This window comes from Prosthecobacter sp., from assembly GCF_044227185.1.
In the GTDB taxonomy this organism is placed as follows: Bacteria; Verrucomicrobiota; Verrucomicrobiia; order Verrucomicrobiales; family Verrucomicrobiaceae; genus Prosthecobacter.
In genome coordinates this window covers 112,996-228,338 of record NZ_JBGAFO010000012.1, presented here as the reverse complement: position 1 = coordinate 228,338, position 115,343 = coordinate 112,996, and the positions used below count along the sequence as shown (strand labels likewise).

The 115,343-nt window shown below is 61.8% G+C and carries 101 protein-coding genes and 1 pseudogene (2 of these 102 only partly in view); 52 read left to right on the top strand and 50 right to left on the bottom strand.

The window, feature by feature from the left end; all coding sequences use genetic code 11:
* The 4 genes from ACILSQ_RS25370 to ACILSQ_RS25355 all read left to right on the top strand — a co-directional run.
* Positions 1-441 carry the end of a heavy metal translocating P-type ATPase gene (locus ACILSQ_RS25370; protein WP_395746482.1) on the top strand. Its footprint begins 1,809 nt before the window's first position, so only the last 441 of its 2,250 coding nucleotides appear in the window; the start codon falls outside the window, past its left edge; it ends in the stop codon at positions 439-441.
* An 81-nt stretch (positions 442-522) separates the two neighbouring features.
* Positions 523-684 (top strand): hypothetical protein, encoded by a 162-nt coding sequence (locus tag ACILSQ_RS25365; RefSeq protein ID WP_395746481.1) that lies wholly within the window; start codon positions 523-525, stop codon positions 682-684.
* A gap of 48 nt (positions 685-732) precedes the next feature.
* Positions 733-2,100, top strand: coding sequence for a tetratricopeptide repeat protein (locus ACILSQ_RS25360; protein ID WP_395746480.1), 1,368 nt, complete (start codon positions 733-735; stop codon positions 2,098-2,100).
* Positions 2,101-2,219: 119 nt separating this feature from the next.
* Positions 2,220-3,125 (top strand): DUF475 domain-containing protein, encoded by a 906-nt coding sequence (locus ACILSQ_RS25355; RefSeq protein WP_395746479.1) that lies wholly within the window; start codon positions 2,220-2,222, stop codon positions 3,123-3,125.
* Positions 3,126-3,165: 40 nt separating this feature from the next.
* On the opposite strand, the gene ACILSQ_RS25350 is transcribed toward ACILSQ_RS25355, so the two are convergent.
* Complete coding sequence (locus tag ACILSQ_RS25350) at positions 3,166-4,728, bottom strand: sialate O-acetylesterase (RefSeq protein WP_395746478.1); 1,563 nt, start codon at positions 4,726-4,728, stop codon at positions 3,166-3,168.
* 105 nt (positions 4,729-4,833) lie between these two features.
* On the opposite strand from ACILSQ_RS25350, the gene ACILSQ_RS25345 reads away from it, so the two are divergent.
* From ACILSQ_RS25345 to ACILSQ_RS25285, 13 genes and pseudogenes are all read left to right on the top strand, one after another.
* Entirely contained in the window at positions 4,834-5,376 is a 543-nt protein-coding gene (locus ACILSQ_RS25345) for an RrF2 family transcriptional regulator (RefSeq protein WP_395746477.1), read from the top strand.
* Positions 5,377-5,385: 9 nt separating this feature from the next.
* On the top strand, positions 5,386-5,574 hold the full coding sequence (locus ACILSQ_RS25340) for a YezD family protein (RefSeq protein ID WP_395746476.1): 189 nt from the start codon (positions 5,386-5,388) through the stop codon (positions 5,572-5,574).
* Between the two features lie 249 nt (positions 5,575-5,823).
* On the top strand, positions 5,824-6,951 hold the full coding sequence (locus ACILSQ_RS25335; RefSeq protein ID WP_395746475.1) for an autotransporter-associated beta strand repeat-containing protein: 1,128 nt from the start codon (positions 5,824-5,826) through the stop codon (positions 6,949-6,951).
* Positions 6,952-7,014: 63 nt separating this feature from the next.
* Positions 7,015-9,291: a beta strand repeat-containing protein gene (locus ACILSQ_RS25330; RefSeq protein WP_395746474.1), complete on the top strand. Its 2,277-nt coding sequence runs from the start codon at positions 7,015-7,017 to the stop codon at positions 9,289-9,291.
* Between the two features lie 25 nt (positions 9,292-9,316).
* Entirely contained in the window at positions 9,317-9,637 is a 321-nt protein-coding gene (locus ACILSQ_RS25325) for a helix-turn-helix domain-containing protein (RefSeq protein WP_395746473.1), read from the top strand.
* 18 nt (positions 9,638-9,655) lie between these two features.
* The gene (locus ACILSQ_RS25320) at positions 9,656-10,624 is read left to right on the top strand and encodes a CNNM domain-containing protein (protein WP_395746472.1); all 969 of its coding nucleotides are present in this window, start codon (positions 9,656-9,658) and stop codon (positions 10,622-10,624) included.
* Between the two features lie 345 nt (positions 10,625-10,969).
* Positions 10,970-12,424, top strand: a complete 1,455-nt coding sequence (locus ACILSQ_RS25315) for an alginate export family protein (RefSeq protein ID WP_395746471.1) — start codon at positions 10,970-10,972, stop codon at positions 12,422-12,424.
* A gap of 138 nt (positions 12,425-12,562) precedes the next feature.
* Positions 12,563-13,552 (top strand): sulfate ABC transporter substrate-binding protein, encoded by a 990-nt coding sequence (locus ACILSQ_RS25310; protein ID WP_395746470.1) that lies wholly within the window; start codon positions 12,563-12,565, stop codon positions 13,550-13,552.
* A 34-nt stretch (positions 13,553-13,586) separates the two neighbouring features.
* Positions 13,587-14,549: a cysteine synthase A gene (cysK, locus tag ACILSQ_RS25305; RefSeq protein WP_395746469.1), complete on the top strand. Its 963-nt coding sequence runs from the start codon at positions 13,587-13,589 to the stop codon at positions 14,547-14,549.
* A 4-nt stretch (positions 14,550-14,553) separates the two neighbouring features.
* Complete coding sequence (locus ACILSQ_RS25300; RefSeq protein WP_395746468.1) at positions 14,554-15,330, top strand: succinylglutamate desuccinylase/aspartoacylase family protein; 777 nt, start codon at positions 14,554-14,556, stop codon at positions 15,328-15,330.
* A 9-nt stretch (positions 15,331-15,339) separates the two neighbouring features.
* A complete protein-coding gene (cysT, locus tag ACILSQ_RS25295; RefSeq protein WP_395746467.1) occupies positions 15,340-16,164 on the top strand; it encodes a sulfate ABC transporter permease subunit CysT in 825 nt (274 codons plus the stop codon).
* 25 nt (positions 16,165-16,189) lie between these two features.
* Positions 16,190-17,050, top strand: a complete 861-nt coding sequence (gene cysW, locus ACILSQ_RS25290) for a sulfate ABC transporter permease subunit CysW (RefSeq protein ID WP_395746466.1) — start codon at positions 16,190-16,192, stop codon at positions 17,048-17,050.
* A pseudogene (locus tag ACILSQ_RS25285) lies at positions 17,047-17,763 on the top strand (sulfate/molybdate ABC transporter ATP-binding protein); the annotation flags it as partial. The gene cysW and the pseudogene ACILSQ_RS25285, both read left to right, overlap by 4 nt.
* Before the next feature lie 25 nt (positions 17,764-17,788).
* Here the strand turns inward: ACILSQ_RS25285 and ACILSQ_RS25280 are convergent.
* Entirely contained in the window at positions 17,789-18,946 is a 1,158-nt protein-coding gene (locus tag ACILSQ_RS25280) for a pyridoxal phosphate-dependent aminotransferase (RefSeq protein WP_395746465.1), read from the bottom strand.
* A gap of 69 nt (positions 18,947-19,015) precedes the next feature.
* Here ACILSQ_RS25280 and ACILSQ_RS25275 point away from each other — a divergent pair, with 69 nt between their 5' ends.
* Entirely contained in the window at positions 19,016-20,113 is a 1,098-nt protein-coding gene (locus ACILSQ_RS25275; protein WP_395746464.1) for a DNA alkylation repair protein, read from the top strand.
* Between the two features lie 63 nt (positions 20,114-20,176).
* Here ACILSQ_RS25275 and ACILSQ_RS25270 read toward each other — a convergent pair whose 3' ends face one another.
* The gene (locus ACILSQ_RS25270) at positions 20,177-20,743 is read right to left on the bottom strand and encodes a c-type cytochrome domain-containing protein (protein WP_395746463.1); all 567 of its coding nucleotides are present in this window, start codon (positions 20,741-20,743) and stop codon (positions 20,177-20,179) included.
* A 66-nt stretch (positions 20,744-20,809) separates the two neighbouring features.
* Positions 20,810-21,664 (bottom strand): hypothetical protein, encoded by an 855-nt coding sequence (locus tag ACILSQ_RS25265; protein WP_395746462.1) that lies wholly within the window; start codon positions 21,662-21,664, stop codon positions 20,810-20,812.
* A 138-nt stretch (positions 21,665-21,802) separates the two neighbouring features.
* Between ACILSQ_RS25265 and ACILSQ_RS25260 the strand changes: the two genes are divergently transcribed.
* The 3 genes from ACILSQ_RS25260 (at position 21,803) to ACILSQ_RS25250 (ending at position 24,489) form a co-directional block, all read left to right on the top strand.
* Positions 21,803-23,593: an NADPH-dependent assimilatory sulfite reductase hemoprotein subunit gene (locus tag ACILSQ_RS25260; RefSeq protein WP_395746461.1), complete on the top strand. Its 1,791-nt coding sequence runs from the start codon at positions 21,803-21,805 to the stop codon at positions 23,591-23,593.
* 24 nt (positions 23,594-23,617) lie between these two features.
* On the top strand, positions 23,618-24,025 hold the full coding sequence (locus tag ACILSQ_RS25255) for a hypothetical protein (RefSeq protein WP_395746460.1): 408 nt from the start codon (positions 23,618-23,620) through the stop codon (positions 24,023-24,025).
* Between the two features lie 101 nt (positions 24,026-24,126).
* Positions 24,127-24,489, top strand: coding sequence for a hypothetical protein (locus ACILSQ_RS25250; RefSeq protein WP_395746459.1), 363 nt, complete (start codon positions 24,127-24,129; stop codon positions 24,487-24,489).
* A gap of 149 nt (positions 24,490-24,638) precedes the next feature.
* On the opposite strand, the gene proC is transcribed toward ACILSQ_RS25250, so the two are convergent.
* A complete protein-coding gene (gene proC, locus ACILSQ_RS25245) occupies positions 24,639-25,442 on the bottom strand; it encodes a pyrroline-5-carboxylate reductase (RefSeq protein WP_395746458.1) in 804 nt (267 codons plus the stop codon).
* 100 nt (positions 25,443-25,542) lie between these two features.
* Here proC and ACILSQ_RS25240 point away from each other — a divergent pair, with 100 nt between their 5' ends.
* Positions 25,543-26,916 (top strand): serine/threonine protein kinase, encoded by a 1,374-nt coding sequence (locus ACILSQ_RS25240; RefSeq protein WP_395746457.1) that lies wholly within the window; start codon positions 25,543-25,545, stop codon positions 26,914-26,916.
* A 75-nt stretch (positions 26,917-26,991) separates the two neighbouring features.
* Positions 26,992-29,976, top strand: coding sequence for a PSD1 and planctomycete cytochrome C domain-containing protein (locus tag ACILSQ_RS25235; protein WP_395746456.1), 2,985 nt, complete (start codon positions 26,992-26,994; stop codon positions 29,974-29,976).
* Positions 29,977-29,979: 3 nt separating this feature from the next.
* Here the strand turns inward: ACILSQ_RS25235 and ACILSQ_RS25230 are convergent, their stop codons facing one another.
* The 6 genes from ACILSQ_RS25230 to ACILSQ_RS25205 form a co-directional block, all read right to left on the bottom strand.
* Positions 29,980-31,434 carry a hypothetical protein gene (locus tag ACILSQ_RS25230; protein ID WP_395746455.1) on the bottom strand — a complete coding sequence of 485 codons (1,455 nt, stop codon included), beginning with the start codon at positions 31,432-31,434 and terminating at the stop codon, positions 29,980-29,982.
* A 71-nt stretch (positions 31,435-31,505) separates the two neighbouring features.
* A complete protein-coding gene (locus ACILSQ_RS25225) occupies positions 31,506-33,032 on the bottom strand; it encodes a hypothetical protein (RefSeq protein ID WP_395746454.1) in 1,527 nt (508 codons plus the stop codon).
* A complete protein-coding gene (locus ACILSQ_RS25220; protein ID WP_395746453.1) occupies positions 33,029-34,537 on the bottom strand; it encodes a hypothetical protein in 1,509 nt (502 codons plus the stop codon). The genes ACILSQ_RS25225 and ACILSQ_RS25220 overlap by 4 nt, the downstream gene beginning before the upstream one ends.
* On the bottom strand, positions 34,491-34,946 hold the full coding sequence (locus ACILSQ_RS25215) for a hypothetical protein (protein WP_395746452.1): 456 nt from the start codon (positions 34,944-34,946) through the stop codon (positions 34,491-34,493). Before ACILSQ_RS25215 ends, ACILSQ_RS25220 begins: the two co-directional genes overlap by 47 nt.
* A complete protein-coding gene (locus ACILSQ_RS25210) occupies positions 34,943-35,446 on the bottom strand; it encodes an RNA polymerase sigma factor (protein WP_395746451.1) in 504 nt (167 codons plus the stop codon). The genes ACILSQ_RS25215 and ACILSQ_RS25210 overlap by 4 nt, the downstream gene beginning before the upstream one ends.
* A gap of 53 nt (positions 35,447-35,499) precedes the next feature.
* Positions 35,500-36,819, bottom strand: coding sequence for a DUF1552 domain-containing protein (locus tag ACILSQ_RS25205; protein ID WP_395746450.1), 1,320 nt, complete (start codon positions 36,817-36,819; stop codon positions 35,500-35,502).
* Positions 36,820-36,904: 85 nt separating this feature from the next.
* Here ACILSQ_RS25205 and ACILSQ_RS25200 point away from each other — a divergent pair, with 85 nt between their 5' ends.
* Entirely contained in the window at positions 36,905-37,213 is a 309-nt protein-coding gene (locus ACILSQ_RS25200; RefSeq protein ID WP_395746449.1) for a hypothetical protein, read from the top strand.
* A 2-nt stretch (positions 37,214-37,215) separates the two neighbouring features.
* Positions 37,216-37,617, top strand: coding sequence for an HNH endonuclease (locus ACILSQ_RS25195; protein ID WP_395746448.1), 402 nt, complete (start codon positions 37,216-37,218; stop codon positions 37,615-37,617).
* Between the two features lie 22 nt (positions 37,618-37,639).
* Here the strand turns inward: ACILSQ_RS25195 and ACILSQ_RS25190 are convergent, their stop codons facing one another.
* The gene (locus ACILSQ_RS25190) at positions 37,640-40,702 is read right to left on the bottom strand and encodes a DUF1592 domain-containing protein (RefSeq protein WP_395746447.1); all 3,063 of its coding nucleotides are present in this window, start codon (positions 40,700-40,702) and stop codon (positions 37,640-37,642) included.
* A 142-nt stretch (positions 40,703-40,844) separates the two neighbouring features.
* Here ACILSQ_RS25190 and ACILSQ_RS25185 point away from each other — a divergent pair, with 142 nt between their 5' ends.
* The 4 genes from ACILSQ_RS25185 (at position 40,845) to ACILSQ_RS25170 (ending at position 46,281) form a co-directional block, all read left to right on the top strand.
* Entirely contained in the window at positions 40,845-42,290 is a 1,446-nt protein-coding gene (locus ACILSQ_RS25185) for a DUF1501 domain-containing protein (protein ID WP_395746446.1), read from the top strand.
* 66 nt (positions 42,291-42,356) lie between these two features.
* Positions 42,357-43,181, top strand: coding sequence for a MotA/TolQ/ExbB proton channel family protein (locus ACILSQ_RS25180; protein WP_395746445.1), 825 nt, complete (start codon positions 42,357-42,359; stop codon positions 43,179-43,181).
* A gap of 144 nt (positions 43,182-43,325) precedes the next feature.
* Entirely contained in the window at positions 43,326-43,769 is a 444-nt protein-coding gene (locus ACILSQ_RS25175; protein WP_395746444.1) for an ExbD/TolR family protein, read from the top strand.
* An 88-nt stretch (positions 43,770-43,857) separates the two neighbouring features.
* Positions 43,858-46,281: a tetratricopeptide repeat protein gene (locus ACILSQ_RS25170; protein WP_395746443.1), complete on the top strand. Its 2,424-nt coding sequence runs from the start codon at positions 43,858-43,860 to the stop codon at positions 46,279-46,281.
* 24 nt (positions 46,282-46,305) lie between these two features.
* Here the strand turns inward: ACILSQ_RS25170 and ACILSQ_RS25165 are convergent, their stop codons facing one another.
* Both ACILSQ_RS25165 and ACILSQ_RS25160 read right to left on the bottom strand, forming a co-directional pair.
* Complete coding sequence (locus ACILSQ_RS25165; protein WP_395746442.1) at positions 46,306-49,428, bottom strand: hypothetical protein; 3,123 nt, start codon at positions 49,426-49,428, stop codon at positions 46,306-46,308.
* Positions 49,429-49,497: 69 nt separating this feature from the next.
* Positions 49,498-49,836, bottom strand: a complete 339-nt coding sequence (locus tag ACILSQ_RS25160) for an RNA recognition motif domain-containing protein (RefSeq protein ID WP_395746441.1) — start codon at positions 49,834-49,836, stop codon at positions 49,498-49,500.
* A 252-nt stretch (positions 49,837-50,088) separates the two neighbouring features.
* Between ACILSQ_RS25160 and ACILSQ_RS25155 the strand changes: the two genes are divergently transcribed.
* From ACILSQ_RS25155 to ACILSQ_RS25130, 6 genes are all read left to right on the top strand, one after another.
* Positions 50,089-50,451 (top strand): hypothetical protein, encoded by a 363-nt coding sequence (locus ACILSQ_RS25155; protein WP_395746440.1) that lies wholly within the window; start codon positions 50,089-50,091, stop codon positions 50,449-50,451.
* A 257-nt stretch (positions 50,452-50,708) separates the two neighbouring features.
* Entirely contained in the window at positions 50,709-51,434 is a 726-nt protein-coding gene (locus tag ACILSQ_RS25150) for a helix-turn-helix domain-containing protein (protein WP_395746439.1), read from the top strand.
* A 245-nt stretch (positions 51,435-51,679) separates the two neighbouring features.
* Positions 51,680-52,954, top strand: coding sequence for an amidohydrolase family protein (locus tag ACILSQ_RS25145; RefSeq protein ID WP_395746438.1), 1,275 nt, complete (start codon positions 51,680-51,682; stop codon positions 52,952-52,954).
* Between the two features lie 22 nt (positions 52,955-52,976).
* Positions 52,977-53,939, top strand: a complete 963-nt coding sequence (locus tag ACILSQ_RS25140) for a PmoA family protein (protein WP_395746437.1) — start codon at positions 52,977-52,979, stop codon at positions 53,937-53,939.
* Positions 53,940-54,172: 233 nt separating this feature from the next.
* On the top strand, positions 54,173-54,574 hold the full coding sequence (locus tag ACILSQ_RS25135) for a GxxExxY protein (RefSeq protein ID WP_395746436.1): 402 nt from the start codon (positions 54,173-54,175) through the stop codon (positions 54,572-54,574).
* A 110-nt stretch (positions 54,575-54,684) separates the two neighbouring features.
* Positions 54,685-58,038 (top strand): PVC-type heme-binding CxxCH protein, encoded by a 3,354-nt coding sequence (locus ACILSQ_RS25130; RefSeq protein ID WP_395746435.1) that lies wholly within the window; start codon positions 54,685-54,687, stop codon positions 58,036-58,038.
* 20 nt (positions 58,039-58,058) lie between these two features.
* On the opposite strand, the gene ACILSQ_RS25125 is transcribed toward ACILSQ_RS25130, so the two are convergent.
* The gene (locus ACILSQ_RS25125) at positions 58,059-58,463 is read right to left on the bottom strand and encodes a type II toxin-antitoxin system VapC family toxin (protein WP_395746434.1); all 405 of its coding nucleotides are present in this window, start codon (positions 58,461-58,463) and stop codon (positions 58,059-58,061) included.
* Positions 58,463-58,777 (bottom strand): hypothetical protein, encoded by a 315-nt coding sequence (locus ACILSQ_RS25120; protein ID WP_395746433.1) that lies wholly within the window; start codon positions 58,775-58,777, stop codon positions 58,463-58,465. Before ACILSQ_RS25120 ends, ACILSQ_RS25125 begins: the two co-directional genes overlap by 1 nt.
* Before the next feature lie 46 nt (positions 58,778-58,823).
* Between ACILSQ_RS25120 and ACILSQ_RS25115 the strand changes: the two genes are divergently transcribed.
* Positions 58,824-62,780 (top strand): DUF6797 domain-containing protein, encoded by a 3,957-nt coding sequence (locus ACILSQ_RS25115; RefSeq protein ID WP_395746432.1) that lies wholly within the window; start codon positions 58,824-58,826, stop codon positions 62,778-62,780.
* Between the two features lie 440 nt (positions 62,781-63,220).
* Here ACILSQ_RS25115 and ACILSQ_RS25110 read toward each other — a convergent pair whose 3' ends face one another.
* The 21 genes from ACILSQ_RS25110 to ACILSQ_RS25010 form a co-directional block, all read right to left on the bottom strand.
* Entirely contained in the window at positions 63,221-64,078 is an 858-nt protein-coding gene (locus ACILSQ_RS25110) for a fumarylacetoacetate hydrolase family protein (protein WP_395746431.1), read from the bottom strand.
* 58 nt (positions 64,079-64,136) lie between these two features.
* A complete protein-coding gene (locus ACILSQ_RS25105) occupies positions 64,137-64,946 on the bottom strand; it encodes an SDR family NAD(P)-dependent oxidoreductase (RefSeq protein ID WP_395746430.1) in 810 nt (269 codons plus the stop codon).
* A gap of 84 nt (positions 64,947-65,030) precedes the next feature.
* Positions 65,031-65,936 (bottom strand): hypothetical protein, encoded by a 906-nt coding sequence (locus ACILSQ_RS25100; protein ID WP_395746429.1) that lies wholly within the window; start codon positions 65,934-65,936, stop codon positions 65,031-65,033.
* A 20-nt stretch (positions 65,937-65,956) separates the two neighbouring features.
* The gene (locus tag ACILSQ_RS25095) at positions 65,957-66,727 is read right to left on the bottom strand and encodes a ThuA domain-containing protein (protein WP_395746428.1); all 771 of its coding nucleotides are present in this window, start codon (positions 66,725-66,727) and stop codon (positions 65,957-65,959) included.
* 17 nt (positions 66,728-66,744) lie between these two features.
* Entirely contained in the window at positions 66,745-67,503 is a 759-nt protein-coding gene (locus ACILSQ_RS25090) for a hypothetical protein (protein WP_395746427.1), read from the bottom strand.
* A gap of 5 nt (positions 67,504-67,508) precedes the next feature.
* Positions 67,509-68,987 (bottom strand): hypothetical protein, encoded by a 1,479-nt coding sequence (locus ACILSQ_RS25085; protein ID WP_395746426.1) that lies wholly within the window; start codon positions 68,985-68,987, stop codon positions 67,509-67,511.
* 6 nt (positions 68,988-68,993) lie between these two features.
* Complete coding sequence (locus ACILSQ_RS25080; protein WP_395746425.1) at positions 68,994-69,749, bottom strand: ThuA domain-containing protein; 756 nt, start codon at positions 69,747-69,749, stop codon at positions 68,994-68,996.
* Positions 69,750-69,864: 115 nt separating this feature from the next.
* Complete coding sequence (locus ACILSQ_RS25075) at positions 69,865-71,226, bottom strand: polysaccharide deacetylase family protein (protein ID WP_395746424.1); 1,362 nt, start codon at positions 71,224-71,226, stop codon at positions 69,865-69,867.
* 8 nt (positions 71,227-71,234) lie between these two features.
* Positions 71,235-72,635 carry a hypothetical protein gene (locus ACILSQ_RS25070; protein ID WP_395746423.1) on the bottom strand — a complete coding sequence of 467 codons (1,401 nt, stop codon included), beginning with the start codon at positions 72,633-72,635 and terminating at the stop codon, positions 71,235-71,237.
* Between the two features lie 33 nt (positions 72,636-72,668).
* Positions 72,669-74,036 (bottom strand): DUF1501 domain-containing protein, encoded by a 1,368-nt coding sequence (locus ACILSQ_RS25065; RefSeq protein WP_395746422.1) that lies wholly within the window; start codon positions 74,034-74,036, stop codon positions 72,669-72,671.
* A 92-nt stretch (positions 74,037-74,128) separates the two neighbouring features.
* Entirely contained in the window at positions 74,129-75,358 is a 1,230-nt protein-coding gene (locus ACILSQ_RS25060) for an MFS transporter (RefSeq protein WP_395746421.1), read from the bottom strand.
* Between the two features lie 393 nt (positions 75,359-75,751).
* The gene (locus tag ACILSQ_RS25055) at positions 75,752-76,573 is read right to left on the bottom strand and encodes an NAD(P)-dependent oxidoreductase (RefSeq protein ID WP_395746420.1); all 822 of its coding nucleotides are present in this window, start codon (positions 76,571-76,573) and stop codon (positions 75,752-75,754) included.
* On the bottom strand, positions 76,570-77,610 hold the full coding sequence (locus tag ACILSQ_RS25050; RefSeq protein ID WP_395746419.1) for an amidohydrolase family protein: 1,041 nt from the start codon (positions 77,608-77,610) through the stop codon (positions 76,570-76,572). Before ACILSQ_RS25050 ends, ACILSQ_RS25055 begins: the two co-directional genes overlap by 4 nt.
* Before the next feature lie 7 nt (positions 77,611-77,617).
* Positions 77,618-79,177, bottom strand: coding sequence for a hypothetical protein (locus ACILSQ_RS25045; protein WP_395746418.1), 1,560 nt, complete (start codon positions 79,175-79,177; stop codon positions 77,618-77,620).
* Between the two features lie 2 nt (positions 79,178-79,179).
* The gene (locus ACILSQ_RS25040) at positions 79,180-80,649 is read right to left on the bottom strand and encodes a hypothetical protein (RefSeq protein ID WP_395746417.1); all 1,470 of its coding nucleotides are present in this window, start codon (positions 80,647-80,649) and stop codon (positions 79,180-79,182) included.
* Between the two features lie 38 nt (positions 80,650-80,687).
* Positions 80,688-81,359, bottom strand: a complete 672-nt coding sequence (locus ACILSQ_RS25035; RefSeq protein WP_395746416.1) for an acyltransferase — start codon at positions 81,357-81,359, stop codon at positions 80,688-80,690.
* 4 nt (positions 81,360-81,363) lie between these two features.
* The gene (locus tag ACILSQ_RS25030; protein WP_395746415.1) at positions 81,364-82,911 is read right to left on the bottom strand and encodes a hypothetical protein; all 1,548 of its coding nucleotides are present in this window, start codon (positions 82,909-82,911) and stop codon (positions 81,364-81,366) included.
* 5 nt (positions 82,912-82,916) lie between these two features.
* Positions 82,917-84,257: an MFS transporter gene (locus tag ACILSQ_RS25025; protein ID WP_395746414.1), complete on the bottom strand. Its 1,341-nt coding sequence runs from the start codon at positions 84,255-84,257 to the stop codon at positions 82,917-82,919.
* Positions 84,258-84,270: 13 nt separating this feature from the next.
* Entirely contained in the window at positions 84,271-85,851 is a 1,581-nt protein-coding gene (locus ACILSQ_RS25020) for a M14 family zinc carboxypeptidase (RefSeq protein WP_395746413.1), read from the bottom strand.
* Entirely contained in the window at positions 85,848-87,236 is a 1,389-nt protein-coding gene (locus ACILSQ_RS25015) for a hypothetical protein (protein WP_395746412.1), read from the bottom strand. Before ACILSQ_RS25015 ends, ACILSQ_RS25020 begins: the two co-directional genes overlap by 4 nt.
* Before the next feature lie 74 nt (positions 87,237-87,310).
* The gene (locus ACILSQ_RS25010; RefSeq protein WP_395746411.1) at positions 87,311-88,654 is read right to left on the bottom strand and encodes a Gfo/Idh/MocA family oxidoreductase; all 1,344 of its coding nucleotides are present in this window, start codon (positions 88,652-88,654) and stop codon (positions 87,311-87,313) included.
* Positions 88,655-88,803: 149 nt separating this feature from the next.
* Between ACILSQ_RS25010 and ACILSQ_RS25005 the strand changes: the two genes are divergently transcribed.
* Positions 88,804-89,253 carry a CBS domain-containing protein gene (locus tag ACILSQ_RS25005; protein WP_395746410.1) on the top strand — a complete coding sequence of 150 codons (450 nt, stop codon included), beginning with the start codon at positions 88,804-88,806 and terminating at the stop codon, positions 89,251-89,253.
* 6 nt (positions 89,254-89,259) lie between these two features.
* Here the strand turns inward: ACILSQ_RS25005 and ACILSQ_RS25000 are convergent, their stop codons facing one another.
* Complete coding sequence (locus ACILSQ_RS25000; RefSeq protein WP_395746409.1) at positions 89,260-90,474, bottom strand: sialidase family protein; 1,215 nt, start codon at positions 90,472-90,474, stop codon at positions 89,260-89,262.
* A 19-nt stretch (positions 90,475-90,493) separates the two neighbouring features.
* Positions 90,494-91,417: a ThuA domain-containing protein gene (locus ACILSQ_RS24995; protein WP_395746408.1), complete on the bottom strand. Its 924-nt coding sequence runs from the start codon at positions 91,415-91,417 to the stop codon at positions 90,494-90,496.
* A gap of 118 nt (positions 91,418-91,535) precedes the next feature.
* Between ACILSQ_RS24995 and ACILSQ_RS24990 the strand changes: the two genes are divergently transcribed.
* From ACILSQ_RS24990 to ACILSQ_RS24975, 4 genes are read left to right on the top strand one after another with little or no spacing between them, the layout of a single operon-like run.
* Positions 91,536-92,555 carry a potassium channel family protein gene (locus tag ACILSQ_RS24990; RefSeq protein WP_395746407.1) on the top strand — a complete coding sequence of 340 codons (1,020 nt, stop codon included), beginning with the start codon at positions 91,536-91,538 and terminating at the stop codon, positions 92,553-92,555.
* A 52-nt stretch (positions 92,556-92,607) separates the two neighbouring features.
* Positions 92,608-94,635, top strand: a complete 2,028-nt coding sequence (locus ACILSQ_RS24985) for an FAD-dependent oxidoreductase (RefSeq protein ID WP_395746406.1) — start codon at positions 92,608-92,610, stop codon at positions 94,633-94,635.
* A 38-nt stretch (positions 94,636-94,673) separates the two neighbouring features.
* A complete protein-coding gene (locus ACILSQ_RS24980) occupies positions 94,674-94,931 on the top strand; it encodes a DUF4160 domain-containing protein (protein ID WP_395746405.1) in 258 nt (85 codons plus the stop codon).
* A 4-nt stretch (positions 94,932-94,935) separates the two neighbouring features.
* Positions 94,936-95,217: a DUF2442 domain-containing protein gene (locus ACILSQ_RS24975; protein ID WP_395746404.1), complete on the top strand. Its 282-nt coding sequence runs from the start codon at positions 94,936-94,938 to the stop codon at positions 95,215-95,217.
* Here the strand turns inward: ACILSQ_RS24975 and ACILSQ_RS24970 are convergent.
* A complete protein-coding gene (locus tag ACILSQ_RS24970) occupies positions 95,190-95,723 on the bottom strand; it encodes a DUF1990 family protein (protein ID WP_395746403.1) in 534 nt (177 codons plus the stop codon). The genes ACILSQ_RS24975 and ACILSQ_RS24970 overlap by 28 nt on opposite strands.
* 155 nt (positions 95,724-95,878) lie before the next feature.
* On the opposite strand from ACILSQ_RS24970, the gene ACILSQ_RS24965 reads away from it, so the two are divergent.
* On the top strand, positions 95,879-96,541 hold the full coding sequence (locus ACILSQ_RS24965; protein WP_395746402.1) for an HAD family hydrolase: 663 nt from the start codon (positions 95,879-95,881) through the stop codon (positions 96,539-96,541).
* Positions 96,538-97,899, top strand: coding sequence for a non-reducing end alpha-L-arabinofuranosidase family hydrolase (locus ACILSQ_RS24960; protein WP_395746401.1), 1,362 nt, complete (start codon positions 96,538-96,540; stop codon positions 97,897-97,899). Before ACILSQ_RS24965 ends, ACILSQ_RS24960 begins: the two co-directional genes overlap by 4 nt.
* 81 nt (positions 97,900-97,980) lie before the next feature.
* On the opposite strand, the gene ACILSQ_RS24955 is transcribed toward ACILSQ_RS24960, so the two are convergent.
* The 4 genes from ACILSQ_RS24955 to ACILSQ_RS24940 form a co-directional block, all read right to left on the bottom strand.
* Complete coding sequence (locus tag ACILSQ_RS24955) at positions 97,981-98,193, bottom strand: hypothetical protein (RefSeq protein WP_395746400.1); 213 nt, start codon at positions 98,191-98,193, stop codon at positions 97,981-97,983.
* Positions 98,194-98,461: 268 nt separating this feature from the next.
* Positions 98,462-99,892, bottom strand: coding sequence for a sigma-54-dependent transcriptional regulator (locus ACILSQ_RS24950; RefSeq protein ID WP_395746399.1), 1,431 nt, complete (start codon positions 99,890-99,892; stop codon positions 98,462-98,464).
* A gap of 39 nt (positions 99,893-99,931) precedes the next feature.
* Positions 99,932-101,260 (bottom strand): sensor histidine kinase, encoded by a 1,329-nt coding sequence (locus tag ACILSQ_RS24945; RefSeq protein ID WP_395746398.1) that lies wholly within the window; start codon positions 101,258-101,260, stop codon positions 99,932-99,934.
* 143 nt (positions 101,261-101,403) lie between these two features.
* On the bottom strand, positions 101,404-101,700 hold the full coding sequence (locus ACILSQ_RS24940; RefSeq protein WP_395746397.1) for a hypothetical protein: 297 nt from the start codon (positions 101,698-101,700) through the stop codon (positions 101,404-101,406).
* Between the two features lie 165 nt (positions 101,701-101,865).
* Here ACILSQ_RS24940 and ACILSQ_RS24935 point away from each other — a divergent pair, with 165 nt between their 5' ends.
* Positions 101,866-103,266 carry a DUF2851 family protein gene (locus ACILSQ_RS24935; protein ID WP_395746396.1) on the top strand — a complete coding sequence of 467 codons (1,401 nt, stop codon included), beginning with the start codon at positions 101,866-101,868 and terminating at the stop codon, positions 103,264-103,266.
* Between the two features lie 24 nt (positions 103,267-103,290).
* Positions 103,291-104,709 carry a pectate lyase gene (locus ACILSQ_RS24930; RefSeq protein ID WP_395746395.1) on the top strand — a complete coding sequence of 473 codons (1,419 nt, stop codon included), beginning with the start codon at positions 103,291-103,293 and terminating at the stop codon, positions 104,707-104,709.
* 8 nt (positions 104,710-104,717) lie between these two features.
* On the opposite strand, the gene ACILSQ_RS24925 is transcribed toward ACILSQ_RS24930, so the two are convergent.
* On the bottom strand, positions 104,718-105,452 hold the full coding sequence (locus ACILSQ_RS24925) for a CorA family divalent cation transporter (RefSeq protein ID WP_395746394.1): 735 nt from the start codon (positions 105,450-105,452) through the stop codon (positions 104,718-104,720).
* 158 nt (positions 105,453-105,610) lie between these two features.
* On the opposite strand from ACILSQ_RS24925, the gene ACILSQ_RS24920 reads away from it, so the two are divergent.
* From ACILSQ_RS24920 to ACILSQ_RS24890, 7 genes are all read left to right on the top strand, one after another.
* Entirely contained in the window at positions 105,611-105,880 is a 270-nt protein-coding gene (locus ACILSQ_RS24920) for a type II toxin-antitoxin system ParD family antitoxin (protein WP_395746393.1), read from the top strand.
* On the top strand, positions 105,870-106,184 hold the full coding sequence (locus tag ACILSQ_RS24915; RefSeq protein WP_395746392.1) for a type II toxin-antitoxin system RelE/ParE family toxin: 315 nt from the start codon (positions 105,870-105,872) through the stop codon (positions 106,182-106,184). Before ACILSQ_RS24920 ends, ACILSQ_RS24915 begins: the two co-directional genes overlap by 11 nt.
* A gap of 64 nt (positions 106,185-106,248) precedes the next feature.
* On the top strand, positions 106,249-108,555 hold the full coding sequence (gene murC, locus ACILSQ_RS24910) for a UDP-N-acetylmuramate--L-alanine ligase (RefSeq protein ID WP_395746391.1): 2,307 nt from the start codon (positions 106,249-106,251) through the stop codon (positions 108,553-108,555).
* Positions 108,556-108,650: 95 nt separating this feature from the next.
* Positions 108,651-110,567, top strand: coding sequence for an O-antigen ligase family protein (locus ACILSQ_RS24905; RefSeq protein WP_395746390.1), 1,917 nt, complete (start codon positions 108,651-108,653; stop codon positions 110,565-110,567).
* Positions 110,568-110,618: 51 nt separating this feature from the next.
* Positions 110,619-111,215: a 3-isopropylmalate dehydratase small subunit gene (leuD, locus tag ACILSQ_RS24900; RefSeq protein ID WP_395746389.1), complete on the top strand. Its 597-nt coding sequence runs from the start codon at positions 110,619-110,621 to the stop codon at positions 111,213-111,215.
* Positions 111,216-111,239: 24 nt separating this feature from the next.
* Complete coding sequence (locus ACILSQ_RS24895; protein WP_395746388.1) at positions 111,240-112,994, top strand: putative manganese-dependent inorganic diphosphatase; 1,755 nt, start codon at positions 111,240-111,242, stop codon at positions 112,992-112,994.
* 258 nt (positions 112,995-113,252) lie between these two features.
* Positions 113,253-113,648, top strand: coding sequence for an endonuclease domain-containing protein (locus tag ACILSQ_RS24890; RefSeq protein ID WP_395746387.1), 396 nt, complete (start codon positions 113,253-113,255; stop codon positions 113,646-113,648).
* 53 nt (positions 113,649-113,701) lie between these two features.
* Here ACILSQ_RS24890 and ACILSQ_RS24885 read toward each other — a convergent pair whose 3' ends face one another.
* The 5 genes in view from ACILSQ_RS24885 to ACILSQ_RS24865 are tightly spaced (each overlapping or abutting the next) and all read right to left on the bottom strand, a layout consistent with a single transcriptional unit that may run on beyond the window.
* A complete protein-coding gene (locus ACILSQ_RS24885; protein WP_395746386.1) occupies positions 113,702-114,061 on the bottom strand; it encodes a hypothetical protein in 360 nt (119 codons plus the stop codon).
* Positions 114,040-114,288, bottom strand: a complete 249-nt coding sequence (locus ACILSQ_RS24880; RefSeq protein ID WP_395746385.1) for a hypothetical protein — start codon at positions 114,286-114,288, stop codon at positions 114,040-114,042. Before ACILSQ_RS24880 ends, ACILSQ_RS24885 begins: the two co-directional genes overlap by 22 nt.
* A complete protein-coding gene (locus ACILSQ_RS24875; protein ID WP_395746384.1) occupies positions 114,285-114,959 on the bottom strand; it encodes an esterase/lipase family protein in 675 nt (224 codons plus the stop codon). The genes ACILSQ_RS24880 and ACILSQ_RS24875 overlap by 4 nt, the downstream gene beginning before the upstream one ends.
* Positions 114,956-115,267: a hypothetical protein gene (locus tag ACILSQ_RS24870; RefSeq protein WP_395746383.1), complete on the bottom strand. Its 312-nt coding sequence runs from the start codon at positions 115,265-115,267 to the stop codon at positions 114,956-114,958. The genes ACILSQ_RS24875 and ACILSQ_RS24870 overlap by 4 nt, the downstream gene beginning before the upstream one ends.
* Positions 115,264-115,343, bottom strand: partial view of an addiction module protein gene (locus ACILSQ_RS24865; protein WP_395746382.1) — the 3' portion only. It continues 139 nt past the right edge of the window; 80 of the gene's 219 nt are visible here — the last part of the coding sequence; its start codon lies beyond the right edge, outside the window; it ends in the stop codon at positions 115,264-115,266. The genes ACILSQ_RS24870 and ACILSQ_RS24865 overlap by 4 nt, the downstream gene beginning before the upstream one ends.

Sequence of the window (115,343 nt, the reverse complement as noted above, 5' to 3'; positions counted from 1 at the left end):
ACGGAGGTGGGGGAGAAGCTGGGCATCGCCGAAGTGCGCGCCGGGCTGCACCCGGAGGACAAGGTGGCCGCCATCCGGGAACTGACCCAGGCCGGGCACAAGGTGGCGATGATCGGCGACGGCGTGAACGACGCGCCGAGCCTGGCCGCCGCCTACGTCTCCGTGGCCATGGGCGCGCGCGGCAGCGACGCCGCCCTGGAGCAGAGCGACGTGGTGCTGATGCAGGACAAGATCGAAAAACTGCTCTCCGCGCGCCAGATCAGCCGGCGTGCCCGGCGCATCATTCAGCAGAACCTGATCATCTCCCTGGGCAGCGTGGTGGTGATGGCGGTGGCGTCACTTTTTGGCATCGTGCCGCTGACCCTGGGCGTACTGACGCATGAGGGAAGCACGGTGGTGGTGTGCCTGAACAGCCTGCGGCTGCTGTTTGAAAAAGAGTGAGTGCCGCCGCCATTTTTCGCCGCCGCAACTCCGTGCTGGACGACCCCCCCCTTTTCCTCATAAAGTAGGTGAAAATCCGGCATGCGCATTCTCTCCAAAGTCCTCTGGACCCTCGCCTTCCTCGTCGCCACCTTCGTCTGGATGGTGCTCTTTGAGCACGGATTCAGCATGAAAGGTCTGACCGAGGGTACAGGCACTGAGCTGCGTGGCATCGCCGCATGGTTTGGTGGCGGGAAAAAGTAGCCCGCGCCGCACTCTTCATTCAACCCCGTCAAGCCCCCCCCCAAGATTATGATCGTTCAGGAAGCCGACCTCGACCCCAAGTACCAAAACCTTTGGAAAAAAGCACTCATTTCCGCCGAGCGGAAAAACTGGGAGTATGTCATCGACCAGGTGCTGCCCATTGTGACAGCCAACGTTGGATTTTTGGACGGCCGCAAGCTGCTGCGCAGCGCTGAAGGCGAAGTGGCCGGCGGCGGCAAGAAGTTCAGCTTTGGCCTGGGCAGCTTCAAGCCCAGCTCCAAAAAAGACCCCGCGGAGACCATCGCGGACATGGAGGAAAACGTGTTTCGCAAGGACCCCTTCAACATCGGGGCCAACGAGCAGCTCTATGACATCGCCATGAAGATGCAGTTCCCGGATCTGGCGTCCTTTGCCCTGGAGACCATCAAGGGCGGACATCCGGAGAACACAAAAAACATGCACAAGCTGGCGCAGCACTACATGGCCATCCAGCAGCCGGAAAAAGCCGCCGCCACCTACCTCGGCATCCTGAAGGTGAACCCGCGGGACATGGAGGCCATGAAGGGCGAAAAAGACGCCGCCGCGCAGAGCTCCATCAAGAACCAGGGCTGGGGCTCCGCGAACTTCAAGGATGCCATGAAGGACTCCGGCGAGGCCGCGAAGCTGGAAATGCTCAGCCGCCAGGGGATGACGAAGGAGCAGATGGAGCAGTTCCTGGCGGAAACGATCGAGCAGTACAACGCCGACCAGGGGAACATCGTCATCGTCAAGCGCATGTCCGACCTCTATGAGCGCCTGGGCCAGATGGAAACGGCGCTCATGTTCTATGACTACGCGCTGACGCTGAACGCCGGCGACATCGCGCTGCAGCGCAAGGTGGAAATCCTCCGCGACAAGGTGCAGGACCAGAAGATCGAGGAGTACGAGCGCGAGATCGAAACCAACCCCGAGGCGCCCGACATCGATGACAAACGCGCGCAGCTCGCCGAGATCCGCCGCCAGCGCGCCGCCGTGGTCATCTCCGACGCCAAGACCCGCGTGGACCGCAACCCGACTGACAAAGCGCTGCGCTATGAGCTGGGCCAGGCCTACTTCAACGCCGGCATGTACGGAGAGGCGCTGCCCGAGCTGCAGCAGGCGAAATCGAACCCGAACCTGCGCATCAAGGCCATCCTCATGCTGGGCCGCTGCTTTGAGCGCAAGAACATGAACGACCTGGCCAAGACCTCCCTCATGGAGGCCTCCAAGGAGCTGCTGGTCATGGACGCCACCAAGAAGGAGGTGCTCTACGAGCTGGCCAACGTGCTGGAAAAGATGGGAGACAAGACGGCGAGCCTGGACGCCCTCAAGGAGATCTACAACGCCGACTATGGCTACAAGGACGTGGCCAGACGCGTGGAGTCCTCCTACACGTAGCCAATCTTAGGACAGTTCCCCCCTGTGGCACCCCGTTTCGCATTCCGAAAACGGGGTGTTTTTCTTTCACCTGAATTGGTACTGGAAAGCCCTCGGCCCGTCCGCCATCTTGCGGGCTGATGATACACGAATTTCTCGCCGCCGCTGACATCTGGGCCACCGTCAAAGAGGGCATCCCCGTGGTGCTGGCCCTCATTGTGATCGAAGGCCTGCTGTCGGTGGACAATGCGCTGGCCATCGCCGCGATGGCCTCCCATCTGGATGAAAAGCAGCGCAAGACGGCGATGAACATCGGCTACGCCGGGGCCTATGGCTTCCGCATCGTGGCGCTGCTCACCGCCAGCATCATCATGGGCAACCACTGGCTGATGCTGCTGGGCTCCCTCTACCTGGTGTGGCTGATGTGCTCCCATTTTGCGGAGCAGGAAGACGAGGAGGAGGATGGCAAGGGCGCGGCCAAGAAAGTACCGCAAAGCTTTGCCAGCACGATTGCGATGATCGCCTTCCTGGACTTGAGCCTGAGCTTTGACAACGTGGTCGCCGCGGTGGCCTTCGCGCGTGACAGCAAGGTGCTGGTCTATATCGGCGTGACGCTGGGCATCATCACGCTGCGGCTGGTGGCGGGCTACTGCATCAAGCTGCTGGAGCGCCAGCCCTGGCTGGAGCACACGGCGTTTCTGCTCGTGGGCTTCGTGGGCCTGCTTCTGGGCCTGGAGCTCTACTGGGATCAAAGCATCAAGCGCGTGCTGGATGTCGGCGGGTTCAGTCTCATCAGCGAGGCGGGCGGGCACTACCACATCGCCAAGGCGGTCAAATTTGCCGGCATCCTTGGCATCATCCTGCTGCATCTGGCCTACGAGAAAAATGCCGCGGTCAAACGCGTGCTGCGCCCGGTGATGCATCTGCTGCTGCTGCCCGCGCGGCTGGTGGCCGCGGTGACTGGCGCGATCTTTGGCGCCATCGCCTGGCCGTTTCGCGCCGCCTGGTCGGCCGTGACCCGGAAGCAAAAATCCCCCGGCAGCTAAGCCGGGGGATTCCTGAATTCACGCTGCTGCCGGATGCGCGTTACTGCTTCGGCTTGGTGATCATGTCGAAGCTGTCGCTGCGGAAGGGGGTGACGGGCAGACCGTCGGTGCTGTAGAGATTGCACACCGGATTGTCGGCCCAGGCATACCGGACGGCGATGGGTTTCGTGACGCCCTTGGCGCTGACTTCGAGCTTGTCCTTGCCGATGATTTTCGCGTCGGCCCAGGCCCACTTTTGGTCCTCGCCGCAGACCACAAAGCCCTTCACCTCGCTGATATCGACGGTGCGCAGCGCGCTGCCGAAGGTGTCGAGCGTGACGATGGCCTTCTCCCCGCTGAACTCGGCGGATTTGAACTCGGGGCTGCGATAGGGGAGCTTCAGGCCGTAGTCCTTTACCAGCGCCCAGCGGGCCAGGCGCTCGGCCACGTCGCGCTTGTTTTTGGGGTGGATGTCATTCGCATCTCCAAGATCGATGATGACGGCCTGGCCGCCGTTTTTGATGGCGGTCTCGGTCTTGGTCTGGCTTTCGCGCAGCTCAGCCCAGGCGCTGGCCACGGACTGCCCGGCATCGGCTTTTTCGGGCATGAAGTCGGCGAGCTGCACCCAGTAGAAGGGGAAGTCTCCCTGCTTCCATTCATTGCGCCAGTTCTGGATCATGAATGGGAAGAGGCTGGCGTACTCGTAGGCGCGGCCGGCATTCGTTTCGCCTTGGTACCAGATGGCTCCTTTGATGCCATAGCCGATGGTGGGCAGCAGCGCGCCGTTGTAGATGTTGGCGGGGCGCGCATTGCCGGTGAGCCAGGCGGTGGGTGGTGCAGGCGCGCGGACGGTGAAGGGCTTGCCCGCCTTTTTGGCCTCTTCGGCCTGCTTGGTCCAGGCGGCGAGGTCGGCGTCATACCTGGCCTTGGCTTCAGGGGAGGAAAGGAGCGCCTCTCTCTGCCTGGCGCTTTCCATCAGCGGCTTGAAGCGCGGGTCCTTCTCCAGCTCGGCGCGGTTCACCCAGGCCTCGCAGGCGCTGCCGCCCCAGGCGTTGTTGATCAGGCCCACGGGCACATCCAGCATCTTGTGCAGGACGCGGCCGTAGAAATAACCGACGGCGGTGAAGCCGCCCACTGTGGCCGGGGAACACTCCTTCCACTCGCCCTTGAAGTCCTTCTGCGGCTCCTGCGTGCCCACATTCGGCACGGTGATCAGGCGGATGTTCGGATACTTCGCGGTGGCGATCTCCAAATCCGCGTCCCAGCTTGATCCGACATTCCACTGCATGTTCGACTGGCCGGAGCAGATCCACACCTCGCCGACGAGCACGTTTTTCAGCTCTTTGGAGGTGGTGCCCTTGATGGAGATCGTCGCAGGCTTCGCGCTGGCAGGCACGGGATCGAGCTTCACCGTCCATTTGCCGTCGGCGCCGGCCTTGGCGGTCTTGGTCTGGTCGCCGAATTTCACGGTCACTTCGGTGCCGGGAGCGTCCCAGCCCCAGAGCGGATTGGTCTGCTTCTGCTGCAGTACCATGTTGTCGCCAATGATGGCGGGAAGCTTCAATTCAGCGCGGGCGGAAAGCGCCAGCGCGGCGAGGAGGGTGGTGAGAGAGAGGAGTCTCATGGATGGATGAAAAATCAGGACGGAAGAAACGCCGCCAGCGGCTGGGTTTTCAAAATCTTTTAATTCCTACTTGATTAGTGTATATTAATGCGCATAGCTTTCCCCATGAAGCTCACCAAACGCGGCGAATACGCCCTCCGCACCCTCATCCGCCTCGGCATCGCCGACCGGCAGGGGGAGGGCGTCATCTCCGTGTCCGTGCTGGCGGATCAGGAACGCCTGCCTTTCAAGTTTCTTGAGGCCATCCTCTTCGAGCTACGCCAGGCCGGCTATGTGGAAAGCCTGCGCGGCAAGCACGGCGGCGCACGCCTCGCCAGACCCGCAAAATCTATCAAGATGGGCGATGTCGTCCGCCTCATCGACGGCAAGCTCGCCCCCATCGGCTGCGCCAGCGAGACAGAGTACGAAAAGTGCTCCTGTCCCGATGAAGAACACTGCGGCCTGCGCATGCTCATGATCGACGTGCGCAACGCCATCGCCAACATCCTCGACCGCTACACCCTGGAGCACGTCGTTGAGGTCACCCTCCGCAAACAGGAGCAGCAGGCCGCCATCGCCAGAAAAACTGCCAGAAAGAAGGTCGTCAAGTCCCGCCACGCGGACCCGGCGGACGGCTTTCTGGCGGCGCTCCTCGAACCCGTCACCTGAAATCCCCCCATGAGCCAGAACATTGCCGAATCCGACACAGAGTCGTGGGTCGAAATCGTGCGCCAGAAAGTCGGGGCCATGCGCTTCGGCTCGGTGCAGATCATCGTCCACGAAGGCCGCGTCACCCAGGTGGAAAGCACTGAAAAAACACGTCTGCCAGACGCGGTCGTCTCCGTACCCGCTCCGCGGAAAAAGTAGCGCCCACCCTCCATAGCGCGGTCTCGGAACCACGCGCCCACATTTGTCGAGAGGCTGACTGGAACACCAGAGGTCATCACAGCACGCGGAACCCACCGCCACCTGATGAAACCACCGTTCCGGCCAGCCTCTCGGCATTTATTTCCACGCAGCCGACCGTCATCCCCCCCCATGATGGAGGCCTGATCTCAAAAGCACCTGCGAACGCCGACCGGACCTCCGGACGCCGACGCTCAGCAGTTGCCGTCCATGTCCGCCAAAACATCCGCCCAACATTCCGCCACTTCCTCTTTCCCTCTTCAGTTTCAAACCCATCGCAGCCTCAGTCTGCGGCGAAAGCTCAAGGTGTTCCTCAGCCTTGCCATTCTCTCTCATTCCGTCCACGCTGCCACGCTGACGTGGTCGGGTGATTTGGACAACACCTGGCTCAGCGGCACAAGCGGCGCAGACACCAACTGGGTTGGCAACACAGTGCCGTCCAATGGTGACAGCCTCGTTTTTGATCTGACCAGCACCAGCAACTTCACACTGGCAAACAACTTCACCGCCCTCAAGCTTGGCGGCACAAATGCGATCGCCTTCACGAACGACACACTGACCGGCACCGGCTTCACACTGACGGGAAATGCCGTCATTCTTGGCGGCAACATCATTTCCAGCGGCGTCACAGGCACACACACGCACACCTTGAGCCTGAATCTGATTCTCAATGGCTCACGAACCATTAATGCGGTGACCGGAACCACCATCGTGATCGATGGCAGCATCAGCGAAACCGGTGGCACTTATGGTTTCATCAAATCGGGCGCAGGCGCGACAATGCTGACCGGTATCAACACTTTCACCGGAGCGGTCTCAGTAAATCAAGGGTCTCTCACAATCAACAGCATGGCGGACAGTGCTTCAGCAAGCTCGCTGGGGTCGGGAACCACGGTCAATTTGGGCAGCGCTGCCCAGGCCGGCACACTGATTTACACAGGCGCGGCAAGCTCCACCAACCGCGCAGTGGTGCTTGCTTCCTCCGGCACGGGAGGCGGCACGATAACAAACAATGGGAGCGGTGCTCTCGTTTTTGCCGGCGCCTTTTCCAACTCAGGATCTGCGGCCAAGACATTCACGCTGGGCGGCAGCAACACAGACATCAATGACTTCCAGTGCCCGCTCGTGGACAGCAGCGGCGGCGCCCTCTCGTTCGTAAAAACCGGAACCGGCGCGTGGACGTTGTCAGGCGCCAGCAGCTTTACGGGTGCATTGTCAGTAAACCAGGGCACGCTGACGCTGGCCTCCATCGCCGACAGCGGAATCAACAGTGCAGGCGGGGCAGGCGGCATCATCAATATTGGCAGCGGCACCACCGCGGCCGGCACATTGATTTAAGCGGGGTCAGGTGCTTCCACCAACCGCACGGTCAACCTCGCCGCCACGTCCACCGGCGGCGCCGTGATCAGGAGCAGCGGAGGCGGCGCCCTGATCTTCACCGGCGTGTTTTTCAATGCCGGCACAGGCACAAAAACACTCACGCTCGGGGGCACGAACACCGGCGGCAACGAGATCCAGAGCGTGCTCTCTGATGGCAACGGCACGCTCGCACTTGCCAAGGTGGATGCGGGCGCCTGGATTCTCTCCGGAGAAAACACTTTTTCGGGCACGGTGACATTAAGCGCAGGCACGCTCGTGCTCAATTCGGCAGCCGCACTTGGCACCGGCACGCTCACCATCACCGGGGGAACGCTCGACAATACCAGCGGCTTCGCCATCATGCTCAGCACGAATAATGCCGTCGCCCTCAATGGCAGCCTGGTCTTTGGCGGCACGAACAGCCTCGGCCTTGGATCTGGCGTCGTCACCATTGGAAACGCAAACCGTGACATCACGCTCAATGGCAGCAGCACGCTCACTCTGGGGGAGGTGCAGTGGAACTCCATCGGAGCCGTCCGCGTGCTCACAGTCAATCAGGGCGCTGAAGAAGGTGCCAGGCTCGTGCTTGGCGGTTTTCAGCTCAACACCAGCACGGACACCGCCGCGCGAAACCGCACCATCACCGGCACGGCCGATGTCGAGATCAGCGGTGCCGTAGTGAATGGCAACGCATTTAACAACGGGCTCATCTATGCAGGCAGCGGCACACTCACCCTGTCCGGCGTGAATGGCTACACGGGCGTCACAACAGTGAATGGCGGCACCTTGAAACTGAGCGGCGACGGCAGCATCGCCACATCATCCGGCCTCACGATCAGCTCTGGCACATTCGACATCGGTGGCACTGCCGCCACTGTCAGCGGAACGATCACACTGGGCACTGCGGTGACCACCGTCGCCGGACAAAGCGCGACGATCATCAGCAGCGTGGCGGGTGGCAGCCTCGCTCTGGGAGGCAATGTAACCTACAATGCGGGCAGCGCCGGTTTTGAAAACAGCCAGGCGACCATCGCTGCAGCCTTGGTTCTCAATGCCGATCGTACTTTCACGGTGAACGACAGCCCTGCCGCAGTGGTGGATGTTCTGATCTCGGGTGGCATCAGCGGCGGCTTTGGAATCATCAAAGCAGGTGCGGGCACCATGCAGCTGGCGGGCACGAGCACCTTCACCGGTCAAACTCAGATCAACAATGGCGTTGTTGAAGTGTTTGCACTCGGAAACATCGGCATCGCAGGCTCATTGGGCACGGCTGACAAGGACACCAGTTCAGGCGTCATCCGTTTGGGCAACGCCGCCACCACCGGCACGTTGAATTATCTCGGCACGGGAAGCCAGACGAACCGTCGCATACAAGTCGGCAGCAGCAACGGAGCGACGGCTTCCGGTGGCGCGACGATTCTGAACAATGGGAGCGGCGCGCTCGTCTTCACTGCCGCCACGATCAACAGCGCGGCCAATGTCAGCGCCACCGGACCGGCAACGGCGCGTGTGCTTGCCCTGGGCGGCTCAAACATGGACGGAAACTCCCTGCTCGGCGCCATCGTGAACAACACAGGTGCTGGCACCAGCGGAACAAACGCCGTTGCACTGGTAAAACAGGACTCCGGCCTCTGGATTCTTGCCGGCAGCAGCACTTACAGCGGCGGAACCACAGTCAATGGAGGAACCCTGGTCGTGAACAACCGCAGCGGCTCGGCCACGGGCAGCGGCTCGGTCATCATCGGTGCCACGGCACGCTTGGGAGGCAGCGGCACCGCAGGAGCGCTCGGTTCCTCCACATCCATCACGCTGGAGAGCGGAGGCGTGATCTTTGCCGGCCAGTCCGGCGTTTTCGACGCGCAAATCCTCACTCTTCAGGCAGGTGCCGGCTTCTCTCTCAGTGGCAGCATCGAGCTCGACATCCTGGGCGGCGCAGCCAGCGGCCTGCTAAACTCGCAGGCCGGCAACAACGACCTCGTGGTCTTCAGCGGCGGCGCGGTGATTCTGACCGGGGCCACGCTCAGCCTGCACACCAGTCTGGCTCCTGCTGGCGGCATCTGGACGGCAGGCTCTTCTTGGAGGCTGATCGACTGGTCCGGTCTCACCGGCAGTTTCACCAATCTTCCGGATTCCGGCCTGCAGGTGGGCAACCCGGACGAACTGCCCGATCTCAGCCTTCTCGGCCTGGGCTGGGACTGGAGCCAGCTCTACACAAATGGTACCCTGTCCCTGGCAGCCCTCGTGCCCGAACCTTCGAGAACCTTGTCTGCAATGCTGGGAATGATGCTCGTCCTGAGGAGCCGCCGGAGAATTGTTTGATTTAAACCTCAACCACACACCTGCCATGAACACACGGCATCCCGATTCACGCCGCGGCGCGCCTGCGCTCGCCCATCTTTCCGAGGAGCAGCGCGTGCTGGTGGAGCAAGTCAGCCAGAGCCCTTGCGCCATGACGAGCATCCGACGGCGTGCCAGCGCCCTGCTGCTGCTCGATGACAGCACCCCTGTCGCAGATGTCTCAAAACACGTCTCCATGGATCACCGAACGGTGGTCTCCATTCTGCTTCGGTATCGTCGTGGCGGCATTTATGCGGCGTTGCTGGGCATCAAGCCCTCTGCCCAAAAACGCTGCTGGCTCGCCCTCAGTCCCATCCATGTGGCCTGAGGGCTCATTCCCCACCCCATGTTCCTTGTTCTCCTCATCACCGTCCTGATGGTGCTTACCACCTCCTTTCTCTGTTCAGTGACGGAGGCCGTGCTGCTCAGCCTGAACCCGCTCTCGCTGCGCTTGCAGGAAAAAAAGGGCGCCACCGCTTCCGGACGCTGGCTGAAGCTCAAGAACAACGTCGAGCGCCCCATCTCCGCGATCCTGGTCTTCAACACCCTGGCAAACACCGGTCTTGCCACTCTGGCCGGTGCCATCTCGGCCAGGGTGTTCGGAAGCGACTGGTTGTGGCTGTTCTCCATTGTCATCAGCATTCTCGTGCTCTTTGGCGGCGAAATGGCGCCGAAGATTTTAGGGGTGCATCACGCAGAACGTCTCGCACCTCGTCTGATCGGGCCACTCTCCCTGATGCTGTGGCTCTGCCATCCGCTCGTGCTGGTGATGGAGAAATTTTGCACCCGGCTGAAGCGCACCGCGGCCCCCCGCACGCAGAGCGACCAGATCATGGACATCATCACGCTCGTCCAGGCCGCAAAGGCCGAGCAGCTCATCCACACCCGTGAGGAAATCATCATCATTCACGCCGCCACGCTCAGTGCGCGCCGTGTCAGGACCGCCATGGTCCCGCATGAGGCGGTGAAGGTCTTTGACACCCGCCTCACGCTGCTGGAGAACGTGCTGGCCGCAGGAGGCAGGCTGCACCGAAGTTATCCTGTCAGCCCGGACGGCACGCTGGACAAGGTGACCGGCTACATCCGTGTACGCGAGCTGTTCGTGCAGAATCTGACCTCCCCTGCCAGCGCCGGCTGGCAGCAGCTCATCCGCCCAGCCTTGCGCATTGACGGCAAAGCCTCCCTCACACAGCTGCTGGCGCTCTTCCTCGACAAGCAGGAGGTCGCCGCCGTCGTGGACTCCGCGGATGGCGCGATTCACGGATGGATCACGATGGATGATGTCATGAAGATCCTCATGGGCGCCCGGTTTTGAAACTGTGTGGCAAGATGCCGGCCGTCATTCATTATCTGCAGCATTCGAAATTTTTTCTTATTCCTACTTGATCAATGTAGATTAATCAGATACATAATCATCACATCGCCTTCTGCAGTCCTCAAAAGCTGCAATGCACCCCAAGAGACTGACCGGACCACCGGAAGCGCTCGAGACATGAGATGCCATTCACAGGCCAGCCCTGGGATTCTTTTCATTCTCGCGTTCTCCTGCTTCGGTCAGTCTCTTGCTTTACATGCCCACCGCCTGAAAACGGAGGCCTTTAACGACACCTGCTGACGCCACCAGAACACTGGACGCCGATGCTCCTGCACCCGCCTGTCCATGAACTCATCTTCTCTGAAAAAGAGCCGTCTCCTGCTTCTCCGCGCATCCGCCCTGGGACTGCTGCTCCCGGCTTTAGGCACCGCCAACAGTGCTGAAAACACGCCAAAAAAATCCGCCCGCGGCACCTATTATCAAAATCCTCTGAGCTTCGGCACCACGCGAGATCCTGACCCGCCCAAGTATGCGCGCAATGCGAGCGAGATCGGAGTCGATTCGCTGCTGAACGTGAAGTGGCTGGACATCGGCCTGGACTACCGGTTCCGTTATGAATATCGCGAAGGAGACCTGCGACGTCCGATGGATTCGCTGGACCAGCCGCTGCTGCACCGCACTCGCGCCTATATCGGGATCAAGGACATCCTGGATCCGTTCCGCTTTGCCTTTGAAATGCAGGACTCACGGCGTGAGAACAGCCAGTTTGCACGCGACAACCGCGATGTGAACGAGTTCGCGATCACCCGGCTGCATGGCGAGCTGTATTTCAAGAGCCTGCTGGGGCATGACACCATCGGCAACAGCCGTCCGTTCAGCGTGCGCTACGGGATCCAGAACTTCGACTTTCTGGACCGCCGCCTGCTCTCCAACAATGAATGGCGCAACACTGCGAACACCTTCAAGGGTTTCCTGAGCAGCCTGGGGCAGGAAAGCAACGACTGGCAGGTGGACCTGCTGGCGGTGCAGCCGCTGACCCGGCAGAAGTATGACTGGGACAGCCCGGTGCAGAGGCAGTGGGTGTATGGCGTGATCGGCCACTGGCGGCGCTGGTCTGACGTCGTGACGCTGGAGCCCTACTACCTGGCGATGAACCAGTCTCCGCTGCCTGGCATCGTGGACTATCAGGTGCACTCCCCCGGCCTGCGCGCCTACGGCGTGGTGGGAGGCACCGGGCTGGATTACGACTTCAGCGTGACCTACCAGACCGGCCGCAACGGCACACGCACCATCCAGGCGTATGCAGGCACCTTGGAGCTGGGCTACACCTTGGCCTCCAGTCCGTGGAAGCCACGCCTGAGCCTCTTCTACGGACGCGCAAGCGGCGACCACAATCCGAATGACAACAAGGACAACCGCTTCCAGCGTTTCTATGGATTCAGCCGTTCGTGGTCCGCGAATGACTACATCACCTACCAGAATGTGAGCACGCCCACGGTCCGTCTGGAGATCAAGCCGCAGCAGAACCTGCGCCTGGACATGAACTGGAGCGCCTACTGGCTGGAAAGCGCCACCGATGCCTATTCCGTGGGCAATGTCATCCAGGTGCAGGACAAAACCGGGAGCAGCGGCAGCTATCTGGGCTGCGAATATGACATCCGCGCCCGCTACACCTGGGATCCCAAAACCGAGATCACCGTGGGGTACTCCTACTTTCAGTCAGGCGGGTATGTGAAAGCCCAGCTTCACCGCGACCACACAAACTTCGCCTACTTCCAGCTCAGCCGGCGCTTCTTCTAGCCGCGTCCCAAAAGGCACACCCTTCCCCTGCTTTTCAAGCCGTCAGCCGGTCCAGGGGCGCTCCATGCCCGCAGGCATGCATTCCATTCCTCATCCTCAGTCCATTCATCAAAGCAACCTCTCATCCATAAAACACTCATGAAAACCACCCTGACCCTTCTGACCACCGCTCTTCTCGCCCTCACCGCACACGCAGCCGATTTCGAACTGCTGAATGTCTCCTATGATCCCACGCGCGAGCTCTACGCGGAGTTCAACAAAGCCTTCGCAAAGCACTACAAGGAAACCACCGGCAAAAAAGTCAGCATCGACCAGTCTCACGGCGGCTCCGGCAAGCAGGCGCGTGCCGTCATCGACGGCCTGGAGGCCGACGTGGTGACGCTGGCGCTCGCCGGAGACATCGATGTGATCGGCCAGCAGGCTGGATTGATCGCGAAAGACTGGCAGAAGCGCCTGCCGAACAACAGCGCTCCTTACACGAGCACCATCGTGTTTGTGGTGCGCAAGGAGAACCCGAAAAACATCCAGGACTGGGATGATCTGGTGAAGGAGGGAGTCAACGTCGTCACGCCCAATCCCAAAACCTCCGGCGGCGCACGCTGGAACTACCTCGCCGCGTGGGCCTACGCGCTGAAGACATACGGCAGCGAAGCGAAGTCCAGGGAGTTCATCGCCGCTCTCTTCAAAAACGTTCCCGTGCTGGACACCGGTGCACGTGGTGCCACCACCACCTTTGCTCAGCGTGGCATTGGCGATGTGCTCCTTTCCTGGGAAAACGAAGCCTGGCTCATTCAGCGTGAGTTCCCCGGCCAGACGAAGATCGTGATTCCTTCCATCAGCATCCTCGCCGAACCGACCGTGGCCGTGGTGGACAAGAACGCCGAGAAAAAAGGCACCACCGAAGTGGCGAAAGCCTACCTGGAGTACCTCTACACACCGGAAGCGCAGGACATCATCGGCAAAAACTACTACCGCCCGCGTGATGCCGCCGCCGCGGCGAAATACGGCGCCCGCTTTCCGAAGCTGAACCTCGTCACCATCGATGGCGACTTCGGCGGCTGGGGCAAGGCGCAAAAGAAGCACTTCGATGACGGCGGCATCTTTGATCAGATCTACCAGGGCAAATAATGCCCTTCACAAAAACAACCCACCCCTTCCAGTCATGTCTTACTTCTCCAACATCGTCGAATCGGTCGGCCATACTCCTCTGGTGAAGCTCAATCGCATCACCTCCGGGCTGACAGCCACCATCGCCCTCAAGGGCGAGTTCAAGAATCCACTTGGCAGCGTGAAGGACCGCATCGGCCGGGCCATGGTCGAGGCGGCGGAACAGTCCGGCGAGTTGCAGCCGGGTGCGCACATCATTGAGCCCACCAGTGGCAACACGGGCATCGCGCTCGCGTTTGTGGCGGCGGCAAAGGGTTACCCACTGACCCTGGCCATGCCTGAGAGCATGAGCCTTGAACGCCGCACTCTGCTGACGATGCTGGGAGCGAACCTCGTGCTAACGCCCGCCAAGGATGGCATGAAGGGAGCGATCAAGCGTGCGGAAGAGCTGCTGGCGGACACACCTGGCGCGTGGATGCCACAGCAGTTTGAAAATCCGGCCAATCCCCAGATTCACCGGCAAACCACGGCCTATGAAATCTGGAACGACACCGAAGGGCAGATCGACATCTTCGTCGCAGCGGTGGGTACAGGCGGCACGCTCACGGGAGTAAGCGAGGTGATCAAAGCACGCAAACCGTCGCTGCAGTCCATCGCGGTGGAGCCTTCGGCATCCCCTGTCATCACGCAGACGCTCAGGGGTCAGCCGGTGCAGTCCGGCCCGCACAAGATTCAGGGCACAGGCGCGGGCTTTGTGCCGAAGAACCTGAATCTCGACATCATCGACGAGGTGGTCCAGGTTACCAACGAGGATGCCATCTTCACCGCCCAACGGCTTGCCCGTGAGGAGGGTCTGCTCGTCGGCATTTCCACGGGAGCCAATGTCTGGGCGGCGCTGCAGGTGGCTGCACGGCCGGAGAATGCCGGCAAGCTCATCGTCACCGTCGGCTGCAGCACCGGCGAACGCTATCTCTCCACCGCACTCGCCGATGAGGCACGCAACAAAGTCAGCGCTTGAAACCATGACACTTCCATCCCATTTGCAGTTCACCGGCAGGCACGCACCTCAGCGTGGCAGCATCCCGCTGCCGGACAGACGACTGATGATTGAAACGGATCCGCCAGAACAAGGCATCTTCATCCCGAAGATTGTCAGCAAGCCCGTGAAAACGGGCCATGGCATCAAGATCGGCATCTTTGCGGGCATCCACGGGGATGAGGAGGCGGGCACGCTAGCCACGCAGGAACTCATCCGCTGGGCTGCTGAGAAGCCGGAGGAGCTGCACGACTATGAGCTGCACTTTTTCCCGGTCTGCAATCCCACGGGCCGCAATCTCGGCACAAGGCACAGCCACTCCGGTCTGGATCTGAACCGCGAGTTCTGGTTTGGCTCCACCGAGCCTGAAGTCGTGTATCTGGAGGCTGAACTGCGACGTGAGCTCTACGAGGGAATCATTTCGCTGCACTCGGATGACACCTCCGACGGCTGCTACGGCTTCGTCAGCGGGGCGCTTCTCAGCGAGCATCTGCTGGAACCAGCCCTGCAGGCGGCGGCCGAGTTTCTGCCACGCAATGAGCAGCACATCATCGATGGGTTTCTCGCCGCGCGCGGCATCATCAAGGAAGGCTACCTCGGCATCCTGAGTGCGCCTCCGGAGCAGCGGCCGCATGCGCTGGAAATCGTGTTTGAGACTCCCGCGCTCGCGCCGATGGATGCGCAGGTCAAAGCCACCGTCGCCGCGGTGAAACGCATCCTCGCGGAATACCGCGAACTTCAAGCCTACGCCGCCAACCTGTAATCAGCGCTCATGGCCAGTTCACGCCACGTGCTGCCGGGCTTCAGGCTTTCGCTCGGCTTCACCATCACTTATTTGAGCCTCATCGTTCTCTTCCCGCTGTCCATGCTCATGTGGAAGGCCACGAGCGGCGGCTGGGAGCACATGCTGGACACGCTGACGCAATCGCGTGTGCTTGCATCGCTCAAGCTGAGCTTCGGCACGGCTTTCGCTGCAGCGCTGGTGAATGCGGTCTTCGGACTGATCACCGCCTGGGCGCTGGAACGGTATTCATTCCCGGGCCGCCGCCTGCTGGATGCCATGGTCGATCTGCCCTTTGCACTGCCCACCGCCGTGGCGGGCATCGCGCTGGTGACGCTGTATGCGCCGAACGGCTGGATTGGTGCCTGGCTGGCGCAGCATGACATCAAGGCCGCCTACGCACCGCTGGGCATCACGATCGCGCTGACATTTGTCGGCTTTCCCTTCGTCGTGCGCACGCTGCAGCCCGTCATCGCGGATCTCTCCATGGATGTCGAGGAAGCGGCCGCCTGCCTCGGGGCGAACCGCTGGCAGACGCTCACGCGTGTCGTGTTTCCAGCACTGCTGCCCTCTACGCTCGCGGGCATGACGCTCGCCTTTGGCCGTGCGGTGGGCGAATATGGCAGCGTCGTTTTCATCTCTGGCAACCTGCCTTTTAAAACCGAGATCGCGCCGCTCCTCATCACCATGCGCCTGGAAGAGTACGACTACTCCGGCGCCGCCACCATCGGCGTGGTGATGCTGGCCGCCTCCTTTGCCATCCTGCTGCTCTCCAACGCGCTGACGAGCTGGAGCCGAAAGCGGACAGGGAGATGAACTGAAGAATTCAATGACACGCCACATGGCCGCCATCATCGACATCACCCCTGCCCACCGCACGCGCCCGCGAGCGGCCACCTCAGACTCTCTCGCGTCGCGAGTGCTCATCATCGGCAGCGCCGTGGGTTTCATGGGACTCACGTTTGTGCTGCCTCTCGTCGTCATTTTTCAGGAGGCGTTTAGAAAAGGCTGGGAAGGCTTTGCCGAGGCCTTTGATGACCGCGCGACCATGCATGCGGTCTGGCTCACGCTGAAGGTGGCCGCCATCACCGTGCCGCTGAACACCTTGTTTGGCCTCGCGGCGGCGTGGTGCGTCTCGCGCTTTCAGTTTCGCGGCAAACGCCTCCTGACTTCGCTGATCGAGCTGCCGCTGTGGGTGTCGCCGGTCATCGCGGGCATGGTTTATGTGCTGCTCTTCGGTGCGCAGGGTTTGTTTGGCCCTTCCCTCAAGGAGCACGGCATCAAGATCATCTTCGCGCTGCCTGGCATCGTGCTGAGCACCCTCTTTGTCACCTTCACCTTTGTGGCCCGCATTCTGGCACCGCAGATGGAGGCGCAGGGCCAGGCCGAGGAGGAGGCTGCGATGACGCTGGGCGCGAACGGCTTCCAGATGTTCTGGCGCGTGACGCTGCCGAAGATCAAATGGGGCCTCCTCTATGGAATCATCCTCTGCAACGCCCGCAGCATGGGCGAGTTTGGCGCGGTGTCCGTGGTCAGCGGACACATCCGCAACAAGACCAACACCGTGCCGCTGCACATCGAAGTTTTGTACAACGAATACCAGTTTGTCCCCGCCTTTGCCGTGGCCTCCATGCTGGCCCTGCTGGCGCTGGTGACCCTGATTTTGAAAACTCTGACGACCACCCAACGAGGAGCAGCATGAGCATCCACATCCACCAAATCTCCAAAACCTTCGGCAGCTTCAACGCGCTGAAAAACGTCGATCTCGAAGTGAAAACCGGCGAGCTCGTCGCGCTGCTGGGTCCCAGCGGCAGCGGCAAGACCACGCTGCTGCGCATCATCGCCGGGCTGGAATTCGCCGACATGGGCGAGGGCGGCATCCAGTTTCACGGCACCGATGTCACGCACCGCAGCGCCTACGAGCGCAAGGCCGGCTTTGTCTTCCAGAACTACGCCCTCTTCAATCACATGACTGTGGCGGAGAACATTGCTTTTGGTCTGCGTGTGATGAAGCGGCCAGAGCGGCCCGACCGGGAGGACATCGACAAATCAGTTACTCACCTCCTGCACCGGATTGCTCTCGAAGGCTATGGGGATCGCTATCCCTCGCAGCTCAGCGGCGGGCAGAAACAGCGTGTGGCGCTGGCACGCGCGCTTGCTGTGGGGCCTCAGGTGCTCCTGCTCGACGAACCTTTCGGCGCGCTGGATGCCAAGGTGCGGAAGACGCTGCGCAAGTGGCTCCGCCAATTTCACGACGAGACCCGCGTGACGACGTTGTTCGTCACCCACGATCAGGACGAAGCCTTTGAGCTCGCGGACCGCGTCGTCGTTCTGCATGAGGGCAGCATCCAGCAGGTCGGATCACCCCAGCAATTGCGCGAGCATCCGAAGAATGAGTTTGTGGCGGACTTCCTCGACTGCGTGATGATTTGAGCTGCGCTCACCTTCCCTGCTTCACCCGCAGCAATTTCTCCCCCGCCGCGTTCAGCGTTTCCAACTGCTTCGCGTAATGGAAGCGGATGAAGCGGTGTTCGGGTTCGCGGAAGAAGCTGGAGCCGGGGACGCCGGCGACGCCGACTTCTTTGACGAACCATTCAGCGGCTTCGGTGTCGGTGGGGAAGCCGAGGGAGGAGATGTCCATGAGGACGTAGTAGGCGCCGTGCGGTTCCGTGAAGGGCAGGCCGGTGGCGCGGAGGTGATCGAGGAAGACATCGTGCTTCTCGGTGTAGAGATCGCGCAGGCCGTGGTAGTAGCTGTCTGGCAGTTCGAGACCGGCGACGGCGGCTTCTTGCAGCGGGGCGGCGGCGCCGACGGTGAGGAAATCATGCACCTTGCGCGCCTGGGCGATGATGTGCGGAGCGGCTTGCACGTAGCCGAGACGCCAGCCGGTGATGGAATAGGTTTTGGAAAGTGAATTGCACACGATCACGCGCTCCGCAGCGCCAGGAAGCGAGTGCATATAGATGTGCTCATGCGGCGCATAGACGATGTGCTCGTAAGGCTCGTCGGTGATGACAAAGGCGTCGTGCTTTTCCGCGAGATCGAGGATGGTTTGCAGCTCGGCGCGGGTGAAGACTTTGCCGGTGGGGTTGGAGGGATTGCAGACGATGATGGCCTTGGCGCCCTGCGCAAAAGCGCGCGTGAGTTCATCGGGATCAAAGCCAAACTGCGGCGGACGCAGCGGCACGTAGATGGGCTCGGCCCCGGAGAGGATGGCGTCCGCGGCGTAGTTCTCATAGAAAGGCGAAAACACGATGACTTTGTCCCCCGGTTCGCAGCAGGTCATCATGGCGCACATCATGGCCTCCGTGCTGCCGCAGGTGACGACGAGGTTTTGGTCCGGATCCACCGGCGTGCCGGAGAAATGGGTTATCTTTTTGGCCAGTGCCTGGCGGAAGCGCGGCGCACCCCAGGTGACCGCATACTGGTGGAAGGGGCCGCGGGTGGCGCGCTCCAGCGCGGCGAGGATTTCCTCCGGCGGATTGAAGTCGGGAAAGCCCTGGGAGAGATTGATGGCACCGTGCTGGTTGGAAAGACGCGTCATCGCGCGGATGACGGACTCGGTGAAGGCGTGGAGGCGGCGGGAGGTTGCAGGCATCCTTGCGATTTGGGCGAGATGCCGCCAACGTGCAACCAACCAATCCGACCCATATGCAGGCCGTTGCTCATGCCTCCTGAACCCAATCCCCCGCCCCAGCTCAAAGAATGGTTTGATGCCGCCCGCTACCGCGCCATCGCCAAGGAACTGTCCGACATCGCGCCCAAGTTTCGCAGCGATGATTTCATGCAATCCGCCCTGGATGGACTCGAAGGCCGCAGTCTCATGCAACGCGTGCATCAGTGCGCGGTGGCCGTGAATGCGGCGCTTCCGGGCACCTACCAGCAAAAGGTGCGCGCTTTGCAAAAACTGGCACCGCGCATCGGCCATGAGTTCGTGACGATCTTCCTGGGTGATTTCGTCGCCACGTTTGGCCTGGAGGATTTCGATTTCTCCATGGAGGCACTGCGGTTTTTCACCGTCTTCGGTTCGGCGGAGTTCGCCGTGCGGCCCTTCATCATGGCGGATCAGAAGCGTGCACTGAAAACGATGCATGAGTGGACGGCTGATCCTGATGAAAAGGTGCGCCGTCTGGCCAGTGAGGGCTCACGCCCGCGACTGCCCTGGGGCATGCGCCTGCAGGCGCTGGTGCGGGATCCTGCACCCACCGCGGTGATTCTGGAGGCGCTGAAGGACGACGACTCGCTCTTCGTGCGACGCTCGGTGGCGAATCATCTGAATGACATCACCAAGGATCATCACGACTACGTTTTGCAGCGTCTGGGCTCCTGGGATCTGGAACGAGAGAACCTGCGCTGGATCGCGAAGCATGCCTGCCGCACGCTGATCAAGCGCGGGCACCCGCAGGCGCTGAAGCTCTTCGGCTTTGGCAAAAAGGCGGAGGTGTCGTCAAAGCTGACAGCCTCTCCTGCACGCCTGAAGCTCGGGGAGCGTCTCACGCTGACAGCGGCGCTCACCTCCACCTCCAACAAGACGCAGCGCCTGGCCATCGACTACGTGGTGCACTACGTCAAGGCGAGCGGCGGCAGCGCGGAGAAGGTTTTCAAATGGACGGAGATCGACCTGCCTGCGCGTGCGGAGATCGAGCTCATCAAATCCCAGGTGGTGAAAGACTTCACCACGCGCAAGCACTACGCTGGCAGGCACCGCGTGGAGCTGCAGATCAACGGCCAGCGGGTGGCGGAGACGGTGTTTGATCTGCGCTGAAAACAGAAACGCCACCAGGATTTCCTCCTGATGGCGTCAGTGATTCGAACTGCGTGACGGCTCTTACTTCTTGGCCGCCTTCGCCTGCGCCTGGCTCTCCGCCGAGAGCTTGCTCAGCGGCAGGATGTGGGTGATGCCGGTGGAGGGGATCTTGAGCAGCACGCTGTCGCCTTCCAGGCCCATGAACTCGGCCTCGATGGTCTTGCCCTCGGTGTTGGTCCACTTCATGACGCCGCCGGCCGCTGGAGCCGCGGTGGGTGCTGCGGCAGGGGCCGCGCCACCGCCAGTGAGGTTGGCGCCTTCATCGATCCAGGCCTTCAGCGTGGCCAGCTCCGCATCGGTGAGGCGGTTCTTGCCTTCAGGGGGCATCACATCGCCGTCGTCGTTGGGCAGGGTGCAGTTCACATACATGGTGCTCTGCGCGCCCTTGCCGGGGATGATGTTTTTGCCCGGGCCGATCTGCTCGGATATCTTGTCGTCATCCAGCGCCAGCTTGCCTTTGACCTTCTTGGTGACGCTGTGGCAGGCGTAGCACTTGGTCCGGAAGATGATCGCGACCTGGGACTTGTAATCGACCGCGGAGGCGGCGGTGGCGGTCAGAGCAAAGGCGAGGAGAAGGCAGGATTTCATGGTTGCGGGCGACATGGAACGATCAAACGGGCGGTTTGCCTAGCATATTTTACAGATTCCACCAGTTCAGCGGGCGGCGGGGTCGAGCTCGCGCAGTTGCTGCAGGGTCGTCAGGATTGCATTCCGCTGGGCCTGCAGGCGGCTGATGCCCAGCACCGCCCGGCTGCCGGAGAGCGTGCTGAGCAGGGGGCTGTTTTCCGGCTGGGCGGAATTCCACTCCGCGCCGCGCAGGGCGGTGCCATTTTTGGCCGCAAGGGCCTGATACTCAGAGTTCAAGAGCTGGCGCTGCGAGGCGAGCTGGGCGCGCAGGACGTCCACGGCATTGCGGGCGGGGGGAGGCGTCGCAGCAGACGGGGCTGGAGTGACGGGCGGGCTCCCCTGGTCCTTGACGGTTTTGACCAGCTTGTTTTCACGTGCCTTTTCCAAGGCTTCCTGCGGATCGTAGCAGGCCTCCCAGCGCAGGTCGGGCGTGGTTTTCGCCAGGGCCACTTTGGCCAGGCCGGCACTGTGACGGAACGACACCTCCTCCGCATTGACCGCGGTGATCTCCACCTGGCTCAGCACCCGGCCGTCCTCCAGGCTCAGCGTGGGGAATTTTCTCCCCACCATGGCGCTGCGGCGCTGGGTGCGGAACTGCTCAAACCTGGCCTTGAGAGCGCTGACTTCGTCCTGAGAGAGCTTCAGCTCCTGCTCGGCCTTCTGCAGCCGGGTCTGTACCACCAGAAATTGCTGCATCTGTACCTGCGCTGCGGACAAATCCGTTTGTGATTGCACCAGCAGGTGGTTAGCCTGGTCCACACGCGTCTGCAGCGCCTGATTCTCCACCTGCAGGGCATCATACTCGCTTTTTTTGACACAGCCGCTCTGCAGCGACAGCAAAACTGCCGCTGTGAGGAGCGTCCGGGTAGGGTGCCTGCTCATGCCAAGTAAACTGTAATCGCTTTTCGAGCCATTTGTCACGCGTCCCTTTGCCATGATTTTCAGAACCAGGCCCCTGGCTCAAGCACTTGCATTCAAGCCATCCTGACCGACACTGCCAGCCCCCCAGACCCCATCCTTATGAGCAAAGCCTCCGTTGAAGACCTCAAACTCGCCTCAGACGGCCTCCGTGGCCAGCTGGCCGAGCAGTTCGCTGACACCAGCACCCCGAATATTCCGGACGATTCCAACATCCTGCTCAAACACCACGGCTCCTACCAGCAGGATGACCGCGACGTGCGCGCTGAACGCACCAAGGCCAAGCTGGAAAAGGCCTGGAGCTTCATGATCCGCAGCAAGATGCCCGGCGGCCGCATCACCGCGAAGCAGTGGATGATCCATGACGACCTGTGCACGAAGGCCTTTGGCAACATGCGCCTGACCAACCGCCAGGGCATCCAGCTCCACGGCGTGCTCAAAGGCGGCCTGAAGGAGGTCATTCACAACGTCTGCCACAGCGGTCTCAGCACCATGGGCGCCTGCGGAGATGTGGTGCGCAACACCATGGGCCCCGCCGCCCCCATCAAGGACGCCGTCCATGCTGATACTCAGAAGCTTACGGAGGAAATCAGCCAGCGCTTCCTGTGGCGCTCCAGCGCCTATGCGGACATCTGGCTGGACGGTGAAAAGCTGGAGCCAAACTGGACCCACGATCCGGAGGTGAACCCCGCCGTGCGTGAAGTCACCAAGGCGCCCGAGGGCGATGACCCCATCTACGGCAAGGTCTATCTGCCGCGCAAATTCAAGATCGGCGTGGCCATCCAGCCCTGCAATGACGCGGACATCTACTCCCAGGACGTGGGCCTGGTGCCGCATGTGGTGAATGGCGAAGTGGAAGGCTACACCATCACCGTCGGCGGTGGCTTTGGCATGAGCCACGGCCAGCTCAGCACCCGCCCCTTTCTGGGCCAGCCGCTGCTGTATGCGAAACGCGCCAATGTCGTGGACGCCATCGAGGCCATCGTGACCACCCAGCGTGACCACGGCAACCGCACCGAGCGCAAAAACGCCCGTCTGAAGTACACCGTGCAGACCATGGGCCTGGACGGCTTCCGCGCCGAAGTGGTGCGCCGCCTGCCGGGCATCGAGACCTTCCCGCCCAAGGAGCTCCAGTTTGACAGCGTGGAGGACAAGCTCGGCTGGCATGAGCAGGGCGACGGCAAGCTCTACTGCGCCGTCCATGTGAGCATGGGCCGCATCGTGGACCGTGAGAACGGCCCGCACTACCGCAGCGCCTTTGTGGATCTCTGCAAGACGCTCGACCTCCCGCTGATCGTGACGCCGAACACGAACATGATCATCGCCGACGTCCCGCCGGAGAAGAAGGCTGAAGTGGACGCCATCCTGGCGAAGCACGGCGTCATCCACGCCGACGGCATGACCCGCGCCCGCAAGGTGGCGCACGCCTGCGTGGCCCTGCCCACCTGCGGTCTGGCGCTGAGCGAGTCCGAGCGCGTGCTGCCCGGCTTCATGGACAAGATCGACGAATCCCTGCGCGAACTCGGCCTGGAAAACGAGCCGATCCTCTTCCGCATGACCGGCTGCCCGAACGGCTGCGGCCGCCCCTACAATGCCGACTTCGGCTTCGTGGGCCGCTCGCCGAACAAGTACGCCATGTTTGTGGGTGGCAGCATCCGCGGCAACCGCCTCGCCGGTCTGGAATTCAAGACCGTGCTCGGCGAGGAGGTTCCCGGCAAGGTCCGCGCCTTCCTGGAAGCCTTCAAGGCCGAGCGCAAGGAGGGCGAAATCTTCGCCGACTGGTTCGCCCGCACCCGCACCACGGGTGAGGCGCCCACGCCGGAGCAGTTCCACGTCGAGCTCGCCGAGCGCGCCTCCAAGCTGGCAAATGAGAAGGTGGGCGAGGCCGGCTGATATCGCTCCTCCATTCTGCTTTGTATGAATGATGTCACGGCCACGCCTCCCCGGCGTGGCCGTTTTCATTACACACGCTTCATTGTCTGTGCGGCGCGCGACCGCCTGCAGGAGACGAGCGGCGTCATCACGGAGCTGCGCCTGCTCAAGGAGGCCGGAAACCTCACCCGCGACGAATACCAGCGTACCGAAGCATTGTTTGAGTGGTTCAATGAGCACCTTCCCTGCCCGCCATTCAGTTCTTCCAACTGGCCCCGCGACGCCATTTCCTGGTTCAAACCAGCCGCCCAGGAGCATGTGGAAAAGATGGAGGAGATCATTGCCATATTAGCGGCCTACGACCTGAGCTGCCGCACCCTGCACACCCAAGATCCGGGCTTCATCCACTATGAGGATGATTTCCAGGTTGTTGCCTCGTCGCCCCATTTTTGAAGCAGAACCGGGAGGCTTGGGCGCCCCGCTGCTTCTCGTTTCGTCAAAATCTGAACATCCCGGCACTTGTGCAGGGCCTGGGTCTGCGCCAAAGACTGCGCATGTCACTCCCGTTTTACCACTACCTCCATGTCATCGGCCTGATCCTCGTCTTCATCGGCATCGGCGGACTTCTTTCCAGCGAAGGCGCCAAGAAGGCCATGATGTGGCACGGCATCGGCCTCGTCATCAGCCTGGTCTCGGGGTTTGGCCTGCTGGCGAAGTACAACAAGATGCTTCCCGAAGGAGCACCTTCGTATTACACCTACCACTGGGTGTGGGCCAAGTTCGCCCTCTGGCTGGTCCTCGGCTTCCTCCCCGTGCTGGCCAAGCGCCGCGTCATCGCCGCGCCGCTGGTGGTGCTGCTTGCCGCCATCTGCGGAGCCGGACTCGCCGCCCTGGGCTACTTCAAGCCGCAGTTCTGAAGTGGCCGGACCGCTCCGTACAGTACTCATCTCGCTCCGTCGAGATGAGCCCAGCGAGATCATTCTCGCGGAAAGTCTTCATATCATGATGGCGCAACCGCCCGCGCTCGCGCTGGACTCCTCTCGCGGAGCGAGAGGAGTACTTTCCTTCACGCCCCCAGCGCCTTGCTCTTCTCCGTGGCCGCGCGCACGGCCTGGATCATCGCATTGCGCAGGCCGTGCTGCTCCAGTTTTTCGAGGCCCGCGATGGTCGTCCCCCCGGGGCTGGTGACTTCATCCCGCAGAGCCGCCGGATGTTTGCCGGTGGAAAGCACCATCTCCGCCGCGCCGGTGACGGTCTGTGCCGCGAGGCGCAGAGCCGCAGCGCGGGGCAGGCCCATGAGCACGCCGCCATCGGCGAGGGCTTCGATCACGGTGTAAACATACGCCGGGCCGCTGCCGGAGAGGCCGGTGACGGCATCCAGCAGCTTTTCCGCGACCTCATCCGCCGTGCCGACGGCGCCGAGAATTTTGGCTGCGAGCGCCGCGTCCTTGGCCGTGGCCTTGCTGCCGCGGGCAAAGGCCGCCGCCCCTTTGCCGACGAGCGCCGGGGTGTTCGGCATGCTGCGGATCACGCGCTGCTTCCCGCCGAGCCAGGTTTCGAGATTCACCAGGGAGAGCCCGGCGGCGATGCTGAGGTAAAGCCGCGAACCTTTCACCTCCGCCAGCGTTTCGCACAGCGCCTTCATGTCGCCGGGCTTCACCGCGAGGATAACAATGTCCGAAGCCGCCGCCACTTCCGCAGGGGAGCCAGTGATGGATTTGCAGGTGAGGCATTTGCGCAGCGAGTTCACCGCCTCGGGCATCACATCGCTGAGCGCCACGTTCAGGCCGGCCTTGCCCAGCGCCTGCTCCACGCCACGCAGCAGTGCGCCGCCCATTTTTCCACAGCCAATGAGTCCGAGTTTCATCATGGCGCGACTGTGGGGCAGATGCGGCGGCGCGCAAGTGCGCCAATCTTATCTTGCGTTGCACGCCGGTTTTTTGACATGCTCATAGAAATCGTCGCTAAAAATGCAACACGACCACTTTCAGCCGGAAAAGATCATCGCCGCCGGGCCCTCTGCCAAAGTGTATCGCGGAGCGGAGACAATGACCGGGCGCAAGGTGCTGATCAAAGCCCTGCTCCCGGATTACGAAACCGCGCATCCGCTGGACCGGGAGCGCCTCCAGCTCCTGGCGCCCTCCCTCATGCAGATGCGGCACCCGCAGATCGCGGGGCTCATCACGCTGCTGCCCTCGGAGGAGGAGTTTGCCATCGTGTCTGAGTTCATGCCGGGAATGAACGCCCGCACCTTTGCCGCGGAGCGCAGGCCCACTCCCGCGGACCTCCGCGCGCTGGCCGTGCAGCTCATGCACGCCCTGCTGGTGGGCGAGCACCTGCGCCAGCCGCATGGCGATCCGAAGCCGAGCAATCTCATCATCGCCGATCACCCTGGCGGCGGCTTGTTTCTTCAAGTGCAGGACTGGGGCCTTTCACTGGCCCGGCAGACGCACCCGCCGGAGACGCTGTGGTTTCGCGCGCCGGAGCTGCACAGCGGCGGCATGCCGACGACGCAGAGCGATCTCTTCACCGCCGCAGGCAGCCTGTTTTGCCTGGCCACGAACACCGCGCCCACCCAGGGCAGCACGGTGGAGGAGGTCATGCAGGACTGGCAGGCCTTCAATGCGGGCTACGTGCTCAGCCATCTACGCCCGGACCTGGATGCACCGCTACGCGACTGGCTGGCCTGGCTGCTCAATCCCATGCCGCACATGCGCCCGCAGGCCGTGGCCCAGGCGCTGGACATGCTGATGCTCAGCATGCACACCGGTTTTGCCTACATGCCACAGCAGGCGCCCGTGATGGCGCCCGGCTACCAGACCACGCCGCTGATGGCCGCCGTGCCGCCTCCGCCTCCAGCTCCGGTGGCCGCCGCTGCACCCCCGCCATCGCCGCAGGCGCAGGCCCCTGCCTCTTCCGCGCCGAAGCCGCGGTCTGTGCAGCCAAAATCCGCACCGGCACCAGTCGCAGTCGCCGTCGCCGCCTCAGCTTCTCCCGTCTCCACCGCGACGGCTGCTGCCCCGGCGACGCCCACGCCCGCCCCCTCTGGGAAAAAGACCTCCGGCAGCCGCATCGCGATGGCTGTGATCCTGAATTTGGCGGCTGTGACGATGATCGGCTTTTTCGTCTGGCCCATCATCCAGAAGTCCCTGCCCAAGGTGGAAGTATCCGCGAGTACGAGCACCAGCGCGGACTCCAAAAGCTCAGGCGCCGCACCCGCTGCCACCGCAGGCGGCACGGCTTCAGCTTCTCCCGCCGCTCCGGCACCCGTGCAGGCCATCCCTGCCGTCTCCAAAGTCACAGACGCCCCCGCCATGACGGATGCCGCGGCCAAGGCGCGCTAGCTGCGCCATTGCGACAGCATTTTCCATGCGGCAGGCGCTGATTTCGCATGGTGCGCCGGCGTATCCTCTCATCTCGTGAAAAGCCCCACCGCCCTTCTTCTCCTGCTACTCGCCACACCCGCTGCAGCGGCGGTCGATTTCGTTCACGACATCCAGCCCATCTTCAGCAAGCACTGCTACCAGTGCCACGGCGGCCACAAGCAGGAGGCTGCCTTTCGATTGGACCACAAGCCCAGCGCTCTGAAGGGCGGTGACTTTGGCGTGGCGATCATTCCCGGCAAAGCCGATGACAGCCGCCTCATGCACGCCGTGCTGGGCACGAACCCCAAGATGCGCATGCCGCGCAAAGGCGACCCGCTGAGCGCGGATGAAATTGCGAAACTCAAGGAGTGGATCGCCTCCGGTGCCGTGTGGCCTGACAGCGCCAGCGTGAGCATCGACAAGAAGACCGACCACTGGGCCTTCAAGCCGCCCGTGCGCCCGCCGGTGCCCGCGACAGCGAAGCATCCCATCGACGCCTTCATTCGCGAACGTCTGGCCAAAGAAGGACTGCAGCCCTCCCCACCCGCGGCGCCTGAAACTCTGCTGCGCCGCCTCCATCTGGATCTCACCGGCCTGCCTCCGCGACCGGAGGAAATCGCGGCCTTTGCCACCGAGTACAAACGCGATCCAGCATCCAGCATCAAGCAGCTCGCATCCAATCTCCTCTCCAGCCAGCATTTCGGCGAGCGCTGGGCACGCCACTGGCTGGATGCCGCGCATTATGCTGACAGCAATGGCTATGAAAAGGACCCGATGCGCTTCATCTGGTTTTACCGCGACTGGGTGGTGAGCGCCTACAACCGCGACCTGCCCTACGACCAGTTCATCATTCAGCAGCTTGCGGGAGATCAGCTTCCCAAGGCCACGCAGGATCAGATCGTGGCCACCGGCTTCCTGCGTAACACCATGGTCAATGAAGAAGGTGGCGTGGACCCCGAGCAGTTCCGCATGGAGGCCATGTTTGACCGCATGGACACTCTGGGAAAAAGCGTGCTGGGCCTCACCATCGGCTGCACGCAGTGCCACAACCACAAGTACGACCCCATCACGCAGGAGGAGTACTATCGGATGTTTGCCTTCCTGAACAACGACAACGAGCCCTGGCGCGTGGTGTACACCGGCAGCGAGCAGATGCAGCGCACGCAGGTGCTGAAGCGCACGGCGGAGCTGGAGGCAAAGCTGAAGCATGACCATCCTGACTGGGAGCAACGGATGAAAACCTGGGTGGCATCCGTCAAAGCCGCGCAGCCGCAGTGGCACACGCTGGCCTTTGAGGATGATCCTTCTGGCGGTGAAAAGGCGCTGCGACAGCCGGATGGCAGCATCCTCGCCCAAGGCTATGCGCCTACGAAGAGCGAGGTGAAGTTTGCGGTGAAGGGTTTTCACGATGCAGCCGCGGCTTCGCCAAAAACCGTCTCCGCCTTCCGGCTGGAATTGATGAATGACCCCAATCTGCCTGCCTACGGCCCGGGCCGCTCGCAGAAGGGCACGGCGGCGCTCACGGAATTCGGCGCTGAAATGAAGATCGATGGCAAGCCGGCGAAGCTGAAATTTGTCAAAGCCACCGCAGACTATGGCGAGCCGGAAAACACGCCGCTCGCCCCATACGCACGCGACAAGGATATGGAGAAGGACAAGCGCGTCACCGGACCCATCGCGTATGCGATCGATGGCAATGCCGCCACCGCCTGGGGCATCAATGCCGGACCGGGTCGGCGCAATGTGCCGCGCAATGCGGTCTTCGTTTTGGAGAAACCCGTCGAGCTCAAGCCTGACAGTGAGCTGTCCGTGAGCCTGAGCATGAAGCACGGCGGCTGGAACAGCGACGACCTGCAGACGATGAACCTGGGCCGCTACCGCATCAGCGTGACCGATGCGCCGAATGCCGAGGCCGATCCTCTCTATGGAAAGAAGGCGGAGTTCAGCGCCTTCCGCACCACCGTGGCGGAGTGGCAGCCCATCAATGATGAGATTGAATCGATGTGGAAGCAGCACCCCGAAGGCAGCACCACGCTGGTGCTGGACCCGCGCGCGGAGCCGCGCATGACCTCCGTGCTCAAGCGCGGAGATTTCCTCAAGCCCGACAATCGCGTGACCGCCGGTGTGCCTGCCATGCTGAATCCGCTGCCAAAGAATGCGGATGGCTCGCGCCTTACATTCGCGAAGTGGATGGTGGACCGGCAAGCGCCCACCACCGCACGCGCTTATGTGAACCGCGTGTGGCAGTCCTGTTTTGGCACCGGCTTGGTGGAGACCGCCGAAGACTTCGGCACCCAGGGCGCGCTGCCCAGTCATCCCGCGCTCCTCGACTGGCTCGCGGTTGAGTTCATGGAGCACGGCTGGAGCACCAAGCACCTGCTGCGCCTAATCACCAGCAGCGAGACCTATCAGCAGAGCAGCAAGGTGACACCGCAGCTTCTGGAGCGCGATCCCTACAACCGCCTGCTCGCGCGCGGTCCGCGTTTCCGCGTGGAGGGAGAGGTGGTGCGGGACATCCAGCTCGCCGCCAGCGGACTGCTCAATCCCGCCATCGGCGGCCGCCCGGTGATGCCGCCCGCCCCGGCATACTTGTTTGAAAAACCTGCCAGCTACGCGCCCTTCCCGTGGAAGGTGGATGAAGACGCGAACCAGTTCCGCCGCAGCCTCTACGTCTTCCGCCGTCGCAGCACGCCCTATCCGTTTTTGACCACCTTTGACACACCCAATGGCGAAAGCTCCTGCATCCGCCGCTCCAAGAGCAACACGCCGCTGCAGGCCCTCATGACCCTCAATGAAACCATGAGCATGGCCGCCGCCAAAGCCCTGGGCGAACGCATGTGGAAGGAAGGCGGCGCGGATGACGCCTCCCGCATCTCCCACGGCTTCCAGCTCTGCACCGGCCGCCAGCCGACCGCCAAAGAAACCGCCGTGCTGGTAGACATGCTCAAGCGCCACCAGCCCAAGCCCGGAGACATCGACTCCCACACCCTCGTCGCCCGCGTGCTGCTGAATCTGGACGAGACGATCACGAAGGAGTGAGCGTCACGGCTCACGCTGCATGCGCCAGAGCCAGTCGTGCTCTCGCCATGGCTTGTCTTTGTCCCTGGTGCCGCCGTCGTCCTTCGCATCCGGTCCGGCGGACCAGAGCAGATAGCCCTTGGTTTCGAGCCGATAGCCGAGCGGCATGCTGGGCCGTGCCGGATCTGTAATCGTGTAGAGTTTCAGATCCTCCTTCACGGCCTCTAGAGACGCAGGAAAGCCACCCTGCTTCAGGCGGTGCTTTTCCAAAGCGCAGGCGATGATGAGGCAGCGACGGCGGAAAAGGGTCTTTGCCGCGACTTCCGCAAGGCTGCCCACATTCGGAATGGCGATGCCAGCGAGAAAGCGCCGCGGATTGGGCCAGGAGTTTTCGGAGCGGCTGCGCAAGCGCACTGCCTGGCCCCGGGCCGTCCCGGTCAGCCAGGCCTTGGCTCCAGGCGGCCCAAGCTGTTCCAGCATGCAATCCGTGTAAAAAGCGATGTTGGCATCATGCCAGCCGATGGGACCGAGCACGACAACCCAATCGAAAATGTCCTCCGCCAGTCTCTGCCACAGCCATGGCTTGGTGGAGCGGTGGCGAATGACTTCATGCAGCTCCGGGCGGTGATTCCGCAGATACACGAGCATGGAAAACGTGCCGAGAATCTCCTGACCGTGCGCAGACTGGTACTGCTGCAGATCATCAAACTGGCCCAGCCGCACCTGCAGGCGGCCCAGCGTCTCCGGCGTCCATGCCGGATGACTCAGCGCCTCATGCAAGGCATCAAAGCTTGTCTCATGCAGTGCCAGCGGCACCAGGCAGCCGGTCAGGCCGCCGCGCGCCGTGCCTTCGCTGACGCGCAGCATGATCAGCGCTGTGCTCACCGTCTTTGCCGTGTCTTCGGCCAGCGCGGCGCTGCGAAGGTGCAGGCCTAGCTGGCGCTGGAAATCGTTCAGGCCATGAAAGTTGGGGATCACCGCAATGCATGGATCGTCACCTGCTGCTTCCAGGGCCTCACGCGGCCCAGGCTTCATGACCGAGAAAGGCTTGTTGAGACCTTCGGCCAGCTTTGGCAGCAGGCCGTTGCCATCTCCCAGTTCACGGGCCAATACGGCGGCAGCGGCTTCGCTCCCCTGTCCTCCACGTTTCTTCATCCACGCATCCAGATCGAGCCTGTCGATTTCCCCGTCTGCGGAATCGACAATCTCGGGCTGAATGAAGCCTGGAGGCAGCAGCGCGTTTGAAGGCGCCGTGTATTGCATCTGCCCCCGTTCCGGCTGTGTCACACGCAGCCAGCTTTCGAGCACTGGATTGGCAAAGTAATTGTCCTCATCAGCCACCTTCGGCGGCATCAGGGCCAGCGGATCATCCGTGCCCAGCCGCTCCACCATGCGCAGACGCACCACCGCCAGCTCACGCGCGCTGCGCCAGTTCTCCCACTGGTAGTACAGCGTGATGAGCGAGACAAGGCAGACCAAAGCCCAGGCGGTATGGCGGGTCCAGAGCCGCGGTCAGAGCCAGCGTGCCAAGCGAACGGAATACCAGGAGTTCATGGGAGTTCAGGATTGAATTTCATGCGCCAGATAAAGTCCTTCTCAGCCTGCCCGCCATCGTCCCGACCGTCCTGTCCGGCGGACCACAGCAGGTAGCCCCCTTTTTCAAGACGATAGCCGGGCATCTGTTTAGGCCGTGCGGGATCGTTCACAGGAAAGGGGTTGAGTTCGCGCTTCACCGCCTCGAGCGAAGACGGAAAGCCACCATGCTTCATCCGGTGCTTCTCCAGCTCACAAGCGATGATGAGGCAGCGGCGGCGAAAAAGCACCTCTGCGGCAGCATCGAAAAGGTTGCCCACATTGGGAAGCGACAGCGCTCCGATCTTGCGCCGCATGTTCCAGTCGAGGTGACGGTATTCCTCATCACGCCGTCTTTTCAGCATCTCGCCACGCGCCTTGCCCTCCATCCACTCGGACTCGCCCTTGGGCCCCAGCATGTCGAGATAGGTCTCCGCGAAGAAGGCGATGTTCGCATCGTGCCAGCCGGTGGGACCATAAACATAACAGAAGCGCGTCGCGAAGCCCTCCGTGGGTTTGTACCAGGAGCCATCGTCAGCGCTAAAGCGCATCTCTTCCGTGGCAGCCCACCCTTGGCGGCACCTTTCGCGGATGTGGATGCCATCGCCAAAACCAATCAGCGCGTCCATGCTCATGCCGCGCTCCAGCACCTCCAGATCATTGATCTTGCCAAGCTGGAGCTGCAGCATGCGCAGGCCGCCTTCATCCCAGGATGGGTGACCAAGGGCATCCTGCAAGGCCTCAAAGGCGAGTCCATGCGCCGCCGTACTGACCAGTGAACCCACAAGCCAGGAATGCGAGGTGGCGGACTCAGGAAACAGCCGCAGCAGGATGAGCGCCGTGCTGCGCGTCTTCTCCACATCACCCGCGGCGGCGGCTGCTCGCAGATGCAGCCCCAGGTCGCGCATCGTATTGTTCACATTGCTGATGTGGGGCTGAGGTGCCCCATAGGGGTTCGCTCCCGCGTTGCTGAAGGTCTCCCGCTGCGCTGGCTTCCACGCGGAGAAGGGCCGCGAAAGCCCTGCGGCAAGCTGGGGCAGCAGGCCGTTGCCATCGCCAAGCTCGCGGTTCATGGCCACGGCGGAGCTTGCTCCCTTCAAATCGCGTCCCGCGGCCCATGAAGTAAAATCAACACGGGAGCTGCCGCCCCCTTTCGCTTCGATGATCGATGGTCGGGTGAAACCCGGAGGCACAAAGGCGTTTTCGGGAATGATGTATTTCACTCTCTCCCCATCGCGATGCAGCCACTGCTCCACCACCGGCTGCGCAAAGAAATTCTGCTCATCGGGAACACCAGGCGTTGCGAATGCGACCCAGTCATTCGTGCCAATGCGCGCAACCATACGCGCATGAGCCGCCTGCAACTCCCGCGCGCTGCGGCGGTTTTCCCACTGGTAGTACAGCGTGAGCAGCGAGATGAGGCAGACAAGCGTCCAGCCCACCCGGCGGTTCCAGACCAGGGACCACAGCCAGTGAATGAAGCGAACCGAATACCAGGAGCTCATGGCGATGTCGTATTGAGTTTCATGCGCCACAGCCAGTCTCTGTCGTCCATGCCGCCATTGTCCTGCGCATCGTGTCCGGCTGACCACAGCAGGTAGCCGCTTTTTTCCAGGCGGTAGCCAGGCATCTGCGTTGGGCGAGCGGGATCGTTGACCGCAAAAAGCTTCAGCTCATCCTGCACGGCTTCGAGCGAGGCCGGATAGCTGCCGTGCAGCAGGCGGTGCTTCTCCAAAACGCAGGCTATGATGAGGCAGCGGCGGCGGAAAAGTGTGCGGGCGGCAGCCGAGAAAAGATTGCCTATATTGGGCGATCCCATGACCCCCAGCATCCGGCGTGGGTCTCCAGGAAAAATTTCCTTCAGGCGCGCCTTGTATTGGTCGCGGCGGTCTCCCGCGGACATCCACATCGTTTCACCTGCAAGACAATGTACATCAAGCTCCGCATTGAGATAGAAGGCGAGGTTGGCATCGTGCCAGCCGCTGGGGCCATAAAGATAGGCCCAGGTGAAGCATGCGTGCCACAGCCTCCACCCCCAGCGTTTGGCGTCTTGCTGGTAGTTCTCTTTGAAAAGATCCGCGTTGCCCCTGGCACATTCATCCCGAACACTGATCGCCGTGGCGAATCCCCACAGCGCATTCGCACGCATCGAGCGCTCAAGCATCTCCAGATCATTGATCTTTGCGAGCTGCAGCTTCAACGCACGCAGGCTGGCTTCATCCCAGACGGCATAGCCCAGCGCCTGCTGAAGCGCTTCAAATGCGATGCTATGACAGGCCAGGCTCTGCATGGAAACGATCAGTGTGCCGTGCGTGGCGGCGGATTCTGCAAAGAGGCGCAGGGAGATCAGCGCAGTCTGCCTTGCTCTGGCCACATCGCCCGCTTCGGCCGCGCAGCGCAGATGCAGGCAGAGTTTTTGCTGGCTCTGCATGATCTGCACAATGTTTGGAATCTCCACGTCATGCCGGTCCTTGCCTGCTGATTCCAGCGCCTCCCGCAGCCCGGGCTTGAGGCATGCAAAAGGCCTGCCGAGTCCCGCGCCAAGCTGAGTGAGCAGCCCGTTCGCATCGCCCAGCGCCTGATTCAGCGCCACCACGTCGATCGGAGTGCCCCGCCCTGTCCAGTCCACCTTGGAAGTGCCGTCCGTCTCATCTTTCATGACCTTCGGTTCCGGCAGGTCCTCCGGCCAGAAGGCATCCTTCGGCACACGATACACCTTGAAACTGCTGCCTCTCTTCAAGTCTTCCGCAGCCCATTGTGCGACCACAGGCAGCGCAAAAAAATTCTGCTCATCAGGAATCGAAGGCGGCGCCTGCACCCACATGTCATCCGTGCCGATGCGTTCGACCAGCCGTGCATGCGCCTCCTTCAGCTCACGCGCGCTGCGCCAGTTTTCCCACTGGTAGTAGAGCGTGAGCAGCGAGGCCAGGCAGATACCAGACCAAAGCAGCCGGCGGCCCCACTTAGAGAGGCGGCTGCGGGCCTTGGTGCTGGGGGTGGAGGAGTTCATCGGCAAGCTTTTCGATTTGTTTGAGATTGGCCAGAAGCTGCGCGGGCGTCAGCGGCGGCAGCTTCGCATAGCTGTCCAGCGTGGACTGCGGAATGGCCTGGGGCGTGGTCACACGAAAGAACAAGGCCATCAGCCAGCAGGCCGCGAGAGGCAGGCGGAGCGGGCGTGGGATGAAGGCCAGGAACGCCAGCAGCCTTGGCGCGCGTTTCGGCGCGGCAGCGTCTTGGAGTGCGCCGGTCCTCCGGCGCTTTCGAACGTCCTCAGGCGCGCGCAAAGCTCCAGAGGTCTGGAGCACTCCAGGACGCTGCCGCGACTCTTCCAGTGCCGTGCTCAAAACGCGCTCAAGAAACTCCGGCGGCGGATCGCGCCAGCGCTGGGCGCGGAGGGTGGATTCGGGGTCGTGTTTCATACAAGGGTGTGTTTTTGAGCGCGGAGTTTTTCCAATCCATAGCGGTAACGGCTGGCGACGGTTTGAGTGGGAAGCCCCAGCAGCTCGCCAATCTCCCGAAAGCCCAGCTCCTCCCAGACATGCAGGTGGATGACGCTGCGCTGCTCTTCCGGCAAAGCAGCGAGCGCGGCGGTGATCTGCGCACGGGTTTCCTCTGCCTCTGCATCCGCAGAAGGCACAAACCAGCCGGGCAGCTCTTCGGCAAATCGTTCCATGGCCTCCTGCCGCGATGAACGACGCCTCAAGGCATCCAGCGCCAGATTCCGCGTGAGAGTAAAGATCACCGCCCGCTCAGACTCCGCCTGCGCGACCACCGCGGCATCCCGCGCGAGTTTGAGAAACAATTCCTGCACCACCTCCTGCGCCAGCAGTTCATCCTTCGTCACCGACCACGCGAAGCGATACGCACTGACGGCGTAGTCGGCATGGAGGCGGGTGAGTGTTTCTTCAGAAGGCGGCATCCGTGGTCAATCTGGCAAACGACGCACGGGCTTGGCGATTTTATTTATTTAACTCAAATCGCCAGCGCGTTCTCCGCATCACCAAAGTGCCCCACATGCAGCCCCATGCGATCCATGAGCGCGATGTGCAGACGGCACATCTTGCGGTTCGGATCGGCGCTGAGGTCGTGGAAGCGGCCGCCCTGGATGGTGCCGCCGCCGTTGCCCGCGAGGACGACGGGGAGCTGGCGTGAGTCGTGCGCATTGCCATCGAAGAGGCTGCTGGTGAGCATGACCATGCTGTTTTCCAGCAGGGTGCGCTCGCCTTCATTGGTGGCCTGCATCTTGGTGAGGAACTCGCCCCAGAGCTTCACCTGATGCTGGTTCACGCGCTGGTACATGTCCAGCCGATGCTCGTCATTGGCATGGTGGGACAGCTCATGGATCCCGCCGCTGATGCCTTCCAGACTGGGGAAGCGCATGTTGGAGAGGTCGTTGTTCATCATGAACGTCGCCACGCGGGTGCGATCCATCTGGAAGGCCAGGAGCATGATGTCGAACATGAGGCGCAGGTGGTCTTCCGCGCTGGTGGGAATGCCGGCGCCCGGACGGGCAAGCGTGGGCACCTTCACCGTGGGCTGCCAGCCGGCACCGCTCGTTTCAGCCTGGCTGATTTTTTCCGCCAGCTCCACACGCTGCTCGATCTCGCGCACGGAGGTGAGGTATTCGTCGAGCTTCTGCTTGTCGCGCTGGCTGAGTTTGGGTTTGAGGGCACCGGCGTCCTCCATCACCAGGTCGAGGATGCTCTTGTCGCGCTTGCGCTTGCTGCCGTCGTCAAAGAGCTGGTCGAAGGCCTGCTGCGGGAAGATCTCCTTCGGCGCGGGGGTCGTCGGCGTGTTCCATGAAATGTAGGCGGAATAGATGGAGGTGAAGCCGGAATCCGTGCTGTAGCTCGGGCGCTCCGTGCCGAGCACGACGCAGGGCACGGGCGTAAACTTGCCCGTCTGCGCTGCCACAAGCTGGTCCATGGTCGTGCCCACTTCGACGTCCGTGGTGGTCTTCTTCACCTTGAGACCACACAGCACGTTCATCTTCGGGTAGTGCCCGCCCTCCCCTTCCACCGTCGTTGGATTCCACAATCCCTTGAACACGCTCACATGCTTCTTGATCGGCTCCAGCGGTGAGAGCGTCTTCATAAACTCCATGCCCGCAGCTCCCTGCGTCGCACCCCAGTGGTGCGGATTCACACCATTGCCTGTAAAGCACACAGCCAGCCGCCGCGGCGCGGTGTTGTTCTTGACCGCATCAGCCCCAAAGGAGTTGATGGATTCAAACCATGGCAGACCAAGAGCGATGCCGGTGCCACGGAGGAATTTGCGACGAGAAAGGTTCATAAAGGGGGTACTATAACTACGCTTTGAATGGCCCATTTATTCACGCTGCACAAGGCAAGCTCGTCCGAGGCCAAGAATGGATGAAATGATCCCCCGCTTGCGATTCCCGCGCCAGTATGGCACTGTTTCAAGCATGAACGCGTTTTCTGAACTGGAGCAGGCGCTTGACCCCAGCGAGCCAATCTTCACGGTCGAAGGTGCGCGGCGGCTGGTGAACATGCCGCCCAATGCAGAAAAACTCAGCAGGATGGAAGAACTGGCAGACAAAGCCAATGAAGGCGGGCTGACGCCGAACGAACGCAGTGAGTACGAAGGGTTGATTTACGCGGGCAAACTGATGTCCATCCTGCGCCTGAAGGCAGGGGCTTTTCTGCAGAACTTCAAGGCCGCCTGATTTTGGATGCGAAGCTGAAAGAGCAGGTTCGTGAACGGGCCGGTCGTCGTTGCGAATACTGCCGTCTGAGAATGGAGGATGAAATCGATGCGCCATTCCACATCGAACACATCATCGCCAGACAGCATCGTGGAGTGAGCGCCGAAGAAAATCTCGCGCTCGCGTGCATGAGCTGCAATCTGCACAAAGGCACCAATCTGGTCAGTCTCGACCCGGACACGAATCTTCCTGTCCGCCTCTTTGATCCGAGAAAAGATGCTTGGGATGAGCATTTCCGGCGCTCCGGAGCACACATTCTTGGCATCACAGACATTGGCCGCACCACGGCCTGGCTGCTGCAATTCAACAGCGACCTCAATCTTCTTCAGCGGCAGGCCATTCTGGAGAAGCACCCTTTGGATTGATCGTCTCTCCGGCAGGGGCGAATTACTTGGCCTCCGGTGCGCTCGCAGCCGCCATGACCGCCTCACTGCGGCGGTTGAGAAACTGGCGGCTGTTGACGACTTCGAGCACGGCTGCGGAAAACTTCCCGCCGTTCTGCTTCAGCGTAGTTTGCATCTTGGCCAGCAGCGCTTTGTCGCTCGGCATCGTCTGGCGGCCGAGGGCGTAGCCGAGGAGCTTGCGGCAGAACTGGGCGGTGAAATTCGCCTCGTTCTTCCTGAGGTAGCCGCGCAGACCGGCGAGGCCCTGGAACTTGGTGCCGTCCTTCAGCTCGCCGGTGTCGTCGATCTTGCCCCCGGTCTCATCCGCGGTGCGGAAGCGGCCGATGGGATCGAAGCTTTCTAGCGCAAAACCGAGAGGATCAATGCGCTCATGGCAGACAGCGCAGGCGGCGTCGGTGCGGTGAATCATGAGAGCTTCGCGCAGGGAGGCGGGCTTCACGGCGCTGTCGGGCAGCTTGGGCACATTCGGCGGTGGCGGCGGGGAGCTGAAGCCCAGCACCACCTGGTAGAGGTAGTCGCCGCGGAGCACCGGGCTGGTGCGGTTGGGGCGTGAGGTCTTCGTCAGAATCGCCCCCATGCCAAGCAGACCACCACGATTTTGCTGCGCCACTTTCACTTCCCGAAATTCACCGCCGGCGACCCCCGGGACACCGTAGAATTTGGCCAGCCGCTCATTGAGGAAAGAGTAATCGCCGCCGATAATGTCGCCCACGTTGCGGTCATCGCGCACCAGGTGGGAGAAGAACTCGGTGGTCTCCCGCTGCATGTCGTTGCGAAGGTCGGCGGTGAATTCGGGGTATTTCTTTTCATCGACGGTGCTCTTCTCGTCGAAGCCGTTGAACTTGAGCCACTGGCCGGCGTATTCCTTGGCAAGCGCGTTCGCTTTCACATCGCGCAGCATGCGCTTTGTCTGCGCGGCCAGAACTTCCGGCTTCAGCAGGCTGCCATCGTCAGCGGCTTTGCGCAGCTCCCAGTCAGGCTGCGAGGCCCAGATGAAGTAGCTGAGGCGGGAGGCCAGTTCAAAGGCGTTGAGCTTCACGTCTCCCGGGGCGGCATTGGCCAAGGGAAGGGTCTCCGCCTTGAAGAGGAAGTAGGGAGAAACGAGAATGCGCACCAGGACCTCGCGCGCGGCAGACTCACGATCGAGCTCCTTTTTGCGGCCTTCGAAATAGAGCGCGTCGAGCTTCTGACTTTCCTCCGGAGTGATGGGCCGGCGCCACGCACGGCCCGCAAAATAGCGCAGGTGGCCCAGCAGGGCGGAGTCGAACTCCTTCTGCTGCTGGGGATTGAGATTGGGATTGGCCGTGTAGCCAAAGTCCTTTTTCATGGCCGCGAGGTAGTCGCGGTCCTTCGGGCCGAGAATCTGCCCGAGCTGCTCGTCGCTGAAGTAGTACACCGTGATGCCCGGCTTGCGGCGGTAGAGGTTGCTGGCCACTTCCTCCAGCCGGCGCTCATACATGTCCGGAAAGGCCTGCTTCATCATGCTGAAATCCCGCATCGTGTTTCGCGCGGCATCGGTCTGCGTTTTCCAGACGGTGAGGAAGCCAGGGAAAATCTTCGTCACATCCGGCGGCTGGCCCGCCGTGAGCTTCCACTGGATGGTTCCGTCATTGATGTCGGGATTCTGCAGGTCCAGGCGTGCCTCGGCGTGAATCTGGGTGACGGTCTCCGGCAGCGGCAGGGTGAAAACCAGGGGGGCCGCGATGGCCAGCACACCCGGCTCAATCTGGCGGCCCTGCGGATGTTTGCCAAAGGCGCTTTTCACCTTCTCCAGCTCGGCGATGCGCTGCTTCAGCGCCTCAGCATTGGCGGGCGGAGGCGTGGCACCGAGGGCTTTGCGGTCTTCACCGAGCTGCTTGTTCAGCCAGTCCATGTAGAGCAGGTGCTGGCCTTTGGTCGTGCGGACATCGAGCTTGGTGATCAGCGCGATGTCGCCCTTGTTGCCGTCGCCATCATCGCCAATGCACAGGTGCACGCGCTTCTGCCCCTTCACATCCAGCACCATGTTGTAGGCGCGGATGCCGTCGGCGTCCTGCTGCTGGCGCTGCACACCGCTGCCGGGCTTTTTGGGATTGTTCCATGACAGAAGCTGCGCCTGGATCGCCTTGGCGCCATCGATGACCGCCTGCGGCACCTGCCCCTGCTTCGCCGCATCCGGTCCGGGAAGTTCACGCCATGCCACGCGGGTGAGATCCAGAAAGCGCGATTTCGGCTCCGTGGCGTTCACCAAAGCGTTCCAGTTTTGCAGGAAGGGCAGCGTCAGGCCGCCTTCCTTGGCAAGCTGTTCCAGCGGCGTTTTGAAGTGCTTGTGCTTCCAGCAGGCCACCATGTAGTCCGCCTCGCGCATGTCGTCGAAGTCCTTCGGCAGGAACGGCCCGGACTTCTGCTGATACCACACATACAGCGCCTGCTGTGCCTGCGCCTTCACCTGCTCCGGCCCGCGCAGTCCGATGCGCTGCGTATTAAACACAATGCCCGTCCCCGGCATGATGGTGGCGTGCTCGGCCACTTTGCGTGCCGCACCAAAGTATTTGTCCAGCGCCGCCGGGCTCATGAAGAGCACGTCGCCCGTGTTGCTGAAGCCCTCACCACCGCCGCCGTCGGTCTGGAATTCCTTGGCCAGACCGTAGTCGTGCCCGGTCAGATCGCGGATCGTGTAGTCATATTCGGCATTGGTCAGCCGCCGCATCGTCACCGGGCCGGGATCGCCAGACTGCGCGGCGGCCAGGGCGTCCAGCTCCCCATTCACCCAGCCGAGCAGGGATTTCTGCTCCTGGTCGGTCATCTGGTGGGCCTTCGGCGGCGGCATGTCCCCGTTTTCGATGGTGTCCTTCACCTTGAGCCAGACCTCGAAATGCTTGGTGAGCTGCGGGTCCGCCGCGAACTGCTGCAAATCCACATCCCCCTTCGTTTTCTTGGGATTGTGGCACTCGTAGCACTTCGCCTTGAGGACGCCTTCAGCGTCCTTCCACGCCGGGGCGGCGGAAAGCGAAAACGTGCCGACGACAAAGCCGGCCAGAGCAAGATGGCGTGAATTCAGAAACATGAGGGGGTACCAGTGATACGAGCAGCCAATGGTTTTTAATCAGCAGCTTTCGCTCCTTTTTTGTGCTTTCCTGTGCTATAAATCGCGCCCAAAGAATCACGCGAAAACATCCCCCTGCCGGGACGTATCCTTATTACCCCCCATGAGTTCCACTTTCTCCCATCATGCCCCCAATCTGGAGCATGCGTTTCTGACGCGCCGTGAGCTGCTGCAGCGTGTCGGCATGGGCTTTGGCTCCATGGCGGTCAGTTCCCTGTTCACCGGTCAGCAGGCTGCGGCGGCCACCATGGACCCCATGGCTCTGAAGCGCCCCCATTTTGAGCCGAAGGCCAAGCGCGTGGTGCACTTCTTCATGAACGGCGGCCCCTCCCACGTGGACACGTTCGATCCCAAGCCCGAGCTCGACAAATACGATGGCAAGGCCCTGCCGAACGTGCTCAAAACCGAGCGCCCCACCGGCGCCGGCTTCAAGTCCCCCTTCAAATTCACCAAGCGCGGCCAGTGCGGCCTGGAGGTGAGCGAGATCTTTGAGAAGACGGGGGCTTTCGCAGACGACCTCTGCGTCATCCGCTCCATGCACGCCGACGTGCCCAATCATGAACCTTCGCTCGGCCTGATGAACAGCGGCGAAGGCCGTCTCAACCGCCCCACCATGGGCTCCTGGGTCACCTACGGTCTCGGCAGTGAAAATCAGAACCTGCCGGGCTACATCGCCATGTGCCCCGGCGGCATGCCCACGCGCCGCACGAAGAACTGGCAGTCCGCCTTCCTCCCCAGCGCCTACCAGGGCGCCTACATCAACACCGAAGACACCCGCGTGGAGAAGCTGGTGGAGTTCATCAAGAACGGCTCGCTCGACCTCAAGCAGCAGCGCCGCCAGCTCGACCTCCTCCAGGAGCTCAATCAGCGCAATCTGGTCGCCCAGGACCGCGACCAGCAGCTCGAGGCCCGCGTGCAGAGCTACGAGCTGGCCTACCGCATGCAGATGGAGGCCACGGACGCCTTTGACATCATGAAGGAGCCGGAATCCGTCCGCAAAATGTACGGGGACCACGCCTTTGGCCGCCAGTGCCTCATCGCGCGCCGCCTGCTGGAGCGCGGGGTGCGCTTTATCCAGCTCTGGACCGGTGCCGGCCAGCCCTGGGACAACCACGACGAAATTCTGGAACATCGCAAGCTCGGCGAGCGAACCGACGGTGCCATCGCCGCTTTCATGAGCGATCTGAAGCAGCGCGGTCTGTGGGATGACACCCTCATGATGTGGGGCGGTGAATTTGGCCGCACCCCGGCGGTGGAGCTGCCCACCCCCGGCGCCAATGCCGGCAAGCAGCACGGCCGCGACCACAACCACTACGGCTTCACCATGTGGCTGGCGGGCGGCGGTGTGCGCGGCGGCTACACCCACGGCTCCACGGACGAGTTTGGCTTCGCCGCGCAGGAAAACCCGGTGCACGTGCATGATCTGCACGCCACCATTCTGCGCATCCTGGGCTTCGACCACGAGAAGTTCACATACAAATACGCCGGGCTCGATTTCCGCCTCACGGGCGTAAACGAGTGCAAGGTGGTGCGGGAATTGCTGGCCTGACCGGGCCGGGAAAGCCAGCCACCGGCCCCTTGCAAGGCTGGCGCATACGTTTACAATCGCCGCCTCATGCACCGAAAAATCCTCTTCGCCCTGGCCGTGCTGGTGGCGCTCATCTTCACGATGAACCTCAACAACGCCCAGGCCCAGCAGCCTTCGCCTGCCGCCCGTGGTGCCACCGTGACCCCCGCGCCCGCTGCTGCCGCTGCCGAAGACAACCCCTATGGGGATGTGCTGACCTTTCAGGGCTTTGTGAAGCGCACCGGCGTCATGGCCTACCCGCTGATCATCCTCTCCATGATCGCCTTCTTCATGATCGTGCTCTTTGGCTTCACCGTCCGCCAGGGCACCGTGGTCAGCGACGCCTTCATGAACTCCGCGGACGCCCTCATTCGCAAGCAGGACTACCTGGGCCTGCTGGCCGTGTGCAACCGCCGCAACGAGTGCATCGCCCGCATCACCTCCAAGACCCTCGACTTCGCCACGCGCAATCCCACCGCCAGCTTTGAAGAGGTGAAGGAAGTGACCGAGGCCGAGGGCAACCGCCAGTCCAGCCTCCTGCTGGCCCGCATCGCCTATCTCGGCGACGTCGGCGCCATCGCCCCCATGCTTGGCCTGCTCGGCACCACGCTGGGCATGATCACCACCTTCCATGAGATCTCCGGCAAAGGCGTGGGCGGCTCCAATCAGCTCGGCCTCGCCCAGGGCGTCTCCGAGGCGCTGCTCTGCACCGCCTCCGGCCTCGTCATCGGCATTCCCTCCCTCATGTTCTACGCCATCTTCCGTGGCAAAACGAACCGCCTCATCTCCGAGATGGAGGCCGCCACCACGCATCTCATGGCCCTCCTCGCAGTGCAGTACAAGCGCGCCGCCCGCGCCGTCGGCGGCCAGTAGAGTGAGAATGACGAAACCAGAATGAGGAATAACGAATGAAATCCGAAGCTCCAATGACGAGAAGTGCCGCCAGGAATGACTGGCAGGGCATTCGTCATTCGTCATTCTGATTTCGTCATTGGCCAGCTCCGCAATCCCCCTGCCATGAATTTCAGAAAACAGCACTCCATCGAACCCTCGCCCATGCAGCTCGCCCCGCTGGTGGACGTGCTGTTCCTGCTCGTCATTTTCTTTGCCGTGACCTTCCAGTACGCCAAGGAGGAGCAGGTCATGGACGTCAGCGTGCCCGCCGCCGAGGAGGGCAAGGAGAAGGAGTCCCGCAACGTCGGCGAGATCATCATCAACATCAAAAAAGACGGCGAGATCCTCGTCAACGGCCAGAAGTTCAACACCGACGAGCTCCTGGTGAAGCTCAAAAACATCGTCGCCCTCTACAAGGACCAGGCCGTGATCCTCCGCGGCGATGAGATTGTGGATTATCAGCACGTCATCCGCGTGCTGGACACCTGCCAGAAGGCTGGCATCTGGAACATCGCCTTTGCCACGCGCAAACCTGACGCCGACCAACCTGCCGCCACGCCCAAGTGAGATGACCGCCGCGAAGTTCCCAACCGCCTCGCGCAGCCATGCGCCCCGTTTCGTTCCAGCGCTTTTCTGCCTGGTGGCGTTTTCATCCATGGCCCAGCAGCCTGCCCCCCCGCGCGCCCTGCCCGTGGAGGATGATGTGCCCAAGGCCATTCCGGTGAGCCCGCCGCCCAAGGCCCAGCCCGTGACGGAGGATCCCAAATCCCGTCCGGCAGCGCCTCCGGTGAAAACCAAAGGGCCGGATGATGACATGTTCGACTTTGCCACCCTGGCCTACGACCGTCAGGAGTGGGGCATGGCCGCGCAGTCCTATGCCAAGTATCTGCAGCAGTACCCCTCCGGCAGGCAGGTGCCGGACGCGCTCTACCGCATCGGTGAGTGCTACATGAAGCAAAACCAGCTCAAGCAGGCCGCGGGCTACTATGAGGAGGTGGTGAACCGCTACCCCGCCAGCGAGGGCGCTCCCTCCTCCGCCTACCGCCTGGGGGCCATGACCTTCAACGATTCCAAGTTTGCGGACTCGGCCAAGTTCTTCAGCTTCTGCGAGGCCAAAACCAAAAGCGCCGCCGTCCGCCTGGCCGCCGCCTACAACAAAAGCCGCGCCTATGAAATGCTCAAGGACAAGGCGAAACAGGCCGCCGCCCTGAACAGCGTCATCGCGGTGAAAACGGACAATCCCTACCGCGAAACAGCCCTCCTCACGCTCGGCAGCATCTATCTCGGAGAGGATAAAAAGACCGAGGCCCTGCCCATCTTTGACGAGCTCGTCAAAACCAGCTCCGACCGCTCCATCGTCGCCGAGGCCAGCATCCGTGCCGCCGTGCTCTATGCCGAGCTCAAGAAGCCGGACGAATCCATCGCCATGTTTGAAAAGGCGCTGCGCATGCCGGAGACGAGCGAGCAAAACCGCGGCATCTCTCTCGTGGGCATCATTCAGGCCCTCTATGCCAAAGGCGACTACGACGCCGTCATCGACTACTTCAACAAGAACTCCGAGGTCCTGCCGCCGGGAGCCTCCCGCGCCAAGATGCTGCTCCTCGTCGGCCACTCCTACCGCATGCGCAAGAGCTACGCCCGCGCCGTGGAGGTTTACTTGATGATTGAGCAGTACCATCCCGACACCGACGAAGCCTTCGAGGCAGGCTACTGGAAGCTCTACTGCTTCTACCTGCTGAATGACAAGGACCTCGGCGAGTTTGCCACCGCTTTCATCACCCGTCAGGCCCCGAAGCATCCGGATCACGAATACCTCTCGCTGGCCCGTCTGATCCGCGCCGACTTTTACTTCAACAAAGGCGACTACGCCCAGGCGGCCCAAAGCTACAATGAGGTCAGCATCGAAAAACTCCCCGAGAAGCTGCGCCCCGGCACCCTCTTCAACATGGGCTGGGCTCAGGGCGAGGCCGGACGCCACCAGGAGGCGGTTGGCACCTTCACCCGTTTTATCAACGAGAATCCAGGGCACGAGTTTCTCCCCAAGGCCTACGCCCGCCGCGGCCTCGCCAATCGAGACGCCCGTGACCTTCCGAAGGCGAAGGCAGACTTTGAGCACGTGACCAAGGAGTTCCCCAAATCCGACGCCTGCGAGCTCTCCTGGCTGCAGCTCGGCTTCATCGCCATGGAGCAGAAGGATCCGAAGGCCACCGTCACCGCCTTTGAAACCCTGCTGAAAAAATTCCCCAACACCACCGCCGCTGCGCAGGCCTACTACGGCATCGGCCGCGGCTATTTTGACCAGAAGATCTACGACAAGGCCGTCCCCGCCCTGCGCCGCTCCATTGAGATCGACAGCAAGGACTATCTCGAAAAATCCAGCCAGCTCCTCATCCTCTGTGACTACGCGCGCCAGAACGCGGACAAACTCTCCAAGACCATCGACAGTTACCTGCAGTCCAAACCGGACGGCCAGGTGTCCCCAATCGTTTTGAAATGGCTCGGCCTCAAGCTCTACAGCAGCGACGACTTCAAGCGCGCCGCCCGCTTCCTCGAGCTCGCCGTCACGCCGCAGACCCCGGAAAACACGGAGCCTGTCGTGTGGAACTACCTTGGCATGGCGCAACTGCAAAACCAGAGCTACGACGCCAGCATCCAGGCCACGGACAACTTCCTCAAGTCAGAGCCGGACACCGCCGCCCGCTCCCGCGCGCTGCTGACCAAGGGCCGCGCCCAGCTCGGCAAAGGGCTCTTTGATGAGGCCGACAAAGTGGCCCAGGATGCGCTGCAGGTCGTCAAGGACGGCAAGCTTCAGGCCGAGCTCCTCACCCTCGAAGGCGACATCTACGCCGCCCAGGGCGACAAGCTGGCCGCGGAAGGCCAGAAGGAGGCCGCCATCGCCAAATGGAAGGATGCCGCCGCCAAATATGCCGTGCCCAGCCAGTTTTTCGACGACCCCGACGTGACCCCCAACGCCCTCTACAGAGCCGCCCAGGTGCTGGAGAAAGCCGGAGACTCCGCCAAGGCTAAGCAGATGTTGCAGCAGCTCCAGCAGCGCTATCCGAAGTATCAGCCAAAGTAGCCCTGCTCCTGTGGAACAGGAGTCCTACTGAAACGCCGCAGGCTCCAGCCCCACCGGCTTGCCATCCTCCGCGGTCGCCAGCGGATTCCCCGGCGCTGGAATGAAATCCTTGAAATCAAGCGGCGCAAAATTATTCCCCTGCCGGTGCAGCTCCACCTTGGCCCACTCGCTCGGCACCGCCGCCGGCGGCAGGAGCTGACTGGCAGCGGCGATGCCGGGATTCCCATACCGCGTGCTCTTCTCCTGTCCGGCGAGCTTTTGCACCTCCGCCAGGACGAGGTTCTCGCCGCGATAGCTGCCCGGATCCTGATGGCCCACACGCTTGCCGCCAATGTCGGCGGTCTCCACAATGCGCCGCTGCTCCCCGGCGATGCGCGTGAAGAACACATTGTGATCCGACCGCAGGCAGCTCAGGTGCGAAAGGCGCAGCAGCGAGTTGTTCACCTTTCGCGGCAGGTTGTCGCAGACCAGGTTGTGGGAGAAATGCACCAGCAGCTTTGGCTCAAACTGCCAGGCCGTCATCGCGCGGATGAAGTTGTTGTAAAACACGCACTGCCGCACCGTCACATCCGCGCAGCGTGCCACGGCGATGCCCTCGTTCATGCCATTGATCATCACCGTGTTTTCGATGAGCAGATGATCACAGTCCGCCGCGGCCACCAGAGTGCCCACGTACCCGTCCAGCTCCCGCCCGTCATGAAAGCAGCGGCTGATGACGTGGCCGGAGCCCGCCGAGATGTCGATGATCGGCCCCGAATCCGGCCCGAAGCGGAAATGGCGGAAGCGCAGCCCGTCCAGGTGGATGAAGTGCTTGTTCAGCAGGCGGAAAGCCGTGCTGCGAAAGCGCTCGCTGCCGTCCATCCACACCACCTCGCCAGGTGCCGCACGAAAGGTGATGGGCGCGCCCTCCTGGCCGGAGCTGCGGATCGTGACCGTCTCCTCATACGTGCCCGCATGGATGAGCACCGTGTCTCCCGCCCGCACCGCATCCGCCGCATGCACCAGCGTGCGCCAGGCATTCTGCACGGAGAGGCCGTCACGCTGGTCATCACCATTCGTCGCCACATGAAAGGTGCGTGGCGCCTCGCGCTTCACCGCAGTCGTGAAGGTCTGCGGTGCAGGGGCTGCTGCGGCGGCGGCCACCGCGCTCTCCACCGCATGCGGCGCAAAAATCATTTCGTCATCCATGCCTTTCGGCACCGGGCGGAAGTAGTAGGCCGCACCCGGTTTCAAACCTTTGAGACTCACGGAATGAAAGCTCCCCCGCCTCGATTCCACCTTGTCCGCGCATTTCGCATCCGGCCCCCATTCCAGCGTGGTCGGCGCCAGTTGCGTGGGTGTCCACCATTCCACCGTGGCTGTGCGGTCGCCCACCTCATGCACCAGTACGTTTTCGACCGGCAGCGGCCGCTTCACCGCCATCCGTTTAAAGGGCCCTATGGCGCTGGCCAGGGGGCCGCGCCCGATCAGCGGCGAACCCGCCTTCAGCACCTCGTCCGCGCCGATGCCGAGCTCGCCCTGGTCCGCAAACCGGTTCGCATCCGCCCACAGCCCCGTCTGCGAAGGCGCATCCACCTCCAGCTTCGCCCCCTTGCCGAAGACATTCGCCAACACGCTGGACCGCGGTGAATCAACAAGCGCGAGACCGGATTCACGCACCAGATTATGCTCAAAGCGCAGCCCGCTCACCTTCGCACACTTCACGCCGGAGGCGACGCAGCTTCGGATGGAAACATCCTCCACTCCCTCTGCACGGATGCCCGCACGGACTTCAAATCCCTCGATTTCCACATGCGGTGCGCGCAGTTCCACACTGCCCAGGACAACACGGTCCCGCCCATGCCGCAAAAAGCGCACCGGCTTCTCCGCCGCGCCGCCACGCACGATCACCAGCGGCTCCGCATATTCGCCCGCCATCACGTAAATCGTCTGCCCGGCCTGCGCCGTCTCGGCCGCGTGCTTGAGCGTGCGCCACGCCTGCTTGAGCGAGGTCCCCCCCGCCGCATCATCACCGGAAGGCGAGACAAAAAACACGCCGCTTCCAGCCTCCTGCAGGCGGAAATCGTGATTCCACCAGTCGGCAAATCGTCCGTGCTCCTTCGCACCCGGCTGCGCGGGCAGCTCAAAATTCGTGTGGTCAGGCGCGCGGTAAAATTTGTGGCCCACAGTCACATTCCCACGCTGGATGGCATCATCAAAACCGCCCTTGATCATCAGCCCTGCGTTGAAGGCGATGTTGTTTTCCATCACACACCCCGCCCCGCCGCTGTAAAAGGTGATGTCGCTCCGGCTTGAGCTCGCCTCCGATGCGAATCCCTCCACGCGGTTCCGCCGAAACGTGGTGCCGCTGACGCCCCAGCCGTTGATGTTGTTGCCGATGTCCACATGCCGCGACCAGTTCGCAAACGCATGGCAGTCTTCCACCACGCAGCCCTGCCCGCCGCCGGAGAGATGGATGCCCCCGCTGTTTAGAAAGGCGGTGCAGTTCCGCACTGTCACGTTTTTCGCGTTCTTGAACATCAGCCCCCAGCGCGTGCGCGCGCCGTGCTGCAGATCGTAATCACGATGGCTGAACCCGGTGAATGCCAGCCCGTCCATGATGATGTTTTGGATCACCGCTCCTTTGGCGTCAAACACCACGCCGCACGCGTTGGTCACGGAGGCGCAGAGCGCGTGCGCTTCCGGCGGCTGTGAGTCCGTCGTGTGTACATACAGCAGCCCGCCTTTCTCATCCTGGTAGTAGCTGCCCAGCGCCGTTTCCAGCTCGGCGGCGCTCAGCTTCGGCTCCAGCATCCGCAGCGTGCTGCGCTCCGCCACGCTCTCGGCGCGCTGCTTGAACGGCGTGACAAACACATGCCGCAGCCCCGGCGCGGGCTTGAAGCCCCCAAGCTCCGCATCACCGCGGATCACCACCGTGCCCGGCCGCCAGGCCCGGATGGTGATCGCTGCCTCCCCCGTGCCGCTGACCGCCGTCTGAATCGCCTCATGGTATTCCCCAGGCATGATCGTCAGCGTGTCGCCCGGCTTCAGCGCCGCGATTCCCTCGCCGATCGTCTTGAAATCCGGCGCCTGCGCGTCTTTGGCGACCTTGTATTCAGCGGCATGCAGCGCGGCGCTGCACATGAGCAGGAGCAGAGGAGTCTTCATGGTTGGCACCTTTCAAACAGGTGCATTCCAATAACCGCTGAGACCGCTGTATCTTCTGTGAATTTTTTCTCAGGACCTCTTGTTGCGGTCCCAGCCCTCACGCGAGTCACGTTTACCGCCACCACCGCCGCCGCCACCACCGCCAAAATTCCGCGGCGGGCGCTCCTCCTTCGGCCGTGCCTCGATCACCCGCAGGGGCCGCCCGCCCACCTCCTTGGTGTTCAGCGCATTGATCGCCGTGAGCGCTTCTGATTCGACCGGCATCTCCACAAACCCAAAACCCCGCGAGCGCCCTGTCTCGCGATCTTTGACCACGCGCGCGCTGGAGACATTTCCAAAAGCCGCAAACTCCCGCTGCAGCTCCTCATCCGTCATGGTGTAGGGCAGATTGCTCACATAGAGGTTCATCGCATCAATGGTAAAGATGAGCCATGGAGCACGTGTGTCAGAAAACAGGTCATGGCGTGAACCGGGTTTTCTCTGTCTGCATCCCTCCCGGGGGGATACACACGGACGTGAAAGTACGCCCGGGGCGGAAGGGTGTCAATCCGCGCCTGAGCGCGCCGGCCGGCCCCCGCCGCCCCTGGGGCAAAAAGTTTCAGTTGCGGAAAATCCATGAATTCGTATCCGAGTCCGCCGTCCCATACCTCCAAGCCCACCATGAAACACATCCTCACCCTCATCGCCGCTCTCAGCCTGCTGGCCGGTCTTGCCCCTGCCGCCGAGCCGCTGAACACCATCTGCCCCATCTCGGGCAAACCCGCCAACCCCTCGATCACCAGCACCTACACCAAGACCGTGGCCGTCTGCTGTGACAAGTGCAAGGCCCAGTTCACCGCCGCCCCCAAAGGCTACCTCAGCAACATCCTCAACGCCGTCGCCGGCCAGTGCCCGCTGAGCAAGAAGAAGTCCGATGCCTCCAAGACCGTGACCTACACCCGCCAGGTCGCCTTCGCCGATGCCGCCAGCAAAGCCGCCTTCGACGCCGCCCCTGACAAGCACATCAAGGAAGTCCGTCAGTAATCATCATTGCCCTCTTCCAAAGCGGAGCCGCACCCTGCGGCTCCGCTTTTTTCATGCCCACCCCTCTCCTCCGTCTCGTCCTCGTCCTCGTCCTCGTCCTCGTCCTCCTACTCGAACTCGTCCTCGATCCTATCCCTCTCGCTAGATCAAGCTCCACCGAAGAACCCAACCTGACCGCTGCCGTGCGCGTTGCAAACCCACCCAACTCACAAAAAAGAATGCCGCTCCGGTCCAATAACGCATCTACTCTCCCACTCGTGAAAGCCGATGCCGCCGCCACCTCCGCCATCGAAGCCCTGCGCGATCTCTTCGACGTCCTCCCCGACGTGCAGGCCTGGATCAAAGACGCCAGACGCCGCTACCTCTGGGTCAACCGCACCTTCCTCCTCAACTACGGCATGCACCAGCTCAGCGAGGTGCTGGGCAAAACCGACGACGACCTCTCCCCCCCTCACCTCGCCGCCCATTTCCGTGCCGGTGATGAAGCCGTGCTCGCCGGCCAAACCGTCCAAGGCCGCCTCGAACTTGTCGGCCGCTTCGACCACACCGCCTCCTGGTGCTTCACCACCAAACGCCCCGTCTGCACTCCCCGCAGCCGCATCATCGGCACCGCCGGCATCACCCGCGTGCTCGATGCCACCCAGATCGACCAGCGCAGCGACATCCGCCTCGGCGTCGTCATCGCCCTCATGACCCGCCGCCTCGGCGAATCCGTCACCAATACCGACATGGCCCGCAGCGTCGGCATGTCCCCCCGCGCCTTCGAGCGCAGCTTCCTCCGCGAATACAGCCTGCCCCCGCAGCAGTACCTCAAACGCCTCCGCATCCAAACCGCCTGCCGCCTCCTCGTGGACACCCGCGAATCCATCGCCGCCATCAGCCTCCGCTGCGGCTTCGCCGACCAAAGCCACCTCACCCGCTCCTTCCGCCGCGTTACAGGCATAACACCCGGCGCCTATCGCGAGAAGTACACGCACTCATAATTCGCCGCAGTCCCAAGGTGCCGGGGTCTCTGACCCCGTGCCTTCCTCTTCGATCCATCATTCACGCGGCACCTCACGCAATGTGAACAGCGCGAGCAGAGATTTGAGATCAAAAACCTCTGCCCCCTCTGCCTCTCCGCCCCTCTGCGGCAAAATTCGAGCATTCCTTCCCCGCCGCAAATATTCCAAGCCCTGCCGTTTCTGTTCTATCCACGCGCAAGCCAACGCGATAGCATCCGCGCACCATGAAGCTCCAATCAGGCACCACCGTCGTCAAAAACGGCCAGCTCGTCGATGGCACCGGCAAACCCGCCATCCCCAACGCCGCCCTCATCATCACCGACGGCCTCATCACCTACGCCGGCCCCGCCACAGACGCACCACCCACTCCCGACGCCCGCATCATCGATGCCCAAGGCGGCACCATCATGCCCGGCCTCATCGAGGCTCACATCCACCTCACCTACTTCAATGTCTCCGAGCTGCAGGATCTCGACATCAAATTCCCCGTCGAGTACGTCACCCTGCAGTCCGCCGTGAACGCCAAGACCGCCCTCGAATGCGGCTATACCGCCGCACGCAGCGGCGGCTGCCTGCACAACATCGACGTGTGGATGAAGAAGGCCATCGAGGAGGACATGATCCCCGGCCCGCGCCTCAGCGCCAGTGGTCGCGAGATCTGCGGCGCCGGTGGCCTCATGGATTGGAACCCCGACTACCGCCGCATCGGTATGGAGGGAATCGTCTTCATCGTCAACGGCCCCGAACAGGCCCGCACCGCTGTGCGCAAACTTGTCAAAGACGGCATCGAATGGGTGAAAACCTACCCCACGGGAGACGCCGCCTCTCCCGACATCAACGACCATCACACCCTCTGCATGACCTTCGAGGAAATGCACGCCGTCGTCGCCACCGCGCACAATCACGGCCTCAAGGTCACCGGCCACTGCCGTGCCACCGAAGGCATCCGCAACGCGCTCAAAGCCGGATACGACGCCATCGAGCACGGCACATTCATGGACGACGAGTGCCTCGACCTCCTGCTCAAGCGCAACGTCCCCATGTGTCCCGGCCTCGGCTTCGAGCTCTTCAGCGTGCAGCGCGGCAAAGAGTTCGGCCTCTCCCAGCGCGTGCTGGACGGCCACCAGGAAACCCTCGAAGCCGGCGCCGAAAGCTGCCGCAAAGTCCTCAAAGCCGGCGGCACCATGGGCCTCGGCGGCGACTACGGCTTCGCCTGGACACCTCACGGCACCTACGCGCAAGAACTGACCTTCTTCGTCAACTACGTCGGCTTCTCCCCGCTCGACACCCTCAAATGCGCCACGCTCGGCGGCGCCAAAATGATGGGCCGCGAAAAAGAAATCGGCACCCTCGAACCGGGCAAGCTCGCCGACGTCCTCGTCGTCTCTGGCGATGTGCTTGCGGACATCTCCATCCTCGAAAACCGCGACAACCTCCTCGCCGTCATGCAGGGCGGTGTGGTGAAAGCCGGAACGCTCCTAAAGCCTGCGAGTTTGTGAGCCACCGCCACGTTCCATGGTCATGAAGCCAGCCATTCTCCTCGCCGCCCTCCTCACCCTCCCCGCTTTCGCCGCCGATATCCAGGTGGAACAGCAGGGCTCCGTCCTGCACTTCAGCACCGGCGGAAAGGCGATCTGCGATTACCAAATGGAAGCCGGCGATGTCCCCGAAGGCGTGTCCCCCGTTTTCAAACACGGCGCGCACCTGCACCCCGTCTATTCCCCCAGCGGCAAGCTCGTCACCGGCAATCACCCCGAGGACCACCGCTGGCATCGCGGCATCTGGCTCGCCTGGACCAAGACCGAATTCGGTGATTCCCACCCCGATTTCTGGAACCAGGGCAAAGGCGAGGGCAAAAACAAAAGCGGCGATCAAATCCTTGCCGAAGTGCGCTTTGCCAAACTCGAAAAAAGCTGGGGCGGCGCTGACGTCGGCGGCTTCATCAGCCAGCACCTCTTCCTCGATCACAGCCACGCCCCCGATCAAAAGGTCCTCAATGAAACCTGGAACGTCGAAGTCTCGCAAAAGGATCTCGACGGCAAACCCGCCAACATCATTGACCTCACCAGCACCCAAACCTGCGCTACAGACAAAGCGCTGAAACTCCCCACCTATCACTACGGCGGCCTCGGCGTCCGTGGCAACCTCGCCTGGAACCCCGTCGATGCCGTCACCATGCTCACCAGCGAAGGCCACGACCGCGCCAAAGGCGACTCCACCAAAGGCAAATGGGTCCACATCGGCGGCCAGGTCGATGGCGCCCCCACCGGCATGGTCATCCTCATCCATCCCTCGAACTTCCGCTTCCCCCAGCCCCTCCGCCTCAATCCCAAAAACCCCCAGCTCTGCATCGCTCCCTCCCAGGATGGCGACTGGTCCATCGAGCCCGGCAAACCCTACATCTCCAAATACCGCATCCTCGTCTTCGACGGCGCCCCCGATGCCAAATGGATCGACGCCCAGTGGCAAAACTACGCGAAGTGATGGCCTACGGAACACACAGAATACACGGAACCAGACTTTAATTTCTCAAACCTCCTCCATCTCTTCCCTCTTATCCTTTCCGTAGTATTCCAAGTACTCTATAGACCACTCAATCTGCTTTTTTCAATTCTGCCTTCTGATCCTTTCCGCGTATTCCGTGTGTTCCGTAGGCCATCCAATCCGTGCTCTTCAACTCCGCCTTCCAGCGTAATCCGTAGGCCATTCAATCCGTCATGAGCAACCTCATCTACCCTGAAGAATCCTTCCGCATACGCGGAGCCTGCTTCGAGGTCTATAAGTTGAAGGGCTGTGGATTCACCGAGCCAATCTATCAAGAATGTCTCGAAGCCGAATTGGAACTCCAAGGCATTCCTTACGATCCACAGCAACAGTTTCCGCTCACATACAAGGGCCGTCGTCTGAGACACACATTCATCCCAGATCTCGTCTGTTTCGGCATCATCATCCTCGAACTCAAAGCAGTACCGAAACTCACCGACGAGCATCGCGCCCAGATCATCAATTATCTCCAAGCCAGCGGACTGAAACTCGGCCTGCTCATCAATTTTGGACACTACCCAAAAATCCAAATTGAACGTTTCCTCAACTCCGACGGCTATTGCGGCCCAGCCTGACAACCAGCCCTAGCCCTTCCGCCTCCGACTTCTGATCCTTTCCGTGTATTCCGTGTGTTCCGTAGGCCAAAATCAAACCCGCTAACCCCTAAGCAGCCAAGTAGCCGCTCATGAAATCCCTCAAGCTCGCCCTGCCGCTGCTGGCGCTTTCTTCTCTCCACGCGGACATGGTGGATACCGGCGCGGATCTAAAAGCCCTTCCATCCCTCCCCTCCGGCTACGAAGTCTCCCTCTTCGCGCAGGAGCCGCTCGTCCGTCAGACCTGCTCCATGGCCTTCGATGCCAAAGGCCGCCTCTGCATCGGCATGGGTCCGCAGTATCGCAATCCCAAGCCCGACACCCCCGGCGACAGCGTCGTCATCGTCACCGATGAAAACGGCGATGGCAAAGCTGACAAAACGCACACCTTCGCCACCGGCTTCAATGCCATCCAGGGCCTCGCCTGGCATGGCCGCGATCTGTGGATCGCCAACTCACCCGACCTCACCGTCGTGCGCGATCTCGATGGCGATGACGTGGCCGATGAATACATCAAAGTCTTCACCGACCTCGGCAACCTCGAGCACGGTCTGCACGGCCTCGTCTGGGCTCCCGATGGCCGCCTCTACATGAGCAAGGGCAACTCCAAGGGCCTGAACGACCCCAAGAATCCCGACCGCATCGCGCCTCAGCCCTTCCGCGAACTCTTCGGCCAGCCCACGCAAACGCCCGCCACCAAGCCGCAGACCTTCACCGCCGCCACCTACAAGCACACCTACCACGACCCCAAAGACGACTGGGGCCTCATGGGCGGCGTGCTCCGCTGCGAGGACATGGGCGCGAATCTCGAAATCGTCTCCCGCGGCTTCCGCAATCCCTGGGACATCGGCATGGACGACGGCTTCAACTGGATCGGCACCGACAACGATCAAAACGAAGGCGACCGCGTCTTCATGCCCTTCTACGGCGCACACTTCGGCTGGAACCATCCCTGGAGCAGCTCGTGGACCGGCGAAGACCACCTGCCCACCGTCCCCCTCAGTCACGATGTCTTCCACGGCAGCGGCACCGGCGTCGCCTTCGGCGATCTCGGCACGCATCGCGGCGTCTTCTTCATCAACGACTGGCTGCGCAAAACCACCTTCCTCTTCAAACCCAAATGGAACGGCGCACTCATGCAATGCGAAGGCGGCGAATGGGAGCCCTTCATCTCTGGCGGCAAATCCCTCTTCCGCCCCACCGACATCTCCTTCGGCCCCGACGGCGCCCTCTACTGCATGAGCTGGAGCCGCGGCTACGGCGCTGAGTACGACTCCTCCGGCCAGATGACCAGCGAAGGCCGCGTCTATCGCATCATCGCAAGAAATTCTGCTGCGCCCGCTCTTCCCACCAAGCCCCTCAAAGACCAGTCCATCACCGAATTGATCTCCACCCTGGCCAGCCCCGTTCCCGCCCAAACCGTCAACGCACAGGAAGAAATCATCCGCCGTGGCAGCAGCGCCAAACAGGAACTCATCACCGCCCTTCAAAGCGACAAACTCACCACCCGCCAGCAAACCTGGACTGCATGGGCCTTGGGTCGCTTGGGCGAAACCGCCTTCTTCGAGTCCGCCCTTCAAACACCCGGCAATCTCCGAATTCAATCCCTCCGCATCCTCAGCCACACTTCGTCTCCCGCCATCATCGCTTTAACAAAAGCCTCCGACGCCCGCACCCGCTTCGAAGCCGTGCAGGCACTGTGGCAATCGCATCGCGCTGAAAGCGTCCCCGCCTTAGTCGAAGTCGCCGCAAACGAATCCGACCGCCTCACCTTTTACAGCGCATGGCGCGCCCTCCGCGATCTCGCTGGCACCGCTTCACTCAAACAGCTCCTCGCTGACCCACGCGGCGGCGTTCGTCGCGCAGCCCTCCTTGCCCTGCTCGAAGACGGCGCACTCACTGAAGAAGGCGTGAAACCTCTGCTCTCAGACGCAGACAAAGAAACCCGCCACCTCGCCGAGCACTGGATCAAGATGAACAGCGGCGCAGGCCAGAAGATCGAGCTCCGCGGCCTCGGTGTAAATAGCGCCAACATCGCCCCCATCACCGGCACACCACCGACGCGCGAACCCATCACCACCCCCACCACGCTGGAGGCGGCCATGGCCGCTCTACCCACCGCCGATGTCGAGCGCGGCCGCCTTCTCGCGCTTCATCAGGCAGGCGCAGGCTGCATCCTCTGCCACCACATCTCCGGCCGCGGCAACCAGTTCGGCCCCGACCTCACAGGCATCGGCGACCGCGCAGATGCCAAACATCTGCTGCAGTCCATCCTCGATCCCAGCGCCGTCATCACCGAAGGCTTCAACTCCCACGTCATCACCACCGCCGCAGGCGTGCAAACCGGCGTGCTGCTCGACGAAAGCGGCCTCGCCGTCACCCTCGGCCTCATCACCGGCCAGCGCGCCCGCATCATGCGCGCAGACATCACCAAGCACGAGACCCTCCCCATCTCCGCCATGCCTCCCTTCAGCTCCGTGCTCAGCGCCCAAAACAGCGCCGACATCGCCGCATGGCTGCTCACCCAAAAAGCAGGTGCCAAGCAGCAGCCAAAAAAATCCGACAAGAAGCCGGACAACAAAACCGCCGACAAAAGCCCTCATAAAAAAGACGGCTCCGAAGTCACCCCCGTCCCCGATTCCAATCCCCTCCGCTTCCATGGCGACGCCGTGAAAGGCTTCTGCATCGAGGAACACGAAACCAAACTGCGCGTGCTGTACAACAGCAAGCCCGTCGCCGAATACGTCACCCGCCATCCCGACGTAAAGCGCCCCTTCTGGATGAACCTGCGCAACCGCTCCGGCGTACAGCTCACCCGCAGCTTCCCACCTCAAAAAGAAGAACCCCAGGACCACCCCGACATGCACCCCGGCCTCTGGCTCGCCTTCGGCGGCATCAACGGCACCGACTTCTGGCGCAATGAAGGCCACGTCGTGCAGGCCGAGATCAAAGACATCACCGATCACAGCTTCACCGTCATCAACCGCTGGCTCAGCGCCAAAGGCGAAGAAATCTGCCGCGACACCACCACCTACTCCTTCACCCTCCAGGACAAAAACGTCGCCCTCCACTGGGACACGAAGCTCGGCAGCACTGAGCACGACATCACCATCGCCGCCCAGGAGGAAGCCGGCCTAGGCGTCCGCTTGTCCGGCGCACTCTGCGTCAAAACCGGCACCGGCCACATCACCAACAGCAAAAGCCAGCGCGATGAAAAACAATGCTGGGGCCAGCCCGCACAATGGTGGCGCTACGGCACCGACACCGCCGCCATCCGCATCGCCCCCTCTACCGAATCCTCCCGCCCAAGCTGGAGCCACGCCCGCGACTACGGCGTCCTCGTCATCAATCCCACCGGCACCCCCGACGCCAAAAAGAAACCCACCCCCTTCACCATCCCCAAAGGCGAAACGCTGCGACTGGTGTATGACATCACTCTGGAATGAGACTGCCCTGCTGCCATTTTTTAGAGCGACCAGTCCTCGATGCCCAGTCCTGGGATGCGCTGAAAATCACTGTCCTTGGTGACAACCACACAATTGCCAAGCGCCTTGGCAATCGCCGCCGTTTGCATGTCAATCACTTGGATCAGCAGGCCCCGTGTTCGCAGATCATTTTGGACATCACCATAAGCCTCGGCGGCACTCCGATCATAACTCCACAGCCGCAGATGTCCAATCTTGCGGTTCAGCCTTTGCAGGTTCCTCGCAGGATCACTGCTCTTCATCAAACCGGCGATGAATTCGCCCAGAACGGGCGTCCCAATGCCAATCACATGCCCCGCACGCACTGCGGCGACCACTCGGCTCATGACCGGCTGCCGCGCCTGAATAAAATCGCTCAGGATTCCGCTGTCGAGCAGGTAGCGCATCAGTCAAAAGATCGCGCAATGCGCTCCTCTCGTGCGGTTGATTCTGCCTGCTTATTGAGGTGCTCCCGACGCACTGCAGCCATTTCCTGCTCAAACTCCTTGGCCGCTTCTTCGGAATCAAACACGGCAGGTGTTTCCTCCAGCATGCTCGCCCTTTCCTCCCGTTCCTGGTCGGTGCGCGGCCACGGCGAGCCATCGGCGCTGACTTCATCGCTCTCAGGCACTACGACTTCTACCGTCGTACCGTTTTGCCACGAAACCGCCGTCAGCAGTGAGACACTGCCGTTTTGATAAATGCCTTTGGTGACTGTCACAGCTTCATTCTAATACTCCTCATCTCACTTTCCAACGTCAATTCTCATGCCCCCCCTCCGCTCGCTCTTTCTCTCCGTCCTGCTCCTCGGCAACTCAGCCGCCATGCGCGCCGCCGACCTCTTCGAAAAATCCAACCTCGCTGCCTGGTGCATCGTCCCCTTCGACAAAGCCAAGCGCGGCCCCGAAGAACGCGCCGCCATGCTCGAAAAAATGGGCGTCAAAAAACTCGTCTATGACTACCGCAAGGAGCACATCCCGCAGTGGGACGACGAACTGAACGCCCTCAAAAAGCACCACATCGAGCTCATGGGCTGGTGGTTCCCCACCACGCTCAATGACGAGGCCAAACAAACGCTCGAGCTTTTCAAACGCCACAACGTGCATCCCCAGCTTTGGGTCAACGGCCACGGTGGCAGCATCCAGGTCAAAGACGAGGCCGATCAGCAGGCACGCATCGCCAAAGAAGTCGCACGCCTTCAGCCCATCTGTGAAGCCGCTGCCCCCCTCGGCTGCCAGGTCGCTCTCTACAATCACGGCTGGTGGTACGGCGAACCCGAAAACGCCATCGCCATCGTGGAGGCCCTCAAAGCCAAAGGCATCAAGAACATCGGCATGGTGTACAATCTCCATCACGGCCACGGCCATCTCGACCGCCTCGCCAAAATCTTCCCGCGCATGCTGCCGCATCTGCTCTGCTTCAATCTCAACGGCATGGACATCGACGGCGAAGCCAAAGGCCGCAAAATCCTTCCACTCGGCGTCGGCACGGAAGATGTGAAAGTGCTGCGCGTCGTCCGCGCCAGCGGCTACAGCGGCCCCATCGGCATCCTCAATCACACCGATGAAGACGCCGAAGGCCGCCTCCTCGACAACCTCGACGGCCTCGCCTGGCTCATCCCTCAGCTCGACGACAATCCCCCCGGCCCCAAGCCCAAGTACCGCACCTGGACCGACAAACCCGCCACTCCAGCCATCACCACCAAACTCACCGTCGTTGGCGAAAGCGTGCCCTCCCTCAGCAAGGAATTCGGCAATGCCCTCAAAGGCAGCTACTTCCAAAAGGACAACGAAGCCTACCGCACCCTGCCCCTCACCATCGAGTGCCGCGCCAAGCTCACTGGCAAAGACCACTACAACATCCTCATCGCCTCAGACGCCAAATCCTCCGCCACCCACTGGGAACTCTACACTCACGCCAAGCGCGGCACGCTCGCCCTCTACATGCCCGGCCGCGGCGGCGACTTCGATTCCCAAGTCAACATCTGCGATGGCGAATGGCACGACCTCCACGCCAGCGTCAGCGAAACCAACCTCATCCTCTGGATCGACGGCAAACAGGTGCTCGAAAAGCCCGCGAAACCCCTTGCCGGCAACTCCACAGCAGGCGGCATCGCCTTCGGCAGCCTCGTCGATCACAGCATCGGCTGTGATGGCATCATCGATGACGTGCGCCTCTCTCGCGGCGCCATGAAGCCCCGCAAAGGCGCTCCCGGTCCGCGCCTCCGCATGGACAACACCCTCGGCCTCTGGGACTTCGACAACCTCGACGCCCTCCTCCCACCACCCGCACCCAAGCCCGCCGAATTCAAACCCGACCGCAAACCGCTCCATCCTGAGGACAACGTCCACTGGCAGGAATTTGTGAGCCGCGAGCGCATCTTCGACTTCTACGGCAAGCAGGCCCTGCAGTTCATGAAGCAGAAGCCCCTGCCCGAGCTCATCCCCCAGTTCCCCGGCCTCGATGGCGGCCAGCAGGGCCACTGGGGCAATCAAAACGACCAGGTCACGTGGAAGGATGGCCGCTTTGCTGCCCAGGACCACGGCAGCGTGTTCAGTTGCGTCTTCAAAGGCGCGGGCCTGACGATTCCGAAAGCCGTATGCGTTCGATATGGCAACAATGCCGCCGCTTTCGATCCAGAAACACTTTCCTTCCTCGTGACATGGTCCGGCGGTTTCATCAAACTCAGCGACGCACGCCACGGATTTATGGGCGGAGCCGCAATGGACGGAAAGTTGATTCGAAAATATGACCAACACCCAGGAACCGATGGTCCCGGTGTCTATCACGGCTTCTACCGTCACGGCAAAGAAGTGATCTTTTCCTATTCACTGGAAGGTCGTCCCTTTCTTTCCACCGCAACGAACGAACACCAAGCCCCTGAGAAGTTTGCCGGCCTCACCAAAGGCGGCCCCGCCCAATGGCCCCAATGGCTCGAAACCAAAGGCAGGCTCGGCACCCAGCAGCCCTTCGCCACCGACACCATCGAGCTCCCCTTTGAGAATCCCTACGGTACCCTCTTCTTCATCACCGCCCACGACTTCTTCAGCGATGGCACCGCCGCCATCGCCACCATGACCGGCGAAGTCTGGCTCGTAAAAGGCATCGATGAGAAGCTCGAAAAAGTCCGCTGGAAGCGCTTCGCCACCGGCCTGAACCAGCCCCTCGGTATGAAGATCGTGAAGGACAAACTCTACGTCCTCGGCCGCGATCAGATCACCTGCCTGCACGATCTCAATGGCGATGACGAAGCCGACTTCTACGAGTGCGTCACCAATGCCATGCAGACCTCCCCCGGCGGCCACGACTTCATCGTCGGCCTCGAAACCGACAAGGAAGGCCGCTGGTATTTCGCCTCCGGCAATCAAGGCGTGTGCCGCATCACCGGCCGCGACAAGCTCGAAGTCCTCGGCACCGGTTTCCGCAATCCCGATGGCCTCGGTCTTTCCCCAGACGGCCGCTTCATCACCACCAGCGGCCAGGAGGGCGACTGGACTCCCGCCTCCTCCATCTTCCAGATCGAACTCGATCACAATCTCGGCGCTCACTTCGGCGCCGGCGGCCCCAAAAACGGCCAGCCCCCCGAACCCGTGCTCATGTATCTCCCACGCGGCGAAGACAACAGCGCCAGCAGCCAGGCCTTCATCTCCGGCGACAAATGGGCCTCGCTCAAAGGCGATGACAACTTCATCCACCTCTCCTCCGGCGGTGGCGGTGCCTGGCTCGCCATGCGTCAAAACGTCAAAGGCCGCTGGCAGGCCGCTGCGTTCAAGATCAGCGGAAACTTCGACTCCGGCCCGCAATGCGCCCGCTTCAATCCCAACGACGGCCACCTGTATGTGAATGGCATGCAGGGCTGGGGCAGCTACACACCCAAGGACGGCTGCTTCCAGCGCGTCCGCTTCACCGGGGGCGAGAAACCCGTCCCCATCGCCTTCGAGGCCCGAGACAACGGCGTCCTCCTCCGCTTCAACCAGCCCGTCAAAGAGGCTGACGCCGCCACCTGCTTCGCCCAATGCTGGAACTACCGCTACGGCGCACAGTACGGCTCCCCCGAATACTCCGTCAAATACGCCGACACTCCCGGCCACGATCCCCTCGAAATTCACAGCGTGCAAAAGCTCGACGGCGGCAAAACCCTCTTCCTCGAAATCCCCCAGCTCGTCACCGCCAGCCAGGTACATCTGCACCTCACCACCGGCCACGACATCTTCCTCACCGCCCACGCCCTGGCCGAACCCTTCACCGCATTCCCCGGCTACGCCAAAATCGCCAAAACCAACCACGCCGCGCAGATCGGCATGGAGGCTCCCAAGTCAGCCAAGCCCAACCCCTGGGCCAAAGGCGAAGGCGGCCGCGAGGTGATCATCGAAGCCGCTCTCGGTCTCCAATACGTGCAGAAAAAGCTCACTGCCAAACCCGGCGAAAAACTCACCATCGTCTTCAAGAACCCCGACGTCGTCCCGCACAACTGGATGCTCGCCAAGCCCGGCACCCTGCAAAAAATCGGCAACCTCGCCAACCTCATGATCACCGATCCCCAGGGCCTCGCCAAACACTACGTCCCCGACTCCCCCGACGTCCTCGCCTACACGGACATGACCAATCCCAAGGAGCAGTTCACCATCCACATCACCGCCCCCAAAGAGAAAGGCGACTACCCCTACCTCTGCACCTTCCCCGGTCACTGGATGGTCATGAACGGTGTTCTGAAGGTCGAGTAATACTACCGCATCCATTAAAAATGGAGTCTGTTTCTTCAGCCCTGAAAGGGCTGCGTAATACAGCCCAGGGTCAGCCAGCTTGTCCTCCGAAGCTCTCGGAGCGAAGGAGGAAGCCTAAGCGAGGCGACCCTGGGTTTAGGCAGTCAAATCGGAAAGCAAAGCCAGCGCTTTCTTCATGCACCGCGCTCACCAGCAGCGTCTGCCTCGCCGCCCCGTCAGGTCTGGCTGCTCCACCGCATCGAATCACAGCGGCCTTCCCCAACGGCATCGAATTCAGAAAGCCTCTCTCCACCGCCAGAGCGGGCAAAAGACCAGTCGGTTAAAAATTCCAACTCTGAGATCTGGAAATTTTTTTACCCCTAATCTTCGTTGCCCATCCTCCGGAACTCCGAAGCGAAAAGCACTCAGCCTACCCGAGCGCTATTCACCTCAGCCCTCCGCTACGCAGCCGCCACCGCCGTCTGCCCCTGCACACCCAGCCCCTCGACGCCAAGTTCGATGACATCGCCGGGTTTCATGAAGACCGGATCGGGCTTGAAGCCGAGACCGACGCCGGGAGGTGTGCCAGTAGTGATGATGTCTCCAGGAAGAAGGCTCATGAACTGGCTCAGGTAGCTCACCAGCTTCTGCACGCCAAAGATCATCTGCGCCGTGCTGCTGTTCTGAATCGTCTTGCCGTTCAGCTTCAGCCACAGTTTCAAATTCTGGGGATCAGGAATCTCGTCGCTCGTCGCCAGGAACGGCCCGATAGGCGCAAACGTGTCGCAGCTCTTCCCCTTCACCCACTGCCCGCCGCGCTCCAGTTGCCACTCACGTTCGCTGTAGTCATTGTGCACGCAATACCCCGCCACATGGCTCATCGCGTCTGCTTCAGACACATAGCTCGCCTTCTTGCCAATCACAAAAGCCAGCTCCACTTCCCAGTCCGTCTTCTTTGAGTTGCGCGGGATCACCACATCATCATTCGGGCCCACAATGGCGCTCGTTGCCTTGAAAAACACAATCGGCTCCGCCGGAATCGGCATGCCGCTCTCCTTCGCATGGTCACTGTAGTTCAGCCCGATGCAGATGATCTTGCTCGGCCGCGCAATGCACGGCCCCAGCCGCGTCTCAGCACTCACCGTAGGCGCGGAGGCCGCATTGGCCTTCGCCCAAGCCGCCAGACGCTCCAGCCCATCACCACCAAAAAACTTCTCATCATAGTCCCCACCAAAAGCAGACGCATCAATGCGGCGTCCATCCTCAAGCTGCAGGCCAGGTTTCTCTTCTCCAGGATTTCCAAAGCGGATCAGTTTCATGTCAGTTGTTTAGTATGCGGTTCTCAGTCTCAATTCGTCATTCGCCATTCTGGTTTCGTCATTTCTTCTCGTGATCTTGCTGCTTCAGCGGATCACCTTCATGGTTCGTGTATCTGCCAATCAGCGGGTACTGCTCCAGCTCCGCCACCGTGCCGGTGACAGGAAAGCTCTCGCGCCCGACCCAGTAAACGGCCGCCGCGGCGATGTCTTCCGGCATCAGCAGCCGGCCCATCGGCACCGCGTACGCAGGCAGCCGGTCCGGCCAGCCTTCGCCCAGCCCGTCGCCCAGCTTCACCTGGTATTCGTTCTCCGTCAGCGTCCAGCCCACATTGAGCTGGTTCACACGCACGCGGTCCGTGCCCAGCGCATCCGCCAGATTACGTGTCATCGTCATCAGAGCGCCCTTGGACATCGAATACGCCAGCAGATTCGCCTGACCGCAGTGTGCCAGCACCGAGCCAATGTTCAGCACCACGCCTTGGTTCTTCTTCAACTCCGGCAGCAGCGCACGGATGAGCAGCATCGGCGCACGCGCATTCACCGCGATGATGCGGTCAAACATCGCCGCATCCGTCTCGCCGATCTTCGCGCGATTCGTCAGCGCCGCGTTGTTCACCAGCGCATCCACCTTGCCAAACGCCGCGATCGCATCCTTCGCCAGCTTTTCTGGGTAGGCCGCATCCGCCAGATCTCCCTGGCAGAAGGCCGCCTTGTCCGTGCCGAGCTCCTTGCACAAAGCCTCGCCTCGCGCCGCATCACGGCCGTGCAGGATGACTTTGCCGCCTTCGGCAACAAATCGCCGTGCCATGAATTCACCGATGCCGGTGGTGCTGCCCGTAATGAGAATGACCTGGTCTTGAAGTCGCATATTTTTCAGGGTGGTTTGGGGGAGCCGCTTCCTATGGCGAGCACGCAGCAATGCTCAAGGCCTCACCCAAGAAAAACAAAACCGTCACTGCTTCGCCAGCACCTCCTGCACGCACTTCATGAGGTACACGTTGTTCTTCGGCGACCTCTGATTCTCCTCCGACCACCGCTCATACCCCAGCTCGCGAAACGCCACATCATCCGCCCTGTCCAGAGCCAGCAGCACTTCGCGGATAAACTTCCATCCCGTCAGCTTCAGGTCCTTGAGCACCGGTGTACCGTCGGTATAGCGCATCTCCTGTACTCGCGCGAGGGCTGGTGATTCAGGAATCACGCCTTTCTCATCAGCTTTTGCGGCGAGCGGATTCCAGAAGTGATCCGACGCCTCATACGCCATCCCAAGCACTGTCTTTGCCTGCTCCTCCGGCAGCGGCCACGCGCTCAAAATCTTCGCCGGCCCCAGTCCGCCTAGGCCCAGCCCTTTTTCAGACCACCGCGCCGTCCCCTCCGTAAACCACTTGTTCTTAAAATAGGTCACGCTGTTCTGAATGAGGTGAAAAAACTCATGCGCAGGCGTCAGATTGGTCGCCGCCTTCACCGAAGTCGCCACCGTGAAGCCGATGCTCAGCGTGCCCTTCGGATCCCCCGGCCTGTTGTATCGCTGCAGCTCGTCATACGCCACGCCGTTGGACTTCAGCACGTCCTTGTGCCGGAAACTGATGTCAATGAAGCTCGCCGTGCGAAACCGCTCCGTCTGCAGCGGATCAGGAAATCCCAGCACCTCCACAAACAGCGTACGCGCCGCCACCACCTGCGTCAGCACGTCCTCCACCTGGTCCGGCACACCGTTTTTGTTCGCATCCGTCGCATCCACCGCGTGCTGTCCCTCCGTCTGGTAAAACACGCGGATCTTCCCCTCCTGATGCACCTGCGGCACAGGCGCCGCATGCAGCAGCCCCATCGAAAAGGTGAAGAACAAAAAGGCGCGCATGTCAGATCACAAGACCCGTCTCACTTCTCCAAAGCCCATGCGATGCCATTCAGCAGAAAACGCCGGAAGGCGGGCAGCTTGAAATCATCCCAATGCCCCATCGAGGTGTAAAACACGCGCGCCTTCTTCTCACCGTACAAATGCGTCCACGCCACGGGCTCCGTCTCCGCGCCTGGCAGCGTTCCCTTCAGCAGTGGTGTCGTCCCCTCTTGCAACGGTGTGTTTTTATACAGCCCACCATGTCCGATCAATTCACTCACGGTGACTCCCTTCAAAATCGCATGCGCTTCAGCACCCGGCACCAGCGTGATTTTCGCCGGATCTTTTCCATAATGCCCCGTGTAGTTCCCGCCCAGCACTTCGTGATCAAACTCCTGCCAGATGGCCAGCCCCGCCTTCGGTTCCGGCTCCTTCGGCCGCAGCGCAAAGCAATGGCTCGCCGTACGAATCCCCACCAGTGGTTTCCCGGCATTCAGATGCGCACGCACCGCATCGATCACCTCCGTTGGCGGAGTGCGGCGCCTCACACTGATCAAAAGAAGATCCGCACCCTTCATCGCCTCCACAAATCCCGGAAACTGATTCTTATCCGCCGCATCCGCCTGCACCACCGTCACGCGATAAGGCACTTCCTTCAAATCCTTCGCAGCAAACTCCGGCAGTGTCTCCCAGGTATGGTACTCGTCCTCGCCAATCATGATGACAATGTGCGGTGGCTCTGCCGCCTGGACCTGCCATCCGAATGCGAACGCGAAGCAAAGCAAAGTGCGAAGAAGGAATGATCGTTTCATAGGAATTCAAAGTTGGTTCAAGGTTTCGGTGCTGCTGAAATTTTCGCCTTCGCCGTCGCCCACTCCGCATTCGGCAAAGCCTCCCACACACGCAGATGGCGAAAGCTCGCCTCCGTGCTGGCGCCCAGCATGAGGCTGTGCTTCGCCACGCCAATCAGCGGATTGGCCAGGGTCGTGCTCTTCCCATCCAGCGTCCCCACCACCTCCTCGCCTTTGATCTCCAGCACCACCGTGTGCCATTCGTTCAGCTTCACCTGTGCCTGCACGCGGCTCGTTGTTCCCTTCTCCCGCTGCTTGGTCGCAGGATTGATGCGCTCCGCATCATACGGAATCAAAAACAGCCCGCCCGGCCCGATGCTCAGCGCGATCACATAATCCTTCACATCCGTCGCCTTGATAAACAGCGACCGATACTTCCGCCCCTCATCCGGCACATCATTCAGCCTCACCTCACACTGAATGATGGCGTCGGTGAATTGAAACCCAAACGACGCCGTTGCCGGATGATTCGCCGTCGGACTCTCCACTCCGGTAAAGCACCCATCCGCCAGTTTCCAATGCCCCGACTTTCCACCCACCGGCCCCGCATTATACCGCCAGCCGGTGAACCCGCTCGCAAATCCCACCGGCTTCCCCGTCACCGCTGCCAGCGGCGGCGTGAAGTCCTCGCTCACCAGCAGCTTGCCCCGCGTCGTCATGAGTGTCTTCGGCAGTTCCTCCGCGGCCAGGGCACCGCAGGCCCATGTCATAAACAAAAGTATAGGTGCTGATTTCATGCAGTTCATTGGCCGAGTTTGCTCAACACCTCCAGCGCCTTCGTTTCAAAAATCTTCTGCCATTCCGGTGCCACCAGCGTGTCGCAGTCTTCCTGCGCATAGCCACTGTTCAGCCGCTGCTCCACCGTCGGCGTGTACCAGATATATCCATTGGTGTATCCCGAAACGAAAGCGCCCGCATCCTTCGCCTCCTTCTTGATGTTCAGCCCCACCTGCACCGTCACTTCTCCAGGAAAGGTGACCAGCTTGAAATCCCCCACGCGCAGTCCGCACACTTCGGCATCCAGCGTTGCCTTGCCCGCCTCCTGCGTCTGCTTCAGGTGCATCTTCAGCAGCCCCAGATTCGCATTCAGCCGCGTCAGCCGCTCCATGATCTCGATGTTCGCCAGATAGCTCTCCACCAGCACCCGGTTGTCAGCATCGAGCTGCGAAATCCCCTTCCGCCCCTGCGCTTCATCATGCAGATAGCTCTGCGAATAATGCGAAGGCGTGTCCGGCCACAGCCTGTGCTGCAGCAGCAGCGGCAGGAAGGTCTTGAAATTGATGTTTGTCGGCTTCAGCGCCGCCGTCAGCTTCTTCTGTTCCGCTTCGATTCGTGCAATCCGTGCCTCATAATCCGCCGCGCGCGGCACGCTGACCGTCTCATTGCTCACCCTCAGCACACCATCACCCTTCGTCTCAATCTTCCGCATCGCCGCCATCACCGTCGCCCCGAGCATCGTCCCCAGCGGCTCCGCATCCGCCGCCCGCGTCACCTCCTTATACCGCACAGGATTGATGTCTCCCCCGCAGCCCTGCACAAAGAATGCCATCGCTCCCGTCGCCTCTTCAATCACCTTGGACGCAAATCCCGGATAGTCCGCCGAGCATCCCTTGCTCGGCGGGTTCATGATCGGATGACAGGCAAACTGATACAGCACCGCCAGCGGCGTGCCATCCGCGCGATCCAGCCTCAGCACGCCCACCTGCGGATCGATCGGCCCCACGCCCGCCACCGCTTCATCCAGCGGCATCGAGTACGCCCGCCGCATGTCCACCATGCTGCCGTCCTTCATGTTCAGCCGCCGGTTTTCGCTGATGCGCGTCTCCAATCCCACGCCACTGCCAGCCTTCACCGGCACCAGATTCCCCGCCGCCTCCTTCACCGCCTGAACAACGAGCGGTTCCAGATCCCCGCGCACAATCCCATGACAGTGGCTCGCATTCACCACCACATTCTCCGGGGCAATGCCCAGCTCCTGCAGCCCGCGCCGCACCGTCGCCATGAATCCATTGCCAATGCGTCCGATGCCTCCCACCGCCACCGCATCCAGCGTGATCACCACCGCCGTCGTCCCTCTGCTTTTCAGCACCAGCGCCTTCGCAAAGCACGGGTCATTCACCGGCCCTTTGCGGTCCGTGATATCCACCTTCGCCACACCCGCCAGCATTTCAGCCCGCGCCGTGGCAGCACAAGCCAGCAAGAGAAAACAAATCCATTTCATGACAGTTTATTTCTTCAAAGTCCACGCCACCGCATTCAGCAGCAGCCGCTGCACATCCGCGCTGCGCATGTCTTCCGGCGCACCGAGGCTCGTGTAAAAAATGCGCGCCTTCCCAGGCCCATACGTGCGCATCCACGCCACCGGCTGCGGCGGTGTGCTGGCGCCTTCTTGCGCCGTGCCGATCAAAATCGGCGTCGCATCCGCCGCCAGCGGCAGCACCTTGTACATCGACTGATATCCCCGGATCTCCGCCACATTCACTCCCTCAAGAATCGGCGTCTTCACCCCCGCAGGCGCGCTCACACTGTAGGGCAGCCCCTTCGTTTCATACCCCGTGTTCTCACCGCCCAGCACCTCATGCGTAAACTCCGGCCACGGCGCCAGACTCGCATCCACCACCTCGTTCGGTTTCGGCAAAAACGCATGGTTCGCCGTGCGAATGCCCAGCAGCGGCTTGCCCGCCGCCAGGTGTGCCTTGATGGCCGCCATCTCCTCCTTCGGCGGAAAGCGCCTGCGTGAAAACAGCACCAGCAGATCCGCATCCTTCAGCGCCTCCACCAGCCCCGCAAAGTGATGCATCTGCGGCTTGTCCCCTTCCACAATCGTTACCCGATGCCCCAGCGGCCTCAGCTCCTTCTCCGCAAACTCCCGCATCGTCCTCGGGGACTCATAGTTGTTCGGATCTTCCACCGTCATGATGACGATGTTCGCCGCGGACGCAGCACAGGTGAAAAGGGCGAGGCAGAGAAGGATGCATCTCATGGCAGAAAATGAGGGTGTGATAAAATGAGGGATCGAGTTTGGCATTGATAACAGTCCATTCACCATACGCTTTGACATGTGGAGATTCAGCGGGGCATTTCGTTCCATGGCGTGATCATGGGTTCACAGAGATCAAATATTCCGCCTCACGCGGAGGCACGTCAAAACGCAGCGCGTCAGCACCTTCGAGCTTGCCTGGCATTGTGGGAATGACGCTTCCCTTCGCATCTTTGATGCTCACATTCGGCAGCTTCCATGCTGGCGGCAGCACCATTTCGATCGTCAGCGGCTGGTCGTAGAGGGCGGCATCAGTGGCGCAGGTGAGTTTGAAGCTGAGTTGCTGCGCGTCCGCTTTGATCAGAGCGAGCTTCGCAGCATCTCGCTCCGTCATGTATTGATGAATGTCTGCCATGCCTGCGATCCAGAGTTTAGCCTCATGCTCTTTGGCGATGTCCATGGCCGCACGAAAGTTCGCCTCGCTGCTGCTGAGCCCCTCGCCGATGTAGTGATAGTGAATGCGGCACCAGAGGCCGCGCTGGAGGTGCTGCTGCAGAATCCGGCGAAAATTTTCGACACGATTGCCATAGCTGTCGTCCATGCCGGTGCTGTTTTCTGAGGCATCGAAATGGTGATACTTGTCGAGGTAGTAGCGCAGGGAGCGCGTGGTCTCCCAGCGCGTGCCGCCGCCAAGGTTCAATGCGGTGAGCCTGCTCTTTCCGGGTGTCATCTGCCAGATCACCTGCGCGGCCTCGCCGATCTCCGCCTCCATGTCCGCATCCCCCAATCCACCCCGGTGATGCGCCGAGTGGTTGGCGAATTCATGCTTGCCTTGCTTCGCCAGCGCTTCCCACGCCGCACGCTGCTGATTAAATTCGGAAACACGACGGCTTCCTGGTTCGGATGCACCGGGATTGATCATGAAGGTGCCGCGAAAGCCATAGCTTTCGAGAATGGGCGCCGCCTTGCTCAGATGCGTGGGATGTGAGTCGTCAAAGCGGATGCTCAAAGCCGCATCCCGGCCATCATGCCATTTCGCGATGCGCATCTTCACGCCGCTGGTGGGATCTTCGATGGCCCGGCTTTTTTCCGGTGTCGGCTTCACCCAGCCTCCGGGAGGCGGGACCGCCTCAACAACGCAGCTCGTCACACCGGCAGGCAGCGGCACGAGCAGCTTGAACCACTCGATGCCCGAGCGACGCACCAGCAGCGCTTTTCCACTGGCATCGCGCACTTCCACATCAGCGGCTGGCCAGGCCTTGGGGCCGCTGTTCGGCAGGTCGATACGGATCGTTTGCGGCCTTGCCTCCGCATGGGGAGCCACGCTGATCTGCAGCTTGAATGGCGCGGCAAGCACGGCGGTGATGGCGGCCTCGCTGGAGGGATCAGCGGACGCCACCTTCACGCCGCCCAGATCTGGCGATTGAGCGTGAAGGGCGCTTGCAAACAAGCCCAGGACAAAAGCAGCGATTGCCTTCATGCGGAGGTTCACTTCAGTTTCTCAAACAATTCCTCCAGCCCCGCGACGATCTTCGTCGAAGCATCCACCTCCAGACACGCCGACCTCGCCCGCCATGTCTCATACCCGCCCAGTTGATGCTGCTCCGGCGTCGGCAGATAGCCATGGTACGCATTCGCCAGCGAAACCGTGAAGGTCTGCGCATGCCGCTTCTTCAGCCCCAGCCCGATCTCCACAAACACCTCCGCCGGAATCGCCGACACCCGCAGCTCCCCAATCTTCATCACCTGCAGCGGCGCCGAAACTTCCCTCGGAAAATCCGCCAGCAGCACCGTCTCCCGCGCATACACCTGCTCCATCGTCTCCATCCGCGGAAACAGCTTGGACTGCTTCGTCACCGCTCGCGCCTTTTCCACTTCCGCCTCGGTCGGGATGCGTAGCCCCAGCTTCACCTCCTTCTGCGCCACACCCAGCTCCACCCAGTCACGATACGTCAGCGTCTTGCACGCACCCGCCACCGCCTGCGCCACATCATTCGCCACGATCTTGATCCGCCCATACAGCCCCTCCTTCGCCTGCCCTCCACGGAAGTCGATGTTGTTGATGTCACCGCTCGTCCCGTTCGACATGATCCCCACAAACGGTGGATCCTGCTGTTCCGCACCCAGCAGCTCTCCCACACGGTTCGCAAACGCCCCGTAGTAATCCGCCGAAATGTGCCCCGGCCCCACGCCGCCCACATAATGCAGCGAGTAGTTCGCATACAGCGCGATGGGCTTCCCCTCCACCGACTGCACGCTGATAAAGCTCACCTGCGGATCTGTCGGCCCCGCAGGCTCCACCAGGTTCGGATTGTTTACACCCGGGTTCGTCTTCACCTGATCCGTCGTCACACCATGCGGCGTGGGTGGGATGCTCCCCGGCTTCATCTTCCACCGCCGGTTATACACATGCTGCGGCACATCCACCGTCCCCCACGCGATTTTTGCCGGTGCCAGATTGTCCAGCGCACAGCGCATCCCATCGGCCATGCGCCTCGCAAGAAACCGCTGATAAATCGGGCTCGGCTCGCTCTGCCCCACCGCCTGCGCCGTGCCGCATGAATGCGAGTGCGTCGCGGACATCATCATGTTCTCCATCGGCACACCCGTCGCCTCATTCACCATCTTCTTCGCCTCATCAAAAATCCCGCGCCCGATCACACAGCTGTCCGCCACCACCAGCACCAGCTTCGTCTTTCCATCATCCAGTGCCACGCACCGCGCATTCAGTTCATCGTGAATGAACACCGCCTTGCCATCCTGAAAGCCCCCGTTGATTGAGCTTCCCAGTTCAGGCGTGATGTTGCTCGTCGCCGCTCCCGCGCGGAACTCGGCGGCATGCAGCGCGGACACTGCGGATACGATGCAGAGGATGGTCAAAAATCTCATCCCAGTCGTACGGCCCCAAACGCCCGAACTTCATCAAATCAGTTCGCGGATCGGTTGAGCGCCGTTTTCCACGAGGTAATGCGGCCGCCCCTTCGTGTCGGTGATGGTCGTCGTGTTCACGTCGATGCCCAGGTTCCGGTACAGCGTGGCAAAGACCTCTGGAAACGTGACGGGCCGGCTGTCTGCCTCACCACCCAGGCGGTCCGTTGAGCCGATGACCTGGCCGTTCGGCATCCCGCCGCCTGCGAGCAGCGCCATCGCCACACGCGGCCAGTGATCACGCCCCGTCTGTTTGCTGATGATCGGCGTGCGTCCAAACTCACCCCACACCAGCACCGTGACGTCCTTGTCCAGCCCGCGTTGATGCAGATCCTCCACCAGCGCCGTGATGCCCTTGTCAAAGATGGGGAAATCCTCGCGCTCGCGGGAAAAAATGTCGTTGTTCGCGCCACCGTGCCAGTCCCACTTGCTGTAGTTCACGGTCACCACTCGCGCCCCGGCCTCCACGAGCCGCCGTGCGGCGAGAAAGCTCTGCGGCACACGCGGCGCACCGTTTTCGTCGATGCGCTTCACCGTGTCACCCGAGCCATAGCGTTCACAGATCCGTGGATCCTCTTTGGAAAGGTCGAGCGCGTCCGCGAGCTTTGACGATGTCAGCACACCCATGGCCTGCTGCGTAAAGGTGTCCATGGCTTCCATCCTTCCGCTGGAATCCACATCACGCCGGAAGTTGTCAAAACTCCTCAGCAACTTCGCGCGATCCGAAAGCCGGTCATACGTGATGCCTTGCAGCGTCAGGTCGCCACGACTCGGCCCCATGTGCCGGAAGGCCGCGCTGGCAGAGCCGAGCAGACCCGGTCCGGGCTCGTTGTAGGGGCCGTGCGTGCATTCGTAGCACATGCTCACAAAGGGTGGTACCGCCAGATCATGCGCCCCCTGCAGCTTTCCCACCACACTGCCAAACTGCGGCCATCCTCCAGGCGGCACAGTCCCGGTCCGGTTGGGAAAGCCCGTGTAACATTGAATGGCATCATGCCCCGCCTGCGCACCCACCAGCGAGCGGATCACGGTAAACTTGTCCATCATCTTCGCCATCCGCGGAAAGAGCTCGCAGATTTGAATGCCATCCACATTCGTCCCGATCGGCTTGTGCGGCCCCGCAATCTCTCGCGGCGCATCCGGCTTCAGATCAAACATGTCCTGATGCGGCGGCCCGCCCACCAGATAGACCAAAATCACCGCCTTGTGCGAGTTGCGGATGCCCGCCTGATCTTCCAGCGCCAGCAGCTTGGGCAGCGAAAGCCCCACCGACCCCAGTCCTCCGATCTTGATGAAGTTACGTCGCGAAACACCATCGCAGAAGGCGCTGCGCGATTCAGCCGGGGCAAGGATCTTGAGCATGATGGATCAGCGTTGAGTTGACAGACCGCTTTCAAATAATCGCGCTCAGCCCCCTTTCTTTCGCGCACCACAGCAATCACTGCGCCATGCCCTCACGCAAGGTCTTCCATCTTCGTATCCGGCGCCCACCAGATCACCACCATGCCCAGCGCATAGATCGAGGCGCAGATCGCGCCCACTTTCGCATAATCACCCCCCAGCGTTTTGAAAAGAAACCCCGCCGCCAGGATGCCCGCCGCCGTGCCAAACCGTCCGGAGTTGTACGCCAGCCCGCTGCCCGTGGCCCGCACCCGCGTCGGAAAGAGCTCCGGCAGATACAGCGCCAGCCAGCCAAAAAACAGCGTCGCCACAAATCCCTGCGCGCACACGATCGGATGAAACGAAGCCTGCAGCGGCGCCGTCATCTGAAACATCGCATACGTGATACTCACCGTCGCCGCGCTGATCACACAGTAGCTCAGCCGCCGCCCCAGCCAGATCGCACACTGCCCGCCCAGCAGACTTCCCAGCGTCGCCCCCAGCGCCCACCATCCCTGCGTCGCAGCCTTGTAGTCCCCATGCGCTGCACCCGCGATCTTGTCGGCCCACGGAATCATCCACTTGCTCGCCGACCACGCCCCGATCATCGGGATCGAACTCAACAAAATCCCCACCACCATGAACCGGATCAAGCCCGGCTGAAACAATTCACGCAGCGGCGTCACCGGCCCCTTCGCCGCCCCACGCGCCGCCAGCCACTTCGGCGACTCCGGCAAAACCACCAGCACAAACACTCCCAGCAACGCAGGCACTCCCGCAAACTGAAACACCCATCGCCACGACTCTGGCGTGATGTGCCACTGCCGCGCCACCTGAGACAGCGCCAGGATGCCCACATTCAGCCCTGCCATCATCGCCCCAGACACCAGCGGCCGCGAAGCGCTCGACCAGCATTCCGAAACCAGCGCTATTCCATTCGGCCACAGCCCGCCCACCCCCAGCCCCACCATAAATCGCAGCACCAGCATCTGCTCCTGCGTCTGCGCATATGCCCCCATCGCCGCAAAGACCGAGTAAAACAAAACGCACACCCCCATCGCCCGCGTCCGCCCCACCCGATCCCCCAGCGCTCCCAGCGCCACCCCACCGATCGCCGCACCCAGCATCAGCGCCGCCGTAAACCGCGCAAACCACTCGCCTCCCAGCTCCGCCGTAAAACTCGCCCCCAGCAAACTCTTCGACACCGACAGCGACGCCACCGGCATCAGCCCCAGCTCCACGCCATCAAAGACGAGCCCCAGAAAGACTGTGACGAGGACAAGATAGCGTTGCGCAGCACTCATGGTTTTAAATTCAATGTCATCAAGCTACGCCATCCCAACACGATTGCGTGAGTTCATTATTCTTGAAAATTCGCGGATCTCCGTGGCCATTTGCGTTGTAAATCTTGAGTTCAAAATCCATCCCAACACTGAACTTAACGACATTGATTCTATTCAGCTTTGCATAATGGAATAATTCTCCCGCCTTGAAGGCCAACGTGCCTTCCGCATCATAGCGAAGGGTTGCCGAGCTCTGGCGAGGCTACCCTGGTACACGCCGTATCCTTCTGGGAAGCAAACCCAGCGCCTTCTTCACACGCCGTTCCCTCCAGCAGCGTCTGCCTCGCCGCTCCGCCACGCCTTCGTTGCGTCCTCGCACATGAACTCCGACTTTGTCAGCCTATTGCGCAGCACTCATGGTTTTAAAATCGCCTGGATCACCGCGCTGTTGTCCGCCTCCCCATACCCCAGCGCCTCCGCCTTTTCCAGCAGCGCCCGATGCGTCTCACTCAGCGGCAGCGGAATCTCACTCGCCGCCAGCATCAGCCTCACATCCTTCAGGTGCTGCGAAAGCTTTGCCTGCGGCTCAAAATCCCCCGTGATCATCTTCACACCCTTCGTGTCCATGATCCGCGAGTACGCCATGCTTCTTCGCATCACATCCAGCGTCAGCGCCAGATCCAGCTCCATCTGCTGCGCAAACACAATCCCCTCCGCCAATGCCGCGCGATTCAGCCCCAGCACCAGATTCGTCACCAGCTTCATCTTCGCCCCGCTCCCACACGGCCCCACATGCACCACCTCTCTCGCAAACTTCTCCATAAAGCCGCGGCATCGCTCAAACACCTTCACATCCCCACCCACCATCACCAGCACATCCTTTTGCAACAACTGCGCACTGCTCCCCGACACCGTTGCATCCAGATACTCCACCCCTCGCTCCTTCAGCTCCGCTCCCAGTGCCGCCATCTCACGCGGATCACCCGTCGTCGTATCAATCACAATCTGCCCCGCCTTCAAACCCGCACCCCGCAGCACCTCACGCACAATGTCCGAATTCGGCAGGCACAAAAACACCACATCACAATTCTCAAACACATCCCCCACCGTCACCGCATTCACACAGCGTGCCGCCTCCACATCCCACCCACGCTCCGCCCCGGTCATCGTCATCACGGCACTGCCCATCAGCCCCATGCCGATGATGCCCACATTGCTGGCGTTCGCCTCACTCATGCCAGCCCAAAAAACTCACGCGCATTCCCGGAGAGAATCTTCTGCTCATCCGCCGCCGGAAGCTTCAGCGAACGCAGCGGCTCCAGAATGGCGCTCGGCTCCACCCACGGATGATCACTCGAGAACAGCAGCTTGTCCGCGCCACTGAAATCCAGCGCAAACCGCATCGCCTCCGGCAGTGGCGACACAATGTCCATATAGATGCTCTTCAGATACTCGCTCGGCTTCCTCTGTAGATTCTGCGGCCCTCGCTTCAGCACCGTGAGCTGATGATCCATCCGCCCGCTGATATACGGCAGCGTGCCACCCAGGTGCGGACACACCAGCTTCAGCTTCGGATGCTTGTCCAGCAGCCCGCTCGCAATGATCCTCGCGATCGCAATGGTATTTTCAAACATGTTCCCCAGCGTGCTCGTCAGCTCATACCCCTTCACCACCTCCGTCGTCATCGGCTTCGCCGGATGGAGCAGGATCGGCAACCCCAGCTCCTCCGCACGCGCATACAGCCAGTGAAACTGCGGCTCATCACACCACGCCCCCGCCAGATTCGTGTACAACAGGATGCCCTTAAACCCCAGCTTCTTCACACAGCGGTCCAGCTCCTCGCTCGCCGCCTTCTCATTCTGCAATGGCAGCACGCACAGCCCGCGAAACCGCGTGGGATGCTTTGCGATCACCCCCGCCAGCGAATCATGAATCAACTGCGCCACCGCCGGCCCGTCCGCGCCAAACCACTCCGGCCCCGGATCATTCGTGCTCAGCATCGTGATCTCGATCCCATTTTTGTCCATCGTCGCCAGCTTCGCATCCACATCCAGGTAAAATGGCGGCACCTTCCGCAGCCAGTCCCCCATCTTCAGAATCGCCATGCCCTTCTCATCATACACCAGCGGCTCCGTTTTCCGCTTCCTCATCATCTCGATCACCTCCGGAAAAAACAGATGGCTCTGGCAGTCGATGATGCCACTCGGCGGCGCTGCCGCAGCAGCCACGGCGCTGCCCGCGACGGTGGCAGTAAGAAAATGACGGCGGTTCATAAAATCATCACTTGGCGGGTTTCAAATACAGCGCGCTAAACCGGATCTCCGTGTTGCGCTTCCCCTCAAACGTCACGCGCACCCGGATACGTTCAGGCAAATCCGCGCCACCTTTCTCCCACACCACCGGTGTCTGAAATCCGCTCTGCTTCACCGTGCTGGTATATCCTGCCAGCGGCGTCTCGTTCACGCTCAGCAGTTCGATCTTCAGCCTCGCCTCAGCCCCCAGCCCATCAGCATTCACAAAGAAGCCCTCCCCGCCCTTCACCGCGATCGCCGCCGTCACAAACTCACTCGTGATCTCCGGCAGTTGATAGTCCCCGGGCCCTTTGCCCACAGTCTCCACCACCAGTTCGCCAAACCGATCCCTCGGCAGCTTCGCAATGCCCACCCCTCCACGCGGCGGCGATTCCTTCCAATGCCTCGGATCCCACGAGCCATAATAGATAAGCGTCTCGTCACCGATGTTCTCAAAGCCCTGCCCCTGAATCACCCCGCCCTGATCCCACGCGCCATCCTCACCGCGTTTGATGAAAGTCCACTCATGCGCAGGTTCACGAAAATTCAGCCCGTCATTGCTCACCACAAAGCCGAGATCGATTGTGATGTCCGGCCACTCCTTCGCGCCATGCCACAGGCCTACCACGCCCAGCAGCACATTGCGCCGGTTCCACACACTGATCCCCTCGTGCGTCTGCTCCCCTTCCAGGCTGCGCCCCGCCCCCAGCACCTCATGCTGTGGCTCACGAATAAAGCCCACATTCTGCGTCGGCATCCAGTGCACAAAATCCGCCGAGCGATACATCCGCGTCACCCGTCCCTGATACGACCGCGTCGCATTCAGCGCATTCTGTCCGCACGCATAAAACATCCCGTCCCACTGATACAGCCCGCCGCTTGGCTCGAAATGAATCGCAGGCAGCAGCACGTCCTCTTTCCTCAGCTCCGCCTTCACCGACTTCACCTCCTTCACCGGTTTCCACGTCAGCCCGTCCGCACTCACAAACGGCAGCAGCGTCCCCAGCCTTCGCTGCCCTCGGAAATACACATGCGAGGTCATCTTGTACCGCCGCGCAGGATCTGGGTCCGCCTCATCCTTCAGCACCTTCACATTCACAAATCCCCACGGCCCGCCGCCCATCGCCAGCAGGTTGTTGTTCTTGTTCCCCTTGTAGTCCACCAGCCCAAGATTCGGCTTCGTCCAGGTCACGCCATCCGTACTCTCCGCATACGCCGCACGCCACCGTTCCGAGGCCACCTTGTTTTCCTTGTCATCATCAAACGCCACATACCACAGCCGATACTTCCCATTCTCCTTCAGTATCGACCCATAAAACTGCACCCCCTGCGCATCCGGCGTCCCCGGCGCCCCCCGCGGCAGCACCGGATTCCCCGCATGCTTCTCCGGCGTCCGCATCTCCAGCCGCAGATTCTGCGTGTACGGAATCGAAACATTGTCGAAAGCAAACACGCTCACCGCCTGCGTCTCATCAAAAAGTTCCGCCGCATGAGATGCCGCCACACAGCCTGCAATGCCCAACGATAAAAGAATGCGTTTTGTCTTCATGATCATGATGGATTCTCGATATAAACAGCAAACAAACGTGTGTCCTCCTGGTCCCTGCCCGACCAGTTCACCCGCACACGCACGGGCTGCTTGATCCCCGTCAGCTTCTCGCCTCCACGCCACATCACCGGCACGCGATAACCCGACTTCGCCGTGAACGGCACAAAGTCAGCCGCTGTGTAGCCCGGCACCGGCAGAAATTTCTCATCCAGCAATTCCACCGCAAGCTGGCTGTCCGCCGTCAGACCCGTCACATTCACAAACACCCGCGCTCCCTCACGCACATCCGCGATGGGACCGGAGATGCAGTGCACATCCTCCGCTTTTGGCGATGGCGAAAAATAGCCCAGCCGGTCGCGCGGCCAGGTGGCCACACGCACCCCCGTCGGACTGTTGCGGTCCACCTCCGTCCAGATGCCATAGTACACAAACGTGCGGTCGCCGATGTTATGAAACGCCTGCCCCTGGGTCAGCCGCGGCTCCGCACGATCTTCCTCTTCAAATGACGGGATCATTTTAAAATCCGGCAGCGGCTCATGGTAATGCAGTCCGTCATGGCTCACCACCAGCCCGATGTCCACCACCGCGGTCCTGCGGTCATTCGTCTCATTGTGGTACTGACCGTAGAAACCGAGCAGCACATTGCCGCGGTTCCACACACTCGCCCCCAGGTGCACCTGCTCGCCGCGATGAAATTCAAAGTCCGCAATCGCGCGCGGCGGCAGATCATCACGCCGGAAGCTCACATGCCCCGCCTTTGTCCAGTGCTCGAAATCCGGCGACACCAGCGCCACCATCATCCGCTTCTGCGCCCGCATGTATCCACGAATCTGAATCGGATGCGGCACCGGCCCGCCGTGGCCATACACATAATACATCCCGTTGTGCTTGATCAGTCCGCTCGGCTCCAGATTGCCCCCGCCCAGAATATCCTTCCCCTCTGCAAGGCTCTTCCAGCGAATCCCATCCGCGCTCACCGCCGCCGGTTTCATCTCCGGGTTGATCTCCCGCACCATCTTAAAGCGCCGCTCCGGGTTCGGATCTTCAGGATCATGCAGCACCAGCACGATCATCCCCTTCATCTCCTCCCCATCATCCACACACACCAGGTTGTTTTCCTTGCCTCCGTTGTATTCCACCAGCCCCAGCTTCGGCTTCACCCATTTCACACCGTCCGTGGATGTCGCGTAGCACACCCGCCGTTTGTGCCCGTCATGCCCCGAATACCACATGCGGTATTCGTTCCCCACCTTCAGAATCGTCCCGCAAAAGTAAGCCCGCAGAGAATCAGGATCCCCCTTCTTGCCAGGCGCCATCACCGGCGTTCCCGGATGCTTCGGGTCAATCCCCAGGCTCGGTGCCTTGGCCGACTTATGTCCCGGTGCCAGCGTAAGAATCAACCCCTTGCTAAACGGCATCCCATGATCATCGAAAGGAAACAGCACCGTCTCATCCGCCGCTGCTACAGCCATGAGCGGCATCAAGGCACAAAGAAAAAGTGAAAAGCATTTCATAGAGCATCCAGCGGTTCATCCCTCCACGTATCATCCCTCTGCGCCCCAAACAAATCCGTCTGCGGCAGCAGTTGCTCCGGCTGATTCCCACCCGCGAGCACCTCCGGCATCGCGCGAAACTGCACCGGCACGCCATACGCCAGCGTATCCGGCGGCACATCCTTGTTCACCAGCGTTCCCGCACCAATAAAAGCCCCGCGCCCGATCCTCACTCCCGGACAAATCGTGACGCCACCACCGATCGTCACCCCATCCTCAATCGTCGCCCCCTGCACGCCATCCTGCCGCATCGGATACTTCGCATTCAGAAACGTCGTCCCCGGCCCGATGAAGACCATGTCTCCAATCGTCGTCCGGCTCGGCACATACACATGCGCCATGATCTTCACCCCATTCCCAATCTTCAGCCGTCCTTCCAGTGTGCACTTATGATGCACCACACAGCGATTCCCGATCGTGATCTCCCCACGAATCAGCACCTGATGCCCGCATTGAAATCGGTGCCCGATTGTCGTGTTCGCATAGATGATGCTCCCGCTCCGGATGATCGCATGATCGCCGATGCGCGTCGGCTGCGAGTCTCCGGGATAGCGATAGCCAAGAATGACATCCGCATCGACCTGCGCCTCCGCGCCGATCTCGTGAAAAGGTTCCGTGGGAATGCTCATGGTATCAATTCTCTTTGGCAAAACGGCTCAATGTTTCCAGCCCCTTCACCGCGATCACATCTCCCGCAGGCTTCGCATAGGGCGCACGAAATTTGCTGTACCGATAGTGCGCACTCATATACTCCCCATCTCCAGGATTCGTATTCGCCCCATCCGTCAGGTACCCATACGAGAGATTCGTGTAGCCGCACGGAATCGAAATCGGCAGCGGCGATCCCGCACGGATCTGCCTTCCAATGCCCTGAAACGGTTCAAACGGCATGCACACAAATCCCACATCCCCCAGCCTCAGCACCTGGATCTCCACTTCCAGAAACTTCGCCACACTCTCCGCCTTGCCCTGCCGCCGCATCTCCAGCGCCCACTGGCTCCAGGGCAAAATCATCTCGATCAATTTGCCCCGATACGCCGGCGTCAGCTCACGCGGAAAATTATGCCCGATGCACGCCAGCGTATTCTCATCCCCCGCATTCGCGCGCCGGATAAAATCTTCCATCTCCGCGATCTCCCTCTTCAGCACGTCCTCAGATGGCAGCGGCGCCAGCGGTATGCCCACCTTCTCCACCGCAAAATCCATCCCATCCCGCTTCGACACCTTCAGCCCGCCCAGCGCCGCGATGTAGCTGTCCGCCAGCATGCGTCCGTATTTTTTCGAAAGCTCCACGTCTCCGCGAAACATTCCCTTCGAGTTCACATCCCCCGCGCACCCTTGCAGAAAGCTCACCGCGATCGGCTTCGATGGCGAAAGATGCGCCGCCACATGCTCACACGCCACCTGCGGCCAGTCGCCAAAGATGATCGGCTTCTCTGGATGAAAGCATGAGCACGGATGCGCGGTGAAATGCGTGATGGCCGTCACCACTTCTCCCTTCTCATTCTTCAGCACCACGATCGGCGCCTGCCGGTCCATGTCCCCATTGAAATCCACCCCCAGGAGATCGCGGTCCTCCTCACGGATCAAATAGCTGCTGCCATCCGCACGCCGCCCCTTGCGGTTGTAGCTGATGCGTCCCTCCGTCCCCTCCGCCCACGAAACCGTCACCGCTTGCAGCAGCGCAGGCAGTTGCTTTGCCGTCGCCTCCAGTTGCTTGATAAATTCCTCCCCCGCAGGCACCAGCTTCGCCGCAGGCACCTCCTCCGGCTTCATCGCGATCGTCGAATACGCCTCGATGTGATTGCTCACCAGGTTGAGGTCCGTGTGATTGTGCGACACCATCAGCAGCACCCGCTCCATTGGCAGCTTCAGCGCCTCCGCCGCCGTGCGCCGGATCAGCGGGCTGATGTTCGCCCCCTTCGGCGAGTTCATGTGCGTCGCGATGAGGCACACCCGCGACTCTCCTGCTTGAAACAAAGTCACCGTCGTCTTCAGCGGCCCCTCCACCTTCTGCACCAGCGCCCCCACCTTGCTCGATGTGGCCCCTCCCGTCGTCGGCGTGATGCCAAACTCCAGGGCCGCCACCTGCAGCGCGGGTTTTTCAGCCAGCAGGCGCGCATGCAGTCCGGCACTCAGCAGGCACAGGAACAAAAGCGGTTTGGAAAAACGTGTGGTCATGGAAGTCAGATGGATGTTTGCAAGGAGGAGGAAGAGGCGGCGGCGGGCAGCGGCCTGGGTTTCACCCCGGTTTTGGCGGCCAGCACCAGCAGCGCCGTCATGATGGATGACGCCGCCAGCACCTGCACCCCCGCCGTGTAGCCCGTGGTGTGCTCCTTCAGCCAGCCCATCGCATACGGCCCCGCAAAGCTGCCCAGGTTGCCGATGGAGTTGATGAGGCCGATGGCCGCCGCGTTCGCTGTGCCGCCCAGAAAGCTCGTCGCATACGCCCAGAAGCTCGGCGTGTATCCCGTGAGGCCTATGACCGCCGCGCAGAGGCACCCAAGCGCCAGCGCCAGCTGCCCCTGAAACTGCGCCACCGCCGCCAGCCCCGCGCCGCCCAGCATCAGCAGCCCCGCCGTATGCCAGCGCCGCTCACGCGTGCGGTCCGAAGACCAGCCCGCAACGATTTTGGCGATGACTCCCAGCGAGTACGGCAGCGACACCAGCAGCGCGACGGTAAAATTCGAAAACCCAGACAACGCCTGGATCATTGTCGGCAGCCAGTAGCCCAGCCCGTTGGAGGCCAGCAGGCCGAAAAAATACGCCGCTGAAAACAGCAGCACCCGCCGGTCGCCCAAAGCTTGGGCGATGGAAAGCTTGCGCGTCTGCCCGGACTGCTCAGCCGCCATCCGCTCCCGCGCCAGTTCACCCACCAGCCAGGCCTTCTCATCTGCGGGCAGCCACTTCGCATCCTCCGGCCGGTCCGTGAGAAAAAACAACACCGAGATGCCGAAAACCACCGCCGGCAGCCCTTCAAGGATGAACAGCCAGCGCCAGCCTTCGAGCCCCAGCCAGTGCAGCTTCAGCAGCGCACCGGAGAGCGGCCCGCCGATCACCATCGCCAGTGAAATCGCCGACATGAACAGCGCCACCGCCTTCCCGCGGTCCGCGGCGCGAAACCAGCCGCCCAGATAGACGATCATGGCCGGAAAAAAACCCGCCTCCGCCGCGCCGATTAAAAATCGCAGCCAGTAAAACTCCGCCGCGTTTTGCACAAAGCCCATCAGCATCGCCAGCACACCCCATGACACCATGATGCGGCACACCATCCGCCTCACTCCCCACCGCGCCGCAAACACCGCCCCCGGCACCTCCAGGATGAAGTAGCCGACAAAGAAAATGCCCGCGCCAAAGCCATAGGTCGCCGCTGTGAATCCCAGGTCCGTCGTCATCTCCAGCGCTGCATAGCTCACGTTCACCCGGTCCAGGTAGGCGATCACATACAGCACGATCAGGTACGGCATCAGCCGCCACATCACCCGCCTGCGCGCCCTTGTGCCGATGTCTGGATCGTGGTGCGTCATGGGCGGAGGTCGGCTATTTGCTCTTCAGTTTCTCCATCACCGCAGCGGGCGGCTCCCATCCATAGCTGCGCTTCTCATTGCCGTTATAAGCACAGGTCACCACAAACAGATCCGCCACCTTCGTCTTCTCCGGCGGCAGGTTGATCTGCACCTGCGTGTACCCATCCGCAAACCACGCCTGATACCCATCCGTCGCGCTCTCCTTCAGCGAATGCCCGTTCACCGCCACATCCAGCAATGTCGGCGCCTTGTACGGCACCCGCAGCCGGAAGCCGATGCCCCTTTGAATCGGCTCACCCTTCGTCGCCTCACGCGGATCGGAAGTGAACTCATGCTCCGGCCCCGCTTTGACAAACTTCTCAATGGCATCTGCATTCACCCCCGGCAGTTCCCGCAGGTTCGCCACAAACTTCCCTGGATCATTGTCCAGCGCAGCCAGTCCTTTCGGCGTCACCGCGCACACATAGGTGGCCCGCCCGTCATACTCCGGATACATCATGCCATCCGCACAGGTCGGCTGCCGGCCCCACAGCTCCGCACGGCTCTGCCGCCGCTGCGTGGCCGTCTCGCCATACGCCGTCACAAATCGTCCCGCACGCGCCCGCACCCGTGTCACCGGATACCCCGAAAACTTCTCGCTCACCCACGGCTTGTTCCCCAGCGCCAGAATGCCAGACACACGCGCCACCCCGCTCTCCTCCCAGCCGATCTCCGTCGTCGAAATCATGGTGTGGTATTTCATGTAGCCATAAAACATCGTGCGAAACCGCTGCGGCCTCGGCGCATTCCACAGCCGGCTGCGAAACACATCGTGGTCCGGGTTGTAAAAGCAGCGCTGCGCATCCGCCTCCGCCCGGTCAGACCCATACCCCGCCTCCTGCCCCGCCTTCACCATCGCCTCCGTCACCCGCGGGTCCCACGGCCGCACCCCGCAGTTCGAATACGAGCACGCCGAAATCTCAAACATCGTCTGCCCCTTCAGCATCGACCTGTCGCCCATCTTGTCGTCCGGAAACGCCTGCAGCCCCGTCCCATGCAGATCCAGATGCACGTCCGGCTGAAACTCATCCACGATCCCAAGAAACGCCATCAGCTCCGGCGTCCGCTTCGGCACCGCCAGCTTCAGCTTCGGCAGATCCCAGTAGCCAATCTGCGAATCATACAGATCAATCTTCTCCTTGTTCCCAAACCGGTCCGTCGTGAAAAACGCATACGGATTCGCTATCGGCACCACCAGCATCACCTGCTTCTGCCGCGTCTCCTTCGCCAGCTCCGAATCCCCCAGCAGCCACTCGATCAGCTTCAGCGTCGTCGTCGTCCCCGAACGCTCAGGCCCGCCATGCAGCGCGGACACCAGCGCCACCTGCTTGTCCTCATCCGGCACCTTAGCATCCGTGATCTTCACCAGATACACCGGCTGCCCCTCATGCGACTCCCCCCGCTTTTCATACGTGAACAAGCCTGGATGCTTCTCCGCCCAGTACTTCAGCGTCGCATCATACTCCTCAAAGGTGATCCGGTGAATCTTCTCCACCCACGGCTGTTGGGCCCGGCAGAACATCGACAGCAGCAGAAAAGCAAAGATCAGTTTCATGGTACAAATTGCAAAGCAAAGAGGTCAGCATCCTTCAGTTCAAAACGCAGCCTCACCGTTTTCCCGACCGGGCTCCCGCCCTTCCACACCACCTCATGGTCGATGTGGTCTCCCTGGATCGGTTTGCAATCACCCGCTCCAAATCCCGGAATCACCTTCCCATCCGCATCCTGCACCTCCACCCGCGTCTCCCCCCGGCTGATCAAATTCAGCACCAGCTTGTCACCTTGGAATGTCAAAGGTTTTGTCACCACCACCCCATCTTTTGCCGAAACCGACACAAAACCATCCACTCGAAACGTGAATCTGCGGATGCGACTTCCCGGCCCTTGGTAGTAGGCCTCGCTCGCATAAACCGACAGTTCCCGCTCCCGTCCCGGCAGTTGCAGCACCCCGCACGTCATGTAGTTGCTCCGGTTCCAGTCCCGGTCCTTCGGTGCTGTAATGGGTATTAGAGGCTCCTCCCAGCGCTTGAAGTTCACCCCGTCCCGGCTGCTCATAAACACCGGCTCCACCTGCGAATGCTTCGGCTGGTAACGCGTTGGAAATCCGAAGATTAGCTGGGGCGCCCGCGCATACGGCCGCACCGCATTCGTATACAGCTGCACCTCCGGCGCCTCCTTCCCATAGGCCAGATCCGCCTGATTTTCCCAATGGAGAAAGTCCTTGGAAGTCGCCGTCCGGATCGCCCGCACCCCCTTCGGCTTCCACCCCCGCTCATCCGTATAGCCCCCGGTAAAGTAGCGCCAGTACGCCCGGTACTCCCCACGCTCCGCATCATAGAAAGCCGTGTTCTGCGAATCAAACGACCCCGCTGTAATCACCGGCTCCTCGCGCATCAGCGACCAGTGCACACCATCCGCGGAACGATACGCCTGCAGGCTCGGCTTCAGCTTGCGCGTCTTTTCATCTCCAGTGCTCGCCAGTGCCTTGTAGCGCGCTTCCGGCGGGCAGTTCGGATGGGTATCCTTAAAAGGTGCGAAATTGGAGCACCCGTCTCCCATGCGGATGATGTTGTTCTCTTTTGAACCGTTGAATTCCACCAGCCCCAGCTTCGGCTTCACCCAGGTGATGCCATCACGGCTCTCCGCATAACACGTCACTCCAGGCTGGCTGGGTTTCCCATCGCCTTCACCATGATGCGACCCGCGGTAGTAGCAGCGGAAAAGATCGCCGTCCTGAAACAGCGTGAAGTACCCTGAAGTGTTTCCTTCCCACGCCTCCGGGCAGCTCAGTGCCACATCCTGCGCCTCCGGTTTGTGCAGTTTCAAAGCCGCACCTTCCATGCGGTCGATGATGTGCTCGTCCACAAACAGCTCCCGCTCCGCCGCACCAAGGCTGAGAGAGAGACAAAACCATGCACACAGTGGCTGGAGGCGCGTCATAGAAGACGGGAGAAAACGCGCCGCTTGGACCGTTCTCTCCCGTCAATGCGCTTATATGCGCTGTCCTGCGCCAATCAGCCGTCGATGTTCCAGCCGTCGCGGTATTCCTTCTTCATGAAGGCGTTCGCTTCGGGCGTGTCCGGGCTGGTGCCGGTCTTGCCGTCGTACTGGATCTTCTTGCCCGTGCGGTACGCCACCAGACCGAGCAGCATCATCTCGATCATGTCCGCGCTGTAGCCAAAGTTGCACGCAGTCGGCTTGCTGGGGTCGCGGCAGGCGTCAAACCACTGCTTCTGGAAGTGGCCGATGTCCGGCAGCATGTCCTCCTTCTTGCGCGGCTTGTAGTAGCTCATGTCCGCGTCGTTGCCGTAGGGAATGATGAGGCGTGAGTCGAAATCGGCGATGAGGAAGCCCTTGGTGCCTTTGAACATGGCCCCGTGGCCGATCTGGGTGAGGTCGAGGTGCTTCTTCGGCGAGCTCGGCATCGCGCCGCCCTGGTACCACGCCACCGTGATCGGCCCTCGCCAGTCGTTGGCAGGCAACTCAAAGTGAGACTCGCACTTCACCGGCGTCACGTCGGAGTTGTAGGCGTCTCCTTTGGCCTCCGCGGAGGTGGGAAGGCCGCCGTCCACGGCGTTCCAGAGCAGGTCCATGGTGTGGCTGCCCATGTCGCCGATCTGGCCCGCGCCGAAGTCCCAAAACATGTTCCAGGAGAGGCAGTTGGCACCGGCTCCGCCGGAGAAGTAGGCCGGATTGTAGGGGTGGAAGGGCGACGGGCCGAGCCACAGGTCGTAGTGGAAGGTGGAAGGCGGCTGACCTTCCTCGGGGAAGTAGCCAGGCTTGGGAATCTGGCGGTTGCCCCAGGCGTAGGCGGCTTTCAGCTCGCCGATGGCACCGTCGCGGATGAGCTCGCGCACGCGGTTGAAGTTCGGATTCGCATGGCGCTGCATGCCCACTTGGGTGGCCAGTTTGCCCTTCTTGGTTTCCCAGGTCGCGCGCACGGTGCGTGCTTCATTCACCGTGATGGCCAGCGGCTTCTCGCAGTAGCAGTGCAGGTTCCGCTTCAGCGCCCAGTTGGCAATGAAGGCATGGGTGTGATCCGGCGTGCAGACCACCACGGCGTCGAGCCCTTTGTGGTCCAGGCACTTGCGCCAGTCAATGTAGGTCGTGGCATTCGGGAAACGCTTCAGCGCATCCGGGAAGCGCGCCTCATTGATGTCACAAAGAGCGACCACGTTTTCTTCCGCGATGGAGTCGTAGTGCGCCAGGCCACGGCCCCACACGCCGATGAGGGCGACGTTGAGCTTGTTGCTGGGGGCGTTCTGTCCGAACAGCGGGCGGGTGATCATGCTGCCGGCGACGAGGCCGGCGGCACCGACGAAGCGGCGGCGTGAGAGAGGCGTGGGTTGGGTGCTCATGGCACCGCATCAAACGGTGCGGGAGAATCTTCTCAAGCACCAAGGTGGTGCGAATTTCCGCTTTTCTCCCGGCCAGATGCGGCTGGAAAACGAAGGCTTGCTTAACCGAAGCCAATTTTGGAAAATAAGAATCCATCACATCCCCTCCCATGGAAATACCTACCGCCGCGAAGACCCTGCTGGAGCACAAAGGCCGGGACATCTGGACCGTTCAGCCCACGGCCACCGTCTACCAGGCCATTCAGATGATGGCCGAAAAAAACATCGGCGCCCTGCCGGTCGTCGAGGGCGGACGGCTCGTCGGCATCATCTCTGAACGCGACTACATGAGCAAAGTGGCGCTGCGCGGGAAATCCTCCAAGCAAACACCGGTCAGCGACATCATGACACGGGATCCAGTGACGGTGGGGCCAGATGAAACGGTGTCCAGCTGCATGGAGATCATCACGGAGCACCGCGTCCGCCACCTGCCGGTGTTGGATGGGGACGAACTGCTGGGCATCGTCTCCATCGGCGATCTCGTGAAATGGATCATCGCCACGCAGCGCATGACGATCGAGCAGCTCAATGCCTACATCTCCGGCGGCTACTCGGCCTGATCCGCATCACACCAGCGCATTCGGCCGGCTCCAGCGGATTTTGCCGAGCAGGAGATCGCCTTTGAATCCATGCTTGGGCAGCATGCCGCCGTCCGTAACCCAGGATTCATCTGGAGAAATGTTGGTGGTCTGGAAATTGCCCATCAGCGGCACCTCATCAGGCGCCTTGATGCCGTCGCCCTCCAGAGGAAGAACGACACGCTCCGTTTCACGGATCAGGCGCAGCGTTTTTAGGTCCACCTGCGCCATAAAGAGCGGCGAGCGCCAGCGGATCACGTTCACATTGCTGGCGTCCTTCCGCGTGTACACAAGATGCAGCGCCTCGCTGTGCGGCAGCCAGTGCTGCTGCGTGGTGCTCATCTCCAGCGGTGTGCCATCGTCCCAGCACCAGGGCTGCTTTTCTTCGAAATCCAGGCCGTCATCGCTCGCGGCCACGTAGCCGCGTTTGTCCTCGGCGCGCAGCGTCACATAGAACTTCCCGCGATACCGCACCAGAGACGGCTCCAGCAGTCCGCGCCCTTTCGGGTGTTTGATTTCACGGCCCACCTTTTGAATGGCCAGCGTCTCTCCATCAAATGAGCAGCGTACACCCGCGGCGGAGCGGCCCGTCTGCTGCGCGCCGAAGGACATCACAAAGGCGATGCTGCCGTCCTCCAGCACTTCGCGCTGGCCGCAGTTGTTGGTGTAAATATTGGCGCCGCGCGGATCATCCCAGGCCAAATGTTTCCTCCCGGACCACTGGCCGTTTTTATAAACCGCATACACCGGGCAGCGCGGCGGCTGGTCACGCTCAAACTTGGGGCCGCGGTAGAAGACATTGAGCCCCATCGCCAGCACGGTGCTGGTTTTCGCATGATACTGCGGCACGACATCGCAGACGCCTTCCTCGCCACGTCCGTCTGTCGTGGGTTCACGGCCCAGTGCCGGAATGGGCTGCGGCTCCGACCACGTTTTGCCAAGATCACGCGACTCCATCCAGTGCACCGGCAGAAAAAAGTCCGAGCCGCGAATCTCCTGCATCGTCATCAGCACCACCGGCCCGTCCTTGGACGGCATAAGGCAGGGCCGCGGATGGAACCACGACGGCCCGCTGCCATCACGCCCGCGCTTGAGCGTGATCGTTTCCACCGAGGCGATCAGCGGAGAGGCTGACTGCCCGGAGGCCAGACTGGCGGCCAGCATGCCCGCCGTGCTTTGCTGGAGAAAATGACGGCGTTTCATGGCATCTGGAGGCAGAAAGTTACTTCGCCTTGGGTGCAGGCTTTGGCTTCTCTGGCAGGCCCTGGCCGGGCTTGAGGTCCAGATTCGCCTTCATGTCATCTTCCGTGACGCGAGAGGCCACACCGCCTTCGGGGATCTTGCCTTTCGCGGTCCACAGGATGGCGTTCAGCACCAGCTTGCGCTGCTCGTCATTGGCCCAGCCCCGGTGGTAGTGTCCACCCGTGAAACCAAACCCACGGCCGCCATCGGCCCGCTCACAGGCCCAGGCCACATGCTGCTTCTCCTTGTTTTTCACCGACTCACGCACGGCCGGATTGCCGCTGTGCGCGCCATCCGGGCGGCTCATGGTCGATTCAGGCGCCACATCGCTGAGGATCGGCGTCACGCCCTCCATGTTTGGGCGGAAACGCATGTGGAAGTACCACTCGTCATTAGTGCCAAAGGGCTTCACGCCAGAGCTGATGGGGTGTGCGGGCAGTTCCTTGAAATTGGCGTCCCAGTGCGGGTTCACGCTCCAGTTGATCTCAAAGCAGCCGCCCATCCAGTCGATGAATTCCTTGCCACCTTTTTCGATCGTCGGCTCCACCGCATAATGCAGCGTCAGGAAGCCGCAGCCGCGCTTCATTTCTTTGTCGAGCTGAGCCAGGCGGTCGCCCTGCAGGGCGGGATGTCCCCCGCCGCCGTCCGAGTAAATCACCACCGTGTCCGCCTTGGAAAGCTCCTCCTGGGAGGGCCACTCTCCGTTGAGATGAAACTTGATGTCCACCTGATCCGCCACGCCCTGCTCCAGGCATTTTTTCAGAAGCTGGATGCCCGCATTGTGCTCATGCTGTCCCGGCCCGTGCGAGGGCTTGCCCGCGATCATGACGATGGATTTCTTGTCCGCTGAAAAGGCGGAGCCGAGGAGTGAGAAGGCCAGAAGGGCGGTGAGCAGATGCTTCATAGAATGGGCTGGAAGGTGGAAAGCAAACGCCCGCAGCGCACGCAGCTTTTCACGATCTTCAAACGACTGCCCGGCTTCTGGCACGCCTTTCGCTCCTTTCTCCCTTCCGCCCGACCGCATGCCCATTTCGAAAAGCCGGCCCCAGACCAATGTCCTCTATGCCTTTGCCTTTGTGGGCACGGTCATGGCAGTCTTCACCGTGGGCTACCGGATGGCGGGGTGGTCGTGGAGCGACGCCTTCTACATGGTCGTCATCACCGCCTTCAGCGTCGGCTACGGCGAGGTGGTCCCCATCACCGACCCCTGGCTGCGGGCGTGGACGATCATCCTGATTCTCTTTGGCTGCACCGGCATCATTTTTGTGACCGGCACCCTGGTGCAATGGCTCACGGAGGCGCAGATTCAACGGGCTTTGGGAGGCAAACGCATGGAAAACGAAATCGAAAAACTCACCAACCACGCCATCATCTGCGGCTACGGCCGCATTGGCCGCATGATCGCCTCGCAGCTTCAGGCAGGCGGCATTCCTTTTGTCATTGTGGATCAGGCCACCGACCGCGTGGCGGAGGTGCGGGATGCGGGCTTCCTCACACTGCAGGGAGAAGCCACCGATGAATCCGTGCTGAAGCACGCCGGCATCAGCCGCGCACGGGTGCTGGCCACGGTGCTGCCCAATGACGCGGCGAATGTCTTCATCACCCTCAGCGCGCGCAACATGAACCCGGGCATCCAGATCATCGCCCGCGGCGAAGTGCCCTCCACCGAACGCAAGCTGCTGCAGGCCGGAGCCAACCGCGTGGTGCTGCCGGCCCACATCGGCGCAGACCGCATCGCGCACCTGATCCTGCACCCAAACACACGCGACCTCATTGGCGGCAAGACGAAGGCCAGCATCGACTTTGACCACCATCTCACGGAACTGGGGCTCGACCTGGAGGAGATCGAAATCCGCCAGGATTCGCCCTGGATGCACAAGCGCATCTCCGACGTGGAGACTGGCACCGCCGGACGGATGCTGCCCGTGGCCATCCTGCGCAAGGAGGGCGCCACGGATCTGAACCCCAGCCCCAGCGCCATGCTCATGCCAGGCGACGCCCTGGTGGTGATGAAGCGCGTCATGCGGCGGGAGCGGACCTGAAACATGCATTTTTCGCTCAAGCTGGCGCGCTGCCTGCGCCTGCACGCCAGCCATGCCCAAGCAGCCCGACCGCATTTTCAAAGTAGTCATCATCGGCGGAGGGTTTGCAGGAGTCTATTGTGCGCGTGAACTCGTGCGCCTCACCCGCGAAGTGGCTGGAATGACCGTGGCCGTCATCGCCAGCGAGAACCACATGGTCTTCCAGCCCATGCTGCCGGAAGTCGCGGGCGGCTCCCTCTCGCCCCAGCATGTGGTCAATCCCATCCGCATGATCTGCCAGGAGGCGGAGGTGCTGAAGGGAGAGGTCACCCACATCGATCTGGAGCACCGCATCATCACGCTGAACGGGGGCGCCTTCACACCGCAGATCACGGTGGGTTTTGAGCACATCATGCTCGCTCCCGGCGCCGGTGTGGATCTCAGCCGCATCCCCGGCATGGCGGAGCACGCCTACCTCATGCGCACCGTGGGGGACGCCATGAAGCTGCGCGCCGCCATCATCAGCCGCATGGAGGAGGCCAATCTCATCACCAACCCCAAGCTGCGCAAAGAACTGCTGTCCTTCGTCATCGTCGGTGGTGGCTACTCCGGCGTGGAAACCGCCGGGCAGATCCAGGATTTGATCGTTGGCGCACGCCGTTTTTATGAAAACATCGAGCCGGACGAGCCCAGTGTGACTCTGATCCACAGCGGCGACCGGCTGCTGGGCATGCTGAGCGAAAGCCTCGGTGCCTACACCGGAAAATGCCTCGCCGAGATGGGCGTGAAGATCCTCTTCAAAAGCCGCGTGCGCGCCGTCACCGCGCGCACAGTGCAGCTTGGCGATGGCGTCTGCCTTTCCGCCACGCTGGTGGTCTGCACGGTGGGCAATGCGCCGCATCCGCAGATCACCGCCCTCGGCAGCACCGGGGCGCTGCCGGTGGAGCGCGGCAAGGTCGTGGTGGAGGCCACGGGGCAGGTCAAAGGCCTGAAAGATGTGTGGTCTGCCGGTGACTGCGCCGTCTTTCCCAAAGCCGACGGCGGCAACTGCCCTGAGACCGCGCAGTTTGCCATGCGCCAGGGCGCGCTCGTGGCCAAAAACATCGCCGCCGCTTTCACCGGGCGGACCTTGAAACCCTTCCGTTTCACCGGCCTCGGCGAACTCGCCACCATCGGCCATCGCAAGGCCGTGGCACAGGTGTTTGGCATGCGCTTCTCCGGCATCATCGCCTGGTTCATGTGGCGCAGCATCTACCTCATGAAGCTGCCCGGTTTCGACCGCAAGCTGCGCGTGATGGCGGAGTGGACCTTCGAGCTGTTCTTCCCGCGCGACATCAATCTACTCACCCCCAGCTTCTCCTCCCCCCTCGGCGAAATGCACCTCGAGCCCGGCGACTCCCTCTTTCACGCCGGCGAACCCGCGCAATCCCTCTACGCCGTCAAAAAGGGCAACGTCAACATCACCGATGCCCAGGGGCAGATCGTGAAGGCCGCCGGCCCGGGTGAGCACTTCGGCGAGCGCGCGCTGCTCAGTGACGGCATCTGGCGTTTCGACGCCACGGCCACTGAATCCAGCGAGCTCGTCGCCATTGACGGCGGGACCTTCAAGACGCTCGCCAAAAGCATCGGCTCGCTGGATGCGCTCTTCCGCGGCACCGCGCAGCAGTACCACCTGCCCGAGGAGATCCAGCAAACCGTGAGCATGATTCCGGAGGCCACCCGCAATGCCTGCGCCGCCGATGTGATGACGCGGGACATCGCCTCTCTCGATGCCGGTGTCACCGTCCAGGATGCCGTGGCGGAGTTTCAGGCGCACCCGCACAGCACCTATCCCGTCACTGCGGATGGCTGTGTCATCGGCCTGCTGCGCCGCTCCGTCGCCTATGAGTGGCTGAAAAACCACGGCCTCACCTGCGTGGACAAGCTGCAGACCCTGCCGCTGACGAAGCCTTTCTGCATCACTGCAGATACCCCGGTGCCGGTGCTGGTGGGCACGCTGATGCGCAGCGGTGTGAGCAAAGCGGTGGTGGTGGACGCGGATAAAAAGCTGCTGGGAATGATCACGCTGTTTGATCTGCTGAAAGGCGCCCGGCCAGCGTGAAGACTTGATCACGCCGGGCTTTGCGCCCACATTATGGAATGCCCGAAATTAGCCGATTCTTTGGAATCCGGGTGGAGATGTTCTATGACGATCATCTTCCTCCGCATTTCCATGCTCGTTACGAAGGCGAACGTGCGGCATTCACACTTGATGGAAGCCTGATGGAGGGAGAGATGACGGGACAGGCCTACCGGCTTGTTCGTGAATGGGCAGCCATTCATTCTGACGAACTCAATGAAAACTGGAGCTTGGCAGAACGGCATCTTCCGCTGAAACGTATTTCACCCTTGGACTAACCTTATGATCACCGCCGGTTCCACCGTTTCTCTCGAAGCATGCGAAGTCGCCGCCTTGCAGGTCACAGGCCCGCATCGGATCAGCCTGCGCTTTCGGGATGGTTATGTTACCGAACTCGATTTTGCGGCCTACGGCAACGATGGCGGCCCGTTGCGGCGGGCCTTGTCAGATCCGGGTTTGTTTGCTGAGGCTTTTCTGGCCTATGGCGTTGTGTCATGGCCAAATGGATACGACATCGCCCCCGAAACGCTGCGCCGCTATGCGCAGCAAGGCTTTGTCGGTTGAGATTTAAGCTCCCTCATCCTCCGCTGCGAATCCCGCACAAACCGGCACTGCCACCAGCGGGCCAGCGGGAAGCCGAGCCAGGCCATCCAATGATGAGGATGTGAAAACGCGCGGATGGCATACCAGACGCTGCCATCCGCCCTGCGCTCGATGACGAACTGCTCCTCGCCGCACTCGGTGTGTTCTGGCAGCGTGCCGTACACAAAGCCATGAGAATTCTCGGAGTCGCAGCGCCGCAGGATGCGGCAGGGGTTTGCCCACCACAGGCCGCAGATGCGCGTGACCATCGCCACGATCTGCCCCACCTGCTGCCCCTTGGCTTCCAAGCGGTCCACTTCCGCCCAGGTGGGAAACATGACCCATGCGTCCAGAGCCTCGCACGCGGCACGATAAACTTCCTCTCCACTGCCCAGCCTCACCTCATGCTCATCGGCAATGAAGCCTCCCGCAAACGGCGGCGTGTAGCTCAACGGCTCATTTTTCCATGACTCCAGCAGTCGGTGCATTTGTTCGGGGGCAGGGCGTTTCAGGCTGAGCATCGTGACTGCATGCTGCCATGCCCTTGGGAGCAGACGAAACGAATTTGCACAAAAGATGCGCCGCCAGCTTTCACAGCTTTCGAATCTTTTGCATCTTGCGGCACTTTCGGCCATCCATCCGCATGCCCCCATCCATCCGCGCCGTCATCTTCGACTTCGACGGCCTCATCGTTGACACTGAAAGCACCGGTTACCACACCTGGAGAGAAATCTTCACCACGCACGGCCATGAACTCCCCGTGGAGCGCTACGCCCAGGCCGTGGGCACCGACTTCCTCACGGGCAGCTATGATCCCAAGCGGGACCTCGAACAGCTCACCGGCCGCGACTTCGACTGGGCCGCCATCGAGATCGAACGCAAGATCCGTGAAAATGAGCTGCGCAGGCACCTGCAGCTCCTCCCCGGCGTGGCAGATCGTCTGCAGGAAGCCGCCGCGCTCGGCCTGCGCATCGCCATCGCCAGCAGCAGCCCGCGGGTGTGGATTGATTCCTGGATGGATCAGCTCGGCCTGCACCACCACTTCCACCACATCTCCACCGTGGATGACACCGGCAAGGTGAAGCCCGACCCCAGCCTTTTCCTGCACGCCGCGGAAAAGCTCGGCGTCGCACCAGCCGAAGCCATCATCTTTGAAGACTCCCTGAATGGACTCCGCGCCGCCATGGCCGCAGGCATCCGCTGCATCGTCGCGCCCGGGCCCATGACGCGACATTTGGATTTCAGCGGCGCGTGGAAGCGCGTCGATTCGCTCGTCCAGGTATCTCTCCAGGAACTCATGGCATGAAACTGCCCACGCTGCTCGTCCTCTGGTTCATCAGCACGCTTCACGCGGCTGATCCAGCGTGGCTGAGCACGGGGGATTTCCAGTGGCAGAGCTCTCCACCGCTCATCGGCCCCGCCACAAATGCAGCGGACCCCGATGTGGCGCTCAAGGATCCCACCCTGGTGTTTCATGAGGGAAAATGGCATTTGTTTGCCACGCATCGCCGCGCCTCCGGCAAGGTGGACATGCAATACCTCAGCTTCGCTGATTGGAAAGACGCCGGCAAAGCCACGCGCCACACGCTCGACTTCCATGATCAGTATCACTGCGCCCCCCAGGTGTTCTTCTTCACGCCGCATCAAAAATGGTATCTCATCTACCAGCTCGCCGATGAACGCCGTGCGCCGAAGATGGCGCCGTACTTTTCCACCACGTCCACCCTCGCGGATCCAAAGTCCTGGACCAAACCGCAGCCCATGATCGAAGCGCTGCCCGAAGGCGGCGACAAAATCAAATGGATCGACTTCTGGGTCATTTGCGACTCCGCCAAGGCGCATCTTTTCTACACCAGCGACGACGGCCATTTCTGGCGGCGCGAAACCGCCCTGTCCAGCTTCCCGCTCGGCTGGTCCAAACCCGAGCTCCTGCTCAAAGAGACCAAGGAGGAGCTCTTTGAAGCCTCCCACACCTACAAGCTCAAAGGCCGCGAGCAGTATCTCACCCTCATCGAAGCCATGGCGCCCGGACAGCGCTACTACAAAGCCTGGCTGGCTGACAAACTCGAAGGCCCCTGGACACCACTGGCCGCCACACGCGACCACCCCTTTGCCTCCACCGCGAACGTCACGCAAGAAAATCCCTGGACCACCAGCATCAGCCACGGCGAGCTCATTCGCAGCAGCAACAACGAGATCCTTGAAGTCGATCCCGCCAACCTCCGCTTCGTCTTCCAGGGCGTGGATGATGAAGGCTACAAGGCGAAAAAATACGGCAGCATCCCCTGGCAGATCGGGATTCTTGATTTTCAAACCAGTTTCCTGGAGCAGACCCTGAACCGCTTTATCTTTCCCAAAATCAGCTTCCAAGGTGCGAATGTGGAAGAGGCCATGGAATACCTGCGCGTGAAGAGCCGGGATGTGCAAACAGCGTCAGGGGGCAAGATCGGAGGAGTGAATTCCATCGTCAGGGCCGATGACAAAACCTCCACCGCAGTCGTTTCCATGAACGCGGAAAACATTTCCTATCGCGGTGCCCTCGAAGAAATCGCCCGGCAGTCCGGCCTGCGCCTGACCTTGTTTCGCCAGGGTGTGCTTCTGTCTCCCAAAGCAGAAAAAATTCCTGGGAATCCCTGGCTTCCCCGGCCAAAAATTCAGCCGTGAAACGACATACGGCCGCCGTCTCTGCGACGTGCGGCCTTATGCTGTGCCTGCCAGACCGCCCGAGGGGGCGGCCTTTCTTTCTCAGTGCGGCCCTGGAGCTGAATCCGGATGATTGAGGAACGGACCGTTGGCGACTTTCGGGCCCGTGACGGGCCGCTGGACAGACCGGTGGAAGATGCTCTTCACATTGTTCAGGTGGAGCGAGGCCTTGGATTTGGCCGGGGTGATGGCGGGAGTGGCCTGGGCAAAGGCGGCGGAGGCCAGCAGAGCGGCAAGCATCAGTTTCATTTTCATAGCTGGTATTGGCTAGGGTTGGTTGGATTGGATGGAATGGCATCCGGGAGGCGCTCTTCGCATTTGGATTGGCGGTGGAGCGTTCCTGAATCGCCCTGGAAGTAATGCCAGTTCCATGCCAGCAGCCCTCTGCGGCGCTGGAGGCCTTGATTTTGCTGGGCTCCAGCATTTGGGGAGGGTTCCACGGCCGGCGCTTTCCATCGCCTGGTTGTAAAGTTTCAAAGCACCCTGTGTAAACTTCCAAAGCGTTTCGCCAGGTGGCGTCAGCTCACTTTTTGGCCCGCCTGGGCAGCAGGTCGTAGCGGTCCAGCTTCTCCCGCACCGTCACCCGGGAGACGCCGAGCCATTCAGCCACCTGGCTCTGATTGCCCGCAGCCAGCCGCAGCGCGCTGGCATACAGCACCTGCTCCAGCGCCTCCACCGCCGCATTCAGCGCCCCGCCAGGCAGCCTCCCCGCCTGCGCGGCATGCAGGCAGTTCTCCACCACTTCCGTCATCGTGCGCGCCGGTGTCTCCGCTGGTGGTGATTCCGATTCCAAAAGGATGCGCACCATCTCCGCCGAAATGGGAAAGCCGCGCGCCTCAATGAGCAGGGTGCGCGCCGCATTCTCCAGTTCGCGCACATTGCCGGCCCAGCGGTGCTGCTTCAGCACCTCCAGCGCCTCCCTCTCGATGGCGGGCTCCGCGATGCCGAGCTGCGCGGCCACCTTGGCCAGGAAATGCCGGGTCAGCGGCGTGATGTCCTCCGTGCGCTCCCGCAGCGGGGGCAGCCGCAGCACGGCGCCATTCAGGCGGTAGAGCAGGTCTTCCCGAAACTCCCCCTTCTTGATCATCGCAGTCAGATCCCGGTGTGTCGCGGTGATGACGCGCACATCCAGCTCCAGCTCCTGGCTGCCGCCCACCCGGCTCACACGCCGCTCCTGCAGCACACGCAGCAGCTTTGCCTGCACCGGCGGCGGGATGTCGCCGATCTCATCCAGAAACAAGGTGCCGCCCTGCGCCTGCTCAAAGCGCCCCGCGCGGCGCGAGACTGCGTGGGTGAAGGCTCCCTTCTCATGACCAAAGAGCTCGCTCTCGATCAGGTTCTCCGGGATCGCCGCGCAGTTCACCGCCACAAAGGGCTGCTCGGCCCGGCTGCTGTGCAGGTGCAGCGCACGGGCCACCAGCTCCTTGCCCGTGCCCGTCTCTCCCAGGATCAGCACCGGCACCGGCGTGGCCGCGTAGCTGCCCAGTTGCTTGAAGACCTCCTGCATTGCGCGGCTGCGGCCGATCAGCGCCGCCTTCCCCGCCTCCCCCTCACGCAGGGGCACCGGACGCGCGGAGGCGGAGGACATGTGCAGCGCGCGCTCCACCACCCGCAGCATTTCGGGGGGATCAAACGGCTTCAGCAGGTAGTCAAACGCGCCAGCCTTCATCGACTCGATGGCGCGCTCCGTGGTGCTGAAGGCCGTCATCAGGATCACCGGCAGCCTGGGCTTCGCCGCATGGAGCTGCTGCAGCACATCCATGCCGCCGATGCCCGGCATGCGGAAATCGCAGATCACCACGTCAAACGACTCTGTCATGGCCATCTGCACGCCCGTGGTGCCATCGCTGGCGCGCCGCACCAGGTGGCCGCTGGTTTCCAGCACGGTGAGCAGCGACGACGCGAAGTCGTCGTCGTCATCGATCAGCAGCAGCCGGGCGCTGTGTTCAGACATGCGTCATGGTGCCGCCACACCCGCCTCCGTGCAAGTGCCTCAAACACGCGGCAGCCGCAGCTCAAACCGCGTGCCCTCCGCCGAGGTGGACGCAAGCAGCAGGTCTCCGCCATGCCTGCGGGCGATGCTGCGGCTGATGCTCAGCCCCAGGCCTGTGCCGCCGCGCTTCAGCGTGGCAAAGGGCTTGAACAGACGCTCCTGGAGATCTTCGGGCACGCCGGGGCCGTTGTCCGTCACCGCCAGCACGATGCGGCGCTCCAGCACCAGCGCCTCCAGCAGCACCCGCCCGTCCGCGCGTCCGCCGCAGGCCTCCGTGGCATTGCGGATCAGGTTCAGCACCGCCTGCCGCAGCAGGTCCGGATCGGCATGAAAGCTTGTGTCTTCCACCACGCCCAGCTCGAAGCGCACGCCACGCTCCTGCATCTCCGCCTGGTGGTCATGATGAAACGTGTCCACCAGCTCCGCCAGCGCACACTCGATGATGCGCGGCTCCGAAGGACGGGCGTAAATCAAAAAATCCCCCACGATGTGCTCCACCCGGTCCAGCTCGCGGTTCATGCTGCTCACCTGCGCGGCCACCTTGGGCTGGAGCTCGGCATCCACCAGCAGGCTCAGCGCATAGGCGCGGTTTTTCAACGCGCCAACTGGGTTGCGGATCTCGTGCGCCAGCCCGGCGGCCAGGCTGCTGAGAGAGGCCATTTCATCACGCGCGGTTTTTGCATGCTCCACCAGCGCCGCCTGCTCCTGCAGCGGCTGGAACCAGCCGCGGTGGATCATCCACAGCAGCACGCCGAACAGGGGCGCCATGACGACCGCCGCCACCACCACCCGCCACTGCATTTCATGCATCGACTCCCGCATTTCGCTCACCCGGTCCAGCAGGCGGGCTCCGCAGGCATCCCGCAGAGACTGCAGGTCCCGCAGCATTTCCCGGAAGGGCTCGTCCGCCCGCATCACCCCGGCCAGCCTCTCCTTGTCAGGCAGCGCCAGCCAGCTCTGCACCTGCTCCCCGTAGATGCGCAGATCCTTTTGCACCTCCTCCAGTGAGGTGGCCTCCGCGCCCGTGAGCGACACTGGCGGGTGGCGGAAGAAAGCCTCGGTGCGCGCAAACAACACCGCATACTGGTCCTGCTTTCCCAAACTCACCTCGCCATCGCCCAGCCGCAGCGCAGCACTGTGCAGGTCCAGCATCAGGGCCGCGCCGTCGCGGTGAAAGCGCAGGCCGATCTCCTGCTCCTCATGGGCCAGCCCCCGGAGCTGCTCCACCTCACGCAGCCGCAGCACGATCAGCAGCACCAGTCCCGCCGCGGCCGCAAGAAGGGACAGGGCCAGCGCCACGGCGGCTTGCTTCCACGCGGAGATCGTCATGCATCAACTATACACAGGATGCAGCGCATTCACTTTCATCCTGCACCGATTGTGAAACCAGCCATGGGACTTCAATGAAGAAGCTGTCATCTCCGACGACTGGCTTTCGGCCCGGCGTCTGATGACCAGCCAGGCCCCCCTCCTCATTTCGGGCCGGGAGCAGTCACCGGATGATTCAGGAAGGTACGGACATGGGTCTTTTTGACTGGAGGATTGGTGACCTCCGGAGCAGGTGCGCTGGGTGCGGCTGCGCCGCCGCTGGAAGCAGCACCGCCCGTGCCGCCCTGCTGCGCCGGCACGCTGGGCTGGGACCGGCTGAAGATGCCCTTGATCTGGCTGATGCGCAGAGGCTTTTTCACCTTTGCGGGTGTCATGGGCGGTCCGGCCTGTGCCACGGAGGCGGCGGCCAGCAGAACGGCAAGCATCAGTTTCGTTTTCATGGTTGGATGGCTGGACTGGATTTGAATTTCGTTCGCGGAACAATCCTGCGGTGTCGGGAAGCAACGAAACGTGTTGGAGTTTCTTCCAGCTTCCGTGCTGCTGGATCATAAATCCAGTGGCATTCCTCGCAACTCCGGCCTTGGTGCCAGGCCTACCCAGACGTCATGACGCCGCTCCCGCTCGCCGACCGTTACGCACGTTTTCGCGACGCCGTCTTTTCCGGCGTGGCGGAGGCGCTGCCCGGCTTTGCCGAGCCCATGACAGAGATGGAACTGCAGAGCCTGTGGTTCGCGGGTGCCTTCGGTCACGAGTTCACCACCACGGACGACAAGGCCGTGCGCATCGCCGATTTTGGCGTGTGGAATTCCGGCGCTGGGCCCGACTTCACCGGCTGCGCCATCGTGATCGAGGGTCAGACGCTGCGTGGAGACATCGAGCTTGACCCCGATGCCCGCGACTGGGAACGGCATGCCCACGGTGCGAATGAAAACTTCAACCGCGTGGTGCTGCACCTGTTTTTGCACGCGCCGCAGGAACGTTTCTACACCCGCACCAGCCAGCACCACGCGGTGCCGCAGGTGCTGCTGCACGCCGGCATGCTGCCAGAGGGCATCAAACCCAAGCCTCACCTGGCCCAGGCGCGGCTGGGCCGCTGCGCCGCCCCTTTGCGCGAGATGGAGGCCGCACGCGTGCAGTCCATCATCGAATCCGCCGCGCAGCATCGCCTGGATCTGAAATCCAGGCGTCTGCATCGCAATGTGGCCGCGCAGGGGCGTGAGCAGGCCATCTACCAGGCCCTGGCACAAACACTGGGCTACCGCAAAAACCAGCAGCCCTTTGTCATCCTTTCCCAGCGGCTGCCGCTGAAGAAAATCATCCAAATGGACGCCGCAAAGCGCGAGGCCTGGCTCTTCGGCATCTCCGGTTTCCTCGAAGGCGTGCGCAGCGACGACACGGAGCCCGCCACCCGTTCCTACCTCCGCCAGCTCTGGAGCGAATGGTGGAAGCTGCGCGGCGGAGTGGAGCGCTGGCTGGACGACCGCCACCTCCTGCGCTGGAAGCTCAACGCCATCCGCCCCGGCAACCACCCGCAGCGCCGCCTCGGCGCGCTCGCCGCCATGCTGTGCTCCTGGCCGTCCATCATCACTCCCCTGGCAGATGCCACCCGCTGGAGCCAGGCCGCCTGGCGCGAGACGCTGCTGTCCCTCACGCACGACTTCTGGAGCACTCACTACACCCTGCTCGCGGAGGCGACGGCAAAACCCGTCGCCTTGATCGGCGAGACTCGCGTGCAGGAGATGCTGGCGAACGTCGCCTATCCGTTGCTGGTGCCGGAGCGCACGCGCCTGTGGGCCGAATACCTGGAGCTCCCCGCCCTGCTGGACAATCAGAAGGTGCGCCGTGCCGTGATGCGTCTGTTTGGCGATGACACACGCGGCCATGACTTCACCAAAAAGCTGCACCATCAGCAGGGCCTGCTGCAAATTTATGAGGACTTCTGCCTGGAAGACGACTCCGCCTGTGCCGACTGCCCCTTCCCGGAAAGATTGAAGGAGTGGAGTTGAACCCGACGTTTTGCCATCCCAGCCATGCGTCCCCTTCTCTTTCTCGCCCTGTCTTCATCGTTCGCTCTCGCAGAACTGCCTGATCCCGCCGTCATCACGGCGGCCATGAAGAAGGCCGTCACCTATGCTCACACGCATCTGGCCAGGGAGGGCGGCTACGCCTCCTCGTATGACAAGGAGGGCAAGATCGGCGAAGTGGAGCACGGCAAGTCCGCCACCCTCACCTCCATCCAGCCCCACGGCACCACCACCATGGGCCTGGCCATGCTGAAGGCCTACCAAGCCACGGGCGATGAGGTCTTTCTCACCGCCGCCAAGGACGCCGCCAAGTCGCTGATCAAATGCCAGCTCGCCACCGGCGGCTGGGACAGCGACTTTGATTTCGATCCTGAGAAGATCAAAAAGTACCATCTGCGCAGCGATCTCGAAGCCGGCGACAAAGACCCCGGCAAGCGCAAGAACTCCTCCACCCTCGACGACAACAAGACCGAGTCCGCGCTGCTCTTCCTGCTGGAGATGGTGCACGAGCCCGCCTGCAAAGACGATGCCGAATTGAAACGCTGCACCAAGTTTGCCTTCGATTCGCTGCTTGCCGCCCAGGCTCCGAACGGCGCATGGCCCCAGCAGTTCAGCGGCCCGGCGGACCCCACGGCGCCTGTGGTGAAAGCCAGCTATCCGGAGACCTGGAGCCGCACCTTCCCAGCCGTGAAGTACACCGGCTACTACACGCTCAATGACGACAACCTGCACCAGATCGCACGCGTGCTCTTCCGCGCCTACGATCTCGAAAAAGACGAGCGCTACCTCGCCTCATTGAAGAAGCTCGGCGAGTTCTTCCTGCTGGCGCAGATGCCCGAGCCGCAGCCCGTCTGGGCGCAGCAGTATGACCGCGACATGCACCCCACCTGGGCGCGCAAGTTTGAGCCCCCGTCCGTCACCGGCTACGAAAGCCTCGGCGCCATGGAGGTGCTGCATCAGCTCTGGGTCGTCACCGGAGATGACAAATACCTCCGCCCCATCCAGCCCGCCCTGTCATGGTTCGAGCGCTCCAAGCTGGCCGACGGCACCCATGCGCGCTTCTACGAGCTCCAGACCAACAAACCCCTCTTCTTCGTCAAGGACACCTACGTGCTGACCTATGACGACAGCAACATGCCCACCCATTACTCCTTCAAGACCAGCCAGCAGAGCAAGCTGGACGTCTTCAAACGGCAGCTCGCCAAAGGCCGCGAGGAACTGCAGCAAAACTTCGCCGGACCGCAGACGCCCAAGGAATGGGCCAGCCGCGCGAAAGGCGCCGCCTCCAAGGCCAAAAAAGCCGCCGAGTCCCTGGACAGCGAAGGCCGCTGGATCAAGGACGACCAGATTGACTGCGGCGAGTTCGTCAAAAACATGAATGCGATGACGAACTACCTCGAAGCCCGGAAGAAGAGCGGGGAGTAACCTCTCTCTTAACGTCTCGCCACTACAAACGAGCTCATCACCAGGCCGATGAGCACACCCGCTCCCGCGATCAGCCAGAAGTTGGTGGGTGTGTCGGCCACATCCGCCCGGACATACATGCTGAACAGGCCTGTCAGCGCCGTGAGCGGCAGGAACAGCGCCGCCATCACATTGAGGCGGTGCGAGGTGCTGGCCATGATCTGAGCGCTTTTCGCCTGCGCCTCGGCCTGCTTGGCCACGGTGAAGTTCAGCCCAAACTGAGCGTCCTGCAGCAGCAGCTCGGCGGTGCGTTCCACGCTCGCGGCCTGGTCGCGCAGATTGATGACATCTCGGTCCAGTTTCACAAACTCACGCGCCTGCTGCATGGCGCGGTGCATGCTGCGGCTGCTGCGCAGCACGGGGGCGATGGCCTCCAGCACCCGGTGGTACTCGGCGGCGGTCTGCGCCCCATGCTCCTCCTTGTCCAGCTCCTCCAGCCGCGCCGCGTAGGCCGCCAGATGGTTTTGCAGCGCCTGGCTGCCGCCATTTTCGGGGTTCGACTTCCAGGTCCCGTCCGGCTGCCGCCAGAACAAGGCGGGCCGCCGCTCCACGTCATGCGGACTGGGGAGCTGATGGAGGATGATGAGCAGATGCCCCTCCTCAAAGATCGCGCGCTGCGTCCCCGCCTCCCGCCCCACCCGGTTGCGAATCGCCTCAGGAATGGTGGCCCACAGTTTCGGAATGATTTGAATGTCTGGTTTCATGATTGGGAATGTATCGATCCCGCTGCCATGAGAGCAGAGACACAGGAGGCGGGCGATTGGAAAATCACCGGTGGTTTGTCAATGACTGGGGAATCACTTGGGAAATTCTTTCTGTCCCACAAATTTGACAATCTTGAGGACATCCCCCACTGTTCATCATGGCAGCGGGCGTCAATGTTCGATTCGCGGGGGAGCTTCAGGGCTTCATCCAGCAGCGTGTCCTCAAATCGGGACTCTACAGCTCGACCAGTGAGTACATTCGCGATCTCGTCCGTCGTGACTATGAGCAGGAGGAAAAACGCAAATGGGCCTGGCTCAGGAATGAACTGAGTGCGGGCGCCGAAGCGGATGAATCGGAATTTGTGACGCTGGATGCAGAGGATTTGATTGCCAAGGCCAGAAAGCGCAAAAAAGCCAATGCCCGCTAAAATTTACCCAGCCGCCCAGGAGCGCATTCTGGAGATCTGGGACTACACCGAGAAGAAATGGGGTGAAAAGCAGGCGGACACTTATGTTCGTGAACTGGTCGCAGAGATCGAGACTGTCTCAGGCCAGCGTCACCGCTGGAGGCCAGTATTGGATGCATCCCTGAAGGCCATCTATTTCTTCCGCCATCGTCACCATTACGTTTTCTTTCGCGAACTCTCCAAGAAGCGGCTCGGCGTCATCAGCGTGCTTCATGAGAAAATGGACATTCCGGCCCGTCTGCGGGAGGACGTTGAGCGCGAATGAAGAAGGCTCAACCGCAAATCTTGCCCGCATGCCAATCACGGCCTAGCTTCCGCGCTCATCCATCATGACCCACGCCGTCCTCAGCCTCCTCAGAGAAAGCCGTCACCCCATGCGCATCGATCTCATCGGCGTGGCCGGGTCAGGCATGAGCGGGCTGGCGCTGCTGCTGCTGGGCCTGGGGCACAAGGTCAGCGGTTCCGACAAGGCCACCACGCTGGAGACGGAGCGCCTGCAAAAGCTGGGGCTGCAGTTCTTCCACGGCCACACGGACAAGGAAGTGGAGGACTGCGACATGGTCATCTACTCCAGCGCGATCAAGCCCGGCAACGTGGCCTATGAAGCGGCCTACAAGCAGGGCATCCCGCTGATCCGCCGCGCTGAGGCGCTGGCCGCGGTGATGGCGAACAAGCAGGGTGTCGTCGTCTGCGGCACGCATGGGAAGACCACCACCTCCGCGCTCACCGCACACGTGCTGCGCCAGGGCGGCCTGAAGCCCAGCCACTACGTCGGCGCGGAGATTCCCATTTTGGGCTCAAATGCGCACTGGGACGCTGAAGGTGAATTGTTTGTGGCCGAGGGCGATGAAAGCGACGGCACACTGGTGAACTTCACCCCGGAGCACGCCATCGTGCTGAACATCGAGCCCGAGCATCTGGACTTCTACGACGGCATCGAAGCCATCAAGGCGGTGTTCCGCCAGGTGCTCAGCCAGACGCGCACGCACTGGGTGTACTGCGCCGAGGACCCCGTGGCCAGCGAAGTCTGCGCCGGGCCGCAGGGTGTCAGCTATGGCTGGAGTCGTGATCATGATTTCTCGGCAAACATCCTCTCGATGAAGCCTGATCACTCCGAGTTCGAGGTGTATCAAAAAGACCAGCTTCTTGGTACGGCCACGCTCGGCATCCCCGGCAGGCACAACGTCAGCAATGCCCTCGCCGCCATCGCGCTTGCCACCCGCTGCGGTGTGACATTTGAAGCCATTCAGCACGCGCTGCGCACCTTCCGCGGGGCCAAGCGCCGGTTTGAAATCCGCCACAGCGGCGAGCGTTTCACCGTGGTGGACGACTACGGCCACCATCCCAGCGAGATCGCCGCCACCCTGGCCACGGCGAAGGGCCTCAAAGCCAGGCGCATCGTCTGCCTGTTCCAGCCGCACCGCTACAGCCGCACGCAGCTCTTGAAGAAGGAATTCGGCGCCAGCTTTGGCGATGTGGACGAGCTCTTCGTCACCGACGTTTATCCCGCCAGCGAAAAGCCGCTGCCTGGTGTCAGTGGCGAGACCATCCTGGAAGAAGTGCGGCTGCAAAACAACCACACCAAGACCGGCAGCACGCCGACGATGCCCATCGCACGCGACAAAGTGGGCAATGCTCTGCGCCCCGGCGACCTTCTCATCACCCTGGGTGCCGGCAATGTGCACGAAGTCGGCCGCTGCATCGCCCGTGATCTGCCCGTGCTCGAAAAACTCTACGCCATTCTTGACGCGAATGGAGGCGGCGTGGCAAAGCTCTACGAGCCGATGAACCGCCACACCACCTGGCTCATCGGCGGCCCTGCACAGTATTGGATCGAGCCGCGCAACGAGGCGTCCTTTGCTGAAGTTGTGCGCTACCTGCGCTCCGCTTCGATTCCGATTCGCGTCATCGGCCGTGGTTCCAATCTTCTCGTCAAAGACGGGGGCATTCGCGGTGCGGTCATTCACACCAAGGGCGACTTTGAGAACGTCACGGTCAATGGCGACCTCATCACTGCTGGAGCCGGAGCACGGCTCAAAAAAATCGCCAGTGCCGCGCGCAATGCGGGCATTGGTGGATTTGAATGGATGGAAGGCATCCCGGGCAATCTCGGCGGCGCCATCCGCATGAACGCCGGCGCCATGGGCAGCGAGACCTTTGACCGCATCGTCAGCGTCCGCTTCATCGACACCGACGGCAGCATCAAGGAAAAGCCGCTTGCCGAGATCACCCACCACTACCGCAGCGTGCCCGAGTTTGAGGAGCGCTACGTCGTCTCCGCCGTCATGAAAGGCACGCCAGCCCCGCAGGCCGAGATCGATGCCAAGCTGGCCGCCTCGCACCAAAAACGCCGCACCACCCAGCCCGTGGGCGCCAGCGCCGGCTGCACCTTCAAGAATCCTGAAGTCTGCGGTGCGGGCAAGCTCATTGATGATCTGGCCCTCAAAGGCCGCGGCGTGGGCAAAGTCATCGTCAGCGACGTCCACGCCAACTTCATCGTCAATCAAGGCGGCGCCACCGCCCGCGAAGTCCTCGACCTCGTGGCCCAGATCAAAGACACGGCCATGCACGAACGCGGCGTGACCCTGGAGATGGAAGTGAAGGTCATCGGCGAGGACCAGCCGCTGCCGCTGTGACAGGCGTCTGACAACTCAGACGTATTTTTCAGTGTCCAACCCCGAAAAATCGGTGTTCAGTTTCCGCTTGCTCGTCTCCGCACGGCTTTCTTCGCATGCAGAAACTCGCTTTCATCCTCTTTCTCCTCGGCCTGTTCGTGACGGGACTGCTGGGCACGGAGACGCGCCTGCTGTTCTTCTGGCCGGGGTGTCTTCTGCTGGGCCTGGCCGGTCTGGTGGCGGTGCTGCGCTGGAAGCTGCGCGTGAGTTTTCAGCCCAGCGACGGGTGCCTGCTCTCCATGCTGGCCCTTGCGGGTTATGTCGGCTGGCGCGCGTGGGTTTCCCCCGTGGAAGTGTATGCGCGTGAAGACGGGGCCGTGCTGCTGGCCTGCTTTGTCGCCTACATGCTGACCGTGACGGCCATCAGCCAGTCCAAGTGGCGCCTGGGCATCCTCTGTGTGCTGCTGGTGCTGGTGGCTGGAAATCTGACCGCCGGGTGGCTGAATTTCAAAGGCCGCTGGGACTTTCATCTGGTAAAGGGCTTCGCGCGCTCATTCCCGCCCGGGCGCATCGGCGGGTTCTTCAACAATCCCAACCACCTCGCGGCCTTCCTCTCCTTCACCGCCTTCCTTTCCGCAGGCGTGATGCTTTTTGGGCGCATTCACATCGCCTCGCGGCTGCTGCTGGGTTTTGGCATCCTGAGCATGCTGGCTGGCGTGGCGCTCACCATGAGCCGCGCGGCCATGCTGGGGCTTGCCGTCGGCGGTGTCGTGTTTGTGCTGCTGACGCTCTGGGTCGTCTGGCGCACCAGGCGCGCGTTGTTTAAATGGCTCGTCATCGCCCTCCTGCTGGTGGGTGGTGGAGCGGGATTCGCTCTCTACAAAGCGAGTGAGGAGTCCATGGTCACCCGTCAGCTCACGACTCCGCTGGACAAAGACCTGCGCGTGCACATCTGGCGCGCCGCGCTGGCGCAGCATGCGGAGTCGCCCTGGACCGGCATGGGATCGCGCATGTTTTACGAAGGCGGCATCACCCACCGTGATCCAGAATCCTCCCCCCAGACGGGAGACGCGCTCTTTGCCCACAACGAATATCTGCAGACCCTCGCGGATTACGGCTGGGCGGGGCTCGCGCTGGTGGTGCTGGTCCTGCTCGCCCATCTGCTGAATGGCCTGCGTTTTATGCGCTGGTTTGCGGTGGAAAAATTTCCCGCCACCGGCCTGCTGGGCAGCAATGCGCTGGCGCTTACCCTCGGCGCCGTCGCCGCGCTGCTGGCCACGCTGGTGCAGGCGGTGTTTGAGTTTCAGGGGCACATTCCCATCACGGCGGTGGCCGGGGCCATCCTCCTCGGACTCCTCGCCAATCCGGGCATCGAGAGCGAGGTCTATAAACCCCGCCGCATCTGGGGGCTGCGTTTTCTGATGAAACTCGCCATGCTGGCCGCCTCCGCCGCTCTCATCGCCGGCACCGCCGTCTTTGGCACGGCGGATGGCCAGGCCGCCTATGCCCGGCTTCAAAACAGCGATGGCAAGACGGCGAAGGCCCTGGAGCATTTCGCGCAGGCCACGGCCATGGATCCCCGCAATGCCGTGCTGGCCTACCAGCATGGGGTGGCCCTGATGGACTCGATCAAGCCTGACATGACCAAGGACGCCTACCTCCGCACCGTGGACGCCTCCATGAAGGAGCTGACCCGCGCCACGACGCTGAATCCCCACAATTATCTCTATCAGCTCGCCCTGGCAGATGCCCTGGACGCCGCAGGCAAATACGACGCCGCATTTCAGGCCATCCAGCAGGCCCTGGCGCTCGCGCCGTTGTATGAGGAGCCGCGCATGGCCCTGGGCATGCACTACCATCGCCTCAGGCAGTATGAGCAGGCCGAATTTGCCTACCTCTGGGCCAGCCAGGCCAGGGCCATGAACCCCGAAGGCACCGTGAACTGGCTGGACAACTACCGCCAGCTCCTGCGCCAGACCGCCCTGGAGGCGGAGCAGGCCCGCGCCGCCCGCAGCCAGCCGCAGGGACGTTGAGGCGTGCAATTATTTGCCCTCGCGCCGAATTCCGCTACTGTGGCCGCCCCCATGGCTCTCGCAAAAATCACCCAAGTCGCCGGCACCGGCGTTTACGTCCCCGGTTCCGACATCGACACCGACCGCATCATCCCGGCACGCTTCATGAAATGCGTGACCTTTGACGGCCTCGGCGAATTCGCCTTCTACGACGTGCGTTTCGACAAGGACGGCAAGCCCACCGGCCATCCGCTGGACGATCCCCGCTTCAAGGGCGCCAACATCCTCCTCTCCGGCACGAACTTCGGCTGCGGCAGCTCCCGTGAGCACGCCCCCCAGGCTCTCTACCGCTTCGGCATCCGCGCCGTCATCGCCGAGAGCTTCGCGGAAATCTTCTTCGGCAACTGCACCACGCTGGGCATCCCCTGCGTCTGCGCCAGTGCTGCAGACATCAAGGTGCTGGCCAATGAGATCGAGCGCAATCCCAAGCTCGAAATCACCATCGATGTCACGGCTGGCAAAGTGCTCTTTGAAGACCAGGAATTCGGCATCACCCTGCCCGGCACCGCCCACGAGGCGCTGACCACCGGCAAGTGGGACCCCATCGCCGAGCTTCTGGAAAACAAGGATGCCGTGCATGCCCGCATCACCGCGCTGGGTTTTGCCTGAGTTCTCCCCTCACCTGCATCCCGCATGGCCGCCCCTGACACCGCCGCGACGGACAGCTCGTCGCTGATCACCCGTATTTCGTCGGCTCTGCGCCAGCCGGCCTCGCCGGACACGATCCACGTCATCGGCCATCGCAATCCCGACACAGATGCGATCTGCTCCGCCATCGGTTATGCGGCCTTTCTGCGCGACGTCCGCGGCATGAAGGCGGAGGCCGCCTGCTGCGGCGAGCTCAGCGTGCGCACCAACTGGGTGCTGCAGACCGCCGGTGTTCCCAACCCCCGGCTGCTGCTGGATGTACGGCCCATCGCCTCCACCATCTGCCGGCGCGACGTCTTCACCGCCAGCCCGCACCAGACCTTCCTCTCCGTCTATCGGATGATGATGGACCACAACTTCCGCAGCATCCCCATCGTCGATGATGAGGGCCGCCTGCTCGGCATGCCGGCCATCCAGGAGCTGGGCCAGCTCTTCCTCCCCGCGCAGACCAACGACAAGGCGGACGCAGCGAATCGTGGAGTCCGCAGCAGTCTGCTAAACATTGTCAACGCGCTCGACGGCATCGTGGGCGGTGCCGCGCCTGAACTGGAAACGATTCAAGACTTTGTGCTCGTGGTCGCTGCGTCCAGTCTGGAAACCACGCGCAAACGTGCCCAGCAGTTCCCGCCCAACCGCCTTGTCATGGTCACGGGCGACCGTCCGGAGATCCACGAGCTGGCGGTGGAGATGAACGCGCGCTGCCTCATCATCACCGGCAAATTCAAGGCCACCACCAGCATTCTCTCACGGGCGGCAGAAAGAGGGGTGGCCATCATCTATTCGCCCTACGACACCGCCAGCACCTCGCAGCTTCTGCGTTTCTCGCGTCCCATCGGCGAGGCGCTGAGCCACGAATTCCTCTCCTTTGGTTCACGCACGCCGCTGCGTGAGATCGTTCCGGCCGCGCAGCACTCCAGCCAGCCGCTCTTCCCGGTGGTGGATGAGGAAACCCAGAAGCTCCTCGGCGTCTTTTCCAAGTCCGACCTCATCGACCTTCCACGCATGAAGCTTGTGCTGGTGGACCACAATGAATTCGCCCAGGCCGTGGCCGGCGCGGATGAAGCCGAGATCATTGAGGTGATCGACCACCACCGTCTCAGCGGCAATCTGCGCACCAAGGAGCCCATCCGCTTCATCAACGAACCCGTGGGGAGCAGCTGCACCATCGTGGGCATCATGTACCGCATGCGCGGCGCCGCGCCGAACAAGGCCACCGCCATCTGCCTCTGCGCCGGCATCATCTCCGACACGCTGCACCTCACCAGTCCCACCACCACGAGCACGGACAAGGAAATCCTCGAATGGCTCAGCGGCATCGGCGGCATCGACAGCGCCCAGTTCGTCAAAGACTTCTTCGCCGCCGGCTCCATGCTGCGCGAGAACACCCCTGACCGCGCGCTGGAAAGCGACCGCAAGGTCTTCGAGGAAAACGGCTGGCACATCAGCATCTCCCAGATCGAAGAGCTCGGCCTCGACGAATTCTGGAAACGCGAAGCCGATCTCCAGGGCGCGCTGCAGTCACTTCTGACGAAGCATAATCTCCACTTCGCCTGCCTCATGGTCACCGACATCACCCGCCATCACAGCGTTCTGCTCGTGGCGGGAGACCAGCGCGTCATTGACGCCATCGACTACCCGCAGGCCAAGGAGCACGTCTATGACATGGCCGGCGTCGTGAGCCGCAAGAAGCAGCTCTTCCCGTATATGAGCCACGTGGTGACGAAGCTGGCGGCGCCGTGAGGTGAAGGCTGGCGGGAGCGGAATGTTCACCCCTCACCCGGCCTCTCCCCGAAGGCATCATTCCACAGTGCACGCCCTCGACGGGGAGAGGGGAAACGGATTGTGGCTCCGGCTAAATTTCAAAGGGATCCAACGCGAATCTCCCTCTCCCCGCCCCAGACTTCGCTGCTCCAAGATCACCTTCGGGGAGAGGGCTGGGGTGAGGGGACTTCAAAAAGCCTCCTTGACGCTCTCCACGCCTTTCGATGTACTTTCCCCATGCTCACCCGCCTGGAAGAGATTCGCCATGAAATCACTGGCGAACATCTCAGCCTGATCGAATTCGCCCGCAAGCTCCGCCACGATGCCACCGACCCCGAAGCCCTCCTGTGGGCTTGTCTGCGGAGCCGCCGCGTGAACAAACGCAAGTTCCGCCGCCAGCACCCGATACCTCCCTACGTCCTCGATTTCTACTGCGCCGATTTGAAGCTGGCGATCGAACTGGACGGCGGACAGCACAACACCGCAGGGGGAAAGCAGCATGACAAAGCAAGAGATGCGTTTCTCCGATCTCAAGGCATCGAAACACTGCGATTCACTAATGCCGACATGATGCAGCACACCGACAGTGTCATGAACGTAATTTGGAATCGAACAAAAAATAAAGCCCGGTAGCTACCTGCTCCGCGGCTGAAGAGGTTGAATTTCTTCCACCATGCCGGCCCTGTTCATTCCAAATCGAGTCTCACAATCTTCTGCGCTTTGACCGTATAAGACGCGCTCAAATCGTAAGAATAGCCGCGACCGCCCTGGAACTCTTTGACGGTAACAATCGGCGGAGATCCCCCTGAGGCACCTCCCCTCCCATGCGCGCTTTCTTCAGCCTTGATCAGGGCATACTTGCCGGTCGCTGAAAATCGGAGGACATCCTTGATCCTCCATTTCGCCTCGATGCGCTCGACATAGATCAGCAGGCCGATTTCCGAGGGCGTCGCTTCCGTGGGTGGCCGCGCCGTCAAAAGCACCAGCGCCGCGTCTTCCACACTCCAAACCATCTCACATGAGTTCACCGAGTCGGCAATCCGCACGGGCCGTGTTTTCCCCTCTCCCGCAGTTCGGGAATGCTGAAAAGCTTCTGAAACTCTCCCGGCGATTTGTCCGGATGGAAAGCCTTGGCGTCGGTCCTGAACTCTTCCAGCGAGCGATAGGCTGTTTCGCGTGACAGTTCATCGGCACGCAGCACGAACGCATGCGTACCCAGCAAAAACAGCATCATCAATCGCATGTTCATTGAAGTCGTTGGACGGTCTTTCATGGCTCCTTAAAGCTCCCCGTCCTCAAAAACCGATGCACCGCGCGAAAAACCGCCGGCTGCAAAATGATGGTGGCGTGGTTTGTCGGCAGCAGCACGAAGTCTGCCTCTCCCTCTCCATGCGAGCTGGCGATGGTGACGACACCATCCGACTCTTCTCCTATGAAACGGCGGAAAACTGGCAGCGTGTCCTTGTTTCCCATGATGACCCCGGTCTCCGGCGGGAGCGGTCCGAGGGTATTGGGCGTGCTGTTCGCATCTGTGCCCAGCTCTGCGGAGACAGGCCCCAGAAGCCAGCGTACCCAGCTCCACTGGCGCAGTTCGTCGATGATCTGGCTGCCCTGATTTGGCGGGGCCAGCAGCACGGCACGCCCCAGCGGAAACTTCGGGTCCCGCTGCGCCGCCCAGGCTCGGAACACGATGCCACCGAGCGAATGTGTGACGAAGTGCACCTGCGTTCCTTCCTCAATTTCCAGCTTCTCCAGCGCCGGATTGATGTGCTTCTGCACCGCATCCGCTATCGAGCTTCGGTGGGACGGATACCCGATGCTCTTCACCCGGTAGCCGCAATACTTCAGCCACAACCCCACCATCCACATGCTGCGCCGTGACCGGCCAAGTCCGTGAATGAGGACGACGGTGGGGGTGGGTGAAGCTGATTGGTCGCTCTTCATGGCATTCGGCTGCGAAGTTCATTCCACCATGCCTCAGGATCACACCGAGGATCAGCAACTCCGATGATGACAATGCCGCGAGGTTCGGGAACGTAAAACAAGGCCAGTTTGCGCCGCCTGATCATAAGACGACGAACTGGAAACCTCCAACTGGGCGCCATCCGAGGAAACTGAATGAGCAATACGGAGGCTGTTTCGACCTGAGTCAGCAACTCCATCCCCTTGCCTTCCTGACCATCCTCAGCCTCAGCATAGAAACGCTGCAAGTCGGCCTCGGCGGCCCACGTCCAGACGACCTCGCGTTTCATGCACGAGAGGCCAGAATTCGAGCTTTGACATCGCTCCAGGCAGATACCCGGTCCGGGTGCTGCTGATATTCCTGCC

Coding starts and splice junctions, on each gene's coding strand:
- ACILSQ_RS25365 (WP_395746481.1), top strand. CDS start 523: ATGCGCATTCTCTCCAAAGTCCTCTGGACCCTCGCCTTCCTCGTCGCC.
- ACILSQ_RS25360 (WP_395746480.1), top strand. CDS start 733: ATGATCGTTCAGGAAGCCGACCTCGACCCCAAGTACCAAAACCTTTGG.
- ACILSQ_RS25355 (WP_395746479.1), top strand. CDS start 2,220: ATGATACACGAATTTCTCGCCGCCGCTGACATCTGGGCCACCGTCAAA.
- ACILSQ_RS25350 (WP_395746478.1), bottom strand. CDS start 4,728: ATGAGACTCCTCTCTCTCACCACCCTCCTCGCCGCGCTGGCGCTTTCC.
- ACILSQ_RS25345 (WP_395746477.1), top strand. CDS start 4,834: ATGAAGCTCACCAAACGCGGCGAATACGCCCTCCGCACCCTCATCCGC.
- ACILSQ_RS25340 (WP_395746476.1), top strand. CDS start 5,386: ATGAGCCAGAACATTGCCGAATCCGACACAGAGTCGTGGGTCGAAATC.
- ACILSQ_RS25335 (WP_395746475.1), top strand. CDS start 5,824: ATGTCCGCCAAAACATCCGCCCAACATTCCGCCACTTCCTCTTTCCCT.
- ACILSQ_RS25325 (WP_395746473.1), top strand. CDS start 9,317: ATGAACACACGGCATCCCGATTCACGCCGCGGCGCGCCTGCGCTCGCC.
- ACILSQ_RS25320 (WP_395746472.1), top strand. CDS start 9,656: ATGTTCCTTGTTCTCCTCATCACCGTCCTGATGGTGCTTACCACCTCC.
- ACILSQ_RS25315 (WP_395746471.1), top strand. CDS start 10,970: ATGAACTCATCTTCTCTGAAAAAGAGCCGTCTCCTGCTTCTCCGCGCA.
- ACILSQ_RS25310 (WP_395746470.1), top strand. CDS start 12,563: ATGAAAACCACCCTGACCCTTCTGACCACCGCTCTTCTCGCCCTCACC.
- cysK (WP_395746469.1), top strand. CDS start 13,587: ATGTCTTACTTCTCCAACATCGTCGAATCGGTCGGCCATACTCCTCTG.
- ACILSQ_RS25300 (WP_395746468.1), top strand. CDS start 14,554: ATGACACTTCCATCCCATTTGCAGTTCACCGGCAGGCACGCACCTCAG.
- cysT (WP_395746467.1), top strand. CDS start 15,340: ATGGCCAGTTCACGCCACGTGCTGCCGGGCTTCAGGCTTTCGCTCGGC.
- cysW (WP_395746466.1), top strand. CDS start 16,190: ATGGCCGCCATCATCGACATCACCCCTGCCCACCGCACGCGCCCGCGA.
- ACILSQ_RS25280 (WP_395746465.1), bottom strand. CDS start 18,946: ATGCCTGCAACCTCCCGCCGCCTCCACGCCTTCACCGAGTCCGTCATC.
- ACILSQ_RS25275 (WP_395746464.1), top strand. CDS start 19,016: ATGCCTCCTGAACCCAATCCCCCGCCCCAGCTCAAAGAATGGTTTGAT.
- ACILSQ_RS25270 (WP_395746463.1), bottom strand. CDS start 20,743: ATGAAATCCTGCCTTCTCCTCGCCTTTGCTCTGACCGCCACCGCCGCC.
- ACILSQ_RS25265 (WP_395746462.1), bottom strand. CDS start 21,664: ATGAGCAGGCACCCTACCCGGACGCTCCTCACAGCGGCAGTTTTGCTG.
- ACILSQ_RS25260 (WP_395746461.1), top strand. CDS start 21,803: ATGAGCAAAGCCTCCGTTGAAGACCTCAAACTCGCCTCAGACGGCCTC.
- ACILSQ_RS25255 (WP_395746460.1), top strand. CDS start 23,618: ATGAATGATGTCACGGCCACGCCTCCCCGGCGTGGCCGTTTTCATTAC.
- ACILSQ_RS25250 (WP_395746459.1), top strand. CDS start 24,127: ATGTCACTCCCGTTTTACCACTACCTCCATGTCATCGGCCTGATCCTC.
- proC (WP_395746458.1), bottom strand. CDS start 25,442: ATGATGAAACTCGGACTCATTGGCTGTGGAAAAATGGGCGGCGCACTG.
- ACILSQ_RS25240 (WP_395746457.1), top strand. CDS start 25,543: ATGCAACACGACCACTTTCAGCCGGAAAAGATCATCGCCGCCGGGCCC.
- ACILSQ_RS25225 (WP_395746454.1), bottom strand. CDS start 33,032: ATGAGCTCCTGGTATTCGGTTCGCTTCATTCACTGGCTGTGGTCCCTG.
- ACILSQ_RS25220 (WP_395746453.1), bottom strand. CDS start 34,537: ATGAACTCCTCCACCCCCAGCACCAAGGCCCGCAGCCGCCTCTCTAAG.
- ACILSQ_RS25215 (WP_395746452.1), bottom strand. CDS start 34,946: ATGAAACACGACCCCGAATCCACCCTCCGCGCCCAGCGCTGGCGCGAT.
- ACILSQ_RS25210 (WP_395746451.1), bottom strand. CDS start 35,446: ATGCCGCCTTCTGAAGAAACACTCACCCGCCTCCATGCCGACTACGCC.
- ACILSQ_RS25205 (WP_395746450.1), bottom strand. CDS start 36,819: ATGAACCTTTCTCGTCGCAAATTCCTCCGTGGCACCGGCATCGCTCTT.
- ACILSQ_RS25200 (WP_395746449.1), top strand. CDS start 36,905: ATGATCCCCCGCTTGCGATTCCCGCGCCAGTATGGCACTGTTTCAAGC.
- ACILSQ_RS25190 (WP_395746447.1), bottom strand. CDS start 40,702: ATGTTTCTGAATTCACGCCATCTTGCTCTGGCCGGCTTTGTCGTCGGC.
- ACILSQ_RS25185 (WP_395746446.1), top strand. CDS start 40,845: ATGAGTTCCACTTTCTCCCATCATGCCCCCAATCTGGAGCATGCGTTT.
- ACILSQ_RS25180 (WP_395746445.1), top strand. CDS start 42,357: ATGCACCGAAAAATCCTCTTCGCCCTGGCCGTGCTGGTGGCGCTCATC.
- ACILSQ_RS25175 (WP_395746444.1), top strand. CDS start 43,326: ATGAATTTCAGAAAACAGCACTCCATCGAACCCTCGCCCATGCAGCTC.
- ACILSQ_RS25170 (WP_395746443.1), top strand. CDS start 43,858: ATGGCCCAGCAGCCTGCCCCCCCGCGCGCCCTGCCCGTGGAGGATGAT.
- ACILSQ_RS25165 (WP_395746442.1), bottom strand. CDS start 49,428: ATGAAGACTCCTCTGCTCCTGCTCATGTGCAGCGCCGCGCTGCATGCC.
- ACILSQ_RS25160 (WP_395746441.1), bottom strand. CDS start 49,836: ATGAACCTCTATGTGAGCAATCTGCCCTACACCATGACGGATGAGGAG.
- ACILSQ_RS25155 (WP_395746440.1), top strand. CDS start 50,089: ATGAAACACATCCTCACCCTCATCGCCGCTCTCAGCCTGCTGGCCGGT.
- ACILSQ_RS25145 (WP_395746438.1), top strand. CDS start 51,680: ATGAAGCTCCAATCAGGCACCACCGTCGTCAAAAACGGCCAGCTCGTC.
- ACILSQ_RS25140 (WP_395746437.1), top strand. CDS start 52,977: ATGAAGCCAGCCATTCTCCTCGCCGCCCTCCTCACCCTCCCCGCTTTC.
- ACILSQ_RS25135 (WP_395746436.1), top strand. CDS start 54,173: ATGAGCAACCTCATCTACCCTGAAGAATCCTTCCGCATACGCGGAGCC.
- ACILSQ_RS25130 (WP_395746435.1), top strand. CDS start 54,685: ATGAAATCCCTCAAGCTCGCCCTGCCGCTGCTGGCGCTTTCTTCTCTC.
- ACILSQ_RS25125 (WP_395746434.1), bottom strand. CDS start 58,463: ATGCGCTACCTGCTCGACAGCGGAATCCTGAGCGATTTTATTCAGGCG.
- ACILSQ_RS25115 (WP_395746432.1), top strand. CDS start 58,824: ATGCCCCCCCTCCGCTCGCTCTTTCTCTCCGTCCTGCTCCTCGGCAAC.
- ACILSQ_RS25110 (WP_395746431.1), bottom strand. CDS start 64,078: ATGAAACTGATCCGCTTTGGAAATCCTGGAGAAGAGAAACCTGGCCTG.
- ACILSQ_RS25105 (WP_395746430.1), bottom strand. CDS start 64,946: ATGCGACTTCAAGACCAGGTCATTCTCATTACGGGCAGCACCACCGGC.
- ACILSQ_RS25100 (WP_395746429.1), bottom strand. CDS start 65,936: ATGCGCGCCTTTTTGTTCTTCACCTTTTCGATGGGGCTGCTGCATGCG.
- ACILSQ_RS25095 (WP_395746428.1), bottom strand. CDS start 66,727: ATGAAACGATCATTCCTTCTTCGCACTTTGCTTTGCTTCGCGTTCGCA.
- ACILSQ_RS25090 (WP_395746427.1), bottom strand. CDS start 67,503: ATGAAATCAGCACCTATACTTTTGTTTATGACATGGGCCTGCGGTGCC.
- ACILSQ_RS25085 (WP_395746426.1), bottom strand. CDS start 68,987: ATGAAATGGATTTGTTTTCTCTTGCTGGCTTGTGCTGCCACGGCGCGG.
- ACILSQ_RS25080 (WP_395746425.1), bottom strand. CDS start 69,749: ATGAGATGCATCCTTCTCTGCCTCGCCCTTTTCACCTGTGCTGCGTCC.
- ACILSQ_RS25075 (WP_395746424.1), bottom strand. CDS start 71,226: ATGAAGGCAATCGCTGCTTTTGTCCTGGGCTTGTTTGCAAGCGCCCTT.
- ACILSQ_RS25070 (WP_395746423.1), bottom strand. CDS start 72,635: ATGAGATTTTTGACCATCCTCTGCATCGTATCCGCAGTGTCCGCGCTG.
- ACILSQ_RS25065 (WP_395746422.1), bottom strand. CDS start 74,036: ATGCTCAAGATCCTTGCCCCGGCTGAATCGCGCAGCGCCTTCTGCGAT.
- ACILSQ_RS25060 (WP_395746421.1), bottom strand. CDS start 75,358: ATGAGTGCTGCGCAACGCTATCTTGTCCTCGTCACAGTCTTTCTGGGG.
- ACILSQ_RS25055 (WP_395746420.1), bottom strand. CDS start 76,573: ATGAGTGAGGCGAACGCCAGCAATGTGGGCATCATCGGCATGGGGCTG.
- ACILSQ_RS25050 (WP_395746419.1), bottom strand. CDS start 77,610: ATGAACCGCCGTCATTTTCTTACTGCCACCGTCGCGGGCAGCGCCGTG.
- ACILSQ_RS25045 (WP_395746418.1), bottom strand. CDS start 79,177: ATGAAGACAAAACGCATTCTTTTATCGTTGGGCATTGCAGGCTGTGTG.
- ACILSQ_RS25040 (WP_395746417.1), bottom strand. CDS start 80,649: ATGGCTGTAGCAGCGGCGGATGAGACGGTGCTGTTTCCTTTCGATGAT.
- ACILSQ_RS25035 (WP_395746416.1), bottom strand. CDS start 81,359: ATGAGCATTCCCACGGAACCTTTTCACGAGATCGGCGCGGAGGCGCAG.
- ACILSQ_RS25030 (WP_395746415.1), bottom strand. CDS start 82,911: ATGACCACACGTTTTTCCAAACCGCTTTTGTTCCTGTGCCTGCTGAGT.
- ACILSQ_RS25025 (WP_395746414.1), bottom strand. CDS start 84,257: ATGACGCACCACGATCCAGACATCGGCACAAGGGCGCGCAGGCGGGTG.
- ACILSQ_RS25020 (WP_395746413.1), bottom strand. CDS start 85,851: ATGAAACTGATCTTTGCTTTTCTGCTGCTGTCGATGTTCTGCCGGGCC.
- ACILSQ_RS25015 (WP_395746412.1), bottom strand. CDS start 87,236: ATGACGCGCCTCCAGCCACTGTGTGCATGGTTTTGTCTCTCTCTCAGC.
- ACILSQ_RS25010 (WP_395746411.1), bottom strand. CDS start 88,654: ATGAGCACCCAACCCACGCCTCTCTCACGCCGCCGCTTCGTCGGTGCC.
- ACILSQ_RS25005 (WP_395746410.1), top strand. CDS start 88,804: ATGGAAATACCTACCGCCGCGAAGACCCTGCTGGAGCACAAAGGCCGG.
- ACILSQ_RS25000 (WP_395746409.1), bottom strand. CDS start 90,474: ATGAAACGCCGTCATTTTCTCCAGCAAAGCACGGCGGGCATGCTGGCC.
- ACILSQ_RS24995 (WP_395746408.1), bottom strand. CDS start 91,417: ATGAAGCATCTGCTCACCGCCCTTCTGGCCTTCTCACTCCTCGGCTCC.
- ACILSQ_RS24990 (WP_395746407.1), top strand. CDS start 91,536: ATGCCCATTTCGAAAAGCCGGCCCCAGACCAATGTCCTCTATGCCTTT.
- ACILSQ_RS24985 (WP_395746406.1), top strand. CDS start 92,608: ATGCCCAAGCAGCCCGACCGCATTTTCAAAGTAGTCATCATCGGCGGA.
- ACILSQ_RS24980 (WP_395746405.1), top strand. CDS start 94,674: ATGCCCGAAATTAGCCGATTCTTTGGAATCCGGGTGGAGATGTTCTAT.
- ACILSQ_RS24975 (WP_395746404.1), top strand. CDS start 94,936: ATGATCACCGCCGGTTCCACCGTTTCTCTCGAAGCATGCGAAGTCGCC.
- ACILSQ_RS24970 (WP_395746403.1), bottom strand. CDS start 95,723: ATGCACCGACTGCTGGAGTCATGGAAAAATGAGCCGTTGAGCTACACG.
- ACILSQ_RS24965 (WP_395746402.1), top strand. CDS start 95,879: ATGCCCCCATCCATCCGCGCCGTCATCTTCGACTTCGACGGCCTCATC.
- ACILSQ_RS24960 (WP_395746401.1), top strand. CDS start 96,538: ATGAAACTGCCCACGCTGCTCGTCCTCTGGTTCATCAGCACGCTTCAC.
- ACILSQ_RS24955 (WP_395746400.1), bottom strand. CDS start 98,193: ATGAAAATGAAACTGATGCTTGCCGCTCTGCTGGCCTCCGCCGCCTTT.
- ACILSQ_RS24950 (WP_395746399.1), bottom strand. CDS start 99,892: ATGTCTGAACACAGCGCCCGGCTGCTGCTGATCGATGACGACGACGAC.
- ACILSQ_RS24945 (WP_395746398.1), bottom strand. CDS start 101,260: ATGACGATCTCCGCGTGGAAGCAAGCCGCCGTGGCGCTGGCCCTGTCC.
- ACILSQ_RS24940 (WP_395746397.1), bottom strand. CDS start 101,700: ATGAAAACGAAACTGATGCTTGCCGTTCTGCTGGCCGCCGCCTCCGTG.
- ACILSQ_RS24935 (WP_395746396.1), top strand. CDS start 101,866: ATGACGCCGCTCCCGCTCGCCGACCGTTACGCACGTTTTCGCGACGCC.
- ACILSQ_RS24930 (WP_395746395.1), top strand. CDS start 103,291: ATGCGTCCCCTTCTCTTTCTCGCCCTGTCTTCATCGTTCGCTCTCGCA.
- ACILSQ_RS24925 (WP_395746394.1), bottom strand. CDS start 105,452: ATGAAACCAGACATTCAAATCATTCCGAAACTGTGGGCCACCATTCCT.
- ACILSQ_RS24920 (WP_395746393.1), top strand. CDS start 105,611: ATGGCAGCGGGCGTCAATGTTCGATTCGCGGGGGAGCTTCAGGGCTTC.
- ACILSQ_RS24915 (WP_395746392.1), top strand. CDS start 105,870: ATGCCCGCTAAAATTTACCCAGCCGCCCAGGAGCGCATTCTGGAGATC.
- murC (WP_395746391.1), top strand. CDS start 106,249: ATGACCCACGCCGTCCTCAGCCTCCTCAGAGAAAGCCGTCACCCCATG.
- ACILSQ_RS24905 (WP_395746390.1), top strand. CDS start 108,651: ATGCAGAAACTCGCTTTCATCCTCTTTCTCCTCGGCCTGTTCGTGACG.
- leuD (WP_395746389.1), top strand. CDS start 110,619: ATGGCTCTCGCAAAAATCACCCAAGTCGCCGGCACCGGCGTTTACGTC.
- ACILSQ_RS24895 (WP_395746388.1), top strand. CDS start 111,240: ATGGCCGCCCCTGACACCGCCGCGACGGACAGCTCGTCGCTGATCACC.
- ACILSQ_RS24890 (WP_395746387.1), top strand. CDS start 113,253: ATGCTCACCCGCCTGGAAGAGATTCGCCATGAAATCACTGGCGAACAT.
- ACILSQ_RS24880 (WP_395746385.1), bottom strand. CDS start 114,288: ATGAAAGACCGTCCAACGACTTCAATGAACATGCGATTGATGATGCTG.
- ACILSQ_RS24875 (WP_395746384.1), bottom strand. CDS start 114,959: ATGAAGAGCGACCAATCAGCTTCACCCACCCCCACCGTCGTCCTCATT.
- ACILSQ_RS24870 (WP_395746383.1), bottom strand. CDS start 115,267: ATGAAACGCGAGGTCGTCTGGACGTGGGCCGCCGAGGCCGACTTGCAG.